Origin of the sequence: Ensifer sp. ENS06, assembly GCF_014852205.1 — a bacterium.
GTDB lineage: Bacteria > Pseudomonadota > Alphaproteobacteria > Rhizobiales > Rhizobiaceae > Ensifer > Ensifer adhaerens.
Genome location: NZ_JACVBC010000001.1, coordinates 841732 through 954947, shown reverse-complemented (window position 1 = coordinate 954947; position 113216 = coordinate 841732). Strand labels below are relative to the sequence as shown.

Below are 113216 nucleotides of genomic sequence, written 5' to 3'. Positions count from 1 at the left end.
CGTAGAGGCGCGTCAGGAAGAAGCGCAGCGCCGAGCCGCGGCAAAGCAGCGGCAGGGCGTCGACCTCGGCAGGCGTCAGCTTGCGCACGCTCTCGTAGCCCGAAAGCATCGCCATGCCCTTGGTGATGTTGTAGGAGCCGTTCTTCTCGAAGCACCAGGAATTGAGGCAGACGGCGACGTCATAGGCGAGATAGTCGTTGCAGGCGAAGTAGAAGTCGATCAGCCCGGAGAGCTGGTCGCCGAGGAAGAAGACGTTGTCCGGAAAGAGATCGGCGTGGATGACGCCTTCCGGCAGCGATTTCGGCCAATGGCGCTCCAGATGTTCGAGCTCCGCCGATATCTCGTCCTTGAGACCTGCCTGAACCTCATCGGCGCGCACTTCGGAATTGACCCAGAGCGGCCGCCAGCCGCCGACGGAGAGCGCATTGGTGCGCTTCAGCGCAAAGCCTTCGCCGGCGACGTGCATGGCCGCCAGCGCCTTGCCCACTTCGTGGCAGTGCTTGGCTTCAGGCTTTCTCAGCCACATGCCCTCGAGGAAGGAGATGACGGCGGCAGGGCGGCCGGAGAGCTCACCGAGCAACTCGCCGTCGGCGCGCGGCAATGGCAGCGGGCAGGACAACCCACGCTCGGCCAGATGATGCATGAGGCCCAGGAAGAACGGCAGGTCGCCGGCATTCACGCGCTTTTCGTAGAGCGTGAGGATGTAGGAGCCTTTGGTCGTGTGCAGCAGGAAATTGGAGTTCTCGACACCCTCGGCGATCCCCTTGTAGGAGGTCAGCTGGCCGACGTCGTAAGCGGTGAGAAAACGGGCGAGATCGTCTTCCGTAATATCGGTGTAAACGGCCAAGGGTGTCCACTCTCAAGAAAATGCGGGCAGGGAATGCGGCTTATTCGCCGTTGACGAAGGCCATGTCGGCAGCCGTCAGCGGCACGTGGCGGATCTCGCGGTTTACGAGGAAGTTCTCGTTTTCCTCGACCGTATCGGCAAGTTCCACCGAAGCGTCGTAGCGTTCGCGAAACGCCTCGATGATCTCGTTGACGATTACTTCCGGCGCAGACGCGCCGGCCGACAGGCCGACCGTAGAGATATCGCCGATTTCGTCCCAGTCGATTTCCGACGCCCGCTGGACCAGCACTGATTTTTTCGCGCCGGCCCGAAGGGCCACCTCGACAAGCCGCTTGGAATTGGACGAGTTGGGCGCGCCGACGACCAGGAACAGGTCGCAGCCGGGTGCTGCCTGCTTCACCGCCTCCTGGCGATTGGTGGTGGCGTAGCAAATCGAATCGGCGGCGGGCGCCGTCAGGTTCGGGAAGCGCTCGTGCAGCCGCTTGATGACGCCGGCGGTGTCGTCGACCGACAGTGTCGTCTGGGTGACGAAACCAAGATTGTCCGGGTCCGGCGGCTGATAGACGTCGGCGTCCTCGACGGTCTCGACCAGCGATACCGTGCCTTCAGGCAATTGGCCCATAGTGCCGATCACTTCCGGATGGCCGGCATGGCCGATCAGGACCACATGGCGGCCGAGGCGGTTGTGGCGCATCGCCTGCTTGTGGACTTTGGAGACCAGCGGACAGGTGGCGTCGAGATAGAAAAGGTTGCGGGCATCCGCGTCGGCGGGCACCGATTTCGGCACGCCGTGCGCCGAAAAGACGACCGGTTGCTTGCGGTGCTCCGGCGGGATCTCGTCGAGCTCTTCAACGAAGATTGCGCCCTTGGCTTCGAGGCCTTCGACGACGTAGCGATTGTGGACGATCTCATGGCGGACATAGACCGGTGCGCCGAATTCCTTCAGCGCCAGGACGACGATCTGGATCGCGCGGTCGACGCCGGCGCAAAAGCCGCGCGGGCCGCAAAGGCGGATGGTGATCGGGGATTTTTCTGCCGCTGATGATGCCATGGATCAGGATGCCATTAGTAGGAAAACGAGCGCTGCGATCGCCGGGCCGCCCTGGATGAGGAGGATGCGCGGCTTGACCGACCACGCGCCATATATAGCGGCAACGACCACGCACACAAGGAAGAACACCTTCAGCTGAAAGGCAAAGGCGGCTTCCGCCTGGATCAACGACCAGAACAGACCGGCGGCAAGAAAGCCGTTGTAGAGCCCCTGGTTGGCCGCGAGCACCCGTGTCGCCTCGGCCTTCTCGGCCGTCATGGGGAACACGGCCCTTCCCTTCGGCCCGGTCCACAGGAACATTTCCAGCACCAGAAAACCGATATGCAGCAAGCCGGTCAAAGCAATCAATGTGTTTGCAATGATCGTCATAATTGCTCCCACCGCCGTTCGTCCCACACGGTTAGCATGACGGCAAACGCGCGACTATCGCCCGCGCCGCATTGCATAGATGCCGCTGACCAACACCAGAGCCGCCGCCAGCCCATACCAGGTCAGCGCATATTGCAGGTGGTTGTTGGGCAGGTCGAACTGGGTGACACCGCCAATCGGCAGACCGCCCGGATTGGGCGTCGCATCGGCATCGACGAACAGCGGCACGACCTTGTCGGCGGGAAGGCCGACCGAAGACGCCATCGTGTCGAGATCCTTCCAGTAGAAGATGTTCTTGGCGAGGTCGTTGTCGGGAACGAGCGACGACGGCTTTCCGTCAAGCTTCGGCCTTGCAAGACCATGAACGCCGACGAAGGCGGGAAGCTCGCCGGCAAGCCGGGTCGATGCATCCTTCTGCTCGAAAGGCACGAAACCGCGATTGACGAAGAGAAAACGGTCGTCGTCCAGCCGTAGCGGCGTGAAGACGTAATAGCCGGTGCGGCCATTGAACGTCGCGAAGAAATGCCGCTCCTTGGTGTGGTCGAACCCACCGGTCACCGAAACCGTGCGGTAGTCGATGTCGCCACCATCAGCGAGGATCTTCTCGATCTCGGCAAGCGTCGCCGGCGGCGCAGACCTGCGCTCGGCCATGGCCGAAAGCAAGCTTTCCTTCCAGTGTAGCCGCTGCATCTGCCAGGTACCGAGCGAGACAAGAATGGCAAATGTAGCGACAAGCAGCAGCAACGTGCCGATGCGGCCGATCAGGCCACGCTTTTTGCTGGTCGCGATCTCAGCCACGGTCGATCTCGCCGGGACGCGCATTGTTGCGGTATTGCAGGTTGATCAGGATACCCTTCAGCATCCGCGTCAGGCCGAGGCTGAAGATCACCGCAAGCGGGATCCACAAGATGAAATGCAGCCAGAGCGGCGGGTTGAAGTTGACCTCCGCCCAGAGCGCCGCGCCGACGACAATGAAGCCGACGATCAGGATCACGAAGACCACCGGACCGTCGCCGGCATCGGCGAACTTGTAGTCGAGATCACAGCTTGCGCAGGCGGGCTTGACCTTCAGAAACCCGTCGAAAAGCTTGCCCTGGCCGCAGCGCGGGCAAAGCCCCTTGATCCCGGTCATCACCGGGTCAACCGGCGGGAAATGTGCCTTGTCTTCACTCACGGCTTGATCTCGATTGGCGTGTTGTTGGGAACCATGGCCCAGATTTCTTCCATTTCGGCATTGGTAACGGCAATGCAGCCATTCGTCCAATCGAAGCGCTGCGTCAAAAAGGCCAGCCAGCCGAAATAATTGGGCTGGCCATGGATCATGATCATACCGCCCGGATCGACACCGTTCGCGGCAGCGGCAGAGACATCGGCCGGCGCCGGATAAGAGACGTGGATGGACTTGTAATAACCGCTGCCGGGATTGCGCCAGTCGAGAGAATAGAGCCCTTCCGGCGTCCTCTGGTCTCCCTCCTGACGCTTGTGACCGATGGGGTTGCCGCCGAGCGCAACCGTGTATTCACGGATCACCTGGTCACCTTGCAAGAGCTGCAACAGCCGCCGCTCCTTGTGCACGACAACCCTGTCCGCGCTATCGGCCGCCGCAGCGGGAAAACCGCCGGATACCACTAGCGTCGCAGCCACCAAGGCCAACTTCATTTCCGTCTCCCCTCAAGCCGATCTGCGGGCACACCACCAAAAGAACAAGGCGGCTGCATGACTGCAACCGCCTTGTTCCTTGACTTAGATGCTCGCGCTATCAGCCGTGCGCGATCGGCGCGCCCCAGCTTCCCCAGATGTAGATGGAGAAGAACAGGAACAGCCAGACGACGTCAACGAAGTGCCAGTACCAGGCGGCCGCTTCGAAGCCGAAGTGCTGCTTCGGTGTGAAGTCACCACGCAGTGCGCGGAACAGGCAGACGAGCAGGAAGATCGTGCCGACCAGAACGTGGAAGCCGTGGAAACCGGTCGCCATGAAGAAGGTCGCGCCGTAGATCGAGTCCTTGAAGGCGAAGGGAGCGTGGGCGTATTCGTACGCCTGGACGAAGGAGAACAGCACGCCGAGCACGACCGTCAGCGTCAGGCCGTTGATCAGGCCCTTGCGGTCATTGTGCAGCAGCGCGTGATGCGCCCAGGTCACCGTCGTGCCCGACAAAAGCAGGATGACGGTGTTGTAGAGCGGCAGGTGCCACGGATCGAGCACTTCGATGCCCTTCGGCGGCCAGACGCCACCGGTGAAGGTAGCGCGGGTTGCCTGGATGGCTTCACCCGGGAACAGGCTCGCATCGAAGAAGGCCCAGAACCAGGCCGCGAAGAACATCACTTCAGAAGCGATGAACATGAGCATGCCGTAGCGCAGATGCAGCGAAACGACGCGGGTGTGGTGGCCCTCGTGCGCTTCCTTCACCGTGTCCGACCACCAGCCGTACATGGTGTAGAGCACGATGATGAGGCCTGCGAGCAGGATCCAGACGTTGGCAAGCTCGAGGCCGAAGATCTTCAGCGAGCTACCCGACAGGTAACGCATGTAGCAGATGCCGCCGAACGCCATGACAAAGGCGCCGATGGAAGCAAGCAGCGGCCAGGGGCTCGGGTCGATGATGTGGTAGTCGTGATTCTTCTGATGCGCACCGGCCATGTCAGTAATCCCCGATATGTCTCTCTCTTGTCGCCCTTCCGGCATAGCCGAAAAGGACCTCCAGTCAAAGTTTGTTCTGTTCCGTCTTCACCTGTGCGACCGGTTTCGACGGTTCGCGCGGATAGAAGGTATAGGAAAGGGTCAGCGTCTTGATGTCCTTGGTCTCCACCGCCTTGACCATGTCCGGATCGACGAAGAATACCACCGGCATCTCCATCTCCTCTCCCGGCTGCAGGGTCGTCTCGGTAAAGCAGAAGCACTGGACCTTGTTGAAATAGGCGCCCGCCTGCATCGGCGTGACGTTGAAGGTCGCCTGGCCCGTCGTCGGCTTCGACGACAAGTTCTTTGCCTTGTACATTACCTGCACCGTTTCACCGATGCGGATGTCGATGTCGCGCTGGACCGGCTTGAACTCCCAGGGCAGGCCCCCCGAAGTGTTCGCGTCAAAGGTGACCTTGACCTTCTCGTCGAGGATGACGTCGGACGCCTGCTCGACGCGCTGCGTCGTGCCGTTATAGCCGGTGACGCGGCAGAACATGTCGTAAAGCGGTACAGCCGCATAGGCCATGCCCACCATGCCGCCAACGAAAGCGAGGCAAGTGCCGACGACGACGCGGTTGGAGCGCTGCGAGCTTGTGGTCTGCGGTGATTTCGTCATGCCATTTCGCCTCAGTTGACCATGCCGTTGCCGAACTTGATCAGCGTGACGATGTAGAAGAGGACGACGAGGCCGAAGAGCACGAAGCCGAGCGCGATGTTGCGGCCGCGGCGCGATTTCTTCTGGGCATCAGTGAGCTTGACGGTTTCCATCAGGCAATACTCCCGGCATTCAGCCAGATATTGACGATCAGGTGATCCGCCATCAGGGCGGAGAAGATCACGAACAGATACATGATCGAGAAGGCAAAGAGCTTCTTGGCCGGCAGCATGCGCTCATCTGATTCCGGCATGCGCAACACGCCGATAGAGTACCACACGAAGCCAAGGCCGAGGGCCGCTGCGACTGCGCCGTAACCAATGCTCGCAAAACCGAGCAAGGTGGGACAGATGCCGATAAGTGCGGTCAGAACGGCGTAGATGACGATTTGCTTCTTGGTGGTCGCCTGGCCGCAGACATTCGGCATCATCGGTACGCCGACGGCGCCGTAGTCGCCCATCTTGAAGAGGGCGAGCGCCCAGAAGTGCGCCGGGGTCCACAGGAAGGTGATCAGGAAAAGCACGATGCTCTCCACCGACACGGCGCCGGTCACGCAGGCCCAGCCGATCATCGGTGGGAAAGCGCCGGCAGCACCGCCGATGACGATGTTCTGCGGCGTCGAGCGCTTCAGCCACATCGTGTAGATGACCACGTAGAAGAAGATGGTGAAGGCGAGCAACCCGGCTGCGAGCCAATTGACGGCGAGCCCGAGGATGATCACGGAAAAAGCAGACAGCGTCAGGCCGAATGCCAGCGCTTCCTGCGGCAGGATCTTGCCTGCCGGGATCGGGCGCTTGGCGGTACGGGTCATGACCGCGTCGATGTCGGCGTCATACCACATGTTCAACGCGCCCGAGGCGCCAGCGCCGACAGCGATGCAGAGGATGGCGATAAAACCGATGAAAGGATTGATGTGTCCTGGTGCCAGCACCAGCCCGGCGAATGCCGTGAAGACGACCAGGGACATGACACGCGGCTTCAGAAGCTCGAAGTAATCGCGCGCAGAGGCTTCGGACAGGCGCGGTACGCCTTCCATGCCGACTGCTTCGTGATTGTCGATGACCGTCATGTCTTGTCCCTGCAAAAGTCCCGGCCGCAAGGGCCGTGTGTCGCCGGTTGCCCGGCGGGGTGAAGCCGCCGGAACCGGCGGCTTCTGTTCGTTGCCCGTCACTTGATGCGCGGGAGCTGTTCCCACTGGTGGAACGGCGGCGGCGAAGACAGCTGCCATTCCAGAGTGTTCGCGCCCTCGCCCCACGGGTTGTCGCCAGCGACGCGCTTCTTGGCGAAGGCTTCGAAGACGCCGAAGAGGAAGATCAGGACGCCGACGGCTGCGATGTAGGAGCCGTAGGACGAAACCATGTTCCAGCCGGCATAGGCATCCGGATAGTCGATGTAACGGCGCGGCATGCCTGCGAGGCCGAGGAAGTGCTGCGGGAAGAAGATCAGGTTCACGCCGATGAACATGACCCAGAAGTGCAGCTTGCCGACGAACTCGGAGTACATGTAGCCGGTCATCTTCGGGAACCAGTAGTACCAGGCAGCGAAGATTGCGAAGACGGCGCCGAGCGACAGAACGTAATGGAAGTGAGCAACCACGTAGTAGGTGTCGTGCAGCGAGCGGTCGAGGCCGGCGTTGGCGAGCTGAACGCCCGTGACGCCACCGACGGTGAACAGGAAGATGAAGCCGATCGCCCAGACCATCGGGGTCGTGAAGCGGATCGAACCACCCCACATCGTCGCGATCCACGAGAAGATCTTAACGCCCGTCGGAACAGCGATGACCATCGTCGCGAAGACGAAGTAGCGCTGCGTGTCGAGCGACATGCCGACGGTGTACATGTGGTGTGCCCACACGATGAAGCCGACGGCGCCGATCGCGACCATGGCGTAGGCCATGCCGAGGTAGCCGAAGATCGGCTTGCGCGAGAAAGTGGAAACGATGTGGCTGACGATGCCGAAGCCCGGCAGGATCAGGATGTAGACTTCCGGGTGACCGAAGAACCAGAACAGGTGCTGGAACAGGATCGGATCGCCGCCGCCTTCAGGCGCGAAGAAGGCCGTGCCGAAGTTGCGGTCGGTGAGCAGCATGGTGATGCCGCCTGCCAGAACCGGCAGCGAGAGCAGAAGCAGGAAGGCGGTGATCAGAACCGACCAGGCAAAGAGCGGCATCTTGTGCAGCGTCATGCCCGGAGCGCGCATGTTCAGGATCGTGGTGATGAAGTTGATCGCACCGAGGATCGAGGACGCGCCGGCAATGTGCAGGCCGAGGATGACGAAGTCCATCGCCGGTCCTGGCATGCCCGATGTCGAGAATGGCGGATAGATCGTCCACCCTCCCCCTGCGCCGTAGGCACCGGCCGGGCCTTCGACGAACATCGAAAGCAGCACGAGCAGGAAGGCAGGAATGATCAGCCAGAAGGAGATGTTGTTCATGCGCGGGAACGCCATGTCCGGCGCACCGATCATGATCGGAACCATCCAGTTGGCGAAGCCACCGATCAGCGCCGGCATGACCATGAAGAAGATCATGATGAGCGCGTGCGCGGTCGTGAACACGTTGAACATGTGCTTGCCGCCGTCGATGGCAGCATCGCCCTCGAAGCCGTAAACCATCTGCGCCAGGCCGTGGAAGATCTGGATGCCTGGCTCCTGGAGCTCGGCGCGCATGAAGATGGACAGCGTGCCGCCGATGATGCCCGCGAAAATCGCGAAGATCAGGTAGAGCGTGCCGATGTCCTTGTGGTTGGTCGACAGGAACCAGCGCTGGAAGAAGCTCAAAGGCTTATGCGCATGGTCTGCGTGGCCATGATCGGAGTGATCATGGCGTTGGTCGTGATGAACGGCTGTTCCAGCCATGGGTCGAGCTCCCCTTCCGATTACTGTGCGGCGTTAGCGGCGACGTCGACGGTCTTGGCCGAGTCGATGGACGCCATGAGCGCCTTGTTCGCATCGCCAACATTCGTTGCGGCGGCTGCGAGCCAGGTGTCGTATTTTTCCTGCGAAACCACGCGGATGGCGATCGGCATGTAAGCGTGGTCCTTACCGCAGAGCTCGGAACACTGGCCGTAGTAGAGACCTTCGCGCTCGGCCTTGAACCAGGTTTCGTTCAGGCGACCGGGAACGGCGTCGATCTTCACGCCAAAGGCAGGCATTGCAAAAGCGTGGATCACGTCAGCAGCGGTGACGAGAACACGAACCGTCTTGCCGACCGGCACGACGACTTCGTTGTCGACGGCGAGCAGGCGCGGATATTCTTTCTTGTCTTCCTTGCCGAGCGTCGCGCGATCTTCTTCCTTCATCATGATGCTGTCGAAGGTGAGCGGGCTTTCGCCGACTTCATACTCGTAGGACCAGTACCACTGGTTGCCGGTCGCCTTGAGCGTCAGGTCCGGATTGGCCGGCGGCGTCAGCTGCGCGGTCAGGAGCTGGAAGGACGGAATGGCGAGGAAGAGAAGGATGACGACCGGACCGACGGTCCAGACGACTTCGATCGCGGTGTTGTGGCTGGTCTTGGACGGAACCGGGTTCGCGCTTTCGCGGAACTTGATCACAACGATGATCAAAAGGAGGAGAACGAAGAGAGTAATCGGAATGATGAACCACAGGGTATAATGTTCAAACCACGTGATTTCTTCCATGATGCCCGTAGCGGCCGTCTGAAAACTCGTCTGCCATTCGACAGGCTTGTCAGCAAAGGCGCTCGAAGCAAAAAGCAGACAGGCAAGCGCTGCCAGAACTGCATAAGCCTTGTTTTTCACAATGTGTCTCCCCAATGCGCTTGATCAGGATCAAACCGGAACGCAGAATCCCTGCGATACTGCTGCGCTTCAAACCACAGTTTGTCCGATGCCGCAACATCTGACCAATCAACCCCATGCGGCATTTTTGCACAAACGCAGCTTTTCACACAGGCACCCCTCGAAACCCGTGGCGAAACCACCTATAGGGGCTCTTCTGCGCGCTTGGCGATCCGATTGCACAGCGCTTTGACGGCGGCGCGCCGGATAGGGCGCCCAACCCGCCCAATTTCCGCCATATGGCGCTGGAATGTGCCCCGCAGGGCTTTTCATTTATTCCTGCGCGCTTCAAGAATAGCCCTGATGATTCGACGTTTTGAGGTTTACATGGGCCTGCCCCTCTTTTCCCGACTGTCGGCCTTCGCCGCCTTCGGCCTTGCCGTTCTCGCTCTCCCGGCTCAAAGCCTGGCCCAGCAGCCCGCCGGAACACCCGGCACGGTCAAGTCCAACCATGGCGCGTGGTCGATCGTTTGCGATCAGCCGCCGGGCGCCTCCGCTGACCAGTGCGCGCTGATGCAAAACGTCATCGCCGAAGACCGGCCGGAAGTTGGCCTGTCGGTGGTCGTTTTGAAGACTGCGGATCGCAAGGCCAAGATCCTGCGCGTACTCGCTCCGCTCGGCGTGCTGCTGCCGAACGGCCTCGGCCTGAACGTCGACGGCAAGGATATCGGCCGCGCCTATTTCGTGCGTTGCTTCTCCGACGGCTGCTACGCAGAAGTGGTGCTCGAGGACGAACTCTTGAAGACCTTCCGTTCCGGTGCGACGGCGACCTTCATCGTCTTCCAGTCACCCGAAGAAGGCATCGGCATCCCTGTCGACCTCAAGGGCTTCGGCGAAGGCTACGACGCGCTGCCCTGAACGGCGACAAATTCAAGGACAAACAAAGAGCCGCGCTTCGAGCGCGGCTTTTTTGTTGGCTGCCGCCGAGCATAAAAGACAAGGCCCGGATCGATGATCCGGGCCTGATGCATGCGAGAGCGACGCGTCTTTAGATGATGTCGGTCCCGACGATCTTGATGCCGAAGCCTTCGAGGCCGACATAATGGCGTTCGCGCGAAGCGAGCAGCCTGATGGAGCTGATGCCGAGATCCTTCAGGATCTGCGCGCCGAGGCCGATTTCCAGCCACTCGTTTTCGCGCGCCTGCGCCTCGTCGTGCGCTTCGCGCTCGTGCTTGCCCTTGCGCGCCGTCTGCGACACGCCGACGCCGACCGAGCCTTCGCGCAGATAGACGATGACCCCCCTGCCCTCGTCGGCAATGCGCTTCATGATGCGGTCGATCTGGCAGTCCCTGCCGAAGACGTCGGCGCCGACATTTTCGAGATGCAGGCGAACCGGGATATCGACGCCATCACGGATGTCGCCAAAGACGACGCCGAGATGCTGCATCGGATCCCAGGGCAGAGAATAGGAATGTCCCTTGGCCGGACCATAGGGCGTCTCGATATCGAAGGAGCCGCCATGCTCGATCAGCGTTTCCTTGCGCTGGCGATAGGCGATGAGATCGGCGACCGAAACCTGCTTCAGGCCATGGGTGTCGGCGAAGCTCGCCACCTGCGGCCCACGCATGACCGTTCCGTCGTCATTGACGAGTTCGCAGATGACGCCGATCGGCGGCAGGCTGGCGAGCCTGCAGAGGTCGACGGCAGCTTCCGTATGGCCGGAGCGCATGAGAACGCCGCCTTCGCGCGCGACCAGCGGGAAAATGTGGCCGGGGCGAACGAAGTCCGTCGGCCCGACATTGGGATTGGCGAGGTTGCGTACCGTCAGCGTGCGGTCGTCGGCGGAAATGCCCGTCGTCGTGCCGTGCTTGAAGTCGACCGAGACTGTGAAGGCGGTGGTGTGCGCGGAATCGTTTTCCGCCACCATGGCGTTGAGGTTCAGGCGCTTGGCCTCCTCGCGCGGCATCGGCGTGCAGACGATGCCCGAGGTGTGGCGCACGATGAAGGCCATCTTTTCCGGCGTGCAATGCACCGCCGCGACGATCAGGTCGCCCTCGTTCTCGCGGCCGTCGTCATCGGTGACGACGACGATTTCGCCGGCCTCAAAGGCGCGAATGGCATCGACGACACGCTTCTGATCATAGGACATGGTGTTCTTCCCGAATTGTCTGGGCCGGTTGAAGCCGAATTACTTGAGGCGGCCGGTCTGGCCACGGTCACGCAGGTAGTGATCGGCGATCGTGCAGGCAAGCATCGCCTCGCCGATCGGCACGGCGCGGATGCCGACGCACGGATCGTGGCGACCCTTGGTACGCACATCGACCTCGTTGCCGTCGCTGTCGACCGAGCGTCGCTCGGTGAGGATCGACGAGGTCGGCTTGATGGCGAAACGCGCGATCACCGGCTCGCCGGTGGCGATGCCACCAAGAATACCGCCAGCATGGTTCGACAGGAAGACAGGCTTGCCATCGGCGCCGATGCGCATCTCGTCGGCGTTTTCCTCGCCGGTGATTTCGGCCGCACCGAAACCGTTGCCGATCTCGACACCCTTGACGGCGTTGATCGACATCAGGTTCGAGGCGATGTCCTGGTCAAGCTTGGCATAGATCGGCGCACCGATGCCGGCGGGCACGCCCTCGGCAACCACTTCGACGACGGCGCCGATCGAGGATCCGGACTTGCGGATGCTATCGAGATATTCTTCCCAGACCGGCACGATCTCCGGATCCGGTGCGAAGAAGGGGTTGTTGTCGACCTCGGTCCAATCCCAGTTGGCGCGGTTGATCTTGTGTTTGCCGATCTGCACGAGCGCGCCGCGCACGACGAGACCCGGCACGACTTTGCGGGCGACACCACCGGCAGCGACGCGCGCCGCGGTCTCGCGCGCCGAGGAACGGCCGCCACCTCGATAATCGCGGATGCCGTATTTCAGATCGTAGGTGTAATCGGCGTGGCCCGGACGATAGCGCTTGGCGATCTCGGAATAGTCCTTCGAGCGCTGGTCGGTGTTTTCGATCAACATCGAGATCGGCGTTCCGGTCGAGATCATCGTCTCGCCGTCCTCGTCGAACATGACGCCGGAGAGAACCTTGACCAGATCGTCCTCGCGGCGCTGTGTTACGAAGCGCGACTGGCCGGGCTTGCGCTTGTCGAGCCAGACCTGGAGTTCGGCGAGCGTGAAACGGATGCCGGGCGGGCAGCCGTCGATGACGCAGCCGAGCGCCGGCCCGTGGCTTTCGCCCCAGGTGGTAACGCGGAAGAGATGACCGAAAGTGTTATGCGACATGAAGGCAACCGACCCTAAGCAAGCAACGGCCGTACGTTTTGTACGCGGATGCCTTCTCTTAGTGGAAAGCCGGAGATGGGGAAAGGCTTTTGCGACCTGACGCGACCTCCTTCATCACGACGCCAGACGCAAGCCGCGTTCGGTTGCAAAGGCGAGAAACTTCTCCGCGCTCAACGGCCGGGCAAATGCGTAGCCCTGCAGCACATCACAGCCCAGAATGCCGAGCATTTCGGCATGCGCCATGGTTTCCACGCCCTCGGCCACGGTCTCGATATTGAGCGAGCGGGCAATCTCGATAATCGAGCGCACCAACGCCTGCTCCCTGCGGGCGCTCAAAACCGGAACGACGAGCTGGCGGTCGATCTTCAACCGCTTCGGCTTGATCTTCAAAAGGCTGACGATCGAGGTATGGCCGGTGCCGAAATCGTCGAGTTCGATATCGATCCCGAGCTTCTTGATGCCCTCGATGTTGGCGGCGACGATATCGTCGCTTTCGTCGAGGAAGATCGACTCCACCAGTTCGAAACAGATCTGTCCGGGCGTGATGCTCAAGCCTTCAAGCGAGGACAGCAGGTCGTCGTCCTGCAGCCGCTTGGCCGAAACATTGACCGAGATCTTGGGAACCCGAATGCCGGCCGCTGCCCATCGCATCTGATCGGTGAGAGATTTCTCCAGAACGAGACGGTCGAGCATCGCCGTCACGTTGAGTTCGTCGGCGATGCCGAGAAAACGATCCGGCGTCAATATGCCCTCGCGCGGATGCCTCCAGCGCACCAGTGCCTCGACGCCGCAAAGCGCGAGCGTCGTCGCATCGAACTGCGGTTGATACCAGGGTTCGAATTCGTCGCGCTCGATGCCTTCCAAAATCTCGTCGGCAATGCGCTTGGCGGTCACCACTTCCGCCTGCAGCACCTCGGTGAAGAACTGGTAGCGGTTCCGGCCCGCCTCCTTGGCGCGATAGAGCGCGATATCGGCGTTGACGAGCAGTTTGCGCGCGTCGATGTCGGCGCCATGCCCGACTGCCACGCCGATGCTGACACCAAAACGGCAGGGAAATCCGTTGTAGTCGACCGGCTGCCGCATCGCGGCAATGATCCGGTCGCAACGGGCAGCAAGCGTCGCCTCGCCCTGTTCGCCGGTAACGGCGACAACGAACTCGTCGCCACCGATGCGGGCAATGATGTCGCCCGACGATGTGTTCGCCCGCAGGATCTCCGAGGCATGGATCAGCATGGCGTCGCCGGCTGCGTGACCCAGGGTGTCGTTGATCTGCTTGAACCGGTCGAGATCGATATGAAGGATGGCGATGTCCTCACGGTCGCTGCCGGCGTCCAGGGTCAGTCGCTCCAGCGCCTTGTCGAGCATGCGGCGGTTGCCGAGCCCTGTCAGCGGGTCATGCAGTGCGTTGTGCTCGATGCGAACCCGGGCCTGCTCCAGCTCGGCGTTCTTTGCGTCCGCCATGGCCTTGGCCGCGCGCAACTGTTCCGTCATCAGCACGTCGTCGGTAACATCGAGCGCCATGCCGACGAATTTCCGTGCACCGTCCGGGGCGACGTGCAGCTTGCCGACCGAGCGGATATGGCGAACCGTTCCGGCCGACAATATCACCCGCACCTGATGCACATAGGTTTCGTCCGCTTCGATGGCGCGATTGACCGCGTTGAGCGCCGGCTGCCGGTCATCGGGGTGCAGCGCTTGAAGCCATGTCTGCTCGTTGGTGGCGCCGTCGGTATAGACCAGCCCGTAGAGCTGATGCATGCGCTCGTCCCAATAGGCGACGTTGTTGTCGAGATCGGCCTCCCACATGCCGCAGCGATAGGAATCAAGAGCGAGGTCGAGACGTCGTGACAGGAGCTCTAGATCCTGTTCACGCTCGTAGAGACCCTTCAGCGCCTGCTCGAGCTCAAGGTTCTGCTGGTCGACCTGTGCCTTGGCCGCACTCAGCCGCTCGTTCTTCAGCACATCGTCGCTGACATCCCAGCTGATGCCGGTGACCTTGGCGCGGCCATCGGCGCCGCGGTGGCTGGACCCGACATTGCGGATGTGGCGCACCGTACCGTCGTGCAGAATGACACGATACTGCGATCGGTACTCGAGGCCGTCATCGAGACTACGGAACAGCGCATTGGCGGCAATACCTATGTCGTCGGGATGCACGGTCGCGCGCCACTCGTCGTACGTGGGCTCGTCCAGATGCACCTCCAGTCCATGCAGGTGGAACATCCGGTCGTCCCAGGAACGCTGCTGGCTCTCGACGTCGATTTCCCAGATGCCGATCTTCGACGCGTCGAGCGCGAGGTTCAGGCGGTGAGACAGCGTCATCACCTCCCCTTCCCGCGCCTTCAGCTTGGCGATGTTGCGCTGTCGCTCGTTGACGAGGCCGCCAGCCAGGAGGATCGGGATAACGACCACCGTGACGGCGACGGCGATCGCCAATTGGATGAAGATGCTGTTTTCGGGAAGCTGCTGCCATCCGCCGACGGGCATGGCCGCTAGCTCCCACACGCCGCCTGCTAGCTCCAACCGGCGGTTGACCGGCGCAGCGCGAAAAAGAGCGTCGTCGCCATAGAACGCATCCTGTATGCGGTCCGGCTCGGAAATATCGCGGATCGCCAGGTGAACGTCGACATGGCGGTGGTCCCGCGCCAGTTCCGGCGCCTCGCCGCCCGACTCGAGCAGGCGCGCGGCGCGGTACAGCGCCTTCTCGTCGAGTATGGCCTCGACGTAGCCCCAACGCTCCATGCGTCCCTGGATCTTGGAAAAGACTGGCAGGAACAGCTCGAAACCATTGCGACCGCTTGGCAACCGGATCGGGCCGATCATCACCGGCCTGACCGTCGAGGACGCGCGCTCGATGGCATGTCTTGTCGCGCCGAATCGGTTGAAGTCGCTGCCGACGAACCATTGCTGGCTCTCGCGCGGAAAGGCGATCCGCACGACGCCACCGGGCGCTGCCGAGGCGCGCACCATTTGCGGATTCTGCAGGAGGAGCTTCGTCGCCATGACGGTGAAATCGTCTGTTGTCATGGCCGGGTGCACGCCGATGCTGTTGGCAAAACCGTTCAGCGCGGCAATGCTGGTGTTAACCTCCGATTGCAGGCGGTTGGCAATGAGGTTCAGTTCGTTCTCGACGTCGATCCTGAGGTCGTTCTGGAAGTTTTCACGGTTTTGCCGCTCATAGACATGCCCGCCCGTAAACACGACGAGGCCCGCGATCGCCGCAGGAATGAGCGACGGTTTCGCAAATCTGGCTGCGGCCCGAATGCGCTGGCGCAGAACGTCAATGATCTTCAATCTCTTCCCCTCGATCCCCAACCAAAGGTAGCGAGCGAGTCTTAAGATTGGCTTTCGTCACAATTCCTTGGCAAACCCTATAATTCATGGGGAAACCACACCGCCGATACCCGGAGTTCGGCCCCTGCCCGCTTGAAAAATACGGTACCGCCGTCCAGTCTCCAGAGTTCGGATAGACCATCAAAAAAGCGGGGGCGTCCGGCCAAAAGCCACGCCGCAAGGCAATTTTTGCCACAATCGGGGATCAAAGGGGAGTGACAAGGATGTTCGCAGAAACGTTGAAGAGGGCAAGAAGAATGCGTTTTGTTATTGCCGCACTCATGGCCACCGCAGGGCTTCTCTCCCCCTTGTCCGCCCTTGCCGAAAGCGCCGACGTTGAAGCTACCATTACGGGTGTTGATACCGAAAGGCTGAGCCTGTCGCTTGACGACGGCAAGAACTATCAGGCGCCGGAGGAATTCAATTTCGAAGGCCTGAAGGCCGGCGTGAAGGTTCTCGTCTTCTACACGGAAGTGGACGGCAAGCGGGTCATCAACGATCTCGAAATCGTTCAATAGAAAGCGCGGCCTTTCCTACAGGCCGCTGCGCGGTTCGCCCGAACTGGATTTTCACATTTCTGGAAAATGACCTTTTATCGGATGCCCCTCGCGCGGGCATCCGTGTGAAGCGCTTTGCGCGCCACCGCGCCAATCTACGCCCTACGCTTCAGGCTATCAGACCCAGCCGATGGCATTGCCCGAGATGCGCAGAAGGCGGTCCTGCGGGATCGCCGCGGTCGCGGCCTCCTCGGCTTCCATTTCCCCGAAAAGCTTGAAGAGCACGCGAATGACGCCGCCGTGGCTGACGCAGACCGTCGGCTTCGTCACGTCCCTGAGCCAGGCGGCTATGCGCCAGGACAGAATTTCGTAACTCTCGGCATCCTCACCGGGCGGAATGAAGTCCCATTTCACCGCGCGCCGCTCGGCGATCCTCTGTGGCGCCGAGCGCTTGAGTTCTGGCAGCGTGTGCCCTTCCCAATCGCCGAAGGAAACTTCCTTGAGCCGCTCGTCGGTGCGGTAAGCGTCCGGATCGAGCCCCATGGCCCGCCGGACACGCTCCATGGTCTCGCGCGTGCGGCCGAGCGGACTGGCGACGAAGTCGAAATGCCGGGCATCGGCGCCGAGGATGCCTCCAAGCGCCACGCCGTTGCCGGTCGCCTGCTGGCGACCGAAATCATTGAGAGGGATATCCTTTTGCCCCTGGAGCCGGCTTTCGGCGTTCCAGTCGGTCTGTCCGTGACGGATCACATAGATCAGCACAACATGTCTCCGGGCAGCAGGCTGCCGAATCCGCCTTGGCGGTTCGGTCAGTCCTTGATCACGGAGATATCGGGCGCGTCCACAGCCTTCATGCCGACGACATGGTAGCCGCTGTCGGCGTGGTGCACTTCACCGGTAACCGAGCGCGACAGGTCCGAAAGCATGTAGAGGCCGACGTCGCCGACTTCCTCGATGGTGACGGTGCGGCGCAGCGGCGCGTTGTACTCGTTCCACTTGAGGATATAGCGGAAGTCGCCGATGCCCGAAGCGGCCAGCGTCTTGATCGGGCCTGCAGAAATCGCGTTGACGCGGATGTTCTTGGGGCCGAGGTCAACGGCGAGGTACTTGACGCTTGCTTCCAGGGCAGCCTTGGCGACACCCATGACGTTGTAGTTCGGCATGACCTTTTCGGCGCCGTAATAGGTCAGCGTCAGCATCGATCCGCCGTCCGTCATCAGCTTTTCAGCGCGACGGGCAACCGAAGTGAAGGAATAGACCGAGATCTGCATCGTCTTGGCGAAGTTGTCGGCCGAGGTATCGACGTAGCGGCCGGTCAGTTCGTCCTTGTCGGAGAAGCCGATCGCATGCACCACGAAATCGATCTTGCCCCACTTCTTCTCAAGCGCGTCGAAGACCGCGTCGATGGTGGCTTCGTCGCTGACGTCGCAATGGCCGGCCATGAAGCCGTCGATTTCCGCGAGCAGCGGCTCGACGCGCTTTTTCAGAGCGTCGCCCTGATAGGTCAACGCAACTTCACCACCCTGCGCGTGGATGGCCTTGGCAATGCCCCATGCGATGGAACGGTTGTTTGCAACGCCCATGATGACGCCGCGCTTGCCCTTCATCAGACCGGATGCCTGAGCCATGGTAAGTCCCCAATACTATTCCAGCATCGGCCGTCGCCGGTGCCAAAGATCAAAAATGTCACAGACGCCCCACGAGAACGGGTGCGGCAAAATGTCGAGAATTGCCTATGGCATAGCCGCAAGGGTGGTTCAAGCACGGCTGAGATCAGGAACTGTTAGTCCCCGTAATATTGGTTCAGTGTGTCAGCGAACTGTCACAAATGGCCTGTCACAGATAGAGGCCGTCGCGCTGCGACTTCATCAGATCAGTGATCTTGTCGTCGGGCGCCTCGGGCAGGACCAGCCGCAATTCGACCAGAAGATCGCCATGCGTACCATAAGCACCGGGCATCCCCCTGCCCGCAAGGCGGATGACCTTGTCGGAGCCGGACCAGGCCGGCACGACCACCGTAACCTGCCCGACCGGGGTTTCGAGCACCTGTTCGCAGCCGAGCACGGCGCCCTGCAGATCGATCGGCAAGGTGGTCATGAGATCGAGGCCGCGGGCGCGGAACGTCCCGCCCTGGTCGACCCTGAGCGTGACGACGACGTCGCCACGGGTCATGCCGGTCACCCGATAGCCCTGCTCCGCCAGACGAATGCTCTGACCGTCGACGGCGCCCGGAGGGATCTGCACCTTCAGGCTTTCGCCGTCGGGAAGCTCGACGCTGAGGCGCTGGCGATTGATCAGGTCGTCAATACTGACGGCGAGATCGACGGGAAGATCCGGGACCTTCTCGGCCGTCTTTGCCGCGCGACCCCGGATGCGCCGGACGATCGCCGCCACAAGCTCGGCGGCCGGTGCTGCTGCACGCTGCATCAGCGGAGTCTCTGTCTTGAGAGCGTTTTCCTGCTGCGGTTCGGGGGCTGGTTCCGGCTTGCTTTCGGAAGCCTGGGCCGGGCGCTCCGGCTCCTTTGCTGCCGCAGCCGGCTTGGGCGATGGTTTCGGCGTCGGCTTCGGCGATGGGCGGGCCGACTTGCTGCGGGTCTCCGCGCCGAAAATCTGTGAAATGGCGTCCTCGGCGGTCTCGGCGTCGACCGGCGCCTCTTCCTGAGGCCGCATCTTTGCCTTCATCGCCTCCATGCGACGAAGCTCGGCTTCGCGGCGCGCATAGTCGTAGCGGCTTCTGAGCTTCGGGTCGCGCAGCAGCTCATAGGCCTTGCCGGCTTCGGCAAAACGCTCCGCGGCGTTGGGATCGTCCTGGTTATGGTCCGGATGCACGGCCTTTGCCAGCGAACGCCAGGCGGCCTTGATTTCATCCTGCCCGGCATTGCGCCGGACCCCGAGGATCACATAGGGATCACGCATGGTTTCTACCATCTTCTCTGATCGGCGGCCTCTCCCTGATGCCCGCCTTTGCCCCGATTGCAGGCGCCATTGTCGCCCGTCCACTGAACGCCGATGATCCGGAGAAGTTGCTAAATAGTGGTTAGCCACGCGGCCTCATGTGGCCGTTGAGACGGCAACGCCGGCCGTCATGCGCGCATTTGCCAAAACGTGGTTAATCACCGATTTCAACGGCTTGCATCGAACGCTCGCTCAGGCGCGCGGGCCGAAGCTCGTCAGATACCAGGCGCCGTCGCCGCCCTGGCAAGTGCTGCCGTCGAACTTGGCGATGCCTTCGTAGGAATGACGCGTCGTGGTGAATCGGCGGCAGAGCATGCCGCTGGCGCGGTCTTCCTGGATGCTGCTGATGACACCGGCACTGCCGGAGGTCGCATTGGCCCAGGGAATAGGATTGATGGCGCCGCTGCTGAGCTCGGCCGATGTCACGGCGTTGCGAACCATCACCGCATCGGAAAGGCCATCGGAGGTCTTGGCAACGGGAACTGTGCCCGTCGAAACCGTGCGGTCGACTCCGCTACCGAAAAGGTCGAGGCCAGCCCCCATGCAGCCGGACAGCGCCAGGACCGGCAGGCAAATTGCCGCGCTACGCAGCAAGGCGAAGGAATACCCCTTCTTGGCGTCGATCCACTTTGCTATGTCTTGCACGGCAATCCTGTCAGACTCGCTGGAGCCGCACGTTTCTCGACAAGGTCAACATACAGGCTCCGACATTTTCGATGCGGAAACACCGGTCGGGCTCATCCCGAAGTATTTCCGCGCCAGACATCACGGCATTGGAACGCAATATGGCGGCGAATGAGTTAACAAGCGGTGACTTCACCGAATCAAATGAACCCTTTTCCCTGTTTGGCACATGGCTGAAGGACGCGGAAGGTAGCGAGATCAACGACCCGAATGCGGTGGCGCTCGCAACCGTCGATGCCGACGGACTGCCGAATGTCCGCATGGTGCTGCTCAAGGGTTTCGACGAGCGCGGCTTCGTTTTCTACACGAATTTCGAAAGCCAGAAGGGTGAGGAGATCCTCGGCGCCCGCAAGGCGGCGATGTGCTTCCACTGGAAATCGCTGCGTCGACAGGTGCGCGTGCGCGGCCCGGTCGAGATCGTCACCGACGAGGAGGCCGACGAGTATTTCAAGAGTCGGCCGCGCGGCAGCCGCATCGGCGCCTGGGCCTCGAAGCAGTCGCGGCCACTCGAAGGCCGCTTCGCGCTGGAAAAGGCCGTTGCCGAATACACGGCCCGCCACGCGCTCGGCGAAATCCCGCGCCCAAGCTATTGGTCAGGCTTCCGCATCTGCCCGACGTCGATCGAATTCTGGCACGACCGCCCCTTCCGGCTTCATGACCGGATGGAGTTTCGCCGCGAGGCACCCGAAGGCGGCTGGGAAAAGGTGCGTATGTACCCATAAGCCGCGCGTCCGTCGCAAGAGAGGCGCCAGATGCAATCACGACGCTCGGCTATGCAGGTGGCCGAGCGGATGTTGTCTTTTGCCCGGCCCGAGCCGGGCATTTTCGTTGAGTGCCTATTGATGACAATCGATGTTCGTGACGCGACGCTGGACGATATAGCCGGTTGTCACCGCTGCCTCGATGACGTCGCCCAGGAAGGCCGCTGGCTTTCACGGCTAAGCGCACCACCCTTCGACGGATGCCGCATACATGACAGTCCTGCATCGCGCCCGGGCGCCCAGATCGTTGCTGTCGACGATCGCGTGGTCGGCTGGTGCGATATCCGGCTGGATGCCTCACCCGTTCGGCGCATGTCGGGACCGTGGGCATGGGGCTCCTCGGTATCTATCGTGGGAAGGGAATTGGACGCCGCCGCCTACAACTGGCGATGCAACGCGCTCGCGAAGCGGATTGGAACGCATCGAGCTTTCCGTCCTTCATGAGAACGCCGCTGCCCGGGCGTTTTACGCGCAGTTTGACTTCCAGATCGAAGGCCGCGTGTTCGCGACTGGAAACACGACGGTGTTTACCAGGACAGCATTCTCATGGCTTTTGCCTTCAATTGACGTCGAAGCACTCGGCTGCCCAAGTCGCCTTTTCTAGCCGGCCGCCAGGCAGAACGGAATGCCAGAGGCCAGAGCCGAAACGTAGCGGGCGCGCTGGAAATGGCCGTTCAGAGAAATGCGCGGTAGCGCATAAAGGCTGGCTTTCGCGCGAGCGATGAGCGTGCCGGGCTGGGTGGTGACGGCCAGGGTGAAACCCAAATCGGCGACGATGCGGTGGTCGCGTGCGGATACCGCCGGTGCGTCGCCATAGGGATAGGCGAAAGTCTGGGGCGGCCGACCGGTGATCGCCTCGACGCGCCGCAGCGATCCCTCGATCTCCCGCCGCGCCTCAGCATCCGTCAGGCGCGCGACCGCGCGGTGGCTGATCGTGTGGGCGCCGAGGCTCGCGATAGGACTTTCGATCAGGCGCCGCAAACCGGCCTCGTCCAGTGTGAGGCGTTCGGTTATCGCCTGCGGATCGATGCCGCCATCGAGGGCTGCAGCGTTCAAGGAAGCGATCGCCTTTGCCTCATCATGGCCGTGAATGAACGCCGCAATGCGATTGAAGACGGCCTGCCTTTCGGCCGTGGTCGACGCCTGCAATGTTTCTACGCCACGGCCGAAGTCAAAGCGCAGCTTCTCGCTCGTTGCGAGCATATCGGCAAGCGTCTCCCACCAAAGCGTATGGGTGCGATCGACGAACCCGCCGGTAACGAACACCGTGAATGGCGCCTGGTGGCGCTGGAAGACCGGCAACGCGTGCTCGAGATTGTTCCGGTAGCCGTCATCAAGGGTAAAGCAGGCGACCGGCCCACCTTTGGCGGCCAGCGCCTCCGGCAAGTGTTCGAGCGGGGTGAAGCGATAGCCGTCGCGCTTCAGCGTCCTCAACGCGACATCGAGGAATTCCGGCGTGATTTCCAGGTGCGCATTGGGATCGAAGGCACGGGCAGATTTCGGCCGGACATGATGCAGGGTAAAGATCGCCCCCTGCCCGCGCGCGCTGGCAATCAGCCCGGCGCGGCTCAGCCCCCCGGCGACTTCCAGCCCACCGGCAATTGCGGCGCGGCGAACAATTGTCCTGATCATGCCCTTGATGGTCGCCCCCAAATCTGGCCCGCGAGGTTCCGGCGCGGACTATCAGCCTGGAAAGTTAACGGCGAGGGCGTTAAACCTTGTTGAACGGGGAGAGCGTTCATCGGCCATTTACCACAACCTCGAAAACAAGGTCGGCTCGCCACATTCCGCCCTAAAGTTGCAGCAAAGACACGGATCTTGTCACAAAACGAAACAGCTTTGCGCCTTGCCGAGGGCGCTACTCGACGGGGATCGATATGAAAACTTTGCGCTGCCTCCTGCTGGCGACCTTCGCACTGGCGCTCGGGACGGCGACAGCCGTCGCCGGAAGCGCCTCGCTGGTGCTCGATGCGCGCACCGGCAAGGTCCTCTCGTCTGAAAACGCCGACGTCCTCAATCATCCTGCCTCCCTGACCAAGATGATGACGGTCTATATGGCCTTCGAGGCGCTGAAGAGTGGCAAGCTTTCCTGGGACAGCAAGATCAAGGTTTCGAAGGCGGCGGCCGCCAAGCCGCCGATGCGGCTCGGCCTCAAATCCGGCATGACGATCACGGTGCGCGAGGCGGTCCTCGGCATGATCGTGCGCTCGGGCAACGATGCCGCGGCAGCGATGGCCGAGAAGCTCGGCGGCTCCGAGGCGAATTTCGCCCGCATGATGACCGCAAAGGCGCGTCAGCTCGGCATGAGCAAGACCATCTTCATCAACGCCTCCGGCCTGCCTGCCAGCAAGCAGGTGACGACGGCGCGTGAAATGTCGACGCTCGCCGTGGCGCTGATGCGCGACTTCCCCAGGGAGTACCGGCTGTTTGCGACCGAAAGCTTCAATTTCCGCGGCCGCAAGGTGCGGGGGCACAACAACCTGATGTACCGCTACGATGGCATGGACGGCATCAAGACCGGCTACACCAATGCCTCCGGCTTCAACCTCGTCAGCGCCGTCAAGGACGGCAATCGCCGGGTGGTCGGCGTTGTTCTCGGCGGCAAGACGGCGCGCAGCCGCGACGCCAAGATGGCGGCCCTTCTCGATCGCCATGTCGGCAAGGCAGCCAAGGGCGGACGGCAGCTGGTGGCATCCGCGCGCGGCGGCAAGACGATTGAAGCCCCCGTCGAAGTGGCCGCGGTCGCGACATCCGAGGTTCCGATGCCCTACACCGCACCGCAGCGGGCCAAGCGGGATTCGGTTGCTGCCCTGATTACAGCGACATCGACGGCCGCCATCCCCGCGGAACGGCCGACGGAGCTTGCCGAGATCGAAACGACGGCTGCAGTTCCGGCTGCGTCAGGCGGCTGGCAGATCCAGATTTCGGCGGCGCCATCCGCAGAGGCTGCGCGCATGCTGCTGGCGCAGGCGCGCTCGGAAGCCGGTGCGCCGCTCGCGGGCGCCACGCCCTACACGGAAGCCGTCGGTAAGGGTGCCAAAGCGATCTACCGCGCCCGCTTCGTCGGCTTTTCGAGCCGCGACGCGGCAGCAGCAGCCTGCGATGCCCTCAAAGAGCGCTCCTATGACTGCATGATGCTGCCGTCGCGCGGCTGATTGGCCGCCGGCCTCAGAGCCTTCGTCACTCTTGCACGACGGCTCTACGGAAGCGGTTGGCGAGCCACCAGTCGCACTGCTCCTGGCTATAGCCAAGCAGCAGCCCCTCCTCGCACTCGTCTTCTGCCGTCCATGGGCGCCAATTGCAAAAGAGCTGGTGGCAGCGTTGCCTGAAGCGCTCGAAACGCCACTCTTCTCCCGGCAACGCATAGGTGAGGTAGAGAACCCTTTGCTCCTTCTCGCCACCGGTCGTTGTCGGGCACATCCGCGAGAACTCGAACACGTCCGCAAGCAAAGTTCCGTCGGCAACGTGCGGCGCGAACAACTCTTTGGTTTCGGCAAGCCAGGGCGACGCGGCATCGTCGCTGAAGAAGGCGAAGGGCTTGCGCCCTTCCAGCATCAGCGGAAGCTCATAGCCGGTGTGCACCAGATAGGGCACGGTATCGAGCGCATGCGGCCGCCGAAGCTCAGCTTCCTCGCCTGTTTCTGGCAAGGCAAGCCCGACGGCCGACGCCAGCAGCGTCAAGTCGTCTTGATCCAGACGGTAGCAGGCATGATCCAGGAAGACGCCGTTGCGCAGGTCCAACGCCCGCGCGATCTCGGCGGCATCGCGATCAAACCTCAGTTCGTGCGTCGGTGTGGCGGTCTTCGGCGACAGAAAGGACAGCTTGAAGACCGCCATCGGACCTTACGCCTGCGTGCCGCCGACGGTGATCTGATCCATGCGCAGATGCGGCTGACCGACGCCGACCGGTACCCATTGGCCGGCCTTGCCGCAATTGCCGATGCCGGTGTCGAGCTTGGTGTCGTTGCCGACCATGGTCACGCGCTTCATCGCATCCGGGCCGTTGCCGATCAGCATGGCGCCCTTCACCGGTGCGCCGATCTTGCCGTTTTCGATCAGGTAGGCCTCGGTGCAGCCGAACACGAACTTGCCGGAGGTGATGTCCACCTGGCCGCCGCCGAAGGAGACGGCATAGATGCCCTTCTTGACCGAGGCGATGATTTCCTCCGGCGTGTTGCCGCCGGAGAGCATGTAGGTATTGGTCATGCGCGGCATCGGCACATGGGCATAGCCCTGGCGACGGCCGTTGCCGGTCGGCTGCATTCCCATCAGCCGGGCGTTCTGCCGGTCCTGCATGTAGCCGACGAGCTTGCCGTCCTCGATCAGCACGTTGTAGCCCGACGGCGTGCCTTCGTCGTCAATCGAGATCGAGCCGCGGCGCGCCTCGATCGTGCCGTCGTCGACGACGGTGACGCCCTTGGCAGCCACCTGCTGGCCCAGCAGGCCGGCAAAAGCCGAGGTCTTCTTGCGGTTGAAGTCCCCTTCCAGGCCATGGCCGACGGCTTCGTGCAGCATGACGCCCGGCCAGCCGGAGGCAAGCACCACGTCCATGGTGCCGGCGGGCGCATCGATCGCTTCGAGATTGACGAGTGCCTGGCGCAGCGCCTCGTCGGCGCCCTGCTTCCAGTTTTCCGCGGTGACGAAATCGCCGAAGCCGCGACGCCCGCCGGTGCCGAAGGAGCCGCTTTCCTGGCGATCGCCTTCGCCGGTGACGACGGAGATGTTGATGCGGGTCATCGGCCGGACGTCATGGACGCGGTGGCCATCGGCGCGAAGGATATCGACGACCTGCCAGCTAGCGGCGATGGTCGCCGTCACCTGACGTACCTTCGGATCCTTGGCGCGCAGATAGGCGTCGATTTCCTGGAGCAGCGCGACCTTCGCCTCGAAGCTCGGCTCGCCGATCGGGTTTTCGTCGCCGTAGAGTTTCTTGTTGGTGCGCTGAGGGGCTGCGGCATAGGAACCGGCATAACCGCGCGTCACCTGCGCCACCGCATCGGAAGCACGGCGGAGCGCCGAAAGCGAAAGTTCGCCGGAATGGGCGTAGCCGACCGCTTCGCCGGCAACGGCGCGCAAGCCAAAACCCTGGTCGGTATTGAAGCTGCCGCCCTTGAGCCGGCCGTTGTCGAAGGAAAGCACCTCGGCCTGCGCATGTTCGAGGAACAGTTCGCCGTCGTCGGCACCGGCGAGCGTTTCCGAGAGAACCTTGCGGACCGTTGCCTCGTCGGCATCGAAGAGGCTCATCAGATCGGTGTTCATAGTGGCACGCTCCCGCGTCAGGAATTTCTATCGCCTCCATTTAGGAAGGCGGCGGGTTCAAGCCAAGGAAAATATCACGGGCCGCATGTTTCCTCGATCCGCACCGATCGACGCAAGCATGCAGCGGCTCAAGTCGCTACAGCGACGTATTCCAGCCGTCGAGCCGTTCCACCCGCTCGACGCCGGCGAAGCGGGCAACCCTATCGAGCTCGGCATCGATGCGTTCCAGGCGCCCTGCCGAGGCGCGGACGCCCTTTTCGAGCCAGAGCTTGCGGACATCGAGGCTGCCGCGCTTGCGGTCCGCCTTCATGTCGATGCGGCCGATCAACCGGTCGCCCTCGATCAGCGGGAAGACGTAATAGCCATATTCGCGCTTGGCCTCGGGCACGAAGATCTCGATGCGATAATAGAACCCGAACAGGCGCTCGGTACGATTGCGGTCGCGCAGCAGCGGATCGAAGGGGCTCAGCACCCGCACCCGGCCCGGCGGCTCAGGGATATCGCCAAGTGCGTCCGGGAATCCAGCGAAGGCGTAGGCGACACGCGGGCGTCCACCATCGATCGCTTCGATCTGCACTTCCACGAGTTCGTCGCGATGCTCCGCCACCCAGGTCTTGGCCTCCTCGGGCGACACCAGATCCCAGAAGGCGGCAATCTCGCCATGGGTGGCAAAGCCGAGACGCTCCAGCGCACTGCGGCAAGCCCAGTCGATGAACTCCGGATGGCTGACGTCATCCTCGTTGTGGTGCGGCGGGATCACTCTTTCCGTGAGATCGTAGACCTTCTGGAAATTCTCGCGCCGCGCGATCGCCAGCTTGCCCGTGCGCCACAGCACTTCCAGCGCCGTCTTCGACGGATGCCAGTTCCACCAGCCGCCAGACTGGTGTTCGGCTTCCTTCAAGTCTCGGGCGAGCACCGGGCCGCCTTCGGCAATACGCTGATAAGTGTCGTCGCAGCCTTTTTCAAAGCCTTCGCCACGCCACGCCTTCCACCGCTCGACGATCGTCTCACCTTCCCATTTGAAGCGGTGCTTCCAATAGCGGAAGAAGCTGCTTGGAATGATCGAGGCATCGTGGGTCCAATGCTCGAAGAGGTCGCGATCGTCCTCCAGCAGCGCCGTCAGATGCTCTCGACGATAGGTCTGGTTGCGGGAAAACAGGATCTGGTGATGGGCGCGCTCCACCGTGGCGATGCTGTCTACCTGCACGAAGCCGATGTCGTGGATGAGCTTCAAGAGGCCTTCCTTGCCGAGCGCGCGGTTGGGCGCGCCTGAAAGGCCCTGCTTGGCGAGGAAGATGCGACGGGCGTCGCTGTTGGAAAGGCGAATCGTCATGACGATAACAATAGGCTTTTATTCCCATAATTCAAATGCCGCATCGGTCCGCGGACTGCATTGCCCTTGTTGTCGCACTTGGCCTATAGAGCAACCCGAAAACGGCGCGGGCCGGAGACAGCGAGGAACGGAATGGACATCCGCTTTACCGATTGCGCGGTCCGCTTCGGCGAGCGGGTGGCTTTGCACCCCTTGACGCTCACGCTCAACGAAAAACGCATCGGCATCATCGGCCTCAACGGTTCCGGCAAGACAACCTTCGCCCGGCTGATCAACGGTCTGGTGAAGCCTTCCTCCGGCGGCGTTACGGTCAACGGGCTCGATACGATCAAAGACGACCGCGCCGTGCTTTCCGAGGCCGGCTTCATCTTCCAGAACCCGCACAACCAGCTGATCATGCCGATCGTCGCCGAGGACATCGCCTTCGGGCTGAAAAACCGCGGGCTTTCGCGCGAAGAAGTCGACCGCCGCATGCAGGCAGCACTTTCGCGCTTCGGTATCGAACACCTGGCAAGGCGGCGCGTGCATGAGCTTTCGGGCGGAGAAACGCAGCTCGTCGCCATGGCGAGCGTCGTCGTTACCGATCCGAAGATCCTGATCCTCGACGAGCCGACGAACCAGCTTGACCTCAAGAACCGCCGCCGTGTCGCCGCGGCGATCGACGACCTGCCGGAGGATACGGTGGTGATCACCCATGATCTCGGGCTCGTCGAGAATGTCGAACGGCTATTGCTCTTCCACGAGGGCTGCCTTGCTTTCGACGGCAACCCGCAAGACGCGATCCGCCGCTATCACGAGATCGCCGGATGCTGACGAGCCTGCACATCGAGGGTAACAGCTTGCTCCATCGGCTTCCGGTCAGGGTGAAGCTGATGGCACTCGTGGCGTCGAGCGTCGGACTTTTTTTGAGCGCTTCGCTCGCGGTTCAGGCGATCGCCTTCATCGTGGCCGCCGCACTTTATCTCTCCGCCGGCCTCACGCCCAAGGAGGCGCTGAAGCGCGTCGGCTTCGTCTTCCTGACGATCTTCTTTCTGGCGGCCGTCAATCTCTTTTACCTGTCCGTTGCCGAGGTCGCCACGTTAACCTTGCGGCTGATGGCGCTGGTTCTGTTTGCAGCCGCCGTCACGGCGACGACGACGATCAGCGCCTTCATGGACGAGATCACCATCCTCTTGAGCCCGCTGGAACGGCTGGGCTGGCTGAAGGCGGCCGATGTCAGCCTGGCGCTCGGGCTCGTACTGCGCTTCGTCCCGGATATCTTTGCGCGCTATCAGGCAATCCGCGAAGCCCATCGCGCCCGCGGACTGCCCGTCCGGCCGTTGACGATCATAGGGCCGCTGATCATCCTGACGCTGAAAGATGCCGACACGATTGCTGCCGCGATTGACGCGCGCGGATTTCGCCGTCAATAAATTCGCGAATTCTAAAAAACAGGGAAGCGGAACTACATGAATACCAGAGATCTCGTGCTCATCGCCCTCTTCGCCGCGATCGTCGTCGTGCTCGGCTTCATTCCGCCGATCACGCTCGGCTTCATTCCGGTCCCGATCACTGCGCAATCCATGGGCGTCATGCTCGCCGGCTGCATTCTCGGCGCCAGGCGCGGCGCGCTCGCCTTCCTGCTGTTCCTGCTGCTGGTCGCCATCGGCCTGCCGGTGCTTTCGGGCGGCCGCGGCGGCCTTGCGGTCTTTGCCGGCCCGTCGGGCGGCTTCATCATCGGCTGGGTCGTTGCCACCTTCGTCACCGGCCTGATCGCCGAGCGCACCGTGCGCGAAGGCCAGGCCGAAACGCGCCAGTTCATCGGCTTCTTCCTCGCCTCCGTCCTCGGCGGCATCGTCGTGCTCTATGCGATCGGCATGCCCTGGGTTTCCGCCGTCACCGGCACCCCGCTCATGACCGTTGCAGCCGGCTCGCTCGCCTTCATTCCGGGCGACCTGCTGAAGGCTGCGATCGCGACGCTTGCCGCACGCGCGGTCTACGCCGGCTATCCGCTGTTGCCGGCCCGCGCCTGAGCCGATGCCGTTTGCCGCCGCGATCCATCGCCACGCGCAAGACCATCCGCATGCCCCGGCCTTCCAAATCGAGGGCCGGGTTTTCACTTTTGGTGACCTCGCACGCATCGCCGGCGCACTTGCCGAACGTTTCGGAGATTTGGTTGCCGAACGCCGCAGCGTGCTCGGCGACCGCTCTCGCCTGATCGCACTGGAGACGGGCAATCATCCGCTCTTCGCCGCTGCCTGCCTTGCCGCCACCAGCAGCGGCAACTGCGTCGCGCTGATCGATCCGCATCTGCCGGAGGCGACGCGCCAGACGATGCACGATCGCTTGTCGCCCGATCTCATTGTCAGGGCCGATGGCGCCAACCTCTCGCTCCATGCGCCCGCAAGCGGCAAAACGCGAACCTTTCGCGAGACCGACGGCAACGAGCGAAAGCCGCTCGCAATCGGCGACGACACGGAACCATTCCTGATCGTCTTCACCTCGGGCACAACAGGAACGCCGAAAGCGATCATCCGCGATCGCGGTTCGTGGCGCAGGAGCTTGGCCACGGGCGAAGCCTTCTTCGGCATCGACCGCGCCACCCGCACCTTTGCGCCCGGTCCGCTCGCGCACGGGCTGACACTTTATGCGCTTGCCGAAACCCTTGTCGCCGGCGCCGAATTCATCGGGGCCGCGCATTTCGAGGCCTCCCGGGCGATGTCCATCGTCGAGGCGAAAGAGGTCAAGCGACTGGCGCTGGTGCCGACGATGCTGCGGCGGCTCTGCGCTGCAGCCGCCGGCCGGTCGCAAACATCCGTCGCCCAGATCACCGTCGCCGGCGCCAAGCTGACCGAAAACGATCGCGACAGCGCGGCACTCGCGTTTCCTCAAGCCGATATCATCGAATATTACGGCGCCTCGGAACTGGGCTTCATCAGTGTTGCTACCAACGGCGACACCGCTTCGGCCACCGCCGTCGGCCGTGCCTTCCCGGGTGTTGCGCTCAGCATTCGCGACGACAGGGGGGGCGAAATGCCAACCGGTGAGACGGGCACGATCTTCGTCGACAGCGCCCTCATATCCGACGGGTATGTCGGCACCACCGATGGTGCCGGCTTCCGTCGTCTCGGGTCGCTGGCGACGGTCGGCGATCTCGGCTTCCTCGATGAGTGCGGCACCCTGCACCTCCTCGGCCGGTCCGGCGGCATGGTGCTTTCGGGCGGCAACAACATCTACCCGCAGGAAGTGGAAGCCGCGCTGACCGCAGATCCCGGCGTGCACGCCGCTCTCGTCCTCGGGCTCGACCACCCGGATCTCGGCAGCGAACTCGTCGCCGTCATCGAGCCGGAAGGCGGTATGTTTGATCGAGAAGCGCTTGAGCGTCATCTCGCCGCCCACCTGCCGCGCTATAAGCATCCGCGCCGCATCTGGCTCTGCCTGAATATGCCGATGACGCAGTCGGGCAAGGTGGCGGCGGGCACGCTCAGACAATGGATCGCGGATGGAAACGATGCTCTCGAACTCATCGACTGACCGGGCACGCATACCTGTCATTATCGCCGCTCTCCGCACACCGATCGGCCGCGTCAACGGCACGCTTCGCGATATCGAACCGTCGCAGCTGGCGGCACCGCTGATCGCCCGTATTCTCCGCGATACCGGTGTAAAGGCGAGCGAGATCGACGACGTTCTTCTCGGCAACGCCGCCAACAGCGCCGGCAATCTCGCCCGGCTCGCCGCCCTCGAAGCCGGCCTGCCGGTCTCGACGCCGGGTGTCACCGTCGACCGCCAATGCGGTTCCGGGCTGGAGGCGATCACCCTTGCCGCACGGATGATCCAGGCGGGCGCCGGCCGTTTCTATCTGGCCGGCGGCACCGAGAGCGCCAGCCGTGCGCATATCCGCCTGAGACCGCCGCTGGAGCGCCGCGGCGAACTCGCGCCGGTCAAGCGCGCCCGCATGGCACCAGACGAGACCGGTGATCCGGATATGGGCGTCGCCGCCGAAAACGTCGCGACCGCCTGCAAGATCTCCCGTGAGCGTCAGGACGCCTTTGCGCTTCAAAGCCACCGTCGCGCGGTCGAGGCTGCCGTTGCCGGCCGCTTCGCCCGCGAAATCGTGCCGGTCGAAACGGCGGCAGGCTCTGTGTCGCGCGATGAGTGCCCTCGTGCCAATGCTTCGCTGGAGACGCTGCAACGGCTGAAGCCGGTCTTCGTCGAGGGCGGGACGGTAACGGCCGGCAATGCCTGCCCGATCAACGACGGCGCGGCGGTGGTGCTGGTGACGAGCCTTGCCGAGGCCCAACGACTTGGCGTCTCCTTCGCACTCGAATTCGTCGATGCGGCGACCGCGGGCGTCGATCCCAATCTGCTCGGGCTTGGCCCGGTCCCGGCAATGCAGAAGCTGAAGGCACGGCAATCCGCGCTCGATCCGGCAAAGGTCGATTTCATCGAATTCAACGAGGCCTTCGCCTCGCAGGTGCTCGGCAGCCTCGACCAACTCGATATCGCCGCGGAAAGGGTCAATCTCGACGGCGGCGCCATCGCACTCGGCCATCCCTATGGCGCCTCGGGGGCGATCCTCACCGTCCGGCTTTTCTCGCAGATGCTGGCATCGCCGAAAGGCACGGAAGGACTGGCGATGATGGGCGTCGGCGGCGGCATGGGCATCGTCACCCTGTTTCGCGCGGTTTAGGCGGCGCAATTTCGGACGGAAAACCGCTTCGCATAGTACGCGACACTGGTCTGGTAACGAGATAGATACCCCCTCTGCCCTGCCGGGCAGAGGGGGTGGCGCCTTTTGCCTGGACGGGCCAAAAACACCATGAAAGCTGGAGCGTCGTCTATTGTGACGGCTTCGCGCTTTTCCTGGAATTGCTTTGGCTAGACCGAGTAGGCCGCCAGCCATTCGCGCGTCGCCGTCGGCAGTGGCAGCGGCGTGTGTCGCTGCGGATCGACCGCGACCCAGACGACCTCGACTTCGGCAGCGAGTTGGCCGCGTGCTTCGACCTTGACGACAAAACTGATCGAGCTGCCGCCGACCTTCGCCACGTTGACGGTAAGACGGGCCGGTTCGTCGTAGCGCAGACCACGGTGATAGACGCAGGCCGAGCGGCGCACGAGATAGCTCGGCTCGTTCACCACATGCGGACGGTGACGCCAGAGGCTGGAAAGCGCGGCCTCGGCATGGGCATAATAGGCGGCATTGTGCATGTGGCCGTGCATGTCTATATCGCGAAACGGAATCCGGATTTCCGTGACGTTCTCCAGCTCCCTGCCGTCCATGCGAGGCTCCCTGACGATGCGCTCCACCCTCGTTAGCCAGTTCGGTGATCCCCGGCAAGTGATTGCGATGGTCGACGCCGGGCGCGTGGCGCCTGCGGCGGGCGAAGTCGAGGTTGCGCTGTCGATTGCCGCAATCAACCCGTCCGATCTCATCCCGGTGACTGGCGCCTATAGCGCCCGCACCACGCTGCCCTTCGTGCCGGGCTTCGAAGGCTTCGGCACGGTGACGCGCGTCGGCCCTGGCGTGGCGTGGCTGAAACCCGGCGATCGCGTGGTGCCTATCGGTGCCAGCGGTCTCTGGCAGGAATATCTGATCCGGCCGGCCGAATGGTGTTTCGCCCTGCCCGACGATATCGGCGAGACCGATGCTGCCACCTGCTACGTCAATCCGCTGACGGCGCTGCAACTGGTCGAGGCGCTGCGCCAACATTTCGGCCCGCTCGGTGGCCGCCGTATCGGCGTCACCGCGGCAGGGTCGGCGATCGGCGGCATGCTGATGAAGCTGCTGGCCGGCGAAGGTGCGGATGCCACCGGGATCGTCCGCAGCGCGCGCAGCGCCGAGCGGCTGGCAACCGAGGTCCCCGGCCACATCGTGTTTGGCGACGAGGGGCGCGTGCCGCAGCTTCGCTTCGACGCAATCATCGACGCCGTTGGCGGTCCGTTTGCCGGCGATCTTATTCTGCGCACGCTCGAACCGGGCGGCGCCTTCATCCAGTATGGGGCGCTCAGCGGCGTTCCGGTGCAGCAGGCGGCGATCCAGGCGCGGCCGGACATCCGCTTCTCCTTCCTGTGGCTGCGGACCTGGGTGCATTCGGCCGGGCGACCCGGGATCGAAGCGGCCTTTGCCAAGAGTTTCGAAGGTTTGCGATCGGGTCTCTTTTCCAGCCGCGTCGCCGAAATCTATCCGCTGAGCAGGCTCGACGCGGCGCTCGCGCATCAGGCGGATCCGAGCCGCGACGGCAAGCTGCTCATCGATCCGCGCTGTTGAAAATTGCGCCTTTCGACCGGCTCGCCATGGACCTTGCAGGGTGGGCGCACTAGGTTCCGGGCATGACCACGTTCCTCTATGAAAATCCGGTCTTTCTGGAACACGAGGTTCCGGAAGGGCATCCTGAGCGGCCGGACCGGCTGAAGGCGCTGAACCTTGCGCTCGAACATCCGAACTTCTCCGATCTCAAGCGGATCGAGGCGAAGAAGGCGAGTGAGGATCTCGTCCTGCTCGCACATCCGGAAGAGCATCTCGCTGCCGTCAGGCGCGCCATTCCGGAGGAAGGCCTCAACCATTTCGAAGCCGACACCTATGCCAGCCCCTTGAGCCTCGACGCGGCGCTAACCGGGATCGGCGGAGCGACTGCAGCGGTGGACGCCGTCTTTACCGGCGAGACCGACAACGCCTTCGTCGCGGCGCGGCCACCAGGACACCACGCCGAAAAGAACAAGGCGATGGGGTTCTGTCTTTTCAACACGGTGGCGATCGCCGCCCGCTATGCCCAGAAGGTCCACGGCGCAGAGCGGGTCGCGATCGTCGACTGGGACGTGCACCACGGCAACGGCACGCAGGACATCTTCTGGGACGACCCCTCGGTGCTCTTCTGCTCGACGCACCAGATGCCGCTCTATCCCGGCACCGGCGCCAAGGACGAGACGGGCATCAAGGGCAATGTCGTCAACGCGCCGCTGTCGCCGAACATGGGCAGTGAACATTTCCGCGAGGCGTTCCGCAGCCGCGTGCTTTCAGCACTCACCAATTTCCGGCCGGACTTCATCCTGATCTCCGCCGGCTTCGACGCGCATCACCGCGATCCGCTGGCGCAGATCAATCTCGTCGCCGAGGATTTCGACTGGGCGACCGGGCGTCTGCACGAGATCGCCGATCGCAGCGCCGGCAACCGCATGGTCAGCCTGCTCGAAGGCGGCTATGACCTTCAGGGCCTGGCCGAATCGGCCGGCCTGCACATCTTGAGACTGATGAGAGGGTAGACATGAACACCACTACGCAACCGGACGTTTCCGCCCTCTCCTTCGAGCAGGCCGTCGAGGAACTGGAGCGGATCGTTTCGGCGCTGGAGCGCGGCGATGTCGCCCTCGACAAGTCGATCGAGATCTACGAGCGCGGCGAAGCGCTGAAGAAGCATTGCGAGGCGCTGTTGAAGGCCGCCGAGGACCGCATCGAAAAGATTCGCCTCGACCGCGCCGGCAGACCGCAGGGCGTGGAGCCGCTCGACGCCGACTGATCGTTCATCGCAATTCCGGGCGGAAATCCGCTTCACGCTTTTCCCGGAATTGCCAAGATCGGATTGATCGTCGCGCGGAAACACTGCGTCCTTGCTTCGCCCCTACCAGCCTGATGTCATAGGCGTTAGGACTTGAAGCGACAGCAAAAACGGGAGCACGCGCCATGTCTTTCTTTCCAGGCCCCGACCCGCTCGCCGGCGACAAGCCCGCCTGCGACGCCATCGAACATCTGATCGTTCCGCGCACCAGCGACATCGGCGGGCTGCAGGTTCGTCGCGCTTTGCCGACGGCCAAGCGCCGCCTGGTCGGCCCCTTCATCTTCTTCGATCGCATGGGCCCGGCATTGCTTCGCGCCGGCGAGGCGATCGACGTGCGCCCGCACCCGCATATCGGCCTTTCGACCGTCACCTATCTCTTCGACGGCGAGATCAAGCACCGCGACAGCCTCGGCACCGAGATGGTCATCCGTCCCGGCGACGTGAACCTGATGACGGCCGGCCGCGGCATCGTGCATTCAGAGCGCTCGCCGGAGAACCAGCGCGGCCACGACCGTTCGATCTCGGGCCTGCAGACCTGGCTGGCGCTGCCCGATCACAAGGAAGAAATCGACCCGATCTTCAGCCATACCGAAGAGCGCATGCTGCCGCATATGAGCGACGACGGCATCAAGGCGCGGGTGGTGATCGGCAACTTCGAGGGCGCGAAGTCGCCGGTCTCGGTCTTCACCGACACGATCTATGTCGATCTCAACATTGCACCCGGCAAGAGCGCCCCCTTCGCGGCGCAATGGGAAGAGCGCGCGCTCTATATCCTCTCCGGCGAGGCGATCATTGCCGGTGATCATTTTGCAGACAACCAACTGCTCGTCTTCCGCGCCGGCGACGAGATCACGGTCACGGCCGGACCGCAGGGTTGTCACGTGATGCTTTTCGGGGGTGCTGCGCTCGGGTCGTCCCGCCACATCTGGTGGAATTTCGTTTCTTCTTCGAAGGAGCGCATCGAGAAAGCCAAGGAAGAGTGGCGCAGCGGACGCTTCGACATCGTACCCGGAGACGAAGAGGAATTCGTTCCGCTGCCCGAGGGCTGACCGCGACCTAAAGTGGCACAGGATGGGTGCAGAAAACCGCGCAACATTGCCTCATGGCGCTTGAATCGATTTCGATTCACAGAATCATGCGCTAGTCTCTTGGTTGACGACGCAGGAACGCCTAATTTTGCATTCAGCAACGATTGCGTCTAAAGAGCCGCTTCGACGGTACCCACCAACTATCGCGCGCCCGACCTTTGGGGCGCGCATGAGGCATGCAGCGTGACACAACTGCCAACCAATCCGATGCCGGCTACTCCCTTGCTCGACAAGGTGACCTATCCCGACGATCTGAAGAAGGTCGACGACAAGGATCTGCCGCAGCTTGCCGGAGAAGTCCGGGCAGAAATGATCGACGCAGTGTCGCGCACCGGCGGGCATCTTGGCGCGGGCCTCGGCGTCGTCGAACTGACGATCGCCATCCACAAGGTGTTCAACACGCCGCATGACCGGCTGATCTTCGACGTCGGCCACCAGTGCTATCCGCACAAGATCCTCACCGGCCGCCGCGATCGTATCCGCACGCTCCGTCAGGAGGGCGGCCTCTCGGGCTTCACCCGCCGCGCCGAGAGCGAATACGACCCCTTCGGCGCCGCGCACTCCTCGACCTCGATTTCCGCCGGCCTCGGCATGGCGGTCGCAGCCGATCTCGACGGCAAGAACCGCAATGTCATCGCCGTCATCGGCGACGGTGCGCTTTCGGCCGGCATGGCCTATGAGGCGCTGAACAATGCCGGCGCGCTCGACGCGCGGTTGATCGTCATCCTCAACGACAACGACATGTCGATCGCGCCGCCGACCGGCGCGATGAGCGCCTATCTCGCGCGCCTTGCCTCCGGCCGCACCTATATGGGCATCCGCGAAGTCGGCAAGAAACTGACCGCGTATCTCGGCAAGACCGTCGATCGCGCGATCACCCGCGCGGTCGAGCATGCCCGCGGCTACGTAACCGGCGGTACGCTCTTCGAAGAGATGGGCTTCTACCATATCGGCCCGATCGACGGGCATTCGTTCGACCATCTGCTGCCGGTGCTGCGCAACGTGCGCGACAACGCCAAGGGTCCGGTGCTGATCCATGTGGTGACGCAGAAGGGCAAGGGCTATCCGCCGGCGGAAGCTGCCGCCGACAAGTACCACGGCGTCAACAAGTTCGACGTCATCACCGGCGCCCAGGCGAAGGCGAAGCCGAACGCGCCCGCCTATACCTCTGTTTTCGCCGATGCGCTGACGCAGGAAGCCGGCTTCGACGACAAGATCGTCGCCGTCACCGCCGCCATGCCGTCCGGCACCGGGCTCGACAAGTTCGCCAAGGTCCATCCGTCGCGCTGCTTCGATGTCGGCATTGCCGAGCAGCACGCCGTAACCTTTGCCGCCGGCCTTGCCGCCGAAGGCTACAAGCCGTTCGCAGCGCTTTATTCGACCTTCCTGCAGCGCGGCTACGACCAGGTGGTCCACGACGTGGCGATCCAGGGCCTACCGGTGCGCTTCCCGATCGACCGCGCCGGTTTCGTCGGCGCCGACGGTCCGACGCATGCGGGCTCGTTCGACACGACCTATCTCGCCACCCTCCCCGGCTTCGTGGTGATGGCGGCTGCCGACGAGGCGGAACTGAAGCACATGGTGCGCACGGCTGCTGCCTATGACGCCGGCCCGATCTCGTTCCGTTATCCGCGCGGCGAAGGCGTTGGCGTCGAGATGCCGGAGCGGGGCCAGATCCTCGAGATCGGCAAGGGCCGTATCGTCAAGGAGGGCTCCAAGGTGGCGTTGCTTTCCTTCGGCACGCGCCTTGCCGACTGTCTGCTGGCCGCCGAAGACCTCGACGCCGCCGGTCTTTCGACCACGGTCGCAGATGCGCGCTTTGCCAAGCCGCTGGACCATGACCTCATCCGCGAGCTTGCCCGCAACCACGAGGTGCTGATCACCATCGAGGAAGGTGCCGTCGGCGGCTTTGCCAGCCACGTGCTGCAGTTCCTCGCCGAGGACGGCCTGCTCGACGGCGGCCTCAAGGTTCGCCCGATGGTCATGCCCGACGTCTGGATGGAACAGGCCAAGCCCGAGGCCATGTATGCCGCCGCGGGCCTCGACCGCGCCGGCATCGTCTCGACCGTCTTCAAGGCACTCGGCCAAAAGCAGGATATCGGCATCGGCGCTGCCGGCTGAGGCTTCCGTGCGACTTCAAGCAAAAACCCCGGCTCGTCCCCGGGGTTTTTGCTTTTCCGGACGGAATTGCAGGAAGGGCTCGATGGCTGCGAGCACAGGGGGCTTGCCATTGCGACGGCAAGTCGCCATGAGAAACACATGTCAGAAGATCGCCAGAACGAAGAACACAAGAACCGGGTCCGCCTCGATCAGCTGCTGCTGAACTCGGGGCTGGTCGCAAGCCGCGCGCGTGCCCGTGACGCAATCCAGCGCGGGACCGTCAAGGTCGATGGCCGCACGGTCACCAAGGCAGCGTCGATGTTTGCCGAGAGCGTGACGATCACCATCGATGACCCGGCGCAGGACTATGTCTCGCGCGCCGCGCTGAAGCTGGTCGCGGCACTCGATCATTTCGGGCTCGACCCCGCAGGCCAAAGCTGTCTCGATATCGGCGCCTCGACTGGCGGCTTTACCGAAGTGCTGTTGAAGCGCGGCGCCGAGCACGTGGTTGCGATCGATGTCGGCCATGGCCAGATCCATCCGCGCATCGAAGGTGACGAACGCGTCACCAGCATTGAGGGCCTCAATGCACGCGCGATGACCGAGGAGGACATCGACGACCGCGAAGTCACCTTCGTCGTCTCGGACGTCTCGTTCATCTCGCTCAAGCTCGCGCTGCCGCCGGCACTCGACATGGCGCTTCCCGGTTCGCACTGTATCCTGCTGGTGAAGCCTCAGTTCGAGGCGGGCCGCGACGCCATCAGCAAGGCGGGCCTGCTCAAGGATCCCGACAGTGCGCCTGATGTCGCCGCCGAACTCGAGCGCTGGCTCGTCGAGGACATGGGCTGGCAAAGCCTCGGCCTCATCCCCTCCCCGATTGCCGGCGGCGACGGCAATGTCGAATACCTGCTGGCAGGCAAGAAGCCATGACCATTGAAGCCGTCACCATCAAGCGGCTGGGCGCTCAGGGCGACGGCATTGCAGAAGGTCCTGACGGGCCGATCTATGCACCCTTCACCCTGCCCGGCGAAAGCGTCGCGCTCGCCGTCAACAAATCGCACGGCACGCTGATGTCGGTGAGAGAAGCCTCACCCGAGCGCGTCGAACCGCACTGTCGGCACTTCGGGCCGGACGGCATCAACGGCACCTGCGGCGGCTGCACGATGCAACATGCCTCCGACACGCTCTACCACGGCTTCAAGCGCGATCTGGTGATCGCCGCCCTGAAGTCGAAAGGGCTCACACCCGAGGTGGCGCCGCTCATCACCGCCGAGCCCGGCCAGCGCCGCCGCGCGGTCTTCACCGCCCGCAAGACCGAGAAGGATCTGCTTCTCGGCTTCAACCAGGCGGAAAGCCACCATATCGTCGCGATCTCGGAATGTCCGATCGCGAGCCCGGGTATCGTCTCGAAGCTCGCCACCATTGCCAAAGTCGGCGCGGCCATGGCCGTCAATGCCGAGCCGTTCCGCATCACCGTGCTCGAAACGCTCTCCGGCCTCGACCTCTCGGTCGATGGCATCAAGAAGCTCGACGACCGCGAGCGCCGCCGCACGGTCGAAGCCGTGCTCGGTGAGCGCGGTATCGCCCGCGTCAGCCTCAATGGCGAGATCATTGTCGAGCCGGTGAAGCCTGTCATCGATTTCGGCGGTGTTTCCGTCTCGCCACCGCCCGGCAGCTTCACCCAGGCGACAGCGCAGGCCGAAGAGGCAATGGCGAAGCTGGTGCTCGACCATCTCGGCAAGTCCAAGCGCGTCGCCGACCTCTTTGCCGGCTGCGGCACGTTTGCGCTGCGCATCGCCCGCAAGGCGCGGGTGCATGCGGTCGAAGGCGAAGACAAGGCGCTGAAGGCGCTTGATCTGGCGGCTCGCAACACGCAGGGGCTCAAGCCCGTCACCATCGAGAAGCGTGATCTCTTCCGCCGCCCGCTCATGGCGCAGGAACTGAAGGTCTTCGACGCGGTCGTCTTCGATCCGCCACGCGCCGGCGCGGACGTGCAGTGTCACGAGATCGCCCGCTCCGGCGTCAAGAAGGTCGTCGCCGTCTCCTGCAATCCAGTGACGCTTGCGCGCGACCTCTCGATCCTCGTTGCCGCCGGGTACCGCATCACCTCGGTGACGCCGATCGACCAGTTCCTCTGGTCGGCCCATGTCGAGGCGGTGGTCACGCTGGAGAAATGAGAAAGGCCCGGTTTCCCGGGCCTTCGTTATCGTTCGACTTGAAGCGTCTGCCAGACTGATTCACGCTTGCGTGCTATCCTCTTGTTTTTGCACTCGTCTTAGCGTGAGCCGCGGACGGCGGTCCGTCGTCACGCCGCGCGGCGGCGGTGTCCACCCCCACCTGCGTAAGAGCCCTGCCCTTCTCCGAGGTTGAACTGGGCGAGCAGCGCATTGAGCGAGGCTGCTTCCGACGCCAAACCATGGCTTGCCGCCGTCTGTTCCTCGACCATGGCCGCGTTCTGTTGCGTGCCCTGATCCATGGTGTTGACCGCCGTGTTGATCTCCTGGAGGCCCGTCGACTGCTCGCGCGTCGCGGTCACGATCGCGCTCACATGCTTGTTGATCTCATGAACTTCGGCAACGATCGTCTCCAGTGCCTTGCCGGTATCGCCGACCAAGGTCACGCCGTTGCGGACCTGGTTTCCCGAGGTGGTGATCAGCGCCTTGATCTCCTTGGCGGCCTGTGCCGAGCGCTGGGCGAGTTCACGCACTTCCTGAGCAACAACGGCAAAACCCTTGCCGGCTTCACCGGCACGGGCCGCCTCGACGCCGGCATTCAGCGCGAGCAAGTTGGTCTGGAAGGCGATATCGTCGATGACGCCGATGATATTGGAGATCTCGCCCGAGGACTTCTCGATCGCATGCATCGCGTCTACGGCGTTGGCAACGACTTCGCCGGACTTCTCAGCGCCGGCACGGGTGCGGGCGACCAGCGCGCCGACCTCTTCAGCCCGGCGGGCGGAGTCCTTGACCGTCGTAGTGATCTCTTCAAGCGCTGCGGCGGTCTCCTCGACCGAGGCTGCCTGCTGCTCCGTGCGGCGGGCGAGATCGTCGGCGGCCGAGCGGATCTCGGTCGCGCCGGCGTCGATGCCGCGGGCATTGGCACCGACAGCGCAGAGCGTGTCGTGCAGCTTGGCGACCGAATTGTTGAAGTCGGCTCTGAGACTGTCGAGGCGATCGGCGAAGGGGTTGTCGATGCGGTAGGCGAGATCGCCGTCAGCAAGACGGCCAAGGCCCGTCGCGAGACCGTTTACAGCCTGCTGGATTTCGGCCGCATTGCGCGCCTTCTGCGCTTCGCGTTCCAGACGTTCGCGTTCCGATAGCGAGCGGTTCGCATCCGCCTCGCTTTCGAGCTGCATCTTGGCGATCGTCGCATCACGCAGGACACGCAGCGACCGGGCGAGATCGCCGATCTCATCCTTGCGCTCGGCCTCGGACAGGTCGACGTCGGTCTCGCCAGCGGCGATCTGGCCGGTGACGCCGATGACATTGGCGACGCGCTTGCGGAAGCGGCTCGCCAGTGTCCAACCGACGATGATCATGATCGCGGCGGCAACGGCAATGACGGCGATCGAAATCATCGCGAGATGCGAAAGGCCGGCAAAGACCGTGGCTTCGGGCACCGAGACCACGACGTACCATTCGGTGTCGGGCAGCAGGTTGACCGGTACGGCGACGGCCAGATGCCCGCTGCCATCCGTGTGCTTCAGCGCGAAGGCCTGGCCGGTGTGGCTCAGGAGGTCACCCCACCCCTCACCCGCGAGCGGCGTGTCTTTCAGCACCTTGCCGAGGACCTTGGCATCCGGATGGCTGATGATGCTGCCATCTTTGCTGAGCAATGAGACGAAACCGGTGCCGAAGGGCTTCAGTTTGGCGAGTTCGGTCGAGAGTTCGCCGAGCGCCATGTCGACGCCGACCACACCGATGAAGGCGCCGTCCTTCTTCAGCGGCACCATGATCGAGGTCATCAGCACGTCCTTGCCGTTGATCGGGTAGACATAAGGCTCGGTGACCATGTCGAGGCCGGTCTTCTTCGGGATCTGGTAGTAGTCGCCGGGACCCGGCTTGTCATAATCGGCCAGCGCCTCGTGGATCACCTTGTCGCCGGAGCGGGCGATATAGGGAACGAAGCGGCCGGTCGCGTCATGGCCGGGCTTGCCGACGAATTCGGCGTCCTTGCCGTCGAAGGCGTTCGGCTCCCAGCCGGTGCTCATGCCGACGGCAAGCGGATTGTCGACGATCCAGCGTTTCATCAGGGTTTCGATTTCGGCGCGCGACGGCTCGCCGGTGCCCTTTACCGCATAGAGCGCGGAGCGGATGTTGTTTGCGAGCGTCTTTGCCTCGGCAAACTTCGTCTCGACGCTGCGCGCGCTTGCGGATGCGGCATTGGTCATTTCGGCGATGCTGCGCTCGCGCAATTGCTGATAGGAGAGCCAGAAGACGACGGCGGCGGTGACCATGGAGGTCAACAGGCCGGTCATCACGATGGCGAACATGTTTCTTGCCGTTGCAGTCTTTAGGATCACCGTATGTCTCCCCTCGCGCCTCCGCCGTTGCGGTCGTGCGCGGCCAAATCATCGATTGCGTGACGGGCACGCTGAGCATTGGGACAGGTGTCTGGGGCACATCGCGATGATGAATGCTGGAGGCGACGTGCGGGCGAAGTCATTTCGCGGCGAAGAAACGGTATGCGCGAGCGCTTTATCAAAGCTTAAGAAACAAGGGGATGACTCGCGATCCTGCAGTGAAAAGCGAGAATCCTGATGCACTGCGCAAAGAAAAGGCCCGGTCTCCCGGGCCTTTTGCTTCTCAAATGTCGGCGAGGACTAGGCTGCCCGGCGGCGGTGGCTGGTCGCTGCCGCGTATACGCTCTGCGTATCGCCGAGGTTAAACTGGGCCAGCAGTGCGTTGAGCGAGGCTGCTTCCGACGCCAAACCATGGCTTGCCGCCGTCTGTTCCTCGACCATGGCCGCGTTCTGTTGCGTGCCCTGATCCATGGTGTTGACCGCCGTGTTGATCTCCTGGAGGCCCGTCGACTGCTCGCGCGTCGCGGTCACGATCGCGCTCACGTGCTTGTTGATCTCCTGGACTTCGGCGACGATCGTCTCCAGTGCCTTGCCGGTGTCGCCGACCAAGGTCACGCCGTTGCGGACCTGGTTGCCGGAGGTGGTGATCAGTGCCTTGATCTCCTTGGCCGCATTGGCCGAGCGCTGGGCGAGTTCACGCACTTCCTGCGCGACGACGGCAAAACCCTTGCCGGCTTCACCGGCACGGGCCGCCTCGACGCCGGCATTCAGTGCGAGCAAGTTGGTCTGGAAGGCGATGTCGTCGATGACGCCGATGATGTTGGAGATCTCGCCCGAGGACTTCTCGATCGCATGCATCGCATCTACGGCGTTGGCAACGACTTCGCCGGACTTCTCAGCGCCGGCACGAGTGCGGGCGACCAGCGCGCCGACCTCTTCAGCCCGGCGGGCGGAGTCCTTGACCGTCGTGGTGATCTCTTCAAGCGCTGCGGCGGTCTCTTCGACCGAGGCTGCCTGCTGCTCGGTGCGGCGGGCGAGATCGTCGGCGGCCGAGCGGATTTCCGTCGCGCCGGCATCAATGCCGCGGGCATTGGCACCGACGGCGCAGAGCGTGTCGTGCAGCTTGGCGACCGAGTTGTTGAAGTCGGCGCGCAGGCGATCGAGACGATCGGCAAAGGGATTGTCTATGCGATAGGCCAGATCGCCGTCAGCAAGACGGCCGAGACCGGTTGCCAGACCATCGACGGCCTGCTGCACTTCGGCAGCATCGCGCGCCTTCTGCGCTTCGCGTTCCAGTCGCTCGCGTTCCGACAGCGAACGGTTCGCATCCGCTTCGCTTTCGAGGCGGGCGCGCTCGACTGCATTGGCCTTGAAGACGGCGACGGCGGCGGCCATCGAGCCGATCTGGTCGGTCCGCTCTTCGCCGGGGATCTCGACGTTGTGGTTACCCGACGCGAGCTTCTCCATCGCGCTGGTCATGTCCGTAACCGGGCGGATGACGAGGCGGTTGAGGAAGGTCGCGAGGAAGACGAGCATCACGCCGACCGCAAGGATCGTGGCGATGGTCGCGGCAATGCGGAACTGATCGATCGCCGAATAGGCGGCGTCGGCGTCGATGACGAAGCCGACATACCATTCGACTGAGGGCAGGCCTTGGACCGGAACGAAGCTCACCAGCATCGGCTTGCCGTCGAGCTCGGTGTTCATGATACCGGAGCCGATTGCCGGTGTGTCGATCGGGAAGGCATCGGCGAGCGACTTGGTGACCAGCTTGGCATCGGGATGAACCAGGATCTGGCCGTCCTTGCTGGCGAGGAAGGCAAAGCCTTCACCGCCGACATCGACGCCCTTGATCATCGTCACCAGGGTATCGAGCGAGAAGTCGCTGGCGGCAACGCCATAGAGCTTGCCGTCGCGCTTGACCGGAACGGCGGCGCTGATGATCAGCGCGCCGCTGGACGCGTCGACATAGGGTTCGGTCAGCACGCGAGCGTCAGCCTTGACGGCCTGCTGGTACCAGGGGCGCTGACGCGGATCATAGCCTGCCGGCATCGGATTGTCGGGCCAGGTGATGAACTTGCCGCTTTCGTTGCCAACATAGGTCGACATGAATTCGCTGGTGAGAACGTCGTTCTTCAGGATCGGCTGGACCCCACCGTCATCCGCGACGTTGCCGGTGGCATCAGCCACCATCGCCGTCAGCGTGACGCGGCCGTTCAGCCACTTGGCGACGCTCTGCGCGGCCTGGGTGCCGGAGGAGGCAATGTTCTCCTCGACGGCCTTGGTGGTCGTGTCGCGCTGCAGGCTGTCGATGTAAACGGAAAAGCCGGCGAAAGCGCCGACGACGACACAGGACGCGGCAACGAGAATGCGCGTCATGAGGTTCGATCGCTTGGACAAGGTGGGCTCCCAATGGGTGCCGGCGGCGACCGCCGGACATGAGCTCTTGATGATTTTCGCGCAGCATCCCTCGTCCGTCCGCTAAGACGGCGCGCAGAGGCTGACGGGAAAACGTTGAACATGCCCGAAGGCGGGGCCAGCCCTGCTTCATGCGGCTGGGGCCATCCCAAAATAGGGATAGGCCTATCGCGCAGGACGCTAGCGACCGGTATTTAAGAACAAATTAAAATTGATCTATTCAAGTTCGCGATGGCGGCGGCAACGGGATCTTTACCGCGGGACGGGTAAGAGCCTGCCCCCGAATGCAAAACGGGTGCACAGCGGCACCCGTCTCACCCATCACAAATCCAAACTGGTTTAGCGGCGCATGAACGCCTCGAAGGCGGCCCGCGCCTCGGTACTCTTCAATTGCGCGGCGAAGTGCTTCGCCTCTTCGTCGATACGCGCCAGCACGTCGCTGCGGTCGCCACGGACGAGATCGCGAGCGATGCGAAGCGCCTCCGGCGGCTTCTTGGCGAGCCGGCCGGCAAGCGCCAGGGTTTCGCGCTCGACCGCGTCCGCGCCGACAATCTTCCAGATCAGTCCCGCGTCCACGGCCTCGCCTGCGGTGAGCGGTTCGCCGGCGGCAAGCAGCGCGAAGGCCCGCTGGTGACCCATGATGCGCGGCGCGATCAGGCTGGAGGCCGCTTCCGGCACCAGCGCCAGGTCGACGAAGGGCGTCTTGAAGACCGAGCGCTCGGACGCAATCGTCAGGTCGCAATGCAGATGGATCGTCGTGCCGATGCCGATCGCGAGACCGTCGACGCCCGAGACGACAGGCTTCGTTGCGGTCGCGAGCACCTTCAGGAACTCGATCACCTCCATGCCCATGGAACCGCCCATCGCGAAGGCGAGGAAGTCGGCCATGTCGTTGCCGGCGGAGAAGCAACCATCGGTGCCGAGAAAGGCGGTGGCGCGCACGGCCGGATCGGTAGAAGCGACCGTCAGCGCATTGGTCATCTTCGCGTACATGTCGCGCGTGATGGCGTTTTTCTTTTCCGGCCGGTTGAAGCGGATCACCTGGACGCCGGGGTGGGCTTCCGGCCGTTCGATGAGCACGTGGTCGGTCATGATGGGTCCTTTCAGGCCAGAACAGCGCGAGCGACGGCGAGGCTGTCGGCACCGTTGACGACACGGTCTTTCAGCGCGGCAGTCTCGGCCAGCAGGTTTTCGGCGGTGAAGCGGCAGAGCGCAATGCGCTGATCGTCCTTGCCATCGCTGACTTCCGCCAGACCACCCTTTGCGAGATAGGCGCCGGTCAGCGCCAGGCCGAAGAGCCGCTGGTAGGCGGTGGCGCCGGCGAGTGCTTCTGTGAGCTTGCCGCCGGCAACCGCCGCAATCAGCCACTCGGTCGCGGCCGAAAGATCGTCCAGCGCCGCATCGAGGCGTGCAGCCGTCTCGCCAAACCCGTCGCGGTTCGAGGCACGAACTGCCGCGGCGATCTCGCGCAACTCGGCAATGAAGCCACGCACGTGGCCGCCATCGGAAAGCGGCAGCTTGCGGGTGACGAGGTCGATCGCCTGGATGCCGTTGGTACCCTCGTAGATCGGCGCGATGCGGGCGTCGCGCAGATAGCGGGCAGCACCCGTTTCCTCGATAAAGCCCATGCCGCCATGCACCTGGATACCCATCGAGGCGACATCGACGCCGGCGTCGGTCGAGAAGGACTTGGCGATCGGCGTCAGCAGGCTGGAGCGTTCCTGCCAGAACTTCGCCTTTTCGCCTTCGGCTGCATGCCCCATGTCGACGGCGTGGGCGCAGGCGTAGGAAATCGCGCGCGAGCCCTGCGTCAGCGCCTTCATCGTCAGGAGCATGCGGGCAACATCCGGGTGCTCGATGATCGGGCTCATGCCCTGCCCCGTCCAGCCAGGCGCCTTGCCCTGGGTGCGTTCCTTGGCAAAGGCGATCGCCTTCTGCGTCGCGGCGTCGGCAATGGCCACACCCTGCATGCCGACGGCCAGGCGGGCGTTGTTCATCATCGTGAACATGCAGGCGAGGCCGCGGTTCTCCTCGCCGATCAGATAGCCGATAGCGCCCTTTTCAGCGCCGAACTTGCCGTCGCCATAGATCATCGTGCAGGTCGGCGATCCATGGATGCCGAGCTTGTGTTCGAGCGACTGGCAGAAGAGATCGTTGCGCTCGCCGAGCGAACCGTCCGCGTTGACCAGGAATTTCGGCACGAGGAACAGCGAGATGCCGCGGGTGCCGGCCGGCGCGTCCGGAAGGCGCGCCAGCACCAGATGGACGATGTTGTCGGTGAAATCGTGTTCGCCCCAGGTGATGAAGATCTTCTGGCCGAAGATGCGGTAAGTGCCGTCGTCGCGGCGCTCAGCGCGGGCCTTGAGCCCACCGAGGTCGGAGCCGGCATGCGGCTCGGTCAAGTTCATCGTGCCGGTCCATTCGCCGGAGACCATCTTCGGCAGGTAGGTGGCCTTGAGTTCATCGGAACCGTGCTTTTCCAGCGCCTCGACAGCGCCCATGGTGAGCGTCGGGCCAAGCGCGAAGGCCATGGAGCCGGCGTTCCACATTTCCATGGCGGCGACGTGCAGCATATGCGGCAGGTTCTGGCCGCCGAAGTCTTCCGGGGCCGTCAGCCCGTTCCAGCCGCCGGCGATCCAGTTGTGGTAGAGATCGCGCCAACCGTCTGGGGTCTCGACCTTGCCTTCGACGAGGCGCGACCCCTGCTTGTCGCCGATGTCGCCAAGCGGCGCCACCTCTTCCGTCGCGAACCGACCGGCCTCCGAAAGGATGGCATCGACCAGGTCTTCACCGAGATCACCCAGCGCGCCCGATTGCAGCGCATCGCCCATGCCTGCCACGTGCTTCAGCGTGAATGCGATCTCGTCGACGGGTGCCTTGTACATGATGATCCTCCCAGATAGCCAGGTCGCGCCGGGCGCGGCCTCGTGCGCCGAACACTATTGATTTTTACGTAAACGTCAACGTCAATTGCCGTCGGCTTCCCGAACATCGGGCTACGGCCGCCCGTAACAAAACTGTCATCAACGGCGCATAGAAGCCAAGACAGACAGTGCCGCGCGTCGTCGCAGGACGCGCGACTGTCACTTTAGCACTTTGAATGGCTGCATGTTCCTCCCTCCCGTTGCCAACGATGGATCGGAACAGGCAGCGGACCCTGGACAAGGCGTTCAGATGAACCTGATTTCCCCTGAAATACCCGGCATCGTCTGGGCCTATCGTTTCCTGCCGGGCGAAAGCCGCTGCCAGCGGATCGCCACCGACGCCTCGATCGACAGCCTGCTATCCGGGGAAGGATGGGTGTGGGTTCACCTCGCGCTCTCGGACGCGCGAACGCCTGCGGTCATCGAGCGGATCGGCAACCTGCCGCCGCTCGCAGTCGCCACGCTGACGAGCCACGACACCCAGGCGGCCATCACCGTTTCGGACGATATCGTGCACGGCACGCTCGTCGATTTCGAGCGCACCTTCGACGCGGTGACGAAGACGATCGGCTGGCTGCATTTCGCCGTGAGCGACCGCATCATCATCACCACCCGCCTGCATCCTTTGCGCAGCATCGACCGCGTCAAGGCAGCGGTGGAAAAGAGCACGAAATGCGCACGGCCGATCGACCTCTTCGAGATGATCGTCGTCGAATTCCAGCGCACGCTGATCTCGCTGGTTCTGGAACTGACCGAGGATCTGAACGTCATCGAGGACCATGTTTATGGCGAGGCCGGGCATCGGCAGCAGCCGGGGCTTGCGCCGCTGCGGCGCACGGTGGTGCGGCTGCATCGGCACCTTCGCACGATCCTCGCCTTGCTCAGGCGGGCGGGCGCATCGGATGAGGACGAGGTACCGCCCGGGTTCATCGACGCCGCCGAGCGGCTTTCCGACCGGCTCGAAGCGGTCGACCGCGACGTCTTCGCGCTGCAGGAACGCGCGCGTCTGCTGCATGAAGAGATCGACAGCAAGATCTCGTCGGAGACCAATCGGCATCTTTACATCCTGTCGCTGATGACCGCCTTCCTCCTGCCGCCGACGCTCGTCACCGGCTTCTTCGGCATGAACACCGGGGCGCTGCCCTTCGCCGACGGCACCGGCACGCTCTATGCGGCGTTGTTCATCGCACTCTCCATGGGCTTTGCCTGGTGGATTCTCCGGCGGATCGGCATTCTCTGAGACGCGGTTCGGAACCCTCCCCAGGCGTTCGGTGTTGTTTGGAGCGACGTCCCCGTAGACCGTGGAGATTGGAAACATGGCGCTCAAGCGAATGGACAACATAGGCATCGTCGTCGAAGACCTCGAAGAGACGGTCGATTTCTTCCGCGAACTTGGCCTTGAGCTCGAAGGGCGGGCGACGATCGACGGGGAATGGGCCGGGCGTGTCACCGGGCTCGGCGATCAGCATGTCGAAATTGCCATGATGCGCACGCCGGATGGCCACAGCAGGCTCGAGCTTTCCCGTTTCCTCGCGCCACCGGTCGTCGCCGATCACCGCACTGCCCCGGTCAATGCGCTTGGCTACCTCCGCATCATGTTCGCGGTCGACGACGTCGACGAGACGGTTGAGCGGCTCCGCAAACGCGGCGCGCAGTTGGTCGGCGAAGTGGTCCAGTATAAGGACGCCTATCGGCTTTGCTATATCCGCGGTCCCGAGGGCCTGCTCATCGGGCTCGCCCAAGAACTTTAGCCACTGCAGGACAAGTTGTCGCCAGGCACGGCGCGATCATCGCCAGGCCCATCGCTCCCAGCTATGGCGGCCTCATGTGATCCCAGGCGAAGAAGGGCCAGAAGCGGAAGCGCCCGGCCCTGCCTACCCTTTAACCATAGGGCGAATAGCACTGGCGGCGCGGGCCGCCATAGGGCTGATAGGTATTGTCGTAGGCCCGGTATGAGCGGTAGCGGTCGTAGCACCACTGCACATGGCGGCTGCCATAGACGGGGGCAGGACGCGTGTAGCGCGGCGGCTGGGCGATCGCTCCACCGATAATCACTCCGGTGCCGAAGGCTGCCATCGGATACCACCAGCCATTGTAGTAGCGATAGCCAGGGCGGCGGTAGTTATAACCGCGGTAGCCGTTGTAGTAGTAATAGCCGCCACGACGCTCCATGCCCGGTCGGCGATACTGGACGTTCTGTGCATCGCTCTGCCGCTCAAGGCGCGGCGGTGTCGGCGTGAAGGCCTGCGACGGGGCGGCCGACGTCGCCAGCACAGCCACCGCAACGGCCACGGAAAACCACCGGCTCATCCCGGACTTCAGCACGTTCTTCATAAAATCCCTCCATCACCGAACGCATTTTGCGCGGCCCGGTTTCGGGTTGCCGCGGCATTTCAACCTTTCCATGATTTCACCCGGACCGAGGCCGATACGGGGATGTCCCTCAGCCGGGAAATCCGAAATCGACCGATAACGCATAAGTCACCGGTTTTGTTCCATCTTCCGCCTCCTGCGGGATCAGGTGGCGCGGCCAGCACCCGTTGCTGCAGCAAGGCATTGTCGCATCGTCGACCAACGCCTTCCCGGCTGATCGTCAGATCGCAAACATGAAAGCAATTGCTTATATACAGCCACAGGTCGGTATACATTCGCGCGTCGCTCCCGCACAGTTCGCTCGGGGGCTGGGATTTACGATGCGTTAACGATACTGTCGGCAATCTCAGAGAATGGCAAAGCGGTGTATCTCCACGACAGGGATGATTCTGCGCCTCGCGACCTTCATCGGTCTGACTTTCGCGGCGGCGATCGCACGCGCCGGTGAACTGGAGCCCTGGAAGACCAAGTCGAATGCCATCATCGTCGACGCCTATGAGATGAACAGCATCGACTGGGAAACGATGCTTGGCGACAAGCGCGTTTCCGGTTTCATCGCCAAGGCCTCCGACGGCCTGCCCGAAAGCTTCTCCTGCACCGGCGACCACAACGGCGACACCTTCAACCACTGCAAGACCATGTGGCGCAAATACGCCGTCAGCCGCGAGCTCTACCAGACCCGCCGGATGATTGCCCGTTCGCACGGGCTGCTGTGGGGTGCCTACCATCTTGCCCGCCCGGGCAATCCCGTCGACCAGGCGAACCATTTCCTCGATTACGCCGATCCGCGCGACGACGAGCTGATGGTGCTCGATCTCGAGGGCATCGATCCGGACAAGTACATGTCGCTGGAGGACGCCGCCATCTTCGCCGGGCACATCAAGACCCGGACCGGGCGCTACCCGATCCTCTATACCAACCACATCACCGCCAAATACATCGCCGCGCACCGGGCCAAACACCGGCTGCTGTCGCGCCTGCCGCTCTGGTACGCCCGTTACAAACCGGATATCCGCCAGGTTTTCCCGATGGGCAACTGGGACAGTTACGCGCTGTGGCAGTTCTCCTCGGGCATCAACTGCGGCAAGCGCCGCTGCCCCTACCGCGTGCCGGGAACGCTTGACGACATCGACGTGAATGTGGCGGCAATGTCGCCGCCGGCGCTGAAAGCGATCTGGGCACAGGGCGCCTTGCTGCCGGAAAAGCCACTGCCGCTGATGCTCGTCGCCCAAGCCGAGCGGGGAACGGTCATGCAGGCGATCGCAAGGGCGACTGCGATGTTTAGCGAGCCGCTGCTCGTGAGCCGCGCTGACGCTACGAGCGGCGCCGGCAGCGGTGTCGACATGCTGGTGACCGGCTCGATCGATTTCGCCCGCCAGGAACGTGCCCTGCAGGTGGCGATCGCCGGCAATGATGCCGCCCAGGGCGCCTGCTCCAAGACGGGGGCCGGCACCGACGCCCCGGCAAGCATTTCCGCCAATCCGATCCCCTGCAACGCGCCCTAAAGCCTGTCGCGTGAAAAGCATTCACGCGACAGGCTTTAAGCGCTTGTTGTTATGCATGTCTTTGTCGCAAAACCGCTGCACACTTTTGCGCGACATCATTAAAGCCTTCAAGCTTCGATCTGGACGTCTCCGAGCGGTCGCGAGCAGCAGGCGAGGATGTAGCCCTCATCGATCTCGTCGTCGAGAATGCCGCCATTGTGGCTCATATCCACCTCGCCTGAGACCTTCATCACCCGGCAGGTGCCGCAGATGCCGCCTTCGCAGGCAGCGCCGATGCGCACGCCGTTGGCGCGCGCCGCCTGCAGGATCGTCTGGCCGGGCTTGGCCTCGATCTCCTTGCCGCTCATGGTGAAGGCGATCTTGGCGGCCTGGACCTCGCCCTCGTCACCGGCGCCGGCGCGCACGGCAATCTCTTCCGCCGCAGGTGCGGCGGCCGGCTGGAAGCTCTCCTCGTGGTAGCGGCCCATGTCGAAACCGGCCGATTTCAGCATCTCGCGCACGCCGCGCATGAACGGTTCGGGGCCGCAGCAGAAAACGGTGCGGTCCATGAAATCGGGCGCAAGCAGCGGCAGCTTGGCGCCATCAATGCGGCCGCGAAGCCCGTGCCAGCCGTGGCGTGCCTCATGTCCCTCGACGATGAAGCCGAGGTTCAGCCCGGACATCTGCGTCGCCAGAACCTCCAGCTCCGAACGGAACAGCAGGTCCTCCGGCCGACGCGCGCAGGAGATGAAGGTCACATCCGTCTCCGGCACGCAGTCCGCCATCCAGCGCGTCATCGACATCATCGGCGTGATGCCGGAGCCGGCCGAGATAAACAGGTACTTGTCGCCGGGATGGCGGACGAAGCTGAAATCGCCGAGCGGGCCAAAGGCGCGGAGTTTCATTCCGGGCTTCAGGTGCTCGAACATCCAGCGGGTGCCGATGCTGTCTGACTGCGCCTTGACGGTCACGGCGATCGACAGCGGCCGCGAGGGCGTCGACGACAGGGTGTAGGTGCGCATCACTGGCTCGTCGGCGACGGGCAGTTCGAGGGTCACGAATTGCCCGGGCAGATAGCGAAACCAGGCGGGCTTTTCGGCCCGGAAGGTGAAGGTCATGACATCGGCGGTCTCGACAACCGCCGATGTGCATTCGAGCATCTGCTGCCGGTCGATCCAGACGTGGAGCGCGTCGAAATGGTGAAACGAAGAGGCCATCTGCATGTCAGGCGACCCTTGAAAGCGGAGCCGCGTCGCCGGCAAGGCGCTGCTCCATGAACTTGCAGTACCACTCGACGAACTGCATCACGCCACCCTCGTGCTCGGGCGAATAGGGACCGGGCTCATAGGCCGGTGAGCGGATGCCGAAGGCATTTTCCTCGACGATCTGACGGTCCTGGTCGTTGGTCTCGGTCCAGACATGCGTCAGTTCATCTAGATTGTAGTCGACGCCTTCGACCGCATCCTTGTTGACGAGCCACTTCGTCGTCACCTGCGTCAGTTCGGGCCCGAGCGGCAGCACCCGGAAGGTGATGGCGTGGTCGGCGAGCACATGGTTCCAGGTGGTGGGATAGTGGAACATCAAGAGCGTGCCGATCTGGCTCTGGGAGACGTCGGCGGACAGGGCCCGCCTGACGGCGCGGGCGCCCGACATGGTGTAGCTTTCGGCATTGTCGACAAGCGGCATGCGGGCGGCGCGGAACTGACCGGTCGGCGACATCTTAAATTCGCTCGGCAGGCCCTCGGCCTCGCACTTCGCCCAATGTTCGGCGATCACAGGATCATCCTTGGCGCCCTGCACCCCGGTCGCCGTCGGCGCCTCAGGATAGGTGCGGCAGAGTTCCGGATGATTGGCGGCGCAATGGTAGCATTCGCGGTTGTTTTCCCAGACGAGCTTCCAGTTGCCCTTCTCGATGATGGTGCTTTCGAACGCGACCTTGGTTTCGCCGAGCCGATGCGGCGCGAGATACGGCAAGGCCATGTCGCGGAACGCCGTGAAATCCATCGGCTTTTCCGACAGGTTGATGAAGATGTAGCCGCCGACCGTTTCGCAATGGATCGGCTTCAGACTGTGGGCGGCCTTGTCGAAATCCTCTCCCATCTGCCGGGCGAAGAGCAGCGAGCCGTCGAGTTCGTAGGTCCACTGGTGATAGGGACAGACAAGCTTTGCCGACGAGCCTTTCGCCTGCGTGCAGACGCGCGAGCCGCGGTGGCGGCAGGAATTGTGCAGCGCCCGGATGGCGCCCTGGCGGTCGCGGGTGATGACAACGGGGTAGTCGCCGACCTGGACGGTGAAGTAATTGCCGGCCCGCGGGATCTCGCAGTCATGGCCGATAAACAGCCAATCCTTGTACCAGATGTTTTCCAGATCCTGCCTGTAGTAATCGGGATCGATGTAAAAGGCCCGGTCGAGGCTGTAGCCGTCCCGCCTGCCCTTCAGCTTTCGAAGCATATCGTTTCTGGTGTCCATGTCCTGTCCTCATGCGCCATGTTTCGGAGAGGCAGGACAGGAACCCGCACGGGCGCACACCCATGCGTTTGAGGCTCCGATCCGGCTGCCCGCCGCAACCCGTTACGGTTATGTCCGTCAAGGCTGGTTTCCGGGCTCAGGAGCCGTCCTTTCGGACCTGCCCGGCGCCTTCCCGGACGAACCGTCCAGTGGCCTTTGCCGAGGCTTTCGCTCCACCACCGTTGCGGGGGCAGCGCCGGGATTTGACCGGCTTCCCAATTCTCCATCTTCCCTTCGAAGACGGCACCTTGAGTAAGGATATGTAATCGCGGAAGTCGCCTTGGCAGCTGCCCGATAGCGACATCCAATTCCAGAATGACGACACGGAAAAAACCGCCACAAAAGGCCACCGTCTTAGAATTTTTACATTGCAAACATATAGATAGATCACATCTTGGGCATTTGCCGACTTTTGCGGCGCGGTCGGCGCAGATGCGGGAGGGCTTCGCCCGTTTGCGACATCGCGTCAGATAGAGAACGCTAATGATGCAGCCAGGGGGAAATCATTCATTAACCATGAGCCGCTAGCCTAGCCGGCGGACGAGAGAGGTCCTGCAGGCAGGCAGATGGCGCGCTGACGATCATGGCAAAGTTGAGATACTACGACGCGGCAGCCGAGAAGCTGCCGACAATCCCGCCGAAGGTGGCGGTTCATACCGAATTCCTGCGCACCGGCCGGATCAACCGCAGGCAATGGTTGCCGAGCGAACGCCGGTATTTGAGCTATGAGGAAGTCGCAGACAGGACGGGCAAGAAGCTCAGCACCGCCGGCGACACGACCCATAAGCGGATCAACGGGTTCCACACCTCGATCCAGTTCCCGAAGATGATCTTCCACCGCACTCTCGTCGGCCGGCCGCATCTCGGCTACTGTCACGTGACGGCGGCGCGTACGCCGGTTACTCCCTCCAAGGACATCACCTGGTCCTTCTACTTCGCCAACTTCTTCTGCAACCTGGGCGACGAGACGCATTTTTTCGAGAGTATCCAGCCCGGCTATTCACGCATGTACTTCGCCGTCGCCATCGAACCGGGCGCCGAAGCCGGGCAAATGGTCATCAACCGCAACTTTCGTGACAACGGGCTGCTGTTTCGCACGGATGATCCCAAGGTCGCGCTGAAAAACGTACTGATGCTTGGCGCCAAGGATGACGCGTTGCGTCGCATCATTCGCAGCCTCTGAGCCGAACCGGTTCCTTCAAAGAAAATCGTTCTGTTTTTCCGGTGCGTCCGTTAAGGAAGCGTCGGAAAGGAAACGGCATGGCTGAGATCATCGACACGGATAGAGAACCGGACCGCGCGATCGCGCGCGCCTGCGCCGTTCTTGCCGAAGGCGAGCCGGTCGCGATTCCGACCGAGACCGTCTACGGCCTTGCCGCCGATGCTACCAATCCCGATGCGATCAGTCGCATCTACGAGATGAAGGGGCGCCCGCGCTTCAATCCGCTGATCTCGCATGTTTCCGACATGGCGATGGCCGAAGCCCATGTGCATTTCGATCCGATTTCGAGGCAGCTGGCCGAAGCCTTCTGGCCCGGCCCGCTGACGCTGATCCTTCGGCAGCGCGCCGACAGCACGGTTCATGCGCTGGCGTCCGCCGGCCTCGACACGCTCGGTATCCGCATGCCCGACGGTTTCTCGCGCCGGGTAATCGCCCACTTCGGGCGACCACTGGCCGCGCCCAGTGCCAATACGTCGGGCAAGATCAGCCCGACCAGTGCGGTCCATGTGGAAGCCGATCTCGGCGAAAAACTGAAGCTGATCCTCGACGCCGGCCAGGCCCAAATCGGCCTTGAGTCGACGATCATCAAGGTAGACGGCGACGAGATCCGGTTGCTTCGGCCGGGTGGACTCGATGCCGCCGAGATCGAACGCCTGCTTGGCCGTCCGGTGACCCGGCCGGAGACGGCGGGAGCGACGATCGAGGCGCCGGGCATGCTCGCCTCGCACTACGCGCCCGGCGCTGCAGTCCGGCTCGATGCCGCCGAGGTGCATGCCGGCGAAGCCTTGATCCGTTTCGGCGGCAATCGGATCGCCGGCGAAGAGCAGGCGGCCGTCGTTCTCGATCTCAGCCCGACTGGCAATCTGCGCGAAGCCGCCGCCAATCTCTTCGACTACATGAAGCGGGCGGATGCCAGCGGCGCAGAGACCATCGCCTTCGGGCCGATCCCTTCGGACGGGTTGGGGGAAGCCATCATCGACCGGTTGCAACGGGCGGCGGCACCGCGAGGGTAAGATAGTGTGCGGCATCTTCTCTGCACCCACCCTCATCGAACGGCACCAATTGCGGTTATGATCGCCGCCGACCAGTAACCGAGGACCAGATCCTCAGATCGACCGATCCGATAGCGCGCGCAGGCGCAATGCGAAGTGAGGCCCATGACCACCCTTCCCTCTCCCGAACTCATCGCTTCCTTCGCCGAGATCGTCGGCAACACCAACGTGCTGACGGACGAAGCCGACAAGGCGCGCTATCTCGTCGAATCGCGCGGACTCTACCGCGGCACGACGCCGATGGTCCTGCGTCCGGGCAACGTCGACGAGGTCTCGCGCATCATGAAGCTCGCGAGCGCCACCCGCACGGCGATCGTGCCGCAGGGCGGCAACACCGGCCATGTCGCCGGGCAGATCCCGCGGGAGGGCAAGGCAGACATCGTCCTTTCGCTGGAACGGCTGAACCGCATTCGCGACATCGATCCGGTCGGCAATGTCATCGTCGCCGATGCCGGCTGTATCCTCGCCGACATCCAGAAGGCGGCGGACGAGCACAATCGCCTGTTCCCACTGTCGCTCGGCTCGGAAGGTTCAGCCCGCATCGGCGGCAACCTCTCCACCAATGCCGGCGGCACCGCCGTGCTTGCCTATGGCAATATGCGTCAGTTCTGCCTCGGCCTTGAAGTGGTGCTGCCGACCGGCGAAATCTGGGACGGCCTGCGCCGGTTGAAGAAGGACAATACCGGTTACGACCTGCGCGATCTCTTTATCGGTGCCGAGGGCACGCTCGGCGTGATCACCGGCGCCGTGCTCAAGCTTTTCCCGAAGCCGCTCGGGCATCAGGTCGCCTTTGCCGGAGTCGGCAGCGTCGAGCATGCGCTCGCTCTGTTCGAAAAGGCGTCCAGCCTTTGCGGGCCGGCGTTGACCGGCTTCGAGCTGATGCCGCGGCTCGGCGTCGAATTCACCACCAAGCACATCCCCGGCGTTCGTGATCCGATGGAAACGGTCCATCCCTGGTACGCGCTGATCGATATCTCGACGTCCGATAGCGCCGAAAGCGCGGAACGGATGGTGCAGGATCTGCTGGAGCAGGGATATGCGGCCGGCCTCGTCGAGAATGCCGTGATTGCCGCCAACGAGACACAGGCCAAGGCGCTGTGGCACATGCGCGAGAGCATGTCACCCGCACAAAAGCCCGAGGGCGGCTCGATCAAGCACGATGTCTCCGTGCCCGTCTCCAGCATTCCGGCCTTCATGAAGGAGGCGGATGCCGCCGTCATGAAAGCGATCCCCGGCGCCCGCATCTGCTCCTTCGGCCACATGGGCGACGGCAACATCCACTACAACATTTCGCAGCCAGTCGGCGCTGACAAGCAGGCCTTCCTCGACCGCTGGCGCGAAATCAACGCCATCGTCCACGGCATCGTTCTGAGCTACAACGGCTCGATCTCCGCCGAGCACGGCATCGGCCAGTTGAAGCGCGACGAACTCGCCGAGGTCCGGGCGCCGATCGAAATCGAGCTGATGCAACGCATCAAGCACGCGTTCGATCCCGCAGGTATCATGAACCCCGATAAAGTGCTGCGCGCCGACGGTTGACGACGCCCCGTTTCGCGCGGCGCTGCGATGCAGCAACAGGCTTGGGCTGACCGTCAGACGGCGTGCGTCAGCGGCCGCCTGCGCGCAATTGCGAGAGCGACAGCAAGGTCTCGGCACTGACGCCAGCGCTGCCGCCGCCGGTCAGAATCGCGAGACCGGGCGATACATCCTGGTTGTTCTCGACGTCGTAGAGCGCCGTGAAGCGTTGCAGAAGCTTCTCAAGCTGACCCGGCTGCTGCAGTTCCTTGATGTTGACGGTGCGCTCGATAAAGGCCGCCTGGGCCTCGATCTTGGCGTTCTGCAAGCCCTCCGGCATGCTGTAGGCGGTCTTGATGACCTCGAACAGGGCGCGATCGGCCAGGATGTCGTAGGCCGTGTTGATGTCCGAGGCCTTGCGCTTGAAATAGAGCGCCAGGCGAATGCCGCCGTTATCGGCGCCCTCCTTCTCTTCGAGCGACTGATTGAGGAAGAGATCAACGGTGGTGACGAGACCGCGGCGGGTCTGGATCTGCCCTGCCTCGCCCCTGACGATCTTGCCGTCCTTGTCGAAGTTGAAGGACGAGACGATCTCGCGATACTTCAGCCCATTCGGGTCGGTGTTGATGAAGCTCTTCGGATCTTCGAGATCCGACGTGAACATACTCCTGAGATAGTCGGACTTGACCGTCTCCGGATCGATGCCTGCGCCGACGAGAACCATGTCGACCAGCCGGCGGTTCTTGAGGAAGGCATCCAGCGTTTCGATCTTCGCGATCTCGGAGGTGTAATATTTGGCTTCTTCCTGGGCCTTTTCCTTCGCGATCTTCTTCTCGTCGTCCGTGCCGAAGCGGGACTTGGCGACGATATAGGCCCGCGCCGTATTCATGATGTCGCCGTCGCTCTGGGCGAGTTTTGGTGCGCCGAGAGTCCCGTCCGGATTGAAGTTGAACGCTTTCACGAGCTTGACGTAGCGTTCGTCGCGCAGCGTGTTGACGTAGCTTCTGGGATCGTTGAGATCGCTCGTCAGAATGCGCTTCAGATCACGCTTGCTCAGGCCCTCGTCTTCGAGACCGAAGGCGCTGAGCGTGAACTTCAGTACGCCATTGTCGGCCAGCAGCTTGTCGACCGACTCCATCGAATTGACCAGCAGCTTGAAGCGCTTGACCAAGGCTTCGTCTTCGGCATCGCCCTTGTCATTGTAGCGGACCATGTATCCGTCGGACGTCTTCTTCAACTGATCGGCGTCCTGCGCCGTCTTGCCGGGCTGCAGCGTGCCGTCGGGCCGGAAGTTGAAGGCTTTGTGCATTTCCTTAAAGGCGGCATTGTACTCGCCGCCCTGCGTGTTGACGTAGCTGTTCGGGTCGTTGATGTCGCTGGTGAGGATGTTTTCGATCGTCGACGGCACGGTCGTCGACGCTTTGAGGCCGAAGGCCGTGACGAGGTAGTTGAACAGCCGGCTGTCGCTGGTCAGCTCGGAGATGCTGGTGACGCCGGCGATCTTGCCTTCGTAATATTCCTTGTTCAGCAGTGCCCCGGCGCCGGTCAGGCGCGCGCCGCCGAGCGGCGTTTCGCCCGGTTTCTTGAAGACGTAGATGTTGTTGAGTTCCGTCTTCTTTGCGTCGCTTATCGCCTTTTCGCCGGCCGGCACGCTGCCATCAGCGTTGAAGTTAAAGGTTTCCGCCAACTTGATGTAGGTTTCGAGATTGCGGATGCGCCCGTTCAGCGTGTTCAATTCCTCGCCGAGCGATGCGAGCAGCGCGGGCGCCTGGTCGCGTGGCGGAAGCTTGGCATCGAGATCGGCGACGATCGCGTTGTGCTCGTCGATCTTGGCCTGAATCGCCGGCTTGTCGGCAGCGGGCGCCTCCGCCAGTTCGGACGTCAGCCTGTTAATCTCCCCGAGGGACTTGAGCCGCGTCTGAAGGTCAGTCTGCAGCTTGAGCGCTTCTTCCCGCCTCGTCACAGCGGCCGTGCGGCTTGCGGTCAGAGCGGCAGGGTCGCTGGTCAGCGCGTCGCGGACCTCGGTGTAGTTGAACGTCTTCGGGTCAATATCGAAGACGGTGAAGGCAAACGAACGCAGTCGTTCGTTGCCGAGGAACTTGTCGACATCGGTGACGAGATCCATGGCCGCGCCAAAATAGGCCATCTCTCCGCGCATGGCCGTGTCGAGGCTGGCGATCCGCTCGTTGTAGAGACCGATCAGCGCATCCTGCTGTGCGTTGGTTTGAGCCACCGGCTTCGACGAGCTGAAGCTGAAGGCCTGCGCGAAGTTGCGGTAGCGTTCATCGGTGAGACGGTTGGCAAAGCTGCTTTCGTCCGAAAGATCGCTTTCCAGCACCTTGCGCATGAAGGCCTTGGCATAGGTCATGTCCTCCAGGCCATGCGCTTTCATCGCGTATGAGTAGAGTCGATAGTCGTTCAGAAACTCCTCGACAGTTTTCACGCTGCCGATGTTCTCTTTATAATACTCCGCTTCGCGCGCGATCTGCGGCTGCTGGGCAATGCGGTTGAGGCTGCTCCTCATGTCCCGCGTGATGCGACTGTAGTCGAGATAGGTCGATACCATGCCCTGGCGCCTTGTCGGTTACCCATGGGGACAGGCTGGACCCGAGCCCCGAAACAGAATTCTGACGCGTCATGATTGCAGGACTGGCTTGCGTGTGGCTTTTCCCGGCAGGTCGAACGACGGCAAAGGTGCGCCTGATCCGAACGAATGCGGCCGCGCTGTTGACGAAACGGAAACCCTGACCGGTCGGCTTTTGCTAACCATCGAGAAACGCAAAGTTTTCTTAACCGCGAATTTTAAGTCGTTCGGAAAGGGCGCCGCCTATTCTCCCGCTCATAGAGGACGAAAAGTCCCGACGAGAAGACCGGAAACCGGCTCTCAAGGAAAAACAAGGGCGATTGAAATGCGCAACACACTCTCTCAACCCGCATGGGTCGAAAACACGCTCCGTCTTGATCCGCAGCGCTTTCCACAGCAGGCGAGCTACGCCTTGCGCGGTCACACCGGTAATGTCACGATCAGCCTGGACGAGCGTGGCGCAGTTCTGCGCAAGGTGCTACCATCGAGCGGCCTGCCGCTTTCGATCGCACTGCCGGCGCGCGCATTCAAGGGGGTCGCGGCTCGCGCGATCGATCACGGCGACGGAGACGTTACAGTGACGCTGGAACTTCATCACGACGACCCGGACCTCTGTGTCCCGCTGCTCGTCGCACACGACCTGTCCGACATCGCAGCCGACTGGCGCGCCTGGGCAGAAGCTTATCGCATTCCGATGCTCATGGTCGAAGCGGATGGCGTGGCAAGGCCGCTCGAAGAGCACCTTGGCGACGTGCGCACCGCGCCCGTCAAGCCGCGCCGCCGCCACTCCTTCTTCGCAGAGCGCCGCCCGCGCTTCCTCGTGCGCCGCTCCACCGGCACGCTTGGCGTACACATGAAGATCGACGGGCGCGAGATCATCGCCCGCAGCTGATTGAAGAGCCTACCTCCAGCGCGACAGCCGGCCGTTCCCTGCGGCCGGCTGTCGCGTTTGGCGAGGTCAGATCTGTCGGGACATTTTCTTCGTGCACGCATGCACTGGGGTCGTCGCCGCCTCCCCCGACGATTTACCGAATGTTCCCCCGGAAACAGTTGCGTCGCCTTCTTCGTGCCATATGGGCTGCATAGCCAAGACCACGAAAGAAGGAGAAACCCGATGCGCAAGCACATCGCCTCAGTCGTTGCCGCCGTCCTGTCCAGCTTCCGTGCGCGTCACGAGGCGAGGAAGCGCAAGGCCGCCCGCGACATCAGCTGGGCCTGAGATTTTTGCGGCCCGCAACAGGCGGGCCGACCATGGGGCAATGAAGACGATCCTCCGCCGCAACGGAGGATTTTTCATGTCAGGCGCAGGAGAAGCGCCAGCACCAGCCCGGCGAAGATGATCAGACCGACGATGCTGTTGAACTTGAACAGCGCCAGGCACTGTGCAGGATCATGGATGTTCAGGACGAGGATCTGATAGGTCAGCATCGCTGCTGCGATCAGGAGGCCGACATAGGCGACGGCACCGGCGCCGGCTGCGACGAACGACAGAAGGACGAGCAGCGTCGCGATGCCATAAAGGCCGATCAGCCAGGGGCGCGGGTTTTCACCGAAACGCCGCGCCGTCGAGCGCACGCCGATCAGCTCATCGTCCTCCTTGTCCTGGTAAGCGTAGATCGTGTCGTAACCGATCGTCCAGGCGATGGCCGCGCCGTAAAGCAGAACGGCGGCAACCGACAACGTGCCGAATTCGGTCGCCCAGCCCATCAGCGCGCCCCAGGAAAACGCCAACCCCAGAAAGAACTGCGGCCAGTCGGTAAACCGCTTGGCGAAGGGATAGATCGCGACGATCGCCAGCGACAGGATGCCGAGCACGATCGAGAAGGTGTTGAACTGCAGTAGCACGACAAGGCCGACAAGTGCCTGCAGCACCGTGAACACCTTGGCCTGAAGGCGCGAGACACGCCCCGACGGCAGCGGCCGCGAGCGGGTACGGGCAACCTCCATGTCGATGTCGTGATCGACGATATCGTTGTAGGTGCAGCCAGCACCACGCATGGCGATGGCGCCGACAGTGAACAGGAAGCAATGGAACAGGAAGCGGCCGAAGGAGAATTGACCGGCACTCGCCGACACACCCGACGCCAGGGCCACGGACCAGAGGCAAGGCAGCAGCAGCAATTGCCAGCCGATCGGACGGTCCCAGCGGGCAAGCTGCGCATAGGGCCAGAGCGCACGCGGCAGCACGCGATAGACCCAGTTGTTGGACGGCGCGTCCTGAACGCGGCCGGAATCGGCAGAGATTGTGTTCATATCCCTGTTTGACGCCGCAGGCCCGGCCGGTCAAGCGGCGAGATCGCCGCCGACCACGGGAGGAAAACGCCTGATCAGGGAAGCGTGAAATCGAAGCGGTAGGTGGCTGACAGACCGACGAGAACCTGATTGCGGCTGCCGCGTTCGCGAACGAGGCTGGAATCGGCCGCCGGGCCAAGCAGGCGCTTGTATTCGGCATAGGCGCTCGTCTCGAGCTTTTCGGTTGCCTGCCAAGTGATCGCAGCACCGATACCGGCCGAGCCGACGCCGCCATGCGGGGTATAGTTGCTGAGACCGGAGGCCGCCGCCTCGCGATCATTCACGCCGTAATAGGCCGTGTAGTAGCCGCTGCTGGCTGCCGACAGGCGCGGGCCGCCGGAAATGCGGACATTGCTGCTGACATCGGCAAAGGCGTCCGCCGCGACATCGGCAACGACGCCGTGGTGACTGCGGATACCCTGGCGGACTTCGGCGCGCACACGCAGCCAGTCGGTCGGGTAGACCTCGGCAAAGCCGCCGGCTTCACCGCCGAACTTGACCGGATCAAGTCCCTTGAGGTCGCTTGACGTGCCGGCATCGCGTTCGAAAATCAGCTTTCCGACGAGACCGGCGCGGAAGCTGCCCTGGTCGACCAGCGCATAGGACATGTTGTCGTTGCGCGAGGAGAAGCGGACCGTGCTGCCGGCCTTGCCGAGCGAGATCAGCGGGGCCGCCTGGAACATGCGCTTGGAAGCGCCTTCGTATTTCGGGCCGTAAAAGCCGGTGGCGCCGACCTTCAGGTACCAGTCACCGGACCAGAAATGTTGGCCGTCACCGGCGGAGGCGGCATTTGCCGACAGCAAAAGGGTTCCAGAAAGGAAAACAAGAGAACGGATACGCAAGAAACAACTCCGGAAGATTCATTCGCCGGGGCGAAATTGGCCGTGCCGTCGGGCCGAAGGAGGGAGTGGGCAGGAACGGCACAGGGCGAGTTATTGGCCCTTGTTCCTACGATTCCGTTAACCAGGTCAATTCAGCTTTCGTTTCCCATGAGCGCCGTAGCTGCCCGCGGTCACTGGCCGAGATAGGTCTTCAGATAGACGCTCGGCGGGCTGCCGAGCATGCGGCGGAACATCGTCGTAAAGGCCGCGACGTTCTCATAACCGGCATCGAGCGCCACATTGATGATCGGCTCGCCGTCGGCCAGAAGCGGCAGCGAGGCGAAGATGCAGGCCTGCTGGCGCCAGGTGACGAAGCTGACGCCCGTCTCGTTGCGAAACAGCCGCGTGAACGAGCGGCGGCTGAGACCCAGCCTGTCGGCCCACTGGTCGATGCTTGCGGCCGCCGACGGCGCCTGCAGGAATTGCCGGCAGAGCGCCGCAAGCTTTTCGTCGCGCGGGAACGGCAGGCCGAGTGGGCGCTCCTGCAGCCGGCCGATTTCCTCCAAAAGCAGATCAGTCACCAGTTGTTCGCGCCGCTCCGACATCGCCTCGTTCTCTACGCTGACGAGCGCATCGACGAGGCTGCCGGCCAGCGGGTTGATTTCCATGACCATCGGCCGCTCGGCGCGCAAAAGGTCCGGCGCGAAATAGATCGAGTGCATGCGCACGTCGCTGATCATCTCGGCCGAATGCTCCACGCCCGCCGGGATCAACAAAGCGTGGCCGGGCGGCACCATCCACCGCCCGCGCTCGGTGCGCATCAGCACGACGCCGCCGCGCGCCCACCACAGCTGGGTCCGGGTGTGTTTGTGAAAAGGCACGAGGAGGCCGGCATTGTAATCCCGTCCGAGCGCGAGCACCGGGGCGTTTCCCGTCTCGACCCAGTCGAGGTTCCGGAAGTGATCGTCATCGGGAAGCTGCGGCAGCGGATATCGGCGGATCAGCATTTGGCCCACTCACGAAAGAAATCGACCAGATCACAAAAGCAGGCCAACGGCAACCTCAGTAGAGATAGGCCACGCCGCACACAACCTTCGAGACGGCAAGGAATCACCCATGTCTACCGTGACTTCAACTTCCGGGATCTCCCCGGAGAAGACGGCTTTCTCCGTCATCCTGGCAGTCAGCTTCTGCCATATGCTGAACGACATCATGCAGTCGCTGCTGACGGCACTCTATCCGCTGCTGAAGGCGAACTACTCGCTCGACTTCGTGCAGATCGGCCTCCTGACCTTTACCTTCCAGCTGACGGCATCGATGCTGCAGCCGGCCGTCGGCATCATCACCGACCGCTGGGCCCTGCCCTATTCCCTGCCGCTCGCCATGCTGTCGACCTGCAGCGGCCTGATCCTGCTCGCCAACGCCCATGACTTCTGGGTTCTTCTGGTTGCTGCCAGCCTGATCGGCGTCGGCTCGGCGATCTTCCATCCGGAGTCCTCCCGCATCGCGCGCCTCGCCTCCGGCGGCCGCCATGGCCTGGCGCAGTCGCTGTTCCAGGTGGGCGGCAATGCCGGCAGCGCCATGGGTCCGCTGCTCGCCGCCTTCATCGTCATCCCCTTCGGCCAGGGCAGCCTCAGCTGGTTCTCGATCGTCGCGATCATCGGCTTCTTCGTGCTCTCCTGGGTCAGCACCTGGTATGTCCGCCATCGCCGCACGACCATGAGCCGCGCTGCGCCGAGCCGGGCGCTGCCTCTGCCGAAGGGCCGGGTGATGTGGGCTGTTGCCGTGCTCGTGCTTTTGACGGCCACCAAGAACGTCTACATGGCGAGCATCTCCAGCTACTTCACCTTCTTCGTCATCGAGAAATTCGGTATCGACGTACAGCAGGCGCAGTTGATGCTGTTCCTGTTCCTGGGCGCTGCCGCAGCCGGGACCTTCCTCGGCGGCCCGATCGGCGACCGCTACGGCGCCCGCTTCGTCATCTGGTTCTCGATCCTCGGCGTCATCCCCTTCGCGCTGATGCTGCCCTATGCGAACCTCTTCTGGACCGGCGTGCTCTCCGTCATCATCGGCCTGATCTTCTCCTCGGCCTTCTCGGCGATCGTCGTCTTCGCCCAGGAGCTGGTTCCCGGTCGCGTCGGACTGATTGCCGGCGTCTTCTTCGGGTTCGCCTTCGGTTTCGGCGGTATGGGCGCTGCCGTACTCGGCATCTTCGCCGACCGGCAGGGCATCGAGTTCGTCTACACGATCTGCTCCTATCTGCCGCTGCTCGGCATCCTGACGATCCTCCTGCCGAAGCTCCCGACGCGGTAGCCGCTCCGGCAGAAAAAAACAGAAAATCGGACCGGGCGCCGCCATGCGGCGCCCGGTTTTCGTCTGCGCGGCAAACGGCACGCGGCACCCCGGCCACTCGTCGCAGCCCTACGTAATCATTCATCAATTTTTGCGCGCTACGGTCGTCTGACGGGCTTGGGCAGGGGTACACAATGCAGGGGCGAACGGCGATTCCGGCCTTACTGGCGACGTTGCTCTTTGCAACGGCGGCACCGGCCGAGACCCTGAACCTGCTCATCTGGGAATCCTATATCGACCAGAAGATCCTCGACCGCTGGTCGTCGATTACAGGCGTGTCAGTGCACCAGGTCTATTACGACAGCGGCGATACCCGCGACGAGGTGCTGGCCGATCCGAACAGCCGCGTCGATCTGGTGGTAACCGGCGAAAACAGCGCCGCTCTCTTCGGTCGCAAGGGCGTTCTCGAAAAAATCGACGAGACCAACGTCGCCTCGCTCAGGGACTATGACGAGAGCTGGCGCAAGCGCTGCTCCGGCCGGGGCCTGCCCTATCTCTGGGGCACGATGGGCATTCTCTACCGTTCCGACGTCTTGGCCGAAGCGCCGACCTCCTGGCAGGATCTGATGCGCCCTGCCGCTGCGCTTGCCAAGCATGTGGCCATGTACGACGACCACAACGAGGCCTTCGTCGCCCCGTTGATGCTGCTCGGCCAATCGATCAATACCAACGACAGCAGCACGCTGAAGGCCGCCTTTACGCTGATGAAGGAACAGGCCCCTTCGGTGCTCACCTACGAATACATCATCAGCGCGATCCAGAACCCTGCAGTCAGCAAGGACATCTACATGGCGCTCGGCTACAGCGGCGACCAGCACGTGCTGAACGCCAAGGCCGGCACCCCTGGCGTGTGGCGTTATGCGGTTCCGAAGGAAGGCACACTCTCCTGGCTCGACTGCATGTCCGTCGTTGCCAATTCGCAAAACAAGGATCGGGCGCTGGCGCTGCTCGACTATCTCGGTTCGCCGGGAAGTGCCGCCGCCAACGCGCTGGCGCTCAACATGCCGACGGCAAGCCGGGCGGCCCACGCACTCCTGCCGGAAGAGGTTCGCTCCGACCCGGCGATCTACCCCTCGCCCGACATTCTGGCCAAGAGCCAGTATCAACAGGAACTGTCCACAGAGTCGGTGCAACTGCGCCGGCGTATCATCAGCACATTGGCGAATTTCCAGTGAACCTCGGCAAACGCGCGCTCATCCTGATCTTTCCCGTGGTGCTTGCCGGCTATCTGCTGGCGGCGGTCTCGGTCCACGTCACGCAGAGCCGCTCCATCCGCGCGCTCGAGCATGCCAAGCTGTCGCAGCGCCTTGAACATGCGGCCGCCGTCTTCCAGAACGAGATCGGCCGCAGCAAGGGCTTTCTCAATGCGCTGCTGAACGGCAATTCGCTGCGCCAGTACGTTTCCGAAACCGATGCGAGCTACCGGGCCAATGCGCTCGGCGTCCGGCTGCAGGAGAGCGTCAAATCGCTGCTCGACGATCCGACGGGCTATGTTTCGCTCGCGCTTCTGAGTTCGGAACTCAAGTCCGAATACTATTTTGAAAACAGCTGGGATCCGTTCGCCGAGATCGACGAGGCGCAGCTCAACCTCGCCCGCCGGCTGATCCGCGAAGACAAGCTCGCCGACTGGACCTATCTCTACGAAGCGGGCCAGAGACCGCGCATCGTCTATTCGTTCTTCCTCGACCCCATTGCCTTTACCCGGCCGTTGCCGAGCAAGAAATCGAACGCCCTGCTCGTTCAGGTCGCGATCCAGCCCGACCGCTTCCTCGACATGCAGCAGGCGCTGAAGAAGGAATACGGATCCGACATCGTTCTGCAGCCCTGGCCGCAGGCCATCACCGACGACCTTTCGGCAAGCGTGCATCTCGGACCTTCGCTTTATGCGACGCTCACCGTTTCGAGCGAGCATTTCGACGCGCTGATGGCGCGGCAGAAAATCCTGCTGGCGCTCGGCGCCGTCGCCATGAGCCTGTTCTCGATCTGGCTGATCATCATGTTGATCCGCCGCTTCATCACCGATCCGATCGCCACTCTCGACGCCAATGTGATGGCCGTGATGGTGGGTGCGCGCGACGAAATCCGCGATATGGAAGAAAAGGGCGAGATCGGGCGTCTCACCGAAAACATCCGCGAACTGCACCGCCAGTCGGTGCAATCGCTGAAGCTCGTGCAACGCAGCTCCTGGACCGATACGCTGACCGGGATCAGCAACCGTGGCCACTTCAACGCACTCGCCGCCGGCGTCGTTCGCGAGGCGATCGCGGCCGGCGAGAAGTGCAGCCTGCTTTTCATCGACATCGACAACTTCAAGTTCGTCAACGACAAGCATGGTCACGAGATCGGCGACGAACTCCTGAAAACCTTGGCGGCCCGCATCGCCGAGCGGGTCGACGTGATCACCGAGCGCCGCGGCCAGAAGCCGGCGATCCTCGCCCGCCTTTCGGGCGACGAATTCGCCGTGCTGGTGCGCTCACGCCCGGGCGACGGGACGGTCCGGGAAATCTCGGGCGCCATCCTCTCGCTGTTCGAGGACGGCTTCGAAGTCTCCGACAAGCGTTATCCGGTGACCGCAAGCATCGGCGCTGCGATCTGCCCGGATGACGCCACCAACCTCACCGAACTGATCGCGAATGCCGATGCGGCAATGTATCAGGCCAAGACCAGCGGCAAGAACCGCTCCGCCCGCTACTCGCGCGCGCTTCACGACAAGCGCACGCGGCTGCGCCAGATCCAGGACGAGCTGCGCTCGCTCGATCCGGACGAACAGTTCCACCTCGTCTACATGCCGATGGTCGATACCGAGGGCCGGGTCACCGGCTGCGAGGCGCTGCTACGCTGGTACTCGCCGGTGCTCGGCAACGTCACGCCGGATGAATTCGTGCCGATCGCCGAAAGCTCAGGGCTCTTCACCAAGATCGACTGGTGGGTGATCAACAAGGCGATGTCCGACTGCGGCCAGTTGAAGGCCCTGTTCGGCCCCGAAACAGTGCTCGCCATCAACATTTCCTCGGCCGAACTGCATTCCAAGGCGATCGCCGACCACTTCGCCGACTGCCTGGAACGGCATGGGCTGGAGGCACGCTCGATCGAGATCGAGCTTACCGAAACCTTCGCCGTCAAGTTCAGCGACCAGCTTCGCCGCAACATCGATGCGCTCCGCCAGAACGGCTTCCGGCTTTCGATCGACGATTTCGGCGCCGGCTACACGTCCGTGCAGCAGATCATCGAATACACCGCCGATACCATCAAGCTCGACCGGGCGCTGGTGTCGAACCTCACCGCGTCGCATTCCCTGCCGGTATTGAAGGCGCTGATCGCGCTCTGCCACGCCAAGGACGTCGCGGTCGTCGGCGAAGGCATCGACACGCCGGAGAAACTCTCCATGCTGACGGCTGCCGGCTGCGACCTGTTCCAGGGCTACCTCATCAGCAAGCCGCTGCCGATCGAGGATCTGGCGATCTGGGCGCTGACACGCACCGCGCGTTATGCGCACGACGAAGCGCTGGACGAGCAACAGAGCCGCCGGGCCATCGCCTGAGATGTGCCGATTGCGAGAATCGCCACCCGAACTCCCGTTTTCCCTTGACCTTGCCGCCCTGCCGTCCTAACCGCAGCGCAACATTTTTCGGGATATCGGGGGCTGCAATGAAGGTTCTTCTGATCGGATCGGGTGGGCGCGAACACGCCCTTGCATGGAAGATCGCGCAGTCGCCGAAACTGACGAAGCTTTATGCCGCACCTGGCAATCCCGGCATCGCCGAAGAAGCGGAAATCATCGCCGTCGACACGGACGACCATGCAGCGGTCGCCGACTTCTGCCGCAAGGAGGCGATCGATTTCGTCGTGGTAGGACCTGAGGGTCCACTGGTCGCCGGCATCGCCGACGTGCTGCGCGCAGCCGGCATCGCCGTCTTTGGCCCCTCTGCCGCGGCCGCCCAGCTTGAAGGCTCCAAGGGCTTCACCAAGGATCTCTGCGCCCGCTACGATATTCCGACCGGCGCCTATGGCCGCTTCACCGATGCGGAGAGCGCCAAGATCTATGTGCGTGAACAGGGCGCACCGATCGTCATCAAGGCCGATGGTCTCGCCGCCGGCAAGGGTGTCACCGTCGCCATGACGCTCGACGAGGCGCTCGCCGCCGTCGACGACTGTTTCGCCGGCGCCTTTGGCGCCGCCGGCGCCGAAGTGGTCGTAGAAGCCTATCTCGATGGCGAGGAGGCAAGCTTCTTCTGCCTCTCAGACGGCAAGACGGCGCTGGCGCTCGCGTCGGCCCAGGACCACAAGCGCGTCGGCGACGGCGATACCGGACCGAACACCGGCGGCATGGGCGCCTACTCGCCGGCCCCGGTCATGACGTCAGAGATGATCGAGCGCACGTTGAAGGAAATCATCGAGCCGACGATGCGCGGCATGGCGGAAAGCGGCCATCCCTTCTCCGGCGTGTTCTTTGCCGGGCTGATGATCACCGCCAAAGGACCGGAACTCATCGAATACAACGTCCGCTTCGGCGACCCGGAATGCCAGGTGCTGATGATGCGCATGAAGAGCGATCTTCTGCCGCTTCTCTATGCCGCGGCGACCGGCACGCTCGCCGGCATGACTGTGGAATGGCGCGACGAGACGGCGCTGACCGTCGTGATGGCCTCCAAGGGCTATCCGAGCAGCTACGCGAAGAACACGCCGATTGACGCCCTCCCCGCAGCATCCGACACCACCAAGGTGTTCCACGCCGGCACAGCGATGAAGGACGGAGGCCTGGTCGCAACCGGTGGCCGTGTGCTCAACATTACGGCGATAGGGGCAAGTGCCGGCGCGGCCAAGGACAGGGCCTATGCGGCGCTGTCGGCCGTTTCCTGGGACAACGGCTTCTACCGGCACGATATCGGCTGGCGCGCGGTCGCGCGCGAGAAGGCCTGACCGGAAACCGGTCAATTCGCGGATCATTCTATTTTTACCAATTCTCCTGACGGGAAAGTAAGGGAGCGCGCATATTCTCGCCGGTAACGATCCGGGAGAAAAACGATGCGCCTGTTGCTGATCACCACCGTCCTTGGGCTTGCTGCTGGCAACGCCGCGGCGTCGTCGATCGAAGCCATCGCCTCCGGCACGACCGACAATGCCAGCGTCTCCACGGTTTCCTGCGCCGATTGCCCGCCGTTGCAGTCGCGGAAGAAGGTCACCTACGTCGTCCCGACGATCGCGGCGGGCGACGAGACGATCGAGCTCAAGAAAATCAACGGCGAGATGAAGATGGTGCGCACCGAGGCCTGGCTCGGCGGATCGCCGGTGGTGTTCGTCAGCAAGCCGTCCCACGAGATGATCAGGACGGCCGCGGCCGAAACCGACGATGCTGCAACGGTGACCGTCTCGAACATCGCAAACGACCAGAACCCGCAGGCTTCCAGGCCGGAGTTTCTTTCCATCGATCAGACCGCAAAGACCGCCGCGGTGACCCCGATCGGCGCGTCCATGGTGGCTGCGCCCGTGGCCGACGAGAGCTCACAGGATTTTGATCCGTCCACCCTCGAACTTCGGCTAGACTGATCGCCTATCGGGAAAGTTCCCTGCCCCGCTCAGCCGTCCCCTGCATTTAAAGGCTGACGGGCGTATCGCTGTAAGAGCGAGAGATTGCGCCCCTGAGAGAAGCGGGGGCGCAATCTTTTTATTGCGAGCCTTCCAATTCATCGATCCGCGCGACCAGCGCCTCTATCTGTCTGTCAGAATAGACTTCGACGCCGTTGGCGAGGAGCAAGGCGGCCGTTACGCCTTCACCCGGATGGCGCGCGCCGGAAAAGCTCCCGTCATAGACGAAACCCGACCCGCAGGACGGGCTGCCATCGATCAGGAGCGCGAAGCGACAGTCGGCTTGCCTGGCAAGCGAAAGAGCGTTTTCGGCAGCCTGTATGAACCCCTCGGTGACGTCGCCGCCGTCTATCTCCACCACCCTCGCCTTGCCGGCGAGCACGTCCTTGCCGACAGCGCCGGCGGCGATCTCGGCCGGCGGACGCGGCACCGGCATGCCGGCCGACATTTCCGGACAGATGGTCACGAGACGGCCTTCCGCGCGCCAGCGGTCGATCGCCGGGTGCAGGAGCGGCTTCGACTGGCCGTCATAGCGGACGGCATGGCCCATGAGGCAGGCGCTGACGAGAATTTTTGCGGGCATGCCTTTCTCTACTCCGGCGCCATGTCGGTCAGCAAGCGAGATCGTAGTGACCCGGACAAGGGATCAGATCCAGCGGTCGTTTTCCGCGGTGCGTTCGCCACCCTCGTGGCCGGTGTTGAGCGTGCCGCGCGGCTCGATCAAGAGCATCTTCACCTCGCGCTCCGCATAGGGCTTGTGTTCGACGCCCTTCGCCACGACGTACATTTCGCCGGGACCGAGCGTCACAGCCCCATCGCGGAAATCGATGCGCAATGTTCCTTCGAGCACGATGAAGGCCTCGTCGGTATCTTCATGATCGTGCCAGATGAAATCGCCTTCGATGCGCACGATCTTGAACTGGTAGTCGTTGAGTTCGGCAAGAACGCGCGGTTGCCACTGATCGCTGAAGAGCGAGAGTTTTTCGGCAAAATTGATCGGCTTGTAGGCCTTTGTCGCGATAGTCATCGGCTGTCTCCATCTTGCGTGATGGAGACAGCATATAGGTCGCCGGGCAGCGCGCCGCTTGAACGTTTGTGCGCGGGTGTGATGCCGCCGGTCTCCCGGCGGCGACCCGGCCTTAGCCGACGATCTTCGAGAAGTCCGCGACCGTGCCGGTGGCCGAGCGGATCAGGCCGAGCAGCGCCAGACGGTTCGCACGGATTGCCGCATCATCGTCATTGACGAGTACGTCGTTGAAGAACTGGTCGACCGGTTCGCGCAGCTTGGCCAGCGCTTCCATGGCCGAACGGAAGTCTTCCTTGGCGATCGCATCGCGTGCTTCAGCCGATGCAATTTCGACAGCCTGGTGCAGCGCCTTCTCGGCGTCGAGACGGAAGAGGCCGGCATCGACGGCGTCGGCGACGGCGGTGCCCTTCTTCTCTTCGGCTGCGAGGATCTGGGTGGCGCGCTTGGTGCCGGCCAAGAGGTTGCGGCCTTCCTCGTCGGTGATGAAGGCGGTCAGCGCTTCCACACGGCGGGCGATCATCAGCAGGTCGTCGGCTTCCGGCGTCAGCACGGCGTCGATCAGGTCATGACGGGCGCCGAGGTCGCGCAGATAGACCTTGAGGCGATCATGGAAGAAGGAGAGCAGATCGGCCGAAATGTCGTCCGCAAGCGCCGGCTTCTGCGCGCGCAGGGCGACGAGTGCCGTTTCGAATACAGGCAGCAGCGCCAGGCGCGCCTTGCCTTCCAGGATCAGGCGGATCACGCCGAGTGCGGCGCGGCGCAGCGCAAAGGGGTCTTTTGAACCGGTGGGCTTTTCGTCGATCGCCCAGAAGCCGACGAGCGTATCGAGCTTGTCGGCAAGCGCAACGGTCACTGCCACCGGATCGGTAGGCGCACGGTCAGAGGGACCATTCGGCTTCCAGTGGTCCTCGATCGCCGTGGCGACAGATCCGTTCTCGCCCTGAAGCAGGGCGTACTTGTGCCCCATGATGCCCTGAAGCTCAGGGAATTCGCCGACGGCTTCAGTGCGCAGATCGGCTTTGGCCAGCACGACGGCGCGGTCGACGAGCTTGGCGTCGGCGCCGGTGACCTTGGCAAGTTCACCAGCAAGCGCGCGGATACGCGCGACGCGTTCGCCCTGGGTGCCGAGCTTGGCATGGAAGGTAACGTTCAGCGCATCGAGCTTGGCCATGCGCTGATCGAGCGGCTTGCCGAGGTCCAGATTGAACTTCTTGGCGGATGCTTCCAGCGTTTCGAGATCCGGCAAGTTGCCCTGGTCGCGGTGCCAGAAATGCGCTGCGTCCGAAAGACGGGCGCGCACGACCTTGCCGTTGCCATGCACGATCTCCTTGCCGCCGTCCTTCGCCTCGATGTTCGAGACCAGGATGAACTTGTTGGAGAGCGTGTCGGCGCCCGGCGCGCGGGTGACGAAGCACTTCTGGTTGGTTTTGATCGTCAGTCGGATGATTTCCGAGGGGATTTCGAGATAGGCTTCCTCGAAGCTGCCCATCAGCACCTGCGGCCACTCGACGAGGCCGGAGACTTCTTCGAGCAGGCCTTCGTCTTCGACGAGCTCAAGGCCGTTGGCGAAGGCGACATTGCGGGCGTCGGCCAGGATCATTTCCTTGCGGCGCTCGCCGTCGAGAACGACCTTCGCCTTTTCCAGCTTCTCGGCATAGTCGGCAAAGCGACGCACCGTGATCGCTTCCGGCGCATGGAAGCGGTGACCATAGGTGACGTTCGAGGCGACGATGCCGTCGACTTCAAACGGGATCACATGGGTTTCCTCGGTTTCCGACCCGAAGGTGCAGACGATCGACTGCAGCGGGCGGACCCAGCGCAGCGCGCCGGGCCTGGCCGATGCCACGCCGGAACGCATCGGCTTCGGCCAGGGGAAATTGCGGATGATATCCGGCATCGCCTCGGCGATGATCTCATCGGCGGGACGGCCCGGCTTGACGATATGGGCGACGTAGAAGTCGCCCTTCTTCGGGTCGCTATGGACGTGCGCCTCGCTGATCGAGGAAAGGCCGGCGCCGCGCAGGAAGCCTTCGATCGCCTTCTCGTTGGCGTCGGTGCGCGGACCCTTGCGCTCTTCGCGAACATCGGTGGATCGGGCGTTGAGGCCGCGGATGTCAAGCGTCAGCCGGCGCGGTGTCCAGTACTCGCGCGCCCCCTCATAGGTCAGGCCCGCTTCGACCAGGGCATCGGTCAGCAGCTTCTTGAGGTCACCGGCCGCCTTGCGCTGCAGGCGGGCAGGAATTTCCTCGGAGCGGAGTTCGATAAGAAGATCGGGCATGGGAGTGACTTTTTCTGTTCCTGACGGTTGCGGCGGACTTAGCAATCTCTGGCAAGATTGTCACCAAGCGCCGCGATGAATTTGGTTTTCCAAGGGCAAGTGCGAGGCGGATTTACCAGCCGCCGCCACCACCGCCACCACCGCCGCCGCCGGCGAAGCCGCCGCCGGAAGAAAAGCCCGACGATGACGATTTGGGTGGGGGCGGCAGGGAGGACGTCATCGTGTCGGCCATGGATCCGGCAAAACCGCCGATGCGATCGCCGAAGGTGCTCGAGCCGAAGCCGTCACCGTGATACCAGCCCGGCTGATAGGCAGCGGCCGCAGCCGCCCCAGCCGCCGCGGCAAGCAGCCAACGATCGAAGGTCTCGGTCCAGGGCTTCTCGACGCCAAGCGCCACGGCGTAAGGGAGCAGCGTCTCGAAATGCCGGGGCGACATTTCGGGCGCGCCTTGCATGTTCATCCGGTCTTTCTCGGCGAGCGTCATGTATTGCCTGAGCCCGTCAATGCCATCCATCATCCGCGTTCCGAGCGGCGTCGGCGCACCCATCAGGAAGAAGAACAGCACGTTGACGAGCACGATCGCGCCGATCACGAAGAGCAGCGGCAGTTCGTCGGTTTCGGCTGCCGAATAGAAGACGGCCGCAAGGATGGTCGAGAAGATGGTGAAGGCGACGAAGCCGATGAAGGCGACCACGACGATCGACATGATCCGGCTCATCAGGCTCCTTTCGCGGCGAAGCGACTTGCCGAAGGAGACTGCGAGGATCGAGACGAAGAAGGCGATGAAAACAGGAACGATCACCAGCGGCAGGCTGTCCTCGCTGAGATCCCCGAACAGGAACACGGCCGCAACCGCCAACACCGAAAGGATGACACCGGCGACGATGTAACCGCTGTTGGCGTGGTAGTACTTGCCGCGATGCTCGCGCTCCATGGCGTTGCGGAAATCAGCGCCGGTCGCCTGCACCCGTGTGCCATGGGCGCGGTCGATGGTGAGCTTGCCGCCAGCGGCATTGACCGCCTTCATCACGGCCGCCTCGCCGGTCGGCAGCTTTTCGTCGGGTTTCTTGCCGGTGGCGGCAATGACGATGGCGTTCTTCAGGTCTTCGAGAACCACGTGGCCCTTGACCGCGAGATTGAGTGCTGCCGCCGACAACGCGGTCCAGCCCTCACCGGAAAAGCCCCTGTTGTCGATGTAATTGACGAGCGCCGGTGAGATGCCCTCCGGCGGATCCCAGCGCGGCACCATGACGCCGCGGTCCGGGTCACGCCCGGCCCTGAGCCAGGCCTGGCTATAGTAGAGCAGGACGACGGCAAGGCCGGCACCGGCGATGACGAGCGCCAGATGGTCGTGCAGCCACCAGGCATTTTCCTGGCTGGAGGTGGGCCTGTCGATGCTGCCCTTCGGCATCTTGATGGCGATCGTCAGCCCTTCGCGCGGGTCGAGACGTCGGGTGGTGGCAAAGAAGATTTCGCTGCCGTCCCTGGATGCACGCGCATCCTTGCCGGTCGCGCCATAGCCGCCAGTGAAGTAATCGAGCGCTTCGGCCCTGACGCCGTCCGGCAGCGTCACGGTCGCACTCGCCTCGTCGATCGGGAAATCCCACTCCGTACCGGTGACGTTCCAGTAGAGTTCGTCGTGATCGTCAAAGAAGCGGATCTGCCGGCCAGTCTCGTAGGTGAACTGGAAGGTATGCTCGCCCCGCTCCAGAAAGACCTCGGCCGAACCGGTGTAGATGCGGATGCCGCCGTTGATCGTCTCGGTGCGATAGGGCTCCTCCTCACCGTCACGCTCGACCGAGAGCAGCTTGAAATCGACCTTGCTGCGCTTGCCCTTCGCGTCGGTGAAGGTCAAAGGCATGTCGCGATAGATACCGCGGCGGATCTTGTTGCCCTCGACCGTCGCCGTGATCGTCTCGGTCACCGTCATCGTGCCGTCCTTGGCGACATCGATGACGGAGCGATAGGCGGAGAAGACCTCCTCCGCCCGACCGACGCCTGCCGTTGCCAGCAAAAACACCAGAACGGCAAATGCGGCAGCGAAACGGACCATGCGGATCAAGCTTTCTTCCGGTTGAGGTTCAAGACACGAGACCGGTTCTTATGGGTGAGAACGGGATGCGCGCGGAAACCGCAGACACGGCCGCACATCCCGCACGGTATCAAGGCCGGTCGCCGGTAAATTCGACGCCGAGCGAGGCGAGCGCATCCCAATAGGCCGGGTAGGTTTTGGCAACGCAGCCTGGATCTTCGATGGCGATGCCGTGGATCTTCAGGCCGGCAAGCGCAAAGCTCATGGCGATGCGATGGTCGGCGAAGGTGTCGATCGAGGCGGGCAAGGTCTGGCCGGCAAGCGTGGGATCGGAAGAGACGATCAGGTCGTCGCCTTCCTCATGCGCCAGATCCGGCCGGATCGCTGTCAGACCGAGCGACAGCGCGCGCACGCGGTCGCATTCCTTGACGCGCAGGTTGGCGAGACCGACGAAGCGCACCGGCGTCTTGTTGAAGGCGGCAAGTACGGCGATCGTCGGGATCGCGTCCTGCATCTGCGAGCCGTCGATAACGGCGGGCAGGTTCGGGAAGCTCGCGATCACCGCATGGGCGCGGGCATCCGGCTGCGAGAAGGCGTCCGGCGGAACGCCGATATCGATGGCGCCGCCGGTCAGGACTTCCGCAGCCCAGAGATAGGTCGCCGCCGAAGCATCCGGCTCTATGACATAGTCGGCTGCCTTGTAGCCGGTCGGCGCGACCTGCCAGACGGAGGGGCTCAGCTGCTCGACTTCGGCGCCGAAGGCACGCATGGCGGCAACCGTTAGGTCGATGTAACCGCGCGCGCCGATCTCGTCGCCGGCAAGCTCGATGTTGACAGGACCCTTGGCGCCGGGGGCCGCCATCAGCAGGGCCGAGACATACTGGCTCGACAGGCCGGCATCGATGACGACGCGACCGGCCGGGAAGCCGCCGGTGCCTTTGACGGTGACCGGCGGGCAGCCGGTTTCGGAGGTGACTTCGACGCCGAGCGTTCCGAGTGCTTCGACCAAGGGCTTGATCGGCCGCTTGCGCATGTGCTGGTCGCCATCGACCACGACCGTGCCATCGACGAGCGCGGCAGCAGCCGTCAGGAAGCGTGTCGCCGTTCCGGCATTGCCGAGGAACAAGGGAGCTGCCGGCGGGAGCAACTTGCCCGTGCTGGTGACGACGAAGGTGGTTTCATCCGGCTCGCTGACTTCGACGCCCATCGCGCGCAAGGCTTCCGCCATGTAGCGGGTGTCGTCGCTCTTCAAGGCACCCGTCAGCCGGCTCGTGCCCTTGGCAAGGCCGGCCAGAAGCAGCGCCCGGTTGGTGATCGACTTCGAGCCCGGCGGGCGCACATGACCGCGGAGCGGGTGGTCGGTCGGCAGGATGGTCAGTTTTTTCATGCTATCGGAGGTCATCGAATAGGTCTCTTGATGCGAATGGCGCCGCGGCGGGATCCCGCGGCGAGGAATGTTCGGGAGGCGTGGCTGTCAGAACTTGACCTGCGGCACCGCGCGGTCGGCTTCGTTGGTGATCTCGAAATAGCCGGCTTTGACGAAGCGGAAGGCGTTTGCGATCAGGTTGGACGGGAAGCTCTCGACCTTGACGTTCAAGTCACGGGCCGCACCGTTGTAATAGCGGCGCGACATCTGGATTTCGCCCTCGATCGTTTCCAGCGAGCGCTGCAGCTCGGCGAAATTCTCGTTGGCCTTGAGGTCCGGATAAGCTTCCGCCAGCGCAAAGAGCTTGCCGAGCGCCTGGGAGAGCGCGCCTTCCGCCTGGGCCCGCCCCTCGACGTCGCCGGCTGGCACCGCCTGTGCGCGGTTGCGCATGGCGATCACCTCTTCGAACGTCGACTTCTCGTGTGCGGCGTAGCCCTTCACGGTTTCGATCAGGTTCGGGATCAGATCGGCGCGGCGCTTCAACTGCACATCGATACCGGACCACGCCTCCTCGGCGATCTGCCGCGCCTTGACGAGACCGTTATAGACGAAAACCAGATACAGAATCACGACGACGGCGATTGCCAGACCGATCATAGGGCACCCTCCAAAAACTCGCGCAGAGATTAGCATTCGCTTCTCAGCTTCAAAGCGCTTTCTGCAGCATTTGGCCAGAGAAACCTGCTCCTCCCCAATTCCCGCCTGCACCGTGAACACTGTGTTTCCCGATGCCACGCCTTTTCACGTCAAAAGACCGGCTTTCCTGTTCCATCGGGAACGGCGACCGGACCGGTGATGGGCGATAGTCGGTTCATCGAACAACCCCGGAAACGAAGTGAAGACCATGAAAACGCTCGCAACTCTCATCAACGTGATCGCCTTTACGGCGCTCTTCGTTGCCTATGCGAGCGCCCATTCTCCGGAACGGCCGAGCGGTGTTCGCCGCGCTCTTCAGACCTACTCCGGTCAGGTCTATACCGGCGCCTATCCCACAATGAAGCCGTACTGCAAGAACGACGCCGGCACGACCTTCGTCATCTGACAGTTGAAGGTTCAGCGATCCGCGCCGCGATTGCCGCTGCCGCCTCATCAGCGCCGAGCGTCGACACATCGATCTCAATCAATCGGTCGCTTCTGCCGCGCAGCAGCCGGTGCGCGCGCCGCAATCCCAGAAGAACTTCCGGATCGGTCAGCTTGTGCAGCTTGCTCCGGCCGGCGCGTGTCAGGCGCTTGAGATTTTCCTCGACGTCGCAATCGATCACGACCGCAACGAAGCGAGCGCCGCGTTTTTGCGCGAGTGCGGCGCAGTCCTCGAAGGCACGCGTGTCGGTGGCATCGTCCGAGAGCGCATCGGTGAAGATGATCGACCGTTCGGCTGCCGCCCTTTCCAGGTGCTCGAACACGCTTTGGCGGACCGCCGATCGAAGCGAGCGATAAAGCGGGTCACTGCGCGCAAACAGTGCCTCGGCCGGATTGATCAGCGTGTGATTGTCGGCGAGCCGCGCGCCCAGCCTTTCAGCAAGATGGCGCGCGATCGTCAGCTTACCGGTGCCCGGCCAGCCGTTGATGTGAACGACAAGGCCGGACGGTTCTACGCTCAAGCGGCGTCCCGGTTGAGGTTCGCGCCACCGGCGTCGGTCAACAGGAAGGCTTCGCCGCAGGCCTTGGCGAGCGTGCGCACCCTAAGGATGTAGCTCTGGCGCTCGGTGACCGAGATCACGCCGCGGGCATCGAGCAGGTTGAACACATGGCTTGCCTTGATGCACTGGTCGTAGGCTGGGAAGACGCATTTGTGCAGGTGGTTGTTGCTGTGGTCGCCCGGTGCTCCGGCAGCCAGCAACGCCTGGCACTCGGCTTCCGCATCGATGAAGTGCTGATGCAGCATCGCCGTGTTGGCGTATTCGAAATTGTAGCGCGAATATTCCTGTTCGGCCTGCAGGAAGACATCGCCATAGCTGATCTTCTCGGCACCCTCGCGACCGTTGAAGTTCAGGTCGTAGACGTTGTCGACGCCCTGCACATACATGGCGAGGCGTTCGAGACCGTAGGTCAGTTCCCCCGAAACCGGCGAGCACTCGATGCCGCAGACCTGCTGGAAGTACGTGAACTGCGACACTTCCATGCCGTCGCACCAGCACTCCCAGCCGAGACCCCAGGCGCCGAGCGTCGGGCTTTCCCAGTCATCCTCGACAAAGCGGATATCGTGCAGCAGCGGGTCGAGGCCGATCGCCTCGAGCGAGCCGAGATAGAGTTCCTGCAGGTTGGACGGGTTCGGCTTCAGGATTACCTGATACTGATAGTAGTGCTGCAGGCGGTTCGGGTTTTCGCCGTAGCGGCCATCGGTCGGGCGACGCGACGGCTGGACGTAAGCCGCACGCCAGGGACGCGGGCCCAGCGCGCGCAGGGTCGTTGCCGGATGGAAGGTACCGGCGCCCACTTCCATGTCGTAGGGCTGCAGCACGGCGCAACCCTTGTCGGCCCAGTAATTGTGGAGTGTCAGGATCAGAGCCTGAAACGAGCGCTTCGGGTTCATATGATCAGGCAGAGTGGTCATGGATCGCGTCCGGATTTCTTCTAGAAAATGTGCCGGACAGGTGCCACGCCTGATGACAGGGGTCAAGCGCTACGGCAGCGGGCGGGCAAATAGACCGCAGCCACACTGACGCGTTCCGACCGCCCTCACTCGCCGTCGCGCTTCAGCCTGTATTCGCCGGTCTCCGGGTCCTGCACCAATGTTCCCTGCGCCCCGGTCTGCTCCTCGCGGCGAGCCTGTTCGCGCTGGCGCGTCAGCTTCTGGGCATCCGCCACGAACTTGCGATAGCCGAGCCAGAAGACGAAACCTGCGATCAGGAGCAGGATGAGTTGCGGCATTTTCCCTCCAAGGACATTTCAGGCCGGGCAGGCATCAAAGCCCGAACCGCGCCCACAATGCCCTTTCCTCGATGGCTTCGGCAAGTCCCGCCGCTGCGGAAGCGGCCATTGGCTCGACCAGAGCACCGGCAATGGCCGCGCCGCTCTGCCGGCGGCCAAAAAGGCTGCGCACCGGCTGGATGAGCTCGAGCCGCGCCTTGTCGCCATAGCGCTTCTTCACCTCGCCGCGCAGATCGCCGAGACTATCGATGATGCCGAGCTCCAGCCCGCGCCGGCCGGTCCAGAAAAGGCCGGAGAAGATATCCGGATCGTCGGCGAGCAGCTGGCCGCGACGGGCCTTGACCATCTGGATGAAGGTATCGTGGATATCGAGCTGCAGGTTCTTCAGGAATGCGATGTCGTTTTCCTTTTCCGGCTGGAACGGATCGAGCATCACCTTGTTTTCGCCAGCGGTATAGACACGCCGCTCGACGCCGATCTTCTTCAGGAGTTCCGGAAAACCGAACCCGCCGGAGACAACGCCGATCGAGCCGACGATCGAGGTCGGGTCGGCAATGATCTCGTCGCCGGCAAGCGCGATCATATAGCCGCCGGATGCGGCGACGTCCTCGACGAAGATCAGCACACGCTTTTTCTTCTCCTGGGCGAGATCGCGGATGCGTTGGTAGATCAACCGCGACTGCACAGGGGAGCCGCCAGGCGAATTGACGGAGATCGCGACAGCAGGCGCGTCCTTGTTTGCGAAGGCCTTTTCGAGAAGCGGGGCCGCTGTCGCCAGGTTGAGCGCCGGCCGGAACTGACCGCCGCCGGCCATGATCGCGCCGTGGAGCCGGACGACGGGGATCGTCACGCCTTCCTTGCGAAAACGCTTGGGCAACAACCGTCTCAGGAACGCCTTCATTTCAACTCCTGCCTGCTGGGACATGCCATGATTTTGAGCCGGAACGACCGGAAATCATAGACATGACCGCGTCTCATCGGCGAAAAGCGGAATGCTTCGCCCGATCGCCCGCCAGGGGCTCTTCCATGCCATGTATGCACTGATGCGGCGAACGCAATGCCGCATACGGTAAATCAGCGGCGGCGATAGGCGGCGCGGCCATTGTTGAGGTCGTCGACATGGTCTGCGAAGCGATGCCCCTCCTCGTGCATGACGAGCGGGGCGCGGAAGACCAGCCGTTTGCGACTCTGCTTGATCGCCGTCACCAGGATGCGCACGGCGTTTTCACCGACCCGCGGATGCAGCGCCGTGATCTCGATGCCGCCAAAGCGGCGGCCGCAAGCGGCGATGATCTCGGCGATCGATTCCGGCCGAGCGATCAACGACAGTTGCCCGCCGGGCTTCATGATCGCGCCCGCCGTCTTCACCCAGATCTCGAACAGCCCGTCGCTCATCGCATGGGCCTCGGCCTTGAGCGCATCCGGAGTCTTGCGGTCCGAGGCATCGTTGAAGGGTGGGTTCATGATCGCATGATCGAAGCTGTCATCCGCCAGACCCGTCGCGACACGCGCCTTGCCGGTCAACGAAACGTCGGCCTCAACGACCGAGACGCGCGAGGAAAAACAGGCGTTTTCAGCAAGCGCCAGGCTGCGGCGGGCAAACTCCGCCATAACGGGCGAGCGCTCCACCAGCACCACTTCCGCATCGTCGATCCGCGAGGCGACGGCCATGCCGGCTGCACCCGCGCCCGCACCGAGATCGGCGACCCGGCAGGGACGATCCGATGCAACGAGCGACGCAAGCAGCATGGCGTCCATGCCGGAGCGATGCCCCTGGCCGAGTGGCTGGACGACATGGAACTTGCCGCGGTGAAAAGCGTCGACGGTTTCGGTCGCAGCCGGCATCGGCTCCGTGCTCAAGGGCGCAACTCCGCCTCGAGCCCGGCATCGATCAGGATCCGGCGCGCCGCGTCCGCGTCTTCCTCGGCGACCAGAAAGCGACGGGGCAAGAGGCCGAGCGAGCCCTCAAGAATGCTCATCCCCTGGTCGGCGATGAGGCTTGCGATGCCGGCATCCTTCATCAGGCTCTCGGCAAAGGAGAGCACGACGGCATCGTTGGTACGGATCAATTCCTTCATCCGGCGGTTTTTCCTGTCCTATTTCAGCAAGCGGGACAATTCGCCTCTTGCCGCACGGGACACCCCTTCCTATTGTCGAAAGCGACAATGAAAACAGGAGTCCCGGTGTGGGCGTAGTGATACCGCTGGAAGACAGCAAAAACAAACAGGCGTCCGTAAAGCCGCTCGTTGATCTGACCGCTGCGGACATGGAGCGCGTCAACCAGCTTATCCTGTCGAAGGCCGGCTCCGACGTTCAGATGATTCCCGAGGTCGCCAACCACCTGATTTCTTCGGGCGGCAAGCGTCTGCGCCCGATGCTGACGCTCGCCTCCGCTGCGATGTTCGGCTACGAGGGCGACGCCCACGTCAAGCTCGCAACCAGCGTCGAATTCATGCACACCGCGACGCTTCTCCATGACGACGTCGTTGACGAAAGCGACCTTCGCCGCGGCAAATCCACCGCACGCACGATCTGGGGCAACCAGGCAAGCGTGCTGGTCGGCGACTTCCTGCTCGGCCAGGCCTTCCGCATGATGGTCGATGTCGGCTCGCTTGACGCGCTCGACGTGCTGTCGACCGCAGCTTCGGTCATTGCCGAAGGCGAAGTGCTGCAGCTCTCCGTCGCCAAGAACATGGAAACGACCGAGGACGACTATCTCCAGGTCATCCGTGCCAAGACCGCAGCCCTTTTTGCCGCCGCCGCCGAAGTTGGGCCGATCGTTGCCCAGACCAGCAAATCGGACCGCAACGCGCTGAAATCCTACGGGATGAACCTCGGCCTCGCCTTCCAGCTCGTCGACGACGTGCTCGACTATGGCGGCTCGTCGAGCGACCTCGGCAAGAATGTCGGCGACGACTTCCGCGAGGGCAAGATCACCCTTCCGGTAATCCTCTCCTATCGCCGCGGGACGGCGGAAGACCGTGCCTTCTGGCGCGAGGCGATCGAAGGCGGCGACAGCAGCGACGCGAACCTCGACAAGGCACTCGGCCTGATCAAGCGCTATGGGGGCTTGAGCGACACCATCGCGCGCGCCCAGCATTACGGCACGATTGCCCGCGATGCGCTGGCGCCGCTGCCGGCGTCTCCCTGGAAATCGGCGCTCACCGAAGTCATCGACTTCTGCATCGATCGCGTCAGCTGACGGGCTCCGGGCAGGTCAGAACGAGCGACAGGATTTTCTTGCCGCGTTGCGCCAAAAAAGCCATTCTGTTCCTCAAGAGTTGCGTTGGGCTATATGTGGCTGACTCCGAAAACAACCCTTAGTGGTGCGAAAGCCGAGCAATCGGCGCGAAAGGTTTGACATGCGGCAAAAGACGATTCTCCGCCTCCTCAGCGGCGCAGCACTGCTGGCTCTCGCTGCTGTCAGCGGCGGCTACCAGGCATTTGCCGAGGAGAAGACCGCAGCCGTCGAGGAAACTGAGCCGTTCGACATCAAGTCGGTCAATACCTTTTCCGGCGCGTTTCTCGCTGCCCGCACCGCCGATACGGACCGCGACTTCGCTTCCGCCACGGAACTCTACCGCATCGCGCTGCAGTTCGAGCCGAACAACAACGACGTCAAGCAGCGGCTGATGATCACGCTTCTGATGGCGGGCCAGTTCGACGAAGGCGCGAAGATTGCCGAGCAGCTGAAGTCCGACCCGGCCGTCGAGCGCATCACGACGGTCATTCGCGCAATCGAGGCGATCCGCAAGCGCGAGTATCGCAACGCACAGAAGCTTCTGAACTACCAGGGTCCGAACGATCTCGACCGCCTGATGAACGGCCTGCTTTCGGCCTGGGCGAAATTCGGCCAGGGCAAGCCGAAGGAAGCACTCGCCGAGATCAACGGCCTTGACGGTCCTGAATGGTTCCGCGTGTTCAAGAACTATCATGCGGGCGCGATCGCGGTTGCTGCGGGTGACAAGCAGACGGCGCGCACCAGGCTCAACGATGCCATTCTCGACCGCGAGGGCGGAAGTGCCGCTCCCGACACCTTCATGCGCGCGGTCGAAGCGCTTGCCCGTTTCGAGGCGCGCGAAGGCAACAAGCAGAAGGCGCTCGATACCGTCGCCGTCGGCGAAAACATGGTCAACAACTACACGCCGCTGCAGGCGCTGAGGACCGATATCGAGAATGGTGTTCCGCAGGAACAGCAGGTCAAGAACGCCACCCAGGGCGCTGCGGCCGTGCTCTTTTCGATCGGTGCGGCACTCAACCGCGACGGCGCCGAGGACATCGTTTCGCTCTACCTGCAGACCGCGCGCCGGCTCGACCCTGACAGCGCCGACATCCTGGTCATGCTCGGCGGCATCGCCGAAAACCTGAAGAAACCGAACGAGGCGATCGAACTCTACAAGGCCATTCCCGAGACCTCGCCGATGCGGCGCGTTTCGGAACTACAGCTCGGGCTCAGCCTCGCCAGCATCGGCAAGGTCGACGAGGCGAAGAAGCACCTGAAGGCGCTCATCGACGTCGATCCGAAGAACATCCGCAACTATCTCGCCTATGGCAGCGTGCTTTCCGACGCCAAGGACTACAAGGAGATGGGCGAACTCTACGATCGCGCCGTCGAACAGATCGGCTCCGTGCCGAAGCGCAGCGACTGGACCGTATTCTTCCAACGCGGCATCGCCTATGAGCGCCAGAAGCTCTGGGACAAGGCCGAGCCGAACTTCCGCAAGGCGCTGGAGCTCAATCCGGACCAGCCGCAGGTGTTGAACTATCTCGGCTATTCCTGGGTCGACATGAACATCAACCTCAAAGAGGGCCTGGAGATGATCCGCAAGGCCGTCGAGTTGAAGCCGGATGACGGTTATATCGTCGATTCCCTCGGCTGGGCCTATTTCCGCATGAACCGCTTCGACGACGCAGTCGTGGAACTGGAGAAGGCGGCCGAACTGATGGCCGGCGACCCGACGATCAACGATCACCTTGGCGACGCCTATTGGCGCGTCGGCCGCAAGCTCGAAGCCGTCTTCCAGTGGACGCAGACGCTCGAACTGAAGCCCGAGGAAGCCGAGATCCCGAAGATCAAGGCAAAGATCGAGAACGGCTTGCCGCCGCTCAAGGAAACAGTCCCCGCTTCGGCCGATGCCAAGGAAACTGCGCCGAAGAAGGTGACCCCGGAAGCACCGGCGCCGGACAAGAAGTCCTGACCGTTCCATGTCGGAAGGTGACATCGCGGGCTTCGCGCTGACGCGCGCAGCCCCCGCCAAGATCAATCTGGCCCTTCACGTCGTCGGCCAGCGCGCCGACGGCCACCATCTTCTCGAAAGTCTCGTCACTTTTGCCGATCGCGGCGATCGCATCGGTCTCTCGCCGGCGGATGCGGATCGCTTCACGGTTTCGGGCGCGTTTGCCGCCGCGCTGCCGATGGATGCCGGCGCGGGCGGCAACCTGGTTCTGAAGGCACGGGACCTGCTGCGCGCCGAACTGCAGGCACTTGACCCCGACACGGCCGGGCCGGTCCACCTGCATCTCGAGAAGAACCTCCCGCTCGCCTCGGGCATTGGCGGCGGATCCGCGGATGCGGCGGCGACGCTTCTTGGGCTTCTCGATCTTTGGGGCGCGACGATCGAACCCTCCCGCCTCGGCGCCATCGCGCTGCAGCTCGGAGCGGACGTGCCGATGTGTCTTGCCGGCACGCCACTGCTCGCGAAGGGGATCGGCGAGGACATTACGCCGCTTGCGGATTTCCCCGCGCTGCCGATCGTGCTGGTCAATCCGCTCGTCGCCGTCTCGACGCCGGTTGTCTTCCGGGCCCTCGCCAACAAGACGAACCCGCCGCTCGTTGCGCCTCACAGAGCCGGCACGGCGGCCGAGTGGATTTCTGCGATCGCAACGATGCGCAACGATTTGCAGCTGCCGGCAGAGGGCCTTGAGCCCGTGATCGGCACGGTCTGCAAGGCATTGACCGAAGCCGGATCGGCGCTCACGCGCATGTCGGGCTCAGGCGCCACATGCTTCGGCCTTTTCGACAGCGACGTGCGCGCGGCTGCGACAGCGCGCGCTCTTTCGGAGGCCTACCCCGGGTGGTACGTTCTCGCCTGCAGGACAGTGGGCAAAGGGAAATAGCATGGCCGGTATCGACGAAAAGCGTCCGTTCATTCCTGTCGGGATCGCCATCCTCACGGTCTCCGACACGCGCACGCGCGCCGACGACAAGTCGGGCGACACATTGGAAGCGCGGGTGCGTGACGCCGGCCATCGGCTTGAGGCGCGCGCCATCGTTTCCGACGACAAGACGAAGATCTACGACCAGGTAAAGGCCTGGACGCTCGATCCCAACATCGACGTGGTGATCACGACAGGTGGAACGGGCTTCACCGGGCGGGACGTGACGCCCGAGGCGCTGGAACCGTTGTTCGAGAAGCGCATGGACGGGTTCTCCGAAGTCTTCCACCGTATCTCCTTCGAGAAGATCGGCACCTCGACGATCCAGTCGCGGGCAACTGGCGGCGTTGCCAACGCCACCTTCATCTTCGTCCTTCCGGGTTCGCCCGGTGCCTGCCGTGATGCGTGGGACGGCATCCTCAAGCAACAGCTCGACTATCGGCACATGCCCTGCAATTTCGTGGAGATCATGCCGCGGCTCGACGAGCATCTGAAACGTGGCTGAAGAGCTTGGACCGTTCCGGCTTGGCCGACCTGTTACCTTAGTAACTGACGGTCGCTTCTCCTCTCGTTAGTCTCCAAGCGTTGACACAGCGAGGAACGACCGCCGCACGTTCTATTCCTCGCGCCGCAAGACCCTTCCGCCTCTGTCCCCCAGGCGGAATGCAATGTTGGATACGACGGGTAGCCAGAATGCTGCCCGGATAGAAATCTACCAAACAAGGTCATTTGAGAGCCGCTTGGAGGTGCCGTCCCCCCGGGACTGGCACCTTTAATTTTGCGCGCTACGAACCGGCGTTACCGCCTGGCTTCGACGGCGACCCAGGCCGGAACAAGTTCGGTCGAAAGCTTGCGGACAGAGCGGACATTCGTCATGGCATCCAGGCCCGTATTGCCGCGGGCGGCCGCAAGAGCATCGTTCTTGCGCAGGAGAAAGCCTGTCTCCAGCGGCTTTCCCCGCCGGGTCAGCCGGCGGAAGAAAGGCCTGCGATGCAGTCTCGAACCGGAGAAGCGGGCCGGTGCCTTGTTCATCGACACGTACTCGGCCAGTTCATCGATCCAGCGGCCGATCGGGCGGGCGCCCGGCTCCAGCAACATCAGCCATTCGCCACGCGCCGAACCCACCACATCGGCGAGATCCCAATCCCGGCAGAAACGGCATCCAGCGGCATCGGCCACATCGGACGAACCATCCTTCGAACCATGATCGAGGATGATCACATCGCTAACCAGCCCCTCCACGGCGCCGGCAACCAACACAGCAAGCGTCTGCGCCAGTTCGGCTTCGTTGTCGCGGGTTTCCATGATGATCGTGAGCATGGTTTCTCGTAACGCATCGGCACGGCAATTGCTACATCCAGGACATCGACCGAAGCGGTGCCTTGATCGACAAAACCGAAATTCCAATTTTTTGTTCTTGAATTGTTCACTCATTCGCGATAGGAAAATAATCAGAACAAAACGGGATCAAATATCTGATTCCGGGGAGATTCCAATGACCGAGCTGTCTCAGATCAGGCAGGGTGCCCTTGCGCCCGCCAACACGGCAGATGTGGCCGAAGCGATGATGAGCGCAACGGGCCTCCGGATCGACATCGATCGCCGCCGGGGGCGCGGCGCCGGGATCAACATGTCCGGCAGGTTCGAACCGCGCAGCCGCGAGACGTTCGACGACGGTTGGGAAAGCCTGGAGGATCTGCCGCCGTTCAAGACCGAGGTTCAGGTCGAGAAGCCGCGCACGGTGATCACGAGGAACGAGTCTCCCGACATCTCCTTCGACCGCTCGATCAATCCCTATCGCGGCTGCGAGCATGGTTGCATCTATTGCTTTGCCCGCCCCACGCACGCGTATATGGGCCTATCGGCCGGCCTCGACTTCGAAGCGAAGCTGTTTGCCAAGCCGGATGCACCGCGACTTCTGGAGCGCGAACTGGCGCGGCAGGACTACAAGGTGAGGCCGATCGCCATCGGCACCAACACCGACCCCTATCAGCCGATCGAGAAGGAGTGGCGCATCATGCGCCAGATCCTCGAGGTGCTGCGGGACGCCAACCATCCGGTCATGATCGTCACCAAATCAGCGATGGTCACCCGCGATATCGATATCCTGGCGCCGATGGCGGAAAAGGGACTGGTGCGCGTCGGGATCTCCGTCACGACACTCGACCGGAAGCTCGCCCGCACGATGGAGCCGCGCGCCTCGACCCCGAGCAAGCGGCTGGAGGCGATACGCATGCTTGCCGAAGCCGGCATCCCGGCCGGTGTTCTCGTTTCCCCTATCATTCCGGCGCTGAATGACCACGAGATCGAGCGCGTGCTCGAAGGCGCAAGGACAGCCGGCGCGACCGAAGCGAGCTATGTCCTCTTGCGGCTGCCGCTCGAGGTCAGCCCGCTCTTTCGCGACTGGCTGCTGCGCAATTATCCGGACCGCTACCGGCACGTCATGTCGCTCATCCGCTCCATGCGTGGCGGCAAGGACTATGACGCCGAATTCGGCAAGCGCATGAAGGGCGCCGGCCCCTATGCGTGGCAGATTGGCCGCCGCTTCGACCTGGCGGTCAAGCGCCTCGGCTTCAACCCGACGCGCCGGCAGCTGCGCGACGATCTCTTCGTGCCGCCGCTCGGAACGGGGGTGCAGCTCTCGCTTCTTTGAAGGCTTTCCGGTCGCCTGGGTAGCCATCCCGCAATTTCGTAATCGGCGCGCGGCGAGAGATGATCGCCCCGCACCGCCAGGCGAACCCGATAGCGGGCGCCTGAGATCACATAGCAGTTCCGGTGCCCCTTACCCGCCGTGGGCCCCGGTAATCCCCCGTCCGCCGCCGCACTCGGACCTGGGGGCTTGAAGAGAATCGGTCGATCATGCGAATTAGACTTATGTCTCGCAGATCGTCCGATTCTCCCCTTTTTCCCGATATCATCGAAGCGCCCGATTTCAGTTTCGAGCTTTCGGCCAAGGGCGATGGCTTCTGGCCGGTCGCCGGAGCGGATGAGGCCGGGCGGGGGCCGCTCGCGGGACCGGTGGTCGCCGCCGCCGTCATCCTCGATCCGGACGCCATTCCCGCAGGCCTCGACGACAGCAAGAAGCTGACGGCGCAGGCGCGCGAAAAACTGTTCGAAGAAATCCTCGCCACGTCCGAAGTGTCGATCGCCTCGGCTTCGGCCGGCACGATCGACGCCACCGACATCCGCAAGGCAAGCCTTGAAGCCATGCGACGCGCCGTGGCCGGCCTGCCCTCGAACGCACGCTTCGTGCTCGTCGACGGCCGTGACGTGCCGCCCGGCCTCACCTGCCACGCCAAGGCGGTCGTCAAGGGCGATGCGCGGTCGCTGTCGATCGCCGCCGCTTCGATCGTCGCCAAGGTCACCCGCGACCGCATGATGGCCCGTGCCGATCTCGCACATCCCGGCTACGGCTTCGCGCTCCATGCCGGCTATGCGACGGTGACCCACCGTCGCGCCATCGAGACCCACGGCCCCTGCCCGCTGCACCGCATGAGCTTCCGGCCGCTGCGCCGGGACGACTAACCTTTGCGCAATCCCTGACCAGCGCTACGCAGGCGTTTTCGGTTCCGCTTCCGACATATCTCGTCAACTGCTTTTCTCGCGTCAAAAGCCATACCGGCGGCGCGCATGCTGACGTGCGCCACGCTAGCCCTTGAACGCTAGTCCTACTTCGGCAGCCGAACCTGATGTGGCGAAACGCCTACGGGATTCTCTGACGGAGGCTGGCGCCACCCATTGGTCGGGCCAACGCGGTCTCTGCAGACAGGCATAAAAAAAGCCCCACACGAAGCGGGGCTTTCTTCAATCGAATGTCCGAGCGCTTAGTTCAAGCGTGCCTTGACGTCGCCAAGTGCCTTCTTGAACAGATCGCTCTGGGCGCCGGCGTCGGCCTTGGCGGCAATGACCTTCTCAGCAGCGGCGATCGCGAGATCGACGGCAGCGGAACGAACCGCGTTGATCGCGTCGCTTTCGGCCTGCTTGATCTTCTGTTCCGAAAGAGCCGTGCGACGAACGACGTACTCCTCGGTCTTCTGCTTGGCTTCCGCGGTCAGCATTTCGGCTTCGCGCTGGGCGGCAGCGACGATGCCGGCAGCTTCCGCTTCGGCATCCTTGCGCTTGCGCTGGTACTCAGCGACGAGGCCCTGCGCTTCTTCGCGCAGGCGCTTGGCTTCGGTCAGCTCGTTGCCGATCTTTTCGGCGCGGGCGTCGAGCGCCTTGCCGACCATGCCCGGAACCTTGAGATAGGCAATCAGGACGAAGAACAGGATCAGGCCAACGAAGGCATAGAAAGTTGCATCAAGATGCATAGTTCAGTGCTCCTCAGTTGCCAGCCGATGCCTTGACGGCAGCGGTGATCTCGGCCTTGGTGACGGTTCCGCCGATCAGCTGCTTGACGACAGCCGTTGCGGTTTCCTCGGCGATGGCGCCGACGTCGGCCAATGCCTTTGCCTTGATGTCGGCGATGCGGTCTTCTGCAGCCGAGATCTTCTTGGCAAGGTCGGCTTCGACGGCGGTGCGGTCAGCATTGGCCTTGGCCTTTGCGGATTCGCGGGCGTCGTCGGCGATCTTGTGACCCTTGGACTTGGCGGCTGCCAGGTCCTGCTCGTAGGAAGCGATGGCAGCGTCGGCTTCGCCCTTGAGGCGGGACGCTTCATCGAGATCCTGAGCGATCCGATCGTGACGGGTTTCCAGAATTCCGCCGATGCGCGGAATGATGACCTTCGACATCAGGAGATAGAAGAGGCCGAACGTGATCGCGAGCCAAAGCAGCTGCGATGCGAAATGGGTCGTATCGAAGGGCGGGAACACGCCGGAGCCAGCCTCGCCTTCGTGAGCCACACCCGTTTCGGTGTGCACCTCACCGGCCGCAGCGGCATCGTGTGCTTCGGCGCCTTCAGTGGTGGTTGACTGCTGGGCATAAGCCGCGGTCACAAACATGCTCACCTCCAGGTGCACTCAAGAATATGCGCGGCCGCGACCTTTTGACGGGTCGCGGCCGAAACTCCAGCCGATATTAGACGGCGAAGAGGAGGAGCAGGGCTACGAGCAGCGAGAAGATGCCCAGAGCTTCCGTAACGGCGAAGCCGAATACGAGGCGGCCGAACTGGCCGTCAGCAGCCGACGGGTTACGCAGCGCGCCAGAGAGGTAGCTGCCGAAGATGTTGCCGAGGCCGAGAGCCGTGCCGGCCATGCCGAGGCAAGCGAGACCTGCGCCGATGTACTTTGCTGCTTCCGCTTCCATGTTTGAACTCCTTCGAATGGTGTTGCGGCTTAGGATTGCGCTTCCGGCGGGGGTCCGGCCGGAAGCAAGCGACTGTTATTCCTTAGTGGCTTCCGGGATGGACAGCGTCGTTGAGGTACATGCAAGTCAGTACCGCGAAGACATAGGCCTGGAGGAAGCAGACGAGGAACTCAAGACCGGTAATGGCGACGGTCATGATGAGCGGCAGGATGGCGCCACCGATGCCGACCGCGCCGAGGGCGCTGAGCGAGGTGACGAAGCCTGCGAAGACCTTCAGCGTGATGTGGCCGGCCAGCATGTTGGCGAAAAGACGGACCGAGAGGCTGATGGGGCGGGAAAGGAACGAGATGACTTCGATCGCGACGACGAGCGGCAGAAGGACGCCAGGAACGCCATGCGGCACGAAGAGCTTCAGGAAGCCGAGACCGTGCTTGTAGAAACCGTAGAGAATGACGGTACCGATGACGAACAGCGCCAAAGCGAAAGTGACGATGATCTGGCTGGTGACCGTGAAGAAGTAGGGCATCATGCCGAGCAGGTTCGCCGTCAGGATGAACATGAACAGCGAGAACACCATCGGGAAGAACTTCATGCCGCCGCTGCCGGCACCTTCGCGCAGCATCGAGGCGATGAATTCGTAGGACATTTCCGAGACCGACTGCATGCGGGTCGGGATAAGACCGCGCTGCGACGTCGTCAGATAAAGAAAGCCTGCGGCAACACCCACGGTCGCAACCATGAACAGCGACGCATTGGTGAAGGAAAAGTCCATTCCGCCAATTTCGATCGGGACAATCTTATTGACCAGGAACTGGTGGGTCGGATCGTTTGACACCGCGCTTCTCTTTCGTTCTACCCGCCCGAGAGCGGAAACCGTTTTCTTCGGGGCAACGCCTCAGCGGGCGTCGCCGTCCTTCTTGTCATTCCCAGAACCGCCTCTTCCGGCTTCCGGTGTCGCCACCATACCGGCCGAGCGCAGCACATTCAGCACGCCAGCGCAGAAGCCGAGAAGCAGGAAGATAATCAATCCCCACGGCCCTGTACCCGCAAAGTGGTCCAAAAGATAGCCCAGAAACGCCCCGACAACGATGCCGGCGATGAACTCGCTCGAGAGCTTCATCGCCGCCGCATAACCTTTACGGCTTTCGGCGGCCCTGGCTTCCGCTACATCAGGCGTATTGGGCCTCTTGGCCTCAATCTTGTCGCCGAGCTGCTTCAGCCGCGCTTCCAGACTTTCTTCAGGTTTCTCCGCCACGTGGCTACTCCCTTGTCGTCCTTATCGGGTCTCAGACCGCGATTTCGGTCATACAATAGGCCTTCGCACAAGCCACGTTTCGGCCCCATTTGAAGTCGCGCGCAACATAGTTTTAGGCACCCGCATAGTCAAGGCGTGCAGGTCGCTTGATCGTGGACAATGTTTTCTATGAAATTCAATGGGTTAAGCACACGTTCATCGATCTTCGACAAGGTCGCGGCAGGATTCCGGCCGGAGACCGGCGGGAATCCCCCCTTCGGCGTGCGCGCAGGAAAGGCGGCGGAATCGCGTCGGGCGCGGATCAGCTCCAGCCGCCGCCATAGGTGCGGTAGAAGATATGCATGCCGATCTTGCCGACCCGCTTCATCGTCTTCGCCCACGGCGGATTGACGTAGGTTGCGTGGTAATGGGTGGCAGAGCCCACTTCCGGCAGCCAGATCTTGCCGGCGGTGACGGCCATCGCAACTTCCTTGGCGGTCTTCCAGTGCGAGCGGGAATAAATAAGGTCGCGGATCATGTCGCAGGCGAAGGAAAACTGGCAACGGTTGCGCCAGGCCTTGTTCTGATAAACAACGCCGCAGATGGTCTTCGGATAGGTGGGATTGCGCACGCGATTGAGAATCACTTGGGCGACCGCGGCCTGGCCCTTGAGCGGCTCGCTACGGGCTTCGAAGTAGATGCCTTCGGCCAGGCAGGTCTGCTCTTCCTTGCTGAAAACCGACCCCGGCAATGCGGTGGCGGCCCAGGCGTGGTCGTCCGGCGCAATCTCGGGAATGAAGCGACCGGCGTTCCTGTCTTCGCGCAGGATCGAATCGAAGGGCGATTCACGCGCGTAGTCCGGCTCGGGCCGGACGTAAGCAGTCGCAAGAATGTCGGGGCGATCGTTGGTAACGAGCTTGGCCAGCATCGGCGAAACGCCGGGCTCCGCCTTTGGCGGCGTCTTCCGGTAGAAGGCGGTGGCGATCTCGATCTCCTTGCCTTCGATGCGGGACTTGGCGAAGACCATCTTCTCCCCCTCCCCCAGGCTTGGCTCCATCAGGGAGCTGGTGCGCTGCAGGATGGAGCCGGCGGAGAAATCCTTCGGCGGCGTTACGGGGGTCACGGCAACGACGCGACCCTTCTTGGCCTGACGGTTGACGCGGTCTTCGTCGGGCGTGCCCGAGTGCTTGGTTTCCGCGGTCAGCGCGACGCGGCTGCCGTCCGGCATGGTGATGCCGGCGCCGCCGTCAAGCGCGCCCGTGGTGACCGGATCGGCAAACACCATTTCGGCTTCGTGGATCGAGCCGGCCGGCGACGGCGTCATATACATGCGCCAGCGCTCGCCGCCCCGGTTGATGCCGGACAGGAAGGTCGCGAGGTCGGCATAGGCGGCAGCCGAGGGGAAGCCGAGATAAAGCGCAAGGCCGATGATCGCGGGCGCCATCCAGGCGGACGGGTTCAGGCGAGACTTTAGACGCAGGTTCCGACTCTTACGCACCAACCGACTCCACGCAACGCTATCAGGCGGCACGGCTTCGCCCGCGCCGGCTATGCGCCAGCGTCGAGAATTCCGCGCGGGAAGATTAGACAATCAAGCAGCCGGACACTTCGCCGGGACCGCTCCGTTCGTGCTTTGAAAATGAAGCATTAACCTTGATGTTTGGTTAATGCGCGATCGCTGAAAGGTGGATGCCCCCACAACGCAACGAAGCCGCCTCCCCATCGGAAGGCGGCTTCGTTGCGTTGTAGATCCGGCCCATCCCGCGCCCGGCCAAGGACCGGGCAAACGTCAGATGATCACGTGCGAGCCGAGTTCGACCACGCGGTTGGTCGGCAGGCGGAAGTAGTCCGACGGATCGATTGCCGCATTCGCAAGCGCGATGAACAACCGGTCCTGCCAGTGCGGCATGCCGCTCTCGGCATCGGGCACGAGCTTGCGGCGGCCGAGATAGAAGGACGTCGACATGATGTCGAACTTCAGGCCCGACTTGCGGAAGAGACCGAGCGCCTGCGAGACGTTCTGCGTTTCCATGAAGCCGAAGCGCATTTCGAGCAATGTGAACCGGTCCGACAACGGCTGCATGCTCACCCGTTCCGACTTCGGCACCTTCGGCGTATTGGCCGTGCGGATCGTCAGGATGAAGTTCTGATTGTGCAGCACGTGGTTGTGCTTGATGTTGTGGAGCAGTGCGGCCGGCGTCGATTCCGGATCGCTCGTCAGGAACACGGCGGTTCCGGGCACGGCCACCGGCGCATGTTCGCTCTTGCGCTCGATCGACTTGATGAAGCTCGCCAGCGGAATGTCGATGTGGCGGGTCTTGGCGTGCAGGATTTCGGTGCCGCGCCGCCAGGTCCACATGATGATGATGAAGGTGGCGGCGATCAGCACCGGAACGTAGCCGCCGTCGTGGATCTTCAGCATGTTGGCGCCGAGGAAGATGAACTCCAGCGCGAAGAGCGGCAACAGCACAGCGGCGGCCGCAAGCGCCGACCAGTTCCAGCGCATGCGCAGGAACTCGAAGGAAAGCACCGTCGTCACCACCATCGCGCCGGTCACCGAGATGCCGTAGGCGGTCGCCAGCGATTCGGACGAACCGAAGACGAAGACCAGCGCCATGACGCCGAACATCAGGAGCGTGTTGACGTTCGGCAGGTAGATCTGGCCAGTATGGGTCTCGGACGTATGGAAGATCGCCATGCGCGGCAGGAAGCCGAGGTGGATCGCCTGGCGCGTCAGCGAGAAGGCACCGGTTATCACCGCCTGGCTGGCGATGATGGTTGCCGCCGTCGCCAGAATGACCACTGGCAGCAGTGCCCATTTCGGGAACATCAGGAAGAACGGGTCGGACATCGCTTCCGGGTTCTTCAGGACGAAGGCGCCCTGGCCGAGATAGTTGAGGGTCAATGCCGGAAAGACGATCAGGAACCAGGCCCACTGGATCGGCCGGCGGCCGAAATGGCCAAGGTCGGCGTAGAGCGCCTCTGCACCGGTCACCGTCAGGAAGACGGCGCCGAGCACGATGATGCCGACATAGCCTTCGCTGAGCATGAAGCTCACGGCGTAGTAGGGATTGAAGGCCTTGAAGATCGATAAGTCGTCGGAGATGTGCACGAAACCGATGCCGCCCATCACCAGAAACCAGACGAGCGTGATCGGACCGAAGAAATTCGAGACCGCCGCGGTTCCCTTCGACTGCACCGCAAAGAGCATCAACAGGATGACCACCGCGATCGGCACGACATATTCCGACAGCGCCGGCGTCACCAGCTTCAGACCTTCGACCGCCGAAAGAACCGACAGCGCCGGCGTGATCATCGCGTCGCCGATAAAGAGCGCGGCGCCGGCAATGCCCATGAAGAAGAGGATGGCGGCGTGGCCGTTGGCGGACTTCATCAACAGGGCAAGCAGCGACAGCGTACCGCCCTCCCCCTGGTTGTCAGCGCGCAGAAGAAACAGCACGTATTTGATCGTGACGATGATCGTCAGCGTCCAGATCATCAGCGAGATCAGGCCGATGATCTCCGCATCGGTCACACCGTCATGGGAAACCGGGCGCAACGCTTCGCGAAAGGCATAGAGCGGGCTGGTGCCGATATCGCCATAGACGACACCGATCGAACCAAGCCCGAGGACCAGCAGACGGCGCAGGTCCTTCGGCTCATGAGTGGAAGGGGCATGCGATTGGGTCATGCAAACCTACTGGCGTTCAAAGCCAGCCTTTCCAGCGGAAAAAGAAAAAGGGGATCACGGCCGATATCACCATCGCCGCGATCGCCCAGGGATAACCGAATTGCCATTCCAGCTCGGGCATGACGCGGAAGTTCATGCCGTAGACAGAGGCGACCAGCGTCGGCGGCAGAAGCACGACCGACGCGATCGAGAAGATCTTGATGATGGCGTTCTGCTCGACGTTGATCAGGCCGAGCGATGCATCGAGCAGGAAGGTAATGTTGCCGGAAATGAACCCGGCATGTTCGGACAGCGATTGGATGTCGCGCGAAATCGAGCGGCAGAGTTCGCGCGTTTCCTTGTCGTCCTGCACCTGCGGAACGGTGTAGACGAATGTCAGCAGGCGCGAGAGCGAGGCGAGGCTGTCGCGGGTCTTGGCGACCAGACGATGATGCCCGGCAACGTCGCGCAGGCGCGCCTCGAGAAAATGCGGCGGGCGGCGCTTGCCGGCGGCCTTGTCGCCGAAGACGGCGATCGACAGATCGTCGATCTTGGTCACGGCCTCTTCGAGAATTTCGGCGGTCCGGTCGGCGATCGTTTCCAGGAGCCGGGTCAAAACCACCGCGCCGTCTCGGCAATTTCCGGGGAAGCGGTGCATCGACGCCTTGAAGAGGGCGAAGGATCGGGGCTCGGCATAGCGGATGGTGACGAGCCGGCTACCCGCCAGGATGAAGCCGATGTCGGTCAGGCCGGGTATCTCCGTGTCCGAACGAAACACCAGTGACGCCGTCATGAACACGGCGTTCTCCTCGATATAGAGACGGCTCGAAGGCTCGATGTCCTTGAGGTCGTCGCGCGTCGGGATGGAAATGCCGAGCAGCTTTTCCATCATCAGATCTTCCGCCTTGTTCGGCTCGACCAGATCCAGCCAGATGAGGTCCGAACGCAAGCTCTCGGGCGGGTCGGCGGGCGTCAGGACGACGGCCGTGCCATCGGCGCAATAGCCGGTGATCATGCGAGCGTCCTCGTCATGCCAACCTTAGGGTCGAATGGAAGAGGCGAAAGATCGTGCGCCACAAAATACCCACAATAGAGATCCATCGGATGGGACGTTCCGCCAGTCAGGACAAAGTCTTCAACTCAGTCATCGCGAGAGGCCAAGATCTCGGGCGAGAGGGCGTCAAGTTGGGCACCTTCGCAAGTGCGGCAAGGCATATGGCGCAACGCAAACGCAAAATCAATGCCCTCTTGCAATCCGGCACGCGGGCATGCGCCGCCAGTTCGGCGCCACCCTATAGCATGTTTGCTTAAATCAAAACCGAATCAAGGGCAAAACGATTCGTGCCCGACAGCCGGGCAGAACCGCTTCGAGACAAACTACTCGAACACGATGTTCGGCGCGGCGCGGCTCTTGTCCTGCTGCGTGGCCGATACCTGTTCCCAGACCTTGGTCGCGATATCGCGGTAGACGCGCGCGACCTCGCCTGCCGGGTCGGAGGCGACCAGCGGCGTTCCTGCATCCGACGTCTCGCGAATTCCCATCGTCAGCGGCACTTCGCCGAGGAAGGGCACGCCGATGCGTTCTGCCTCCTTGCGGGCGCCGCCGTGCCCGAAGATGTCGTAGCGGTTTCCGGTGTCGGGCGCGACGAAGTAGCTCATGTTCTCGACGATGCCGAGCACCGGGACTTCCACCTTGCGGAACATGGCAAGCCCCTTGCGCGCATCGATCAGCGCCAGGTCCTGCGGCGTCGAGACGATGACGGCACCGGCAAGCGGCACCTGCTGAGCCATGGTGAGCTGGGCGTCGCCCGTGCCCGGCGGCATGTCGACCACGAGCACGTCAAGATCGCCCCAGGCGACCTCGCGCAACATCTGCAGAAGCGCCGACTGGATCATCGGTCCGCGCCAGATCATCGCCACTTCCTCATCGACGAGGAAACCCATGGACATGACCTTGAGGCCGTAATTTTCCATCGGGCGGATGAGCCGGCCCTCGATCTGCTGCGGCCGGCCGGAAATCTTCAGGAGCCGCGGCATCGAGGGGCCGTAGATATCGGCATCGAGCAGACCGACTTTCAGGCCGTTTGCCTGGAGTGCCAGTGCCAGATTGACCGACGTGGTCGACTTGCCGACACCGCCCTTGCCCGAAGCGACGGCGATAATCGCGCCGACGCCGGGGATCCCCGCCTTGGCGGGCGGTCCGCCAGCCGGACGCGGGGCGTGGGAGTGGCCTGCATGGGACGGTGCCTGCGGCTGCGGGCGCTGCACCGGCGCGCTGCCTGCGGCTGCCTTGCGGTCGGCCGTCAGAGCGACCATTGCCGCGGTGATCCCAGGAATATCACGCACCACGCGCTCGGCTGCAGCCCGCATCGGCTCCAGCTCCTTGGCGCGTTCGGCCGGCACGGTGATCGAGAAATAGGCCTTGCCGTCGGAGATGAAGACATCAGACACGAGCCCGAGGTCGACGATATTGCCTTCCATGCCCGGGCCACGCACCGTGCGCAACTTTTCAAGCACCACTTCTTTCGTGACTTCCGGCATCGCGCCCTCTCATTCTTTTGTTATCTCTTAGATAGTCGAGGCGGGGCGCTTCGCCAATGCGACATAACGGAAAAAGGAAGGGCCACCACCCGCCTCGGTGTCCGTACATCCGGGATCACCTTCAAGGCGGGCAGTGGCCCTTTCGGTCGCGACCTTCTTGGGCGCTGTCTTCTTTTTAGTCCCCTCTGGACATGCCAATAGAAATGCAGGATGCGTGCCAGATTCAGATCTGGCGGAAATAGGCAGCAATTTCAAAAAGATAATTTCGACCGCCACTCATCGGCCGGCGATGGCATATGCCCAGTTTCTGAGCAACCGTCTGCAAATCGTCCAAGGATGGAGCAGATCGCCCAGATGACGGAACCTTGGCGACAGCATGCCGGGCTTCCCCAAGCTTCTTTCGATCGCATCAGGTCGAGGACATTCAGGAAGAGGCTTGCGGCGCAGGGCCGACTTGGGGCTAGCTGATGTAGCCCTTCTTCATCGCCTTCACGACCGCCTGGGTGCGGTTGACGGCGTCGAGCTTCTTGGTCACGTGGTTGAGGTAGTGGTTGACCGTATGCTCGGAGAGCCCGAGGATGCCGGCGATCTCGGCGCTGGTCTTTCCGGCAGCCGTCCAGCTCAAACACTGGATCTCGCGCTCCGAAAGTGCTGCGCCGCTGCTCTTCCACACGGAGCCGATTTCGGCGAGGCGGTTATAGACATGGATTGCAATCATCTGCAGTTCCATGGTGACGGTCATCGGCAGTTCGACCAGCGGGCCCATCAGGATGACCGCGCCGCGGCCGCCCTCGGCGTCATGAACCGGGAAGTAGCTAGCCTGGAAGATACCGTTTTCGCGCAGCATCTCGATGTATTCGGCCGCCGATTCCGGTTTGCCGCCCTCTCCCTCCCAGGCTGCAAGCGTCACCTGGAACGGCGTCGTCGTCTCGCGCAAGCGGCGCACGCCGGTGCTGAAGCGCAGCATCGACAGGCTGTCATACTTGTTCAGCAGCTCGGCCGGCATGTTGGAGATGACGGTGCTCGCGGCGAGGCGCTCCACGTCGATCGAGGGGATCGAGCAGATCAGAAACGTCTTGAAGCCAAAAACCTGCGTGATCCGCCGCATATAGCGGATGATATCGAACTGGGTCTCAAGCTTTGCGATCTCGGACGCGAAATCGCCGCCCCGGGGCAGATCTGCGTCAGTCATCCCGGTCGTCATCGTATCCTGCATTCGCGCGTTCCATGGCATTCATCACGTATCAAATAGACCGAGCCGCCTGCCAATGCCAACAGATGATCGAAAATCCCTGCCGCTTCGACCCAAAAGTCTGTGTATTTCCCCTCGTGAAGGCCGATATTGCCATCAGCTCGCGCACGACGCGTGCCGGCGATCAGTTGATCAACCCGGCGCGCACGGCCTTTGCGACGGTCTGAACGCGATTGACCGAATCCAGTTTGCGCGTTGCCCGGTTGAGGTAGTGGTTGACGGTATATTCGGACAGCGCCAGAATTTTCGCCATTTCACTGGTGGTCTTGCCGGCCGCCGCCCAGCGCAGGCACTCGACCTCGCGGCGTGAAAGGCTTCCCGCACCGCGCTTGTCGCGATCGCGCACCTCCATGTATTTGCTGTAGAGCACACCGGCCCAAAGGTTGAGCTCCTGAAGCTCGTCATTTGAAACCACGGGGCGGTCGCCGCCAAAGGCGATCGCGGCGCGGTGGCCGCTCGCATCGTGCACCGGCAGATAGAGGCCGCGCGGCATGTTCGCCTGCTCGAAGACGCAGACCGCCGCATCGCCCTTGCCGTCGGCTCGGCGGCGCGCAAGCTGGTGCGCGTCGTAGGTAAAGGGGATGGTGCTGCGCCGAAGCCGCTGGATCACCGGGCTGCCATTGATCAAGCCGGCACTGTCATAGCCTTTGAGAAAGGCGGCCGGGTAGTTCGTCATCAAGGCGTTGACGGACAGGCTGTTGCTTTCCGTTTCCGGAATGGCAAGCACCAGGAAACCACGGAAACCGTAGGAATCCGCAACCTGGGCGATCACGCGCCTGATATCCTCTTCGCAACAAATCGGCCCACGGATGGTTCGCCCATCAGGAAGCGCCAACGCCGACAAATTCGCGCTGAAATCAATCATCTTCCGCCCTTCTCCACATCCGGTTCCATGCGGGAACCGGCCGCTGACGCCGCATGAAGATCACGTCAAAAATTTATACCAATACCAAAAACGAACCAGACTAAGACCATCCACGAACCTGAGTCTGATATATTAAAGCTATCGAGCGAGACGCGCCACGTCCAGTCGATGTTTCTAATTTACCGTAAAGTGAATTCAAGGTCCACCACGGCCGGGCCCAAGACGGATCGCCGCGTCCTCGCCAACCGCTTGCGCCGCTGCCCGAACCGCGGCCGCCCATGCCGACAATTGTTCCATGGTCACCCGATAGGCAGGCCCGGTTACCGACAGGCCGGCCGCAAGTTCGCTGCCGGGAATGAGGATAGGTGCTGCAACGCAGCGGATCTCCGTTTCATGTTCCTCGCGGTCGAAGGCGTGGCCGTCGCGCCGGATTTCCTCGATCTCCGCCAGCAAGGTGGCGGCCGAGCGATGGGTGTGCGGCGTGAAGGCCTGAAACTCGGTTCGGGCCAAAATACCTTCCAACTCCGGCTGTCCAAGCAAGGACAGCGCCGCCTTGCCGATGCCGGTGCAATAGGCCGGCGACGCCTTGCCGATCTGCGAACTCATGCGCACCGTCTGGCGGCTTTCTACCTTGTCGACATAGACGATCTCGGTCTCGCGCAGAATGCCGAGATGCACGGTCTCACCGGTCAGTTCGTGCAATCGCTGCAGGTGCGGCTCGGCAACATCGCGAAAGCGATTGGCGGACCAGGAGCGATAGGCCAGCGTCAGCAGCCGAAGGCCAGGCTCATAGGAGAGGTCGCGGCGCTGGATCAGCAGCCCTTCCTCGACCAGATGGCTGAGCAGCCGGTACAACGTGCCGCGCGGCTGGCCGGACCGGGCGAGAATATCGGTAAAACGCTGCGGGCCATCGGCGGTGACCACCGCTTCCAGGACGGTGATTGCCTTGCCGAGCGTGCCCGTGCCAGCCTCCGCACGCACTTCGTCGCCTCCGCCTGCCGCTTCACCCGTCATCGTCGCTCGCTTGTTTGTTTCCGATTGCAGTCGCGCGATCGGGCGCGCGACCTTGACAAGGTAGACGCTTCGACGTGATAATTCCATATAATAAAATCAAGTTCCAAATAATGGAACAACTCTTCACCATAGGACTGATCGGGGATACAGGAATATGCCGGTGCCGAAGGCACAATTTCATGATCTCAAAGACCGCGCGGTGCTGGTCACCGGTGGCGGTTCCGGCATTGGCGCAGCGCTTGTCGAGGGTTTCGTCGACCAGGGTGCACGGGTGGCCTTCGTCGATATCGACGAGAGGGCAAGCCTCGACCTCGTCGAAAGGCTCGCCATCAAGGCAAGCACGGCACCGGTCTATATTCCCGCCGATTTGCGCGACATCGAAGCGGTAAAAAAGGCCGCGCAGACTGCGGCGGCCGCTCTCGGCGCGCTCCACGTGCTCGTCAACAATGCGGCGCGCGACGATCGCGAGCCACTGGAAAGCGTGACCGAAGAGAGCTGGGACGAGAGCCAGGCGGTCAACCTCAGGCACCTCTTCTTCATGAGCCAGGCGGTTGCGCCGCATATGCGCGAAGCCGGCGGCGGGTCGATCGTCAATTTCTCGTCGATCGCCTATCTGCTCAACATGGCCGAAATCCCGGCCTATGCGACGGCGAAAGCCGCGATTGTGGGCCTGACCAAATCGCTCGCCGGAAAGCTCGGCCAGGACAACATCCGCGTCAACGCGATCCTGCCCGGCATGATCGTCACCGAGCGCCAGAAACGACTGTGGCTGAGCGACGCGGCAATCGCCGGCATGCAGGAACGGCAGTGCCTGAAGCGCAGCCTCACCGCCGACGATCTCGTCGACCCTTGCCTTTTTCTCGCGTCGGCGTGCTCGTCGGGCATGACCGCGCAAACAATGATCATCGATGGAGGCGCACTTTGATGACGGCAGCCTATTATGCCGCAGTCGACTGGGGAACCACGAGTTTCCGGCTGTGGATCATCGGCGAGGACGGCTCGGTGCTCGCCGAGCGCCGAAGCGGCGAAGGCATGACCACGGCCAACAAGGCCGGGTTCCATGCGATCCTCGAAAAGCACCTGGCCGCCGTCGATGCGCCAGGCCACCTGCCGGCGATCATCTGCGGCATGGCCGGGGCCAAGCAGGGTTGGGTGGAGGCCGGCTACCTCGATACGCCGGCCGCGCTCGCCGATATCGCCTCCCATGCCGTGGCAGTGCCGGATCTCGATCGCGACATCCGTATCCTGCCGGGTCTGGCGCAGCGTGATCGGCGGCACCCGGATGTGATGCGCGGCGAGGAGACGCAATTGCTCGGCGCGGCAAGCGACCTCGGTCGCGGCCGGCATCTCGTCTGCATGCCGGGCACGCACAGCAAATGGGTGCGGCTCGAAGACGGCGCCGTCAGCGGCTTTTCCACCTTCATGACCGGCGAATTGTTCGACGTGATCTCCAAGCACTCGATCCTCAGCCACTCGATCGCCGACGCGCACGCGTTTACCGGCGATCATCCCGCCTTTGCGGCGGCGGTGGCCGAGGCACGCACAAATCCGGCGCTCGCCACCAGCCTGATCTTCGGCGCGCGCTCAGGCCAATTGCTGCACGGCGCAAGCGCGACCGACGCCAAGGCATTGCTGTCGGGCACGCTGATCGGCCTGGAGATCGCCGGCGCGCTGGCTTCAGCCAAGACGATCGACAGCATCTGCCTCGTCGCCTCCGGATCCCTTGGCACGCTTTATCAGGCCGCGCTCGAAAGCCTCGACTGCCCTCTTCAGGTGGTCGATGCCGACACGGCCGTCCGCTCCGGCCTTTCGACCGCCGCCCAGGCGATCTGGCCCCTCTGAACGAAAGACACGCTCATGACCCGCATTCCCTTTCCGTCGATGAAGTATCCGCTGATCGCGATCCTGCGCGGCCTCAAGCCCGAGGAAACCGCAGGCGTCGTCGGTGCCCTGATCGAGACCGGCTTCTCCGCGATCGAGATCCCGCTGAATTCGCCCGATCCGTTCCGCTCGATCGAGACGGCCGTGAAGATGGCGCCCGAGGGATGCCTGATCGGCGCCGGCACGGTGCTGACGACGGCACAGGTGGAACAACTCGCCGATGTCGGCGGCCGCCTGATGGTGAGCCCCAATGTCGAGCCGGCGGTGATTTCTCTCGCCGCCAAGAAGGGCATGGTGACCATGCCAGGCGTGCTCACCCCGACCGAGGCGCTTTCGGCCGCGGCGGCGGGCGCCACCGGCCTCAAGTTCTTCCCGGCAAGCGTGCTCGGCCCGTCCGGCATCACCGCGATCCGCGCGATCCTGCCGCCGGAGCTAGAAATCGCTGCCGTCGGTGGCGTTTCGGACGCGAATTTCGGCGACTATGCCAAGGCCAGTATCCGCAGCTTCGGTCTTGGTTCCAGCCTCTACAAGCCCGGCATGAGCGCGGCTGAAGTGCGCGAGCGCGCCGTTGCCACCATCAAGGCCTACAACGCCGTCTACAGAGCGCGCTGATGAGCGACACCATCCCCTTTTCCGGCAGCATTCTCTGCGAAGCGACGTCGATCCTCGGCGAAGGTCCGACCTATGACCCGGCCACCGGCACCGCTTGGTGGTTCAACATCAAGGGCCAGGAACTGCATGAACTGCACCTCGAAAGCGGGCGCAAGACCGTGCACGCCCTACCCTTCCTCGGCAGCGTGCTCGCCGTCATCGATCCGACCCGGCAGCTGATCGCCTCCGACCAGGGCCTCTTCATCAGGGATACGCGGACCGGTGCCTTCAGCCTGCTGACCACGCTTGAGGACGAACCCATCAATCGCTCGAACGACGGCCGGGTTCATGCGTCCGGTTCGCTCTGGATCGGCACCATGGGCCGCAGCGCCGAAAAGGGCTCCGGCGCGATCTATCACGTCGCCGGCAGCAAGGTGACGAAGCTCTATGCCGCCATCACCATTCCCAACAGCATCTGCTTCTCGCCGGATGGAACCGTCGCCTATTTCGTCGATACCGACATCAATCACCTGATGCGCGTCGATATCGACGCCGCAACCGGGCTGCCGAAAGGCGAACCGAGCCTGCTCGTCGACGGCAGTGGCGAAGCCGGCGGCATCGACGGCTCCGTGTGCGATGCCGACGGCCTGATCTGGAACGCCCGCTGGGGCAGCGGCTCAGTCGATGTCTACCGCCCCGACGGCGCGCGCATCGCGCGCTACGCCGTGCCGACGGGCCAGCCGAGCTGCACCGCCTTCATCGGAGCGAAGGCCGACCGCATGCTGGTGACATCCGCCTGGCAGGACATGGACGAGGCAACGCGTGCGGCGGACCCGCATGCCGGCAAGGCCTTCGATCTCGGCGTCAGTGTCAAGGGCCGGTTCGAACCGTCTTTCCGTCTCTGACCGGAAATTCTTGGCCGAGTAACTCTTGGCGAAGCGCCAATAAAAAGTCATACAATTCAGCCACGCGTTTGATCGCATGGTGAGGAGGAAGCTCGCATGAGCGACAAGAAGAAAGAACTGCGCAGCCGTCACTGGTACGGCGGCACCGACAAGGATGGGTTTATCCATCGCTCCTGGATGAAGAACCAGGGATTTCCGGACCACGTTTTCGACGGCCGCCCGATTATCGGCATTTGCAACACCTGGTCGGAACTCACGCCCTGCAACAGCCATCTGCGCATTCTGGCAGAGGGCGTGAAGCGTGGCGTGTGGGAGGCCGGCGGTTTCCCGGTCGAGTTCCCGGTGTCTTCGCTCGGCGAGACGCAGATGCGCCCGACCGCGATGCTCTTTCGCAATCTGCTCGCCATGGATGTCGAAGAGGCGATCCGCGCCTATGGCATCGACGGCGTGGTGCTGCTCGGCGGCTGCGACAAGACAACGCCTGGCCAGCTGATGGGTGCGGCGTCGGTCGACCTGCCGACGATCGTCGTCTCCTCCGGCCCGATGCTGAACGGCAAGTGGAAGGGCAAGGACATCGGCTCCGGCACGGATGTCTGGAAGTTCTCCGAGGCCGTACGCGCCGGTGATATGAGCATGCAGGAATTCATGGCGGCAGAAAGCGGCATGTCGCGCTCACCGGGTGTGTGCATGACCATGGGCACGGCCACCACCATGGCGTCGATCGTCGAGGCTATGGGCCTGTCGCTGCCGACCAATGCGGCGCTGCCGGCCGTCGACGCCCGCCGCATGGCGCTGTCGCACATGACCGGCAAACGCATCGTCGAGATGGTGCATGAAGACCTGCGCCTGTCGAAGGTGCTGACCAAGAAGAATTTCGAGAACGGCATCATTGCCAACGCCGCCGTCGGCGGTTCGACCAATGCCGTCGTGCACATGCTGGCGATCGCCGGCCGCGCCGGCGTTGATCTCTGTCTTGAGGATTTCGACCGCGTCGGCAGCCAGGTGCCGTGCATCGTCAACTGCATGCCGTCCGGCAAGTATCTGATCGAAGACCTCGCCTATGCAGGCGGCCTGCCGGCGGTGATGAACCGCATACAGCATCTGCTGCATGCCGACGCGCCGACAGTCTTCGGCGTGCCGATCAGCAAATACTGGGAAGATGCCGAAGTCTACAACGACGACGTCATCCGCCCGCTCGACAATCCGCTGCGGGCTGCCGCCGGCATTCGCGTGCTCAAGGGCAACCTTGCCCCGAACGGCGCCGTCATCAAGCCGTCGGCCGCAAGCGAGCATCTCCTCGTCCATGAAGGTCCGGCCTATGTCTTCGAGACGATCGAGGAGCTGAAGGCGAAGATTGACGATCCGGACCTGCCGGTGACCGAAGACACGATCCTTGTGCTCAAGGGCTGCGGACCCAAGGGCTATCCGGGAATGGCCGAGGTCGGCAACATGCCGATCCCGCGGCGCCTCGTCGAAAAGGGCGTGCGCGACATGGTGCGCGTGTCCGACGCCCGCATGTCCGGTACCGCCTTCGGCACCGTGGTCCTGCATGTCAGCCCGGAATCGAATGCCGGCGGGCCCCTCGCCATCGTCAAGACCGGCGACCGTATCCGCCTCGACGCGATGAAGGGCGAGCTCAACCTGATGATCAGCGAGGAAGAGTTTGCGACGCGCATGGCCGCCTGGCAGGCGCCGCCGCCGAAATGGACCCGCGGCTACTACAAGCTCTACCAGGACACGGTGCTACAGGCCGACAAGGGTGCGGACCTCGACTTCCTCGTCGGCGGCAGCGGCAGCGAAGTGCTGCGCGAAAGCCACTGACGGCTTCGGACGCAGTTCGAGGCAGACGCGTTTCAAATACCCCGCCCGTCAGGCGGGGTATTTTTATCCGGCCAGGGGACGGGAGCCCAACGGCGAAAGCCTTGCGGCCGGCGAACGCAGTCGCGACCAGGTTTCAAAGCCGTAGATGGCGAGCCCGAGCGCAATGAAAAACTCCTTGTACTCGGTCGGGTCCCAAAGGCGCACGAGCGTGGAAGCCTGGAGAATGAACAGCTCCTGGATCGCGACGATCAGAATGGCGCCTGCCGTCAGCACGATGAACTCGCGCCAGTGCCCCGCCCTCAGCGCGATATCGGCGATCACCAGCAGTATGATCACGGTCATCATCACCATCATCTGCGTCGGCAGCATGCTCCAGTTGTCGCTGTTGAAGGCGGCCATCGGGGCGCTTGCCGCCAGCACCAGCACGCTCGGGGCGAAAGCATCGAGCCGGCCAAGGCTGATGCTCTTGCGCAGATAGAGCCAGACGAAGGGCGCCAGCGTCAAAAGGAAGAAGCTGCCGGTGTAGTAGAGCAGTTCCGAGAAGCCGGTGGAAATGTTGTGCAGGTTCAATTCCTGCTGCTTGTTGAGCGCGAGCAGGCCCTCCGGCGTGGCGATACCGAAGACGCGCTGCATCCAGGATATCTCCTCCATGCCGACCACGAAGAAGCAAAGCGCCAGAAGCGCTGCAAAAGCCGCGGCCATCCAGGCGCGACGTCCCATTCGTGAACGGGCCACGCGCACTTGCCCGACGGCAGCAAACGCAAAGAAACCGCTGGCGATGAAGATCAGCAGGGCAGAGACCCATTCGACCAGGCCGTCTTCACGCGCCAGAAGGCTGAAACCGAGGGGATCGGCAACGAACACCAGCGCCATCAGCACGGCGAGCATCCAGCCGGCGACACAAAGCCCAAGCTCACGGCCGGACGCCAGCCGCAGCTCCGGCGCGCCCAGCCAGGCGGCATCGCGGGTAAAGCCGTGAACCGCCGCGAGTGACAGGCTCAGCGCCACCCAGGCATGCCAGAGATTGTAGGGCTCGACGCCAGGAACCCGTTCCGAAAAATAGCGCAGCCCAAAAAGATTGCGCTCGATCAGAACGAGGCCGGCCATCGCCAGAACGGAGAGCAAGGAAACAGAAAGAAAGCGGCGCGGCAAAAACATCGTGAAAACCATCCCGGGATAACAGGGTGACGACGCTGCGCGCTATTTCCTGCCATCTGCCAAGTATTGACAAGAACGCTCAAGAATTCATGAATGGCCCAAAGTACATAATTGATCACTAAAATACATATATTCGAAAAACAAAATGCATGTCCGCGCGAGATTGCCGACAATCCTTGGAAAATCGCGGCGGAGGGTCACATTCAGCGGCAACGGACATTTCGACCTGAAACTTTGACTATTTTTTCCGGAACCGTTCGGGCTCCCGGGCGTTGACACCATATCACCGGCGCGGTCGACCTGGCGGCAGAAGCCAGGCCGCGCCCTGATCGAAACGTCAAGGAAAGGCAGTTTGAGATGATCAAGAAACTCGTAACAACCGTCGCAGCCGGCGCGCTCTTCGCGGGTCTTACTGTCGCCCCGGTGGCTTTCGCGCAGGACGCAACCAAGCCGATGGAACAGCCGCAGACGATGCAGCCGGCGCAGCCCGCCCCGGACGCCATGGCTCCGGCCGATCAGGCTGAAACGAAGCCGCCGATCACGGAAACCAAGACCGCTGATATGGCGCAATCGGACGCCACCTATCTGACCGAGCAGGCAAGCGACCAGATCGCAGCCAGCACCTATATCGGCCAGAGCGTCTACAATGCCGGTGACGAAAGCATCGGCGAGATCAACGACCTGATCATGAAGAAGGATGGCGGCGTGGAAGCGGCCGTAATCGGTGTCGGCGGCTTCCTGGGTCTCGGCGAAAAGGACGTAGCGGTTCCGTTTGATCGCATCACGATCGCCGAGCAGCCCAACACGGACAAGCTGAAGCTGACGACCACCGAAACCGCCGATACGCTGAAGGCGGCTCCGGAGTTCAAGACGAAGGCGCAGCAGGTTGCCGAACAGAACGCCAACCAGCCGGTTGACACGTCGACGACCTCTTCGACCACGACTACTGCACCGGCGCAGCCGATGCAGCAGGGTACCGAACAGCCGCAGCAGTAACGTCGTAGCATTCCAAGCTGTTCAGTACGCCTTCCAACGGGCGGCGGTGCCAGGCACCGCCGCCTTGGCTTTGCGTCAGGCGAGCACTCCGTCGCGTAGGCATCGTAAATGCCCGCGTGGATGTTGCGGCTGGCGACGGCATCGCCGATCCGGAACATGTCGAAGCGGGCATCGAGGTTTTTCTGCGGGGTGGGGTTCTTACCGCGAAGCAGCGCCTTGTAATCGACGCTCCCCAGCTTCCGAGAAAGCAGCTCGAGTTCACGACAGAGGTCGTCCATCGGCACCGTGCCATGCTCGACCACCAGTGGCGCGACACGCCCCTTGACCGTTGCCTTGTCCGAAAAATCGGAACCGAGCGTCGCAACAAGGCCATTGCACTCCCGCCGAACGGATTTCACCCGCGTGTTGATCGTCACCCGGACATTGTGTTCGGCAAAGGCGGTCGCATAGGGCACATGGTTAATGCCCCCGACCTCGGGCGCGAACATGCGCTCGGGCGAGACGATCTGCTCGCCGCCGCCTCGCGCGATCAGCTCGGCCGCCATCATGCAGCTATGGGCGCCGTTGTCGTCATAGAGCGGCACCGGCCCCTCCGGCTTCACCGTCCCGGCGATGATATCCCAGCTCGACACGACGAGGTCGTCGGCTCAGGCGGTAAGACTGCAGCAGCGGATCTTTCGACGATGTCGTTTCCTGTTCCTTGAAAGGCGACCGAGAATGCCGGCTTCGTCAGTACCAAGCATCCGCCATGCTCTCCTTGCGGCGCGTGACATAATCGATCAGCGCCTCGTCGAGCGCCACATCCAGCGGCGGCGCTTCATATTCGGCAAGCGTCTTCTTCCAGGCGCGGTTGGCACGCGTCGCCATGTCGGTCTCGCCCTCCTCAACCCATTTCTCGAAGGGCTCGTTGTCCGAAAGGGCCGAATCCCAGAAGGCGGTCTGGTAGTTGCGCATGGTGTGGTCGCAGCCGAGGAAATGGCTGCCGGGACCGACCTGCAGGAAGGCGTCCATGGCCAGCGTGTTGTCGTCGACGACCACGCCGGCAAGATAGGAATGCAGCGCGCCGCAGAAGTCGGTGTCCATAACGAACTTCTCGTAGGACATCGCGAGCAGCCCATCGACGAAGCCGGCGGAATGCAGGATGAAATTCGCGCCGCAATGCACCGCCGAGAGCATCGACATCGCGCCTTCCTGCATCGCCTGTGCATCCGGCAGCTTCGAATTGGAGAAATTGCCGGCACAGCGCAGCGGCAGGCCGAGCCGGCGCGCAAGCTGGCCGACGACCATGCTGCCGATCGCCGGTTCCGGCGTGCCGAAGGTGGGCGAGCCCGAGCGCAGCGACATGGACGACAGGAAATTGCCGAAAATGACCGGGGCGCCCTTGCGCTCCAGCTGGGTCAGCGCACAGCCGGCAAGCGTCTCGGCATAGGACTGGGCGATGGCGCCGGCATTGGTGACCGGCCCCATGGCGCCGCCAAGGATGAAGGGCACAATGACCGCGGCCTGGTTTGCCCGCGCATAGGCGCGCAGCGACTTCGTCATCGTCCCGTCCCAGACGAGCGGCGAATTGACGTTGACGTTGCCGAGGATGACGCAGTTGCGATCGACGAAATCGCGACCAAAGAGAATGCGCGCCATCTCGATCGAATCTTCGGCACGGTCTTCCGCCGTGATCGAACCCATGAAGGCGCGGTCGGAATATTTGATGTGGCTGTAGACCATGTCGAGGTGGCGCTTGTTGACCGGCACGTCGACCGGCTCGCAGATCGTGCCGCCGGAATGGTGCAGCCAGGGGCTCGACTGCGCCAGCTTGATCAGGTTGCGGAAGTCCTCGATCGTGCCGTAGCGCCGGCCCTTGTCGAGGTCCATGACGAAGGGCGAGCCATAGGCCGGCGAGAAGACGACGTTGTTGCCGCCGATCTCGACATTGCGCGCCGGATTGCGGGCATGCTGGGTAAACTGGTGCGGCGCCGAGGCGACGATTTCCTTCAGCATGCCCGGCGCGAAGGTCACCCGGACGCCGTCGACCTTCGCGCCGGCCCTTCGCCAGTGATCGAGAGAAACCGGGTCGTCGCGAAACTCGATGCCGACTTCGGCAAGGATTCGATCGGCAATCGCCTCGATCCGAAGCAGGCTTTCCTCGCCAAGGATATCGTAGGTCGGAATGTTTCTGGTGATGTAGGGAACACCGAGGCTGCGTCCTGCGCCCTCGCGCCGGTTCGGCCGTGTGCCGCGTGTCCGTCTCGGTGCCGCCGCGTCCGTTGCCAGTGCCGTATCCATGCCCATATCCTCCCATCATCTCAGATGATGCTATGGGCGAAAAATTCCACTGTAACGCTGGAAAAATTCGATCCATGCTATAAGCGTCATTTATGGAAAACCTGCGCCGCCTGCTCCCGTCCGCCGCAAGCCTCATCGTGTTCGAGGCAG

At 62.9% G+C, this 113216-nt stretch carries 104 protein-coding genes, 2 pseudogenes and 1 riboswitch (2 of these 107 only partly in view); of the genes and pseudogenes, 43 read left to right on the top strand and 63 right to left on the bottom strand.

The genetic code is table 11. From position 1 onward, the window contains the following. The 12 genes from IB279_RS04685 to coxB form a co-directional block, all read right to left on the bottom strand. Nucleotides 1–847, bottom strand: the 5' portion of a protein-coding gene (locus IB279_RS04685) for a homoserine kinase (protein WP_060516301.1). It extends 134 nt beyond the left edge of the window; only the first 847 of its 981 coding nucleotides appear in the window; the start codon lies at nucleotides 845–847; its stop codon lies off the left edge, out of view. A 40-nt stretch (nucleotides 848–887) separates the two neighbouring features. Next, the gene (gene ispH, locus IB279_RS04680) at nucleotides 888–1898 is read right to left on the bottom strand and encodes a 4-hydroxy-3-methylbut-2-enyl diphosphate reductase (RefSeq protein ID WP_034801247.1); all 1011 of its coding nucleotides are present in this window, start codon (nucleotides 1896–1898) and stop codon (nucleotides 888–890) included. 3 nt (nucleotides 1899–1901) lie between these two features. Further along, complete coding sequence (locus IB279_RS04675) at nucleotides 1902–2267, bottom strand: DUF1304 domain-containing protein (RefSeq protein WP_113187047.1); 366 nt, start codon at nucleotides 2265–2267, stop codon at nucleotides 1902–1904. A gap of 54 nt (nucleotides 2268–2321) precedes the next feature. Then, on the bottom strand, nucleotides 2322–3089 hold the full coding sequence (locus IB279_RS04670; protein ID WP_034801243.1) for an SURF1 family protein: 768 nt from the start codon (nucleotides 3087–3089) through the stop codon (nucleotides 2322–2324). After that, nucleotides 3058–3441 (bottom strand): DUF983 domain-containing protein, encoded by a 384-nt coding sequence (locus IB279_RS04665; protein ID WP_034801241.1) that lies wholly within the window; start codon nucleotides 3439–3441, stop codon nucleotides 3058–3060. The genes IB279_RS04670 and IB279_RS04665 overlap by 32 nt, the downstream gene beginning before the upstream one ends. Next, complete coding sequence (locus tag IB279_RS04660; RefSeq protein WP_113187046.1) at nucleotides 3438–3926, bottom strand: murein L,D-transpeptidase family protein; 489 nt, start codon at nucleotides 3924–3926, stop codon at nucleotides 3438–3440. Before IB279_RS04660 ends, IB279_RS04665 begins: the two co-directional genes overlap by 4 nt. A 100-nt stretch (nucleotides 3927–4026) precedes the next feature. Next, a complete protein-coding gene (locus tag IB279_RS04655; protein WP_034801236.1) occupies nucleotides 4027–4905 on the bottom strand; it encodes a cytochrome c oxidase subunit 3 in 879 nt (292 codons plus the stop codon). A gap of 64 nt (nucleotides 4906–4969) precedes the next feature. After that, complete coding sequence (locus IB279_RS04650; RefSeq protein ID WP_034801235.1) at nucleotides 4970–5563, bottom strand: cytochrome c oxidase assembly protein; 594 nt, start codon at nucleotides 5561–5563, stop codon at nucleotides 4970–4972. Nucleotides 5564–5574: 11 nt separating this feature from the next. Next, on the bottom strand, nucleotides 5575–5715 hold the full coding sequence (locus IB279_RS04645) for a hypothetical protein (RefSeq protein ID WP_043619862.1): 141 nt from the start codon (nucleotides 5713–5715) through the stop codon (nucleotides 5575–5577). Continuing rightward, complete coding sequence (locus IB279_RS04640) at nucleotides 5715–6671, bottom strand: heme o synthase (protein ID WP_034801469.1); 957 nt, start codon at nucleotides 6669–6671, stop codon at nucleotides 5715–5717. The genes IB279_RS04645 and IB279_RS04640 overlap by 1 nt, the downstream gene beginning before the upstream one ends. Nucleotides 6672–6769: 98 nt before the next feature. Then, nucleotides 6770–8458 (bottom strand): cytochrome c oxidase subunit I, encoded by a 1689-nt coding sequence (ctaD, locus tag IB279_RS04635; RefSeq protein WP_034801224.1) that lies wholly within the window; start codon nucleotides 8456–8458, stop codon nucleotides 6770–6772. Between the two features lie 20 nt (nucleotides 8459–8478). Further along, the gene (coxB, locus tag IB279_RS04630) at nucleotides 8479–9360 is read right to left on the bottom strand and encodes a cytochrome c oxidase subunit II (RefSeq protein ID WP_113187045.1); all 882 of its coding nucleotides are present in this window, start codon (nucleotides 9358–9360) and stop codon (nucleotides 8479–8481) included. Between the two features lie 366 nt (nucleotides 9361–9726). On the opposite strand from coxB, the gene IB279_RS04625 reads away from it, so the two are divergent. Then, nucleotides 9727–10257, top strand: coding sequence for an invasion associated locus B family protein (locus IB279_RS04625; RefSeq protein ID WP_034801218.1), 531 nt, complete (start codon nucleotides 9727–9729; stop codon nucleotides 10255–10257). 130 nt (nucleotides 10258–10387) lie between these two features. Here the strand turns inward: IB279_RS04625 and ribB are convergent, their stop codons facing one another. The 3 genes from ribB to IB279_RS04610 form a co-directional block, all read right to left on the bottom strand. Beyond that, nucleotides 10388–11488, bottom strand: a complete 1101-nt coding sequence (ribB, locus tag IB279_RS04620; RefSeq protein ID WP_192339103.1) for a 3,4-dihydroxy-2-butanone-4-phosphate synthase — start codon at nucleotides 11486–11488, stop codon at nucleotides 10388–10390. A 39-nt stretch (nucleotides 11489–11527) separates the two neighbouring features. Continuing rightward, entirely contained in the window at nucleotides 11528–12625 is a 1098-nt protein-coding gene (gene aroC / locus IB279_RS04615) for a chorismate synthase (protein ID WP_034801213.1), read from the bottom strand. Nucleotides 12626–12739: 114 nt separating this feature from the next. After that, nucleotides 12740–15919, bottom strand: coding sequence for an EAL domain-containing protein (locus IB279_RS04610; RefSeq protein ID WP_192339102.1), 3180 nt, complete (start codon nucleotides 15917–15919; stop codon nucleotides 12740–12742). 296 nt (nucleotides 15920–16215) lie between these two features. On the opposite strand from IB279_RS04610, the gene IB279_RS04605 reads away from it, so the two are divergent. Continuing rightward, the gene (locus IB279_RS04605; protein ID WP_034801209.1) at nucleotides 16216–16476 is read left to right on the top strand and encodes a DUF1344 domain-containing protein; all 261 of its coding nucleotides are present in this window, start codon (nucleotides 16216–16218) and stop codon (nucleotides 16474–16476) included. Nucleotides 16477–16632: 156 nt separating this feature from the next. Here IB279_RS04605 and IB279_RS04600 read toward each other — a convergent pair whose 3' ends face one another. From IB279_RS04600 to IB279_RS04585, 4 genes are all read right to left on the bottom strand, one after another. Then, on the bottom strand, nucleotides 16633–17217 hold the full coding sequence (locus IB279_RS04600; protein WP_034801207.1) for a histidine phosphatase family protein: 585 nt from the start codon (nucleotides 17215–17217) through the stop codon (nucleotides 16633–16635). Nucleotides 17218–17264: 47 nt separating this feature from the next. Continuing rightward, the gene (fabI, locus tag IB279_RS04595) at nucleotides 17265–18083 is read right to left on the bottom strand and encodes an enoyl-ACP reductase FabI (protein ID WP_034801205.1); all 819 of its coding nucleotides are present in this window, start codon (nucleotides 18081–18083) and stop codon (nucleotides 17265–17267) included. 208 nt (nucleotides 18084–18291) lie between these two features. Then, on the bottom strand, nucleotides 18292–19383 hold the full coding sequence (locus IB279_RS04590) for a DnaJ C-terminal domain-containing protein (RefSeq protein ID WP_090294775.1): 1092 nt from the start codon (nucleotides 19381–19383) through the stop codon (nucleotides 18292–18294). A 219-nt stretch (nucleotides 19384–19602) separates the two neighbouring features. Then, nucleotides 19603–20055, bottom strand: coding sequence for an RT0821/Lpp0805 family surface protein (locus IB279_RS04585; RefSeq protein WP_113187043.1), 453 nt, complete (start codon nucleotides 20053–20055; stop codon nucleotides 19603–19605). A 71-nt stretch (nucleotides 20056–20126) separates the two neighbouring features. On the opposite strand from IB279_RS04585, the gene pdxH reads away from it, so the two are divergent. Together pdxH and IB279_RS04575 are read left to right on the top strand one after the other, a co-directional pair. After that, the gene (gene pdxH, locus IB279_RS04580) at nucleotides 20127–20816 is read left to right on the top strand and encodes a pyridoxamine 5'-phosphate oxidase (protein WP_082566261.1); all 690 of its coding nucleotides are present in this window, start codon (nucleotides 20127–20129) and stop codon (nucleotides 20814–20816) included. A gap of 30 nt (nucleotides 20817–20846) precedes the next feature. After that, nucleotides 20847–21299 carry a hypothetical protein gene (locus IB279_RS04575; protein WP_162741106.1) on the top strand — a complete coding sequence of 151 codons (453 nt, stop codon included), beginning with the start codon at nucleotides 20847–20849 and terminating at the stop codon, nucleotides 21297–21299. Between the two features lie 156 nt (nucleotides 21300–21455). On the opposite strand, the gene IB279_RS04570 is transcribed toward IB279_RS04575, so the two are convergent. Next, the gene (locus IB279_RS04570; RefSeq protein ID WP_113187042.1) at nucleotides 21456–22487 is read right to left on the bottom strand and encodes a polysaccharide deacetylase family protein; all 1032 of its coding nucleotides are present in this window, start codon (nucleotides 22485–22487) and stop codon (nucleotides 21456–21458) included. 245 nt (nucleotides 22488–22732) lie between these two features. Between IB279_RS04570 and IB279_RS04565 the strand changes: the two genes are divergently transcribed. Next, nucleotides 22733–24010 (top strand): D-alanyl-D-alanine carboxypeptidase family protein, encoded by a 1278-nt coding sequence (locus tag IB279_RS04565; RefSeq protein WP_113187041.1) that lies wholly within the window; start codon nucleotides 22733–22735, stop codon nucleotides 24008–24010. Between the two features lie 25 nt (nucleotides 24011–24035). Here the strand turns inward: IB279_RS04565 and IB279_RS04560 are convergent, their stop codons facing one another. The 3 genes from IB279_RS04560 to IB279_RS04550 form a co-directional block, all read right to left on the bottom strand. Beyond that, a complete protein-coding gene (locus IB279_RS04560; RefSeq protein WP_113187040.1) occupies nucleotides 24036–24692 on the bottom strand; it encodes a hypothetical protein in 657 nt (218 codons plus the stop codon). Between the two features lie 6 nt (nucleotides 24693–24698). Beyond that, nucleotides 24699–26114, bottom strand: a complete 1416-nt coding sequence (tldD, locus tag IB279_RS04555) for a metalloprotease TldD (protein ID WP_113187039.1) — start codon at nucleotides 26112–26114, stop codon at nucleotides 24699–24701. A 136-nt stretch (nucleotides 26115–26250) separates the two neighbouring features. Beyond that, on the bottom strand, nucleotides 26251–27447 hold the full coding sequence (locus IB279_RS04550) for a winged helix-turn-helix domain-containing protein (RefSeq protein ID WP_034801172.1): 1197 nt from the start codon (nucleotides 27445–27447) through the stop codon (nucleotides 26251–26253). 132 nt (nucleotides 27448–27579) lie between these two features. Between IB279_RS04550 and IB279_RS04545 the strand changes: the two genes are divergently transcribed. Genes IB279_RS04545 through IB279_RS04525 form a run of 5 tightly spaced genes read left to right on the top strand, consistent with a single transcriptional unit; the run spans nucleotide 27580 to nucleotide 32119 of the window. Next, nucleotides 27580–28260 carry an energy-coupling factor ABC transporter ATP-binding protein gene (locus IB279_RS04545; RefSeq protein WP_090294781.1) on the top strand — a complete coding sequence of 227 codons (681 nt, stop codon included), beginning with the start codon at nucleotides 27580–27582 and terminating at the stop codon, nucleotides 28258–28260. Then, nucleotides 28254–28859, top strand: coding sequence for an energy-coupling factor transporter transmembrane protein EcfT (locus IB279_RS04540; protein ID WP_110818491.1), 606 nt, complete (start codon nucleotides 28254–28256; stop codon nucleotides 28857–28859). The genes IB279_RS04545 and IB279_RS04540 overlap by 7 nt, the downstream gene beginning before the upstream one ends. Nucleotides 28860–28895: 36 nt before the next feature. Then, nucleotides 28896–29459, top strand: a complete 564-nt coding sequence (locus IB279_RS04535; protein ID WP_060584143.1) for a biotin transporter BioY — start codon at nucleotides 28896–28898, stop codon at nucleotides 29457–29459. A 4-nt stretch (nucleotides 29460–29463) separates the two neighbouring features. Next, nucleotides 29464–30960 (top strand): class I adenylate-forming enzyme family protein, encoded by a 1497-nt coding sequence (locus tag IB279_RS04530; RefSeq protein WP_110818492.1) that lies wholly within the window; start codon nucleotides 29464–29466, stop codon nucleotides 30958–30960. Then, nucleotides 30938–32119, top strand: a complete 1182-nt coding sequence (locus IB279_RS04525; protein ID WP_192339161.1) for a thiolase family protein — start codon at nucleotides 30938–30940, stop codon at nucleotides 32117–32119. Before IB279_RS04530 ends, IB279_RS04525 begins: the two co-directional genes overlap by 23 nt. A gap of 188 nt (nucleotides 32120–32307) precedes the next feature. Here IB279_RS04525 and IB279_RS04520 read toward each other — a convergent pair whose 3' ends face one another. Next, on the bottom strand, nucleotides 32308–32709 hold the full coding sequence (locus IB279_RS04520) for a thioesterase family protein (protein ID WP_034801160.1): 402 nt from the start codon (nucleotides 32707–32709) through the stop codon (nucleotides 32308–32310). A 16-nt stretch (nucleotides 32710–32725) separates the two neighbouring features. On the opposite strand from IB279_RS04520, the gene IB279_RS04515 reads away from it, so the two are divergent. The 7 genes from IB279_RS04515 to IB279_RS04485 all read left to right on the top strand — a co-directional run bounded on the left by IB279_RS04515 (nucleotide 32726) and on the right by IB279_RS04485 (nucleotide 40347). Further along, nucleotides 32726–33697, top strand: a complete 972-nt coding sequence (locus tag IB279_RS04515; protein WP_113187087.1) for a zinc-dependent alcohol dehydrogenase family protein — start codon at nucleotides 32726–32728, stop codon at nucleotides 33695–33697. 62 nt (nucleotides 33698–33759) lie between these two features. Continuing rightward, complete coding sequence (locus IB279_RS04510; RefSeq protein WP_060516323.1) at nucleotides 33760–34689, top strand: histone deacetylase family protein; 930 nt, start codon at nucleotides 33760–33762, stop codon at nucleotides 34687–34689. Nucleotides 34690–34691: 2 nt separating this feature from the next. Next, on the top strand, nucleotides 34692–34943 hold the full coding sequence (locus IB279_RS04505; protein WP_034801154.1) for an exodeoxyribonuclease VII small subunit: 252 nt from the start codon (nucleotides 34692–34694) through the stop codon (nucleotides 34941–34943). A 164-nt stretch (nucleotides 34944–35107) separates the two neighbouring features. Continuing rightward, on the top strand, nucleotides 35108–36031 hold the full coding sequence (locus IB279_RS04500; RefSeq protein ID WP_060516327.1) for a pirin family protein: 924 nt from the start codon (nucleotides 35108–35110) through the stop codon (nucleotides 36029–36031). 246 nt (nucleotides 36032–36277) lie between these two features. Continuing rightward, entirely contained in the window at nucleotides 36278–38191 is a 1914-nt protein-coding gene (gene dxs / locus IB279_RS04495; RefSeq protein WP_034801149.1) for a 1-deoxy-D-xylulose-5-phosphate synthase, read from the top strand. A 138-nt stretch (nucleotides 38192–38329) separates the two neighbouring features. Next, nucleotides 38330–39100 (top strand): TlyA family RNA methyltransferase, encoded by a 771-nt coding sequence (locus IB279_RS04490; RefSeq protein WP_060584131.1) that lies wholly within the window; start codon nucleotides 38330–38332, stop codon nucleotides 39098–39100. Beyond that, nucleotides 39097–40347 (top strand): class I SAM-dependent RNA methyltransferase, encoded by a 1251-nt coding sequence (locus IB279_RS04485; protein ID WP_113187037.1) that lies wholly within the window; start codon nucleotides 39097–39099, stop codon nucleotides 40345–40347. The genes IB279_RS04490 and IB279_RS04485 overlap by 4 nt, the downstream gene beginning before the upstream one ends. A gap of 128 nt (nucleotides 40348–40475) precedes the next feature. On the opposite strand, the gene IB279_RS04480 is transcribed toward IB279_RS04485, so the two are convergent. The 4 genes from IB279_RS04480 to IB279_RS04465 all read right to left on the bottom strand — a co-directional run bounded on the left by IB279_RS04480 (nucleotide 40476) and on the right by IB279_RS04465 (nucleotide 47995). Continuing rightward, entirely contained in the window at nucleotides 40476–42662 is a 2187-nt protein-coding gene (locus tag IB279_RS04480; RefSeq protein WP_246801852.1) for a methyl-accepting chemotaxis protein, read from the bottom strand. Nucleotides 42663–42992: 330 nt separating this feature from the next. After that, a complete protein-coding gene (gene mcpU, locus IB279_RS04475) occupies nucleotides 42993–45071 on the bottom strand; it encodes a methyl-accepting chemotaxis protein McpU (protein WP_246801872.1) in 2079 nt (692 codons plus the stop codon). A 378-nt stretch (nucleotides 45072–45449) separates the two neighbouring features. Continuing rightward, on the bottom strand, nucleotides 45450–46202 hold the full coding sequence (locus IB279_RS04470; protein WP_113187035.1) for a crotonase/enoyl-CoA hydratase family protein: 753 nt from the start codon (nucleotides 46200–46202) through the stop codon (nucleotides 45450–45452). An 11-nt stretch (nucleotides 46203–46213) separates the two neighbouring features. Then, complete coding sequence (locus tag IB279_RS04465; protein ID WP_113187034.1) at nucleotides 46214–47995, bottom strand: acyl-CoA dehydrogenase; 1782 nt, start codon at nucleotides 47993–47995, stop codon at nucleotides 46214–46216. Between the two features lie 289 nt (nucleotides 47996–48284). Here IB279_RS04465 and IB279_RS04460 point away from each other — a divergent pair, with 289 nt between their 5' ends. After that, the gene (locus IB279_RS04460) at nucleotides 48285–49274 is read left to right on the top strand and encodes a transporter (protein ID WP_113187033.1); all 990 of its coding nucleotides are present in this window, start codon (nucleotides 48285–48287) and stop codon (nucleotides 49272–49274) included. A 76-nt stretch (nucleotides 49275–49350) separates the two neighbouring features. After that, nucleotides 49351–49785: a VOC family protein gene (locus IB279_RS04455; RefSeq protein WP_113187032.1), complete on the top strand. Its 435-nt coding sequence runs from the start codon at nucleotides 49351–49353 to the stop codon at nucleotides 49783–49785. Between the two features lie 130 nt (nucleotides 49786–49915). Here IB279_RS04455 and IB279_RS04450 read toward each other — a convergent pair whose 3' ends face one another. After that, complete coding sequence (locus IB279_RS04450) at nucleotides 49916–50344, bottom strand: BA14K family protein (RefSeq protein ID WP_034801454.1); 429 nt, start codon at nucleotides 50342–50344, stop codon at nucleotides 49916–49918. 416 nt (nucleotides 50345–50760) lie between these two features. Here IB279_RS04450 and IB279_RS04445 point away from each other — a divergent pair. Next, nucleotides 50761–51798: pseudogene (locus tag IB279_RS04445) on the top strand (glycoside hydrolase family 25 protein); the annotation flags it as partial. 221 nt (nucleotides 51799–52019) lie between these two features. On the opposite strand, the gene IB279_RS04440 reads toward IB279_RS04445, so the two are convergent. Continuing rightward, nucleotides 52020–53114 (bottom strand): hybrid-cluster NAD(P)-dependent oxidoreductase, encoded by a 1095-nt coding sequence (locus IB279_RS04440; RefSeq protein ID WP_034801131.1) that lies wholly within the window; start codon nucleotides 53112–53114, stop codon nucleotides 52020–52022. Between the two features lies 1 nt (nucleotide 53115). Then, nucleotides 53116–54360, bottom strand: coding sequence for an aromatic ring-hydroxylating dioxygenase subunit alpha (locus IB279_RS04435; protein WP_113187030.1), 1245 nt, complete (start codon nucleotides 54358–54360; stop codon nucleotides 53116–53118). Nucleotides 54361–54463: 103 nt separating this feature from the next. Next, nucleotides 54464–54665: riboswitch (cobalamin riboswitch) on the bottom strand. A gap of 317 nt (nucleotides 54666–54982) precedes the next feature. Here IB279_RS04435 and IB279_RS04430 point away from each other — a divergent pair. The 3 genes from IB279_RS04430 (at nucleotide 54983) to IB279_RS04420 (ending at nucleotide 58212) form a co-directional block, all read left to right on the top strand. After that, nucleotides 54983–55582: a DUF6656 family protein gene (locus IB279_RS04430; protein ID WP_060602176.1), complete on the top strand. Its 600-nt coding sequence runs from the start codon at nucleotides 54983–54985 to the stop codon at nucleotides 55580–55582. A gap of 77 nt (nucleotides 55583–55659) precedes the next feature. Then, entirely contained in the window at nucleotides 55660–56634 is a 975-nt protein-coding gene (locus IB279_RS04425) for an L-threonylcarbamoyladenylate synthase (protein ID WP_060516346.1), read from the top strand. A 144-nt stretch (nucleotides 56635–56778) separates the two neighbouring features. Then, nucleotides 56779–58212, top strand: coding sequence for an FAD-binding oxidoreductase (locus tag IB279_RS04420; protein WP_113187029.1), 1434 nt, complete (start codon nucleotides 56779–56781; stop codon nucleotides 58210–58212). A 67-nt stretch (nucleotides 58213–58279) separates the two neighbouring features. Here IB279_RS04420 and IB279_RS04415 read toward each other — a convergent pair whose 3' ends face one another. Beyond that, nucleotides 58280–60754 carry a DUF1217 domain-containing protein gene (locus tag IB279_RS04415; RefSeq protein ID WP_034801120.1) on the bottom strand — a complete coding sequence of 825 codons (2475 nt, stop codon included), beginning with the start codon at nucleotides 60752–60754 and terminating at the stop codon, nucleotides 58280–58282. Nucleotides 60755–61097: 343 nt separating this feature from the next. Here IB279_RS04415 and IB279_RS04410 point away from each other — a divergent pair, with 343 nt between their 5' ends. Further along, nucleotides 61098–61664, top strand: coding sequence for a DUF6101 family protein (locus tag IB279_RS04410; protein ID WP_034801118.1), 567 nt, complete (start codon nucleotides 61098–61100; stop codon nucleotides 61662–61664). Between the two features lie 401 nt (nucleotides 61665–62065). Here IB279_RS04410 and ubiA read toward each other — a convergent pair whose 3' ends face one another. From ubiA to IB279_RS04395, 3 genes are all read right to left on the bottom strand, one after another. After that, nucleotides 62066–63025, bottom strand: coding sequence for a 4-hydroxybenzoate octaprenyltransferase (ubiA, locus tag IB279_RS04405; protein ID WP_060516351.1), 960 nt, complete (start codon nucleotides 63023–63025; stop codon nucleotides 62066–62068). Between the two features lie 74 nt (nucleotides 63026–63099). Continuing rightward, nucleotides 63100–63906, bottom strand: coding sequence for a MipA/OmpV family protein (locus IB279_RS04400; protein WP_113187028.1), 807 nt, complete (start codon nucleotides 63904–63906; stop codon nucleotides 63100–63102). A gap of 170 nt (nucleotides 63907–64076) precedes the next feature. Further along, on the bottom strand, nucleotides 64077–64892 hold the full coding sequence (locus IB279_RS04395; RefSeq protein WP_113187027.1) for a helix-turn-helix domain-containing protein: 816 nt from the start codon (nucleotides 64890–64892) through the stop codon (nucleotides 64077–64079). A 109-nt stretch (nucleotides 64893–65001) separates the two neighbouring features. Between IB279_RS04395 and IB279_RS04390 the strand changes: the two genes are divergently transcribed. The 5 genes from IB279_RS04390 to IB279_RS04370 all read left to right on the top strand — a co-directional run bounded on the left by IB279_RS04390 (nucleotide 65002) and on the right by IB279_RS04370 (nucleotide 71784). Further along, the gene (locus IB279_RS04390) at nucleotides 65002–66198 is read left to right on the top strand and encodes an MFS transporter (RefSeq protein WP_060529835.1); all 1197 of its coding nucleotides are present in this window, start codon (nucleotides 65002–65004) and stop codon (nucleotides 66196–66198) included. Nucleotides 66199–66371: 173 nt separating this feature from the next. Continuing rightward, nucleotides 66372–67412, top strand: a complete 1041-nt coding sequence (locus IB279_RS04385; RefSeq protein ID WP_034801108.1) for a PotD/PotF family extracellular solute-binding protein — start codon at nucleotides 66372–66374, stop codon at nucleotides 67410–67412. Then, nucleotides 67409–69778 (top strand): bifunctional diguanylate cyclase/phosphodiesterase, encoded by a 2370-nt coding sequence (locus IB279_RS04380; protein WP_113187026.1) that lies wholly within the window; start codon nucleotides 67409–67411, stop codon nucleotides 69776–69778. The genes IB279_RS04385 and IB279_RS04380 overlap by 4 nt, the downstream gene beginning before the upstream one ends. Before the next feature lie 107 nt (nucleotides 69779–69885). Further along, nucleotides 69886–71157, top strand: a complete 1272-nt coding sequence (purD, locus tag IB279_RS04375) for a phosphoribosylamine--glycine ligase (protein WP_192339101.1) — start codon at nucleotides 69886–69888, stop codon at nucleotides 71155–71157. A 105-nt stretch (nucleotides 71158–71262) separates the two neighbouring features. Further along, entirely contained in the window at nucleotides 71263–71784 is a 522-nt protein-coding gene (locus IB279_RS04370) for a plant virulence effector HPE1-like domain-containing protein (protein ID WP_034801101.1), read from the top strand. Between the two features lie 118 nt (nucleotides 71785–71902). On the opposite strand, the gene IB279_RS04365 is transcribed toward IB279_RS04370, so the two are convergent. From IB279_RS04365 to IB279_RS04340, 6 genes are all read right to left on the bottom strand, one after another. Further along, complete coding sequence (locus tag IB279_RS04365) at nucleotides 71903–72406, bottom strand: DUF523 domain-containing protein (RefSeq protein ID WP_034801098.1); 504 nt, start codon at nucleotides 72404–72406, stop codon at nucleotides 71903–71905. Between the two features lie 63 nt (nucleotides 72407–72469). After that, nucleotides 72470–72850 (bottom strand): cupin domain-containing protein, encoded by a 381-nt coding sequence (locus IB279_RS04360; protein WP_089044747.1) that lies wholly within the window; start codon nucleotides 72848–72850, stop codon nucleotides 72470–72472. 112 nt (nucleotides 72851–72962) lie between these two features. Continuing rightward, nucleotides 72963–75128 (bottom strand): glycine--tRNA ligase subunit beta, encoded by a 2166-nt coding sequence (glyS, locus tag IB279_RS04355; protein WP_113187024.1) that lies wholly within the window; start codon nucleotides 75126–75128, stop codon nucleotides 72963–72965. 112 nt (nucleotides 75129–75240) lie between these two features. Then, nucleotides 75241–77181 carry a DUF2207 domain-containing protein gene (locus IB279_RS04350; RefSeq protein ID WP_192339160.1) on the bottom strand — a complete coding sequence of 647 codons (1941 nt, stop codon included), beginning with the start codon at nucleotides 77179–77181 and terminating at the stop codon, nucleotides 75241–75243. Nucleotides 77182–77290: 109 nt separating this feature from the next. Further along, complete coding sequence (gene aroA / locus IB279_RS04345; RefSeq protein ID WP_113189046.1) at nucleotides 77291–78562, bottom strand: 3-phosphoshikimate 1-carboxyvinyltransferase; 1272 nt, start codon at nucleotides 78560–78562, stop codon at nucleotides 77291–77293. Between the two features lie 72 nt (nucleotides 78563–78634). Next, the gene (locus IB279_RS04340) at nucleotides 78635–79183 is read right to left on the bottom strand and encodes a LemA family protein (protein WP_034801085.1); all 549 of its coding nucleotides are present in this window, start codon (nucleotides 79181–79183) and stop codon (nucleotides 78635–78637) included. A 247-nt stretch (nucleotides 79184–79430) separates the two neighbouring features. Between IB279_RS04340 and IB279_RS04335 the strand changes: the two genes are divergently transcribed. Further along, entirely contained in the window at nucleotides 79431–79628 is a 198-nt protein-coding gene (locus tag IB279_RS04335; RefSeq protein WP_034801082.1) for a hypothetical protein, read from the top strand. Here IB279_RS04335 and IB279_RS04330 read toward each other — a convergent pair. The 6 genes from IB279_RS04330 to IB279_RS04305 form a co-directional block, all read right to left on the bottom strand. Then, entirely contained in the window at nucleotides 79621–80187 is a 567-nt protein-coding gene (locus IB279_RS04330) for an AAA family ATPase (RefSeq protein WP_060584102.1), read from the bottom strand. The genes IB279_RS04335 and IB279_RS04330 overlap by 8 nt on opposite strands. Next, on the bottom strand, nucleotides 80184–81140 hold the full coding sequence (locus IB279_RS04325) for a glycine--tRNA ligase subunit alpha (protein ID WP_060516372.1): 957 nt from the start codon (nucleotides 81138–81140) through the stop codon (nucleotides 80184–80186). Before IB279_RS04325 ends, IB279_RS04330 begins: the two co-directional genes overlap by 4 nt. A 125-nt stretch (nucleotides 81141–81265) precedes the next feature. Further along, a complete protein-coding gene (locus IB279_RS04320; protein ID WP_034801076.1) occupies nucleotides 81266–81457 on the bottom strand; it encodes a membrane protein in 192 nt (63 codons plus the stop codon). A gap of 34 nt (nucleotides 81458–81491) precedes the next feature. Next, on the bottom strand, nucleotides 81492–82358 hold the full coding sequence (locus IB279_RS04315; RefSeq protein ID WP_112770486.1) for a S49 family peptidase: 867 nt from the start codon (nucleotides 82356–82358) through the stop codon (nucleotides 81492–81494). A gap of 173 nt (nucleotides 82359–82531) precedes the next feature. Continuing rightward, nucleotides 82532–83302: a tRNA1(Val) (adenine(37)-N6)-methyltransferase gene (locus IB279_RS04310; protein ID WP_113189056.1), complete on the bottom strand. Its 771-nt coding sequence runs from the start codon at nucleotides 83300–83302 to the stop codon at nucleotides 82532–82534. An 11-nt stretch (nucleotides 83303–83313) separates the two neighbouring features. Then, nucleotides 83314–83535, bottom strand: a complete 222-nt coding sequence (locus IB279_RS04305) for a DUF2007 domain-containing protein (RefSeq protein WP_034801069.1) — start codon at nucleotides 83533–83535, stop codon at nucleotides 83314–83316. Between the two features lie 107 nt (nucleotides 83536–83642). On the opposite strand from IB279_RS04305, the gene IB279_RS04300 reads away from it, so the two are divergent. The 4 genes from IB279_RS04300 to moaB all read left to right on the top strand — a co-directional run bounded on the left by IB279_RS04300 (nucleotide 83643) and on the right by moaB (nucleotide 88118). Next, nucleotides 83643–84659 (top strand): polyprenyl synthetase family protein, encoded by a 1017-nt coding sequence (locus IB279_RS04300; protein WP_034801067.1) that lies wholly within the window; start codon nucleotides 83643–83645, stop codon nucleotides 84657–84659. A 160-nt stretch (nucleotides 84660–84819) separates the two neighbouring features. Next, nucleotides 84820–86655, top strand: coding sequence for a tetratricopeptide repeat protein (locus IB279_RS04295; RefSeq protein WP_113189048.1), 1836 nt, complete (start codon nucleotides 84820–84822; stop codon nucleotides 86653–86655). A 7-nt stretch (nucleotides 86656–86662) separates the two neighbouring features. After that, a complete protein-coding gene (locus IB279_RS04290; protein WP_113189049.1) occupies nucleotides 86663–87574 on the top strand; it encodes a 4-(cytidine 5'-diphospho)-2-C-methyl-D-erythritol kinase in 912 nt (303 codons plus the stop codon). Between the two features lies 1 nt (nucleotide 87575). Next, nucleotides 87576–88118 carry a molybdenum cofactor biosynthesis protein B gene (gene moaB / locus IB279_RS04285; RefSeq protein ID WP_034801059.1) on the top strand — a complete coding sequence of 181 codons (543 nt, stop codon included), beginning with the start codon at nucleotides 87576–87578 and terminating at the stop codon, nucleotides 88116–88118. A 293-nt stretch (nucleotides 88119–88411) separates the two neighbouring features. Here the strand turns inward: moaB and IB279_RS04280 are convergent, their stop codons facing one another. Beyond that, nucleotides 88412–88933 (bottom strand): glycosyl transferase, encoded by a 522-nt coding sequence (locus IB279_RS04280; RefSeq protein WP_034801056.1) that lies wholly within the window; start codon nucleotides 88931–88933, stop codon nucleotides 88412–88414. Between the two features lie 175 nt (nucleotides 88934–89108). Between IB279_RS04280 and IB279_RS04275 the strand changes: the two genes are divergently transcribed. Both IB279_RS04275 and IB279_RS04270 read left to right on the top strand, forming a co-directional pair. Beyond that, nucleotides 89109–90266 (top strand): PA0069 family radical SAM protein, encoded by a 1158-nt coding sequence (locus IB279_RS04275; protein ID WP_034801053.1) that lies wholly within the window; start codon nucleotides 89109–89111, stop codon nucleotides 90264–90266. A gap of 221 nt (nucleotides 90267–90487) precedes the next feature. After that, nucleotides 90488–91138 carry a ribonuclease HII gene (locus tag IB279_RS04270; RefSeq protein WP_034801051.1) on the top strand — a complete coding sequence of 217 codons (651 nt, stop codon included), beginning with the start codon at nucleotides 90488–90490 and terminating at the stop codon, nucleotides 91136–91138. Nucleotides 91139–91437: 299 nt separating this feature from the next. On the opposite strand, the gene IB279_RS04265 is transcribed toward IB279_RS04270, so the two are convergent. The 12 genes from IB279_RS04265 to IB279_RS04210 all read right to left on the bottom strand — a co-directional run bounded on the left by IB279_RS04265 (nucleotide 91438) and on the right by IB279_RS04210 (nucleotide 103434). Beyond that, entirely contained in the window at nucleotides 91438–91923 is a 486-nt protein-coding gene (locus tag IB279_RS04265) for a F0F1 ATP synthase subunit B (RefSeq protein WP_034801048.1), read from the bottom strand. 13 nt (nucleotides 91924–91936) lie between these two features. After that, nucleotides 91937–92554 (bottom strand): F0F1 ATP synthase subunit B, encoded by a 618-nt coding sequence (locus tag IB279_RS04260; protein ID WP_034801046.1) that lies wholly within the window; start codon nucleotides 92552–92554, stop codon nucleotides 91937–91939. A 76-nt stretch (nucleotides 92555–92630) separates the two neighbouring features. Then, nucleotides 92631–92858: a F0F1 ATP synthase subunit C gene (locus IB279_RS04255; RefSeq protein WP_025426100.1), complete on the bottom strand. Its 228-nt coding sequence runs from the start codon at nucleotides 92856–92858 to the stop codon at nucleotides 92631–92633. A gap of 82 nt (nucleotides 92859–92940) precedes the next feature. Beyond that, nucleotides 92941–93693, bottom strand: a complete 753-nt coding sequence (locus IB279_RS04250) for a F0F1 ATP synthase subunit A (protein ID WP_043620932.1) — start codon at nucleotides 93691–93693, stop codon at nucleotides 92941–92943. 60 nt (nucleotides 93694–93753) lie between these two features. Further along, nucleotides 93754–94113 carry an AtpZ/AtpI family protein gene (locus tag IB279_RS04245; RefSeq protein ID WP_034801042.1) on the bottom strand — a complete coding sequence of 120 codons (360 nt, stop codon included), beginning with the start codon at nucleotides 94111–94113 and terminating at the stop codon, nucleotides 93754–93756. Nucleotides 94114–94414: 301 nt separating this feature from the next. After that, nucleotides 94415–95536 carry a cell wall hydrolase gene (locus IB279_RS04240; protein WP_060602132.1) on the bottom strand — a complete coding sequence of 374 codons (1122 nt, stop codon included), beginning with the start codon at nucleotides 95534–95536 and terminating at the stop codon, nucleotides 94415–94417. A gap of 345 nt (nucleotides 95537–95881) precedes the next feature. Further along, complete coding sequence (locus IB279_RS04235) at nucleotides 95882–97783, bottom strand: potassium transporter Kup (protein ID WP_034801041.1); 1902 nt, start codon at nucleotides 97781–97783, stop codon at nucleotides 95882–95884. A gap of 16 nt (nucleotides 97784–97799) precedes the next feature. Then, nucleotides 97800–98777 (bottom strand): magnesium transporter CorA family protein, encoded by a 978-nt coding sequence (locus IB279_RS04230; RefSeq protein ID WP_034801039.1) that lies wholly within the window; start codon nucleotides 98775–98777, stop codon nucleotides 97800–97802. Between the two features lie 362 nt (nucleotides 98778–99139). Then, on the bottom strand, nucleotides 99140–100303 hold the full coding sequence (locus IB279_RS04225) for an Mrp/NBP35 family ATP-binding protein (RefSeq protein WP_034801037.1): 1164 nt from the start codon (nucleotides 100301–100303) through the stop codon (nucleotides 99140–99142). Nucleotides 100304–100763: 460 nt separating this feature from the next. Next, nucleotides 100764–101537: a LuxR family transcriptional regulator gene (locus tag IB279_RS04220; RefSeq protein WP_051659571.1), complete on the bottom strand. Its 774-nt coding sequence runs from the start codon at nucleotides 101535–101537 to the stop codon at nucleotides 100764–100766. A 142-nt stretch (nucleotides 101538–101679) separates the two neighbouring features. Next, the gene (locus IB279_RS04215; RefSeq protein ID WP_034801035.1) at nucleotides 101680–102420 is read right to left on the bottom strand and encodes a LuxR family transcriptional regulator; all 741 of its coding nucleotides are present in this window, start codon (nucleotides 102418–102420) and stop codon (nucleotides 101680–101682) included. Between the two features lie 195 nt (nucleotides 102421–102615). After that, nucleotides 102616–103434 carry an IclR family transcriptional regulator gene (locus IB279_RS04210; RefSeq protein ID WP_181529460.1) on the bottom strand — a complete coding sequence of 273 codons (819 nt, stop codon included), beginning with the start codon at nucleotides 103432–103434 and terminating at the stop codon, nucleotides 102616–102618. A gap of 154 nt (nucleotides 103435–103588) precedes the next feature. Between IB279_RS04210 and IB279_RS04205 the strand changes: the two genes are divergently transcribed. The 5 genes from IB279_RS04205 (at nucleotide 103589) to IB279_RS04185 (ending at nucleotide 108632) form a co-directional block, all read left to right on the top strand. Further along, nucleotides 103589–104359: an SDR family NAD(P)-dependent oxidoreductase gene (locus tag IB279_RS04205; RefSeq protein ID WP_113189050.1), complete on the top strand. Its 771-nt coding sequence runs from the start codon at nucleotides 103589–103591 to the stop codon at nucleotides 104357–104359. Beyond that, entirely contained in the window at nucleotides 104356–105276 is a 921-nt protein-coding gene (locus IB279_RS04200; RefSeq protein ID WP_192339100.1) for a 2-dehydro-3-deoxygalactonokinase, read from the top strand. The genes IB279_RS04205 and IB279_RS04200 overlap by 4 nt, the downstream gene beginning before the upstream one ends. A gap of 15 nt (nucleotides 105277–105291) precedes the next feature. After that, nucleotides 105292–105927, top strand: coding sequence for a 2-dehydro-3-deoxy-6-phosphogalactonate aldolase (locus tag IB279_RS04195; RefSeq protein ID WP_192339099.1), 636 nt, complete (start codon nucleotides 105292–105294; stop codon nucleotides 105925–105927). Beyond that, on the top strand, nucleotides 105927–106811 hold the full coding sequence (locus tag IB279_RS04190; RefSeq protein ID WP_060602124.1) for an SMP-30/gluconolactonase/LRE family protein: 885 nt from the start codon (nucleotides 105927–105929) through the stop codon (nucleotides 106809–106811). The genes IB279_RS04195 and IB279_RS04190 overlap by 1 nt, the downstream gene beginning before the upstream one ends. A 96-nt stretch (nucleotides 106812–106907) precedes the next feature. After that, nucleotides 106908–108632 (top strand): IlvD/Edd family dehydratase, encoded by a 1725-nt coding sequence (locus IB279_RS04185; protein WP_090294865.1) that lies wholly within the window; start codon nucleotides 106908–106910, stop codon nucleotides 108630–108632. A gap of 63 nt (nucleotides 108633–108695) precedes the next feature. On the opposite strand, the gene IB279_RS04180 is transcribed toward IB279_RS04185, so the two are convergent. Beyond that, a complete protein-coding gene (locus IB279_RS04180) occupies nucleotides 108696–109790 on the bottom strand; it encodes a YfhO family protein (RefSeq protein WP_162741331.1) in 1095 nt (364 codons plus the stop codon). 357 nt (nucleotides 109791–110147) lie between these two features. Between IB279_RS04180 and IB279_RS04175 the strand changes: the two genes are divergently transcribed. Next, nucleotides 110148–110786 carry a PRC-barrel domain-containing protein gene (locus IB279_RS04175; RefSeq protein ID WP_089044734.1) on the top strand — a complete coding sequence of 213 codons (639 nt, stop codon included), beginning with the start codon at nucleotides 110148–110150 and terminating at the stop codon, nucleotides 110784–110786. A gap of 101 nt (nucleotides 110787–110887) precedes the next feature. Here IB279_RS04175 and IB279_RS37070 read toward each other — a convergent pair. Continuing rightward, nucleotides 110888–111430 (bottom strand): annotated as a pseudogene (locus IB279_RS37070) (N-methylproline demethylase); the annotation flags it as partial. A gap of 85 nt (nucleotides 111431–111515) precedes the next feature. After that, on the bottom strand, nucleotides 111516–113066 hold the full coding sequence (locus IB279_RS04165) for a trimethylamine methyltransferase family protein (RefSeq protein WP_060516405.1): 1551 nt from the start codon (nucleotides 113064–113066) through the stop codon (nucleotides 111516–111518). A 92-nt stretch (nucleotides 113067–113158) separates the two neighbouring features. Between IB279_RS04165 and IB279_RS04160 the strand changes: the two genes are divergently transcribed. After that, nucleotides 113159–113216, top strand: partial view of a LysR substrate-binding domain-containing protein gene (locus tag IB279_RS04160; RefSeq protein WP_112770497.1) — the 5' portion only. 881 nt of this gene lie beyond the right edge of the window; only the first 58 of its 939 coding nucleotides appear in the window; the start codon lies at nucleotides 113159–113161; its stop codon lies beyond the right edge, outside the window.

What these genes read in the sequence shown, in the direction of transcription:
- IB279_RS04640 (WP_034801469.1), bottom strand. Translation starts at nt 6,671, where the DNA reads ATGACGGTCATCGACAATCACGAAGCAGTCGGCATGGAAGGCGTACCG.
- ribB (WP_192339103.1), bottom strand. Translation starts at nt 11,488, where the DNA reads ATGTCCTATGATCAGAAGCGTGTCGTCGATGCCATTCGCGCCTTTGAG.
- IB279_RS04390 (WP_060529835.1), top strand. Translation starts at nt 65,002, where the DNA reads ATGTCTACCGTGACTTCAACTTCCGGGATCTCCCCGGAGAAGACGGCT.
- IB279_RS04535 (WP_060584143.1), top strand. Translation starts at nt 28,896, where the DNA reads ATGAATACCAGAGATCTCGTGCTCATCGCCCTCTTCGCCGCGATCGTC.
- IB279_RS04265 (WP_034801048.1), bottom strand. Translation starts at nt 91,923, where the DNA reads ATGCATCTTGATGCAACTTTCTATGCCTTCGTTGGCCTGATCCTGTTC.
- IB279_RS04430 (WP_060602176.1), top strand. Translation starts at nt 54,983, where the DNA reads ATGGCAAAGTTGAGATACTACGACGCGGCAGCCGAGAAGCTGCCGACA.
- IB279_RS04410 (WP_034801118.1), top strand. Translation starts at nt 61,098, where the DNA reads ATGCGCAACACACTCTCTCAACCCGCATGGGTCGAAAACACGCTCCGT.
- IB279_RS04415 (WP_034801120.1), bottom strand. Translation starts at nt 60,754, where the DNA reads ATGGTATCGACCTATCTCGACTACAGTCGCATCACGCGGGACATGAGG.
- IB279_RS04275 (WP_034801053.1), top strand. Translation starts at nt 89,109, where the DNA reads ATGACCGAGCTGTCTCAGATCAGGCAGGGTGCCCTTGCGCCCGCCAAC.
- tldD (WP_113187039.1), bottom strand. Translation starts at nt 26,114, where the DNA reads ATGAACACCGATCTGATGAGCCTCTTCGATGCCGACGAGGCAACGGTC.
- IB279_RS04220 (WP_051659571.1), bottom strand. Translation starts at nt 101,537, where the DNA reads ATGCCATGGAACGCGCGAATGCAGGATACGATGACGACCGGGATGACT.
- IB279_RS04175 (WP_089044734.1), top strand. Translation starts at nt 110,148, where the DNA reads ATGATCAAGAAACTCGTAACAACCGTCGCAGCCGGCGCGCTCTTCGCG.
- IB279_RS04230 (WP_034801039.1), bottom strand. Translation starts at nt 98,777, where the DNA reads ATGATCACCGGCTATTGCGCCGATGGCACGGCCGTCGTCCTGACGCCC.
- IB279_RS04515 (WP_113187087.1), top strand. Translation starts at nt 32,726, where the DNA reads ATGCGCTCCACCCTCGTTAGCCAGTTCGGTGATCCCCGGCAAGTGATT.
- IB279_RS04440 (WP_034801131.1), bottom strand. Translation starts at nt 53,114, where the DNA reads ATGCAGATGGCCTCTTCGTTTCACCATTTCGACGCGCTCCACGTCTGG.
- IB279_RS04225 (WP_034801037.1), bottom strand. Translation starts at nt 100,303, where the DNA reads ATGCCGGAAGTCACGAAAGAAGTGGTGCTTGAAAAGTTGCGCACGGTG.
- IB279_RS04255 (WP_025426100.1), bottom strand. Translation starts at nt 92,858, where the DNA reads ATGGAAGCGGAAGCAGCAAAGTACATCGGCGCAGGTCTCGCTTGCCTC.
- IB279_RS04675 (WP_113187047.1), bottom strand. Translation starts at nt 2,267, where the DNA reads ATGACGATCATTGCAAACACATTGATTGCTTTGACCGGCTTGCTGCAT.
- IB279_RS04280 (WP_034801056.1), bottom strand. Translation starts at nt 88,933, where the DNA reads ATGCTCACGATCATCATGGAAACCCGCGACAACGAAGCCGAACTGGCG.
- IB279_RS04500 (WP_060516327.1), top strand. Translation starts at nt 35,108, where the DNA reads ATGTCTTTCTTTCCAGGCCCCGACCCGCTCGCCGGCGACAAGCCCGCC.
- IB279_RS04310 (WP_113189056.1), bottom strand. Translation starts at nt 83,302, where the DNA reads ATGCCGGCTGCGACCGAAACCGTCGACGCTTTTCACCGCGGCAAGTTC.
- IB279_RS04295 (WP_113189048.1), top strand. Translation starts at nt 84,820, where the DNA reads ATGCGGCAAAAGACGATTCTCCGCCTCCTCAGCGGCGCAGCACTGCTG.
- IB279_RS04480 (WP_246801852.1), bottom strand. Translation starts at nt 42,662, where the DNA reads ATGTTCGCCATCGTGATGACCGGCCTGTTGACCTCCATGGTCACCGCC.
- IB279_RS04590 (WP_090294775.1), bottom strand. Translation starts at nt 19,383, where the DNA reads ATGGTAGAAACCATGCGTGATCCCTATGTGATCCTCGGGGTCCGGCGC.
- IB279_RS04435 (WP_113187030.1), bottom strand. Translation starts at nt 54,360, where the DNA reads ATGGACACCAGAAACGATATGCTTCGAAAGCTGAAGGGCAGGCGGGAC.
- glyS (WP_113187024.1), bottom strand. Translation starts at nt 75,128, where the DNA reads ATGCCCGATCTTCTTATCGAACTCCGCTCCGAGGAAATTCCTGCCCGC.
- pdxH (WP_082566261.1), top strand. Translation starts at nt 20,127, where the DNA reads ATGCGGAAACACCGGTCGGGCTCATCCCGAAGTATTTCCGCGCCAGAC.
- IB279_RS04605 (WP_034801209.1), top strand. Translation starts at nt 16,216, where the DNA reads ATGCGTTTTGTTATTGCCGCACTCATGGCCACCGCAGGGCTTCTCTCC.
- IB279_RS04420 (WP_113187029.1), top strand. Translation starts at nt 56,779, where the DNA reads ATGACCACCCTTCCCTCTCCCGAACTCATCGCTTCCTTCGCCGAGATC.
- IB279_RS04195 (WP_192339099.1), top strand. Translation starts at nt 105,292, where the DNA reads ATGACCCGCATTCCCTTTCCGTCGATGAAGTATCCGCTGATCGCGATC.
- IB279_RS04290 (WP_113189049.1), top strand. Translation starts at nt 86,663, where the DNA reads ATGTCGGAAGGTGACATCGCGGGCTTCGCGCTGACGCGCGCAGCCCCC.
- IB279_RS04370 (WP_034801101.1), top strand. Translation starts at nt 71,263, where the DNA reads ATGCGCCTGTTGCTGATCACCACCGTCCTTGGGCTTGCTGCTGGCAAC.
- IB279_RS04325 (WP_060516372.1), bottom strand. Translation starts at nt 81,140, where the DNA reads ATGACCACTCTGCCTGATCATATGAACCCGAAGCGCTCGTTTCAGGCT.
- mcpU (WP_246801872.1), bottom strand. Translation starts at nt 45,071, where the DNA reads ATGACGCGCATTCTCGTTGCCGCGTCCTGTGTCGTCGTCGGCGCTTTC.
- IB279_RS04185 (WP_090294865.1), top strand. Translation starts at nt 106,908, where the DNA reads ATGAGCGACAAGAAGAAAGAACTGCGCAGCCGTCACTGGTACGGCGGC.
- IB279_RS04575 (WP_162741106.1), top strand. Translation starts at nt 20,847, where the DNA reads ATGCAATCACGACGCTCGGCTATGCAGGTGGCCGAGCGGATGTTGTCT.
- ispH (WP_034801247.1), bottom strand. Translation starts at nt 1,898, where the DNA reads ATGGCATCATCAGCGGCAGAAAAATCCCCGATCACCATCCGCCTTTGC.
- IB279_RS04385 (WP_034801108.1), top strand. Translation starts at nt 66,372, where the DNA reads ATGCAGGGGCGAACGGCGATTCCGGCCTTACTGGCGACGTTGCTCTTT.
- purD (WP_192339101.1), top strand. Translation starts at nt 69,886, where the DNA reads ATGAAGGTTCTTCTGATCGGATCGGGTGGGCGCGAACACGCCCTTGCA.
- IB279_RS04470 (WP_113187035.1), bottom strand. Translation starts at nt 46,202, where the DNA reads ATGACCGACCACGTGCTCATCGAACGGCCGGAAGCCCACCCCGGCGTC.
- IB279_RS04570 (WP_113187042.1), bottom strand. Translation starts at nt 22,487, where the DNA reads ATGATCAGGACAATTGTTCGCCGCGCCGCAATTGCCGGTGGGCTGGAA.
- IB279_RS04625 (WP_034801218.1), top strand. Translation starts at nt 9,727, where the DNA reads ATGGGCCTGCCCCTCTTTTCCCGACTGTCGGCCTTCGCCGCCTTCGGC.
- IB279_RS04210 (WP_181529460.1), bottom strand. Translation starts at nt 103,434, where the DNA reads ATGACGGGTGAAGCGGCAGGCGGAGGCGACGAAGTGCGTGCGGAGGCT.
- IB279_RS04650 (WP_034801235.1), bottom strand. Translation starts at nt 5,563, where the DNA reads ATGACGAAATCACCGCAGACCACAAGCTCGCAGCGCTCCAACCGCGTC.
- IB279_RS04670 (WP_034801243.1), bottom strand. Translation starts at nt 3,089, where the DNA reads ATGCGCGTCCCGGCGAGATCGACCGTGGCTGAGATCGCGACCAGCAAA.
- IB279_RS04645 (WP_043619862.1), bottom strand. Translation starts at nt 5,715, where the DNA reads ATGGAAACCGTCAAGCTCACTGATGCCCAGAAGAAATCGCGCCGCGGC.
- IB279_RS04365 (WP_034801098.1), bottom strand. Translation starts at nt 72,406, where the DNA reads ATGCCCGCAAAAATTCTCGTCAGCGCCTGCCTCATGGGCCATGCCGTC.
- IB279_RS04530 (WP_110818492.1), top strand. Translation starts at nt 29,464, where the DNA reads ATGCCGTTTGCCGCCGCGATCCATCGCCACGCGCAAGACCATCCGCAT.
- IB279_RS04450 (WP_034801454.1), bottom strand. Translation starts at nt 50,344, where the DNA reads ATGAGCCGGTGGTTTTCCGTGGCCGTTGCGGTGGCTGTGCTGGCGACG.
- moaB (WP_034801059.1), top strand. Translation starts at nt 87,576, where the DNA reads ATGGCCGGTATCGACGAAAAGCGTCCGTTCATTCCTGTCGGGATCGCC.
- IB279_RS04525 (WP_192339161.1), top strand. Translation starts at nt 30,938, where the DNA reads ATGCTCTCGAACTCATCGACTGACCGGGCACGCATACCTGTCATTATC.
- IB279_RS04520 (WP_034801160.1), bottom strand. Translation starts at nt 32,709, where the DNA reads ATGGACGGCAGGGAGCTGGAGAACGTCACGGAAATCCGGATTCCGTTT.
- IB279_RS04490 (WP_060584131.1), top strand. Translation starts at nt 38,330, where the DNA reads ATGTCAGAAGATCGCCAGAACGAAGAACACAAGAACCGGGTCCGCCTC.
- IB279_RS04260 (WP_034801046.1), bottom strand. Translation starts at nt 92,554, where the DNA reads ATGTTTGTGACCGCGGCTTATGCCCAGCAGTCAACCACCACTGAAGGC.
- IB279_RS04395 (WP_113187027.1), bottom strand. Translation starts at nt 64,892, where the DNA reads ATGCTGATCCGCCGATATCCGCTGCCGCAGCTTCCCGATGACGATCAC.
- dxs (WP_034801149.1), top strand. Translation starts at nt 36,278, where the DNA reads ATGCCGGCTACTCCCTTGCTCGACAAGGTGACCTATCCCGACGATCTG.
- IB279_RS04305 (WP_034801069.1), bottom strand. Translation starts at nt 83,535, where the DNA reads ATGAAGGAATTGATCCGTACCAACGATGCCGTCGTGCTCTCCTTTGCC.
- IB279_RS04315 (WP_112770486.1), bottom strand. Translation starts at nt 82,358, where the DNA reads ATGAAGGCGTTCCTGAGACGGTTGTTGCCCAAGCGTTTTCGCAAGGAA.
- IB279_RS04235 (WP_034801041.1), bottom strand. Translation starts at nt 97,783, where the DNA reads ATGACCCAATCGCATGCCCCTTCCACTCATGAGCCGAAGGACCTGCGC.
- IB279_RS04215 (WP_034801035.1), bottom strand. Translation starts at nt 102,420, where the DNA reads ATGATTGATTTCAGCGCGAATTTGTCGGCGTTGGCGCTTCCTGATGGG.
- IB279_RS04660 (WP_113187046.1), bottom strand. Translation starts at nt 3,926, where the DNA reads ATGAAGTTGGCCTTGGTGGCTGCGACGCTAGTGGTATCCGGCGGTTTT.
- IB279_RS04190 (WP_060602124.1), top strand. Translation starts at nt 105,927, where the DNA reads ATGAGCGACACCATCCCCTTTTCCGGCAGCATTCTCTGCGAAGCGACG.
- IB279_RS04465 (WP_113187034.1), bottom strand. Translation starts at nt 47,995, where the DNA reads ATGTACAAGGCACCCGTCGACGAGATCGCATTCACGCTGAAGCACGTG.
- IB279_RS04455 (WP_113187032.1), top strand. Translation starts at nt 49,351, where the DNA reads ATGGCGCTCAAGCGAATGGACAACATAGGCATCGTCGTCGAAGACCTC.
- ctaD (WP_034801224.1), bottom strand. Translation starts at nt 8,458, where the DNA reads ATGGCTGGAACAGCCGTTCATCACGACCAACGCCATGATCACTCCGAT.
- IB279_RS04545 (WP_090294781.1), top strand. Translation starts at nt 27,580, where the DNA reads ATGGACATCCGCTTTACCGATTGCGCGGTCCGCTTCGGCGAGCGGGTG.
- IB279_RS04560 (WP_113187040.1), bottom strand. Translation starts at nt 24,692, where the DNA reads ATGGCGGTCTTCAAGCTGTCCTTTCTGTCGCCGAAGACCGCCACACCG.
- IB279_RS04505 (WP_034801154.1), top strand. Translation starts at nt 34,692, where the DNA reads ATGAACACCACTACGCAACCGGACGTTTCCGCCCTCTCCTTCGAGCAG.
- fabI (WP_034801205.1), bottom strand. Translation starts at nt 18,083, where the DNA reads ATGGCTCAGGCATCCGGTCTGATGAAGGGCAAGCGCGGCGTCATCATG.
- IB279_RS04510 (WP_060516323.1), top strand. Translation starts at nt 33,760, where the DNA reads ATGACCACGTTCCTCTATGAAAATCCGGTCTTTCTGGAACACGAGGTT.
- ubiA (WP_060516351.1), bottom strand. Translation starts at nt 63,025, where the DNA reads ATGAACACAATCTCTGCCGATTCCGGCCGCGTTCAGGACGCGCCGTCC.
- IB279_RS04360 (WP_089044747.1), bottom strand. Translation starts at nt 72,850, where the DNA reads ATGACTATCGCGACAAAGGCCTACAAGCCGATCAATTTTGCCGAAAAA.
- IB279_RS04270 (WP_034801051.1), top strand. Translation starts at nt 90,488, where the DNA reads ATGTCTCGCAGATCGTCCGATTCTCCCCTTTTTCCCGATATCATCGAA.
- IB279_RS04655 (WP_034801236.1), bottom strand. Translation starts at nt 4,905, where the DNA reads ATGGCCGGTGCGCATCAGAAGAATCACGACTACCACATCATCGACCCG.
- IB279_RS04240 (WP_060602132.1), bottom strand. Translation starts at nt 95,536, where the DNA reads ATGGCGCCCGCGATCATCGGCCTTGCGCTTTATCTCGGCTTCCCCTCG.
- IB279_RS04350 (WP_192339160.1), bottom strand. Translation starts at nt 77,181, where the DNA reads ATGGTCCGTTTCGCTGCCGCATTTGCCGTTCTGGTGTTTTTGCTGGCA.
- aroC (WP_034801213.1), bottom strand. Translation starts at nt 12,625, where the DNA reads ATGTCGCATAACACTTTCGGTCATCTCTTCCGCGTTACCACCTGGGGC.
- aroA (WP_113189046.1), bottom strand. Translation starts at nt 78,562, where the DNA reads ATGACCTCCGATAGCATGAAAAAACTGACCATCCTGCCGACCGACCAC.
- IB279_RS04485 (WP_113187037.1), top strand. Translation starts at nt 39,097, where the DNA reads ATGACCATTGAAGCCGTCACCATCAAGCGGCTGGGCGCTCAGGGCGAC.
- IB279_RS04335 (WP_034801082.1), top strand. Translation starts at nt 79,431, where the DNA reads ATGAAAACGCTCGCAACTCTCATCAACGTGATCGCCTTTACGGCGCTC.
- IB279_RS04550 (WP_034801172.1), bottom strand. Translation starts at nt 27,447, where the DNA reads ATGACGATTCGCCTTTCCAACAGCGACGCCCGTCGCATCTTCCTCGCC.
- IB279_RS04460 (WP_113187033.1), top strand. Translation starts at nt 48,285, where the DNA reads ATGAACCTGATTTCCCCTGAAATACCCGGCATCGTCTGGGCCTATCGT.
- IB279_RS04425 (WP_060516346.1), top strand. Translation starts at nt 55,660, where the DNA reads ATGGCTGAGATCATCGACACGGATAGAGAACCGGACCGCGCGATCGCG.
- IB279_RS04540 (WP_110818491.1), top strand. Translation starts at nt 28,254, where the DNA reads ATGCTGACGAGCCTGCACATCGAGGGTAACAGCTTGCTCCATCGGCTT.
- IB279_RS04565 (WP_113187041.1), top strand. Translation starts at nt 22,733, where the DNA reads ATGAAAACTTTGCGCTGCCTCCTGCTGGCGACCTTCGCACTGGCGCTC.
- IB279_RS04180 (WP_162741331.1), bottom strand. Translation starts at nt 109,790, where the DNA reads ATGTTTTTGCCGCGCCGCTTTCTTTCTGTTTCCTTGCTCTCCGTTCTG.
- IB279_RS04165 (WP_060516405.1), bottom strand. Translation starts at nt 113,066, where the DNA reads ATGGATACGGCACTGGCAACGGACGCGGCGGCACCGAGACGGACACGC.
- IB279_RS04320 (WP_034801076.1), bottom strand. Translation starts at nt 81,457, where the DNA reads ATGCCGCAACTCATCCTGCTCCTGATCGCAGGTTTCGTCTTCTGGCTC.
- IB279_RS04205 (WP_113189050.1), top strand. Translation starts at nt 103,589, where the DNA reads ATGCCGGTGCCGAAGGCACAATTTCATGATCTCAAAGACCGCGCGGTG.
- IB279_RS04340 (WP_034801085.1), bottom strand. Translation starts at nt 79,183, where the DNA reads ATGATCGGTCTGGCAATCGCCGTCGTCGTGATTCTGTATCTGGTTTTC.